This window comes from Corynebacterium sp. ACRPQ, from assembly GCF_022347225.1.
Classification (GTDB): Bacteria; Actinomycetota; Actinomycetes; order Mycobacteriales; family Mycobacteriaceae; genus Corynebacterium; species Corynebacterium tuberculostearicum_D.
On sequence record NZ_JAKRNF010000005.1, the window covers coordinates 1 to 115343 of the forward strand.

Genomic DNA, 115343 nt, shown 5'->3' on the forward strand with positions numbered 1-115343 from the left:
CGGTACATGTGAAGAACCACTTTCGTCCGCGACTCTATTTCGCCCAGAATCAACTTGGCTAGCGCTTCAGCTTTGGTGAGATTATGCTCTTCGGCAGCCTTACTGACGTGTTCATCGATAGCTATCATGGTTGCTTCATCGAATTCGACTGCTAGTCCGGCCTTTCCGCCGAAGCTGGGGTAGGTGTAATAGGAGTCGTTCCCTGTGTCAGACCCCGTATCCTCTTTGGGGTTTGGGTCCTCTACAGCGATGAGGCCATTTAGTTTTCGCCGCAAATTCGTATTCGAAGGCAGTACCTGGCCGGGCTTAGTGGGGGTCAGGTAGCTCGCGAGCTCTTGGTCTATCCGCTCGAGTATCTCGGTCGGGATGTCGCCAAGCTTGCTCAGCACGGCGTCGATAGTAATAAGACGAGAGAAATCCAGGAAGTAATAGGTTTCCTGGAGTGCTTTTGTGAGTGGCAGCTCTGCGAGTCGATATAGGGCCATTGTTATGTCTCGCGTGCGCCGCTCGCTTAAGCCCGTCCGGGTAGAAAGTGTGTGGCAGGAGATGTCGAAATCGTCCTCTAGATCTGGCTTGACCTCTCTCCAGAACAGGTAATCTTGCTTTCTGATTTCTGTGGCTTTAACTGCTATGGGATCGTTGGGGTCATTGACTATGTAGTAGGCATCCAAGATTAAATCCCCCGATTAGTAGAACTAGTGTGCGTAGTTTCATGGTGTCCATTTTAAGCCGTGTCCTGCCGCTTCGCAAGAGTTATGGGCAAATATGTGTTCTAAAAGGTTGTATTCCCAGAAGGGGGAAACGGAAGTAAAGAAAAATATCTCAAGTGGTGCGTGTTAAAGATGTGACAGGAGTGAAGGCGTTGCTAGACTCACGCGCATGACTTCAAAGAAGGCACTCCGAAAGAGCATTACTGCGGTAGTCACCGTGGCTGCACTAGCTGTAAGTGGTACCGCTGTTGCCCAGGCGGTGAACTTTGGTGCGCCAAAGGGCGTTGACGTGGCGGCGCACCAGCATCCGGGCGGTACGCCCATCGATTGGTCTAAAGTGCGGTCCGACGGACAGTCCTTTGCATTTGTGAAGGCTACCGAAGGCGGGGATTGGGTAAACCCCCACTACGTACAGGATATTCAGGCGGCTAATGCTGCTGGACTCAAGACCGGTGCATACCACTACGCACGTCCGGCGGGCGACGCCAAGACTCAGGCGGCCAACTTCGCCGCGCAGATCGCCCTTGCCCCGGATCAGACGTTGCCTCCTGCACTTGATATCGAGGTAGCGGAAGGAAAGTCTGCCGCGCAGCTGGAGCAGTGGATCGAAGAATTTACTAGCGAGCTCAAGCGTCTTACCGGCCGCACGCCCATGATTTACACCTACAAGTACTTCTGGATGGGGCAGATGAATAACTCCCAGAAGTTCTCGGATATGCCACTGTGGCTTGCAGCCTATCAGGACCAGGCGCCTGAAGCGGTGGGCGGATGGAAGGAACTTTCCTTCTGGCAGCGTTCTGGTTCTGGCAAGGTAGCAGGCATTTCTACCGACGTCGATATGAACCTGTTTAATGGTTCCAAGCAGCAGCTGCAGTCTTTCAGTGACGGCAATTACGTCGACGTCGGCGGCGCGCTAGAGCAGCTGGTTGTCAGCGATGGGCTTGACTTGAGCTCGGATAGTACGCCGCTCATCGGTGCTATTTTGGCCCTGGCGGCGGGGCTGATTGCGATTCCGCAGCTTGCCGACGCCGCCGAAAAGTCCGGCCTCGATCCCCAAGCGGCGGAGGGCCTGGCTGGCTTCGTAAAGACCCTTAAGGACAAGGATGCTCTTCCGGTGGAGGACCTAGGCGATATGGCCAAGGGCAACTTCTCCATCAGCGACCTAGCTATCCTGCTGGACAATGCTGGTCACGTAAACAACGTGAAATCTGGCAACGTCTCCGAGTCGGAGGTATCGGAAGCTAAGAATGCCGCCAAGAACGCCGGCGCTGACGTGCCTGATTTCGACGCGGCGCAGGTAGCTACGCTGCTTAATCGCGTGCTGCAGTAGCGCCGGTGAAAAACGCGCGGGTCCAGGCCTCGTCTTTGTAATGGGCGGGCACTGCCCCGCCAAGGAGTGCCTTTGCCAGCTGGGCGGCTTCGACGGAGCCCTCGGCTGGCATTTCTGTATCTGAGGCCACCAGGATGATGTTCCCGTAGCGCCGGCCTTTGAGCATCGGTGGGTCCGCGATGACGGCGAGGTGGTCAAATACCTTATCCAGGCCCGCGAGCTCGCTCTTTGCCAGCTGGAGATCGGAATGGTCTCCGCAGTTGGCTACGTAGAGGCCGCCCGCCGCCAGCGACTGCTTTGCAGCCTGAAAGAATTCCACGGTGGTGAGGTTGGCGGGTGTCTTATCGCCTGCGAAGACATCGCGGATGATGATGTCGCGGCTGGACGGAAGGAACCCCTCGGTTTCTTTGCATGCTTCGCCGGCGCGGATTTTGACGGTGGGGGAACGGGGGACGTCGAAAAGCGTACGCACCAATTCGCCCAGCTTGGCGTCCAACTCCACCACGGTGTGTCGGCTGCCCGGGAGCCTGCTAGCGAAGTAGCGCGGGAGGGAACATCCCGCGCCGCCTAGGTGGGTGACGCGGAGCTTATTTGAGGGCCGAGTATTGAGGTGCTCAACCGCCGCCGCAATCCAGCGCATGTACTCGAACTCGAGCTCCTCCGGTTCGCCGAGCACAATGTGGCTGCTTGGCACGCCATTAACGTTGAGGATATAGGCACCATCGCGGAACTCATCCGGCACCACCTCGGCCGTGCCGGTAGAAATGTCGTAGGTGCCGGTGATTCCCGGTTCGGTGGAAGCTCGCTTTCTGCCCATGTCACACAAGCTTAGGGAATGGATTCGATTTAAACCGCGTTGGGGCTAGGGAGTAGACTTTCGGGCCTGTAGTCAAGGTGAAATGGGGAGCACAATGCGAGTATTGGTTGCCATGTCCGGCGGCGTGGACTCATCGGTTGCCGCCGCCCGTGCAGTAGAAGCCGGCCACGAGGTGATTGGCGTTCACCTCGCGCTGCACAAAGACGCGCAGCAGACCAGGGAAAAGGCCCGCGGTTGCTGTTCGTTGGAGGATTCGGCCGACGCCCGTCGTATCTGCGATAAGCTGGGCATTCCCTTTTATGTGTGGGACTTTTCAGAAGAATTCAAAGAAGAGGTCATTACGGACTTCGTGGATTCCTACGCCCGCGGTGAGACGCCCAATCCCTGCTTGCGCTGTAACGAGAAGATTAAGTTCCGGGCGCTGCTGCAAAAGGGCATGGCGCTTGGCTTCGATGCGGTTGCGACGGGCCACTACGCCACGATTGACGAGGACGGCTATATGCGCCGCTCCTTGGATGAGAATAAGGATCAGTCTTATGTGCTCGGCGTGATTTCGGCAGAGGAGTTGGAGCATTGCTTTTTCCCCATCGGCGATACCCCCAAGCCGCAGATCCGTGAAGAGGCTGCGGCGCATGGCTTTTCCACCGCGAAGAAGCCGGATTCCTATGACATCTGCTTCATTCCAGACGGCAATACGCAGGCCTTTTTGGGCGCCCGCATTGGGCTGCGCCCCGGCATGATCGTGGACCAAGAGGGAACGGAGCTCAAGGAGCACGATGGCGCGTGGAACTACACCATCGGCCAGCGCAAGGGCCTAGACATCAAGGCGCCGGCTGCCGACGGCCGCCCTCGCTACGTCACCGATATTGATGCTGCTACCGGCACGGTTACCGTCGGTGCCCGCGAGGACCTGGCCGTAAACTCGATTCAGGCCGATCGCCTGAAGTACCTCCACCCAGGCATGAATGGGGATTTCGAGTGCGAGGTTCAGGTGCGCGCACACGGCTCCGTGGTGCCCTGTACCGCCCACGTTGACCGCGAGGCGGACGAAATGCGCCTCGAACTCAAGGAGCCGCTATCCGGTGTCGCCCGCGGCCAAGCGGCGGTGTTGTACTTGCCTTCGCCGGACGAGCTGGGAGACATCGTCATCGGCTCCGGCACCATCTGCGGAACTAATTAAGCACACAGTTGGCAATGAGCCGGTCTAGGGCACGGACATCGATATTGGGGCCAATGTTGATTTTGAATTCGCCGGCCCTGGTCCACAGCTGTAGCTCCGCATTGAAGTCAAGAAGCTTTCCCGCGTTTTCCGTGGACCACATGTTGATGGAGGAATAGGGCAGGGAGTACATCTCTACCTTTTTGCCTGTAAGACCTTGCGCGTCGCGGATGATGAGGCGCTTATTGGTTAATACGGCGGCATCACGGACGGTCTTGAAGGCGCAGACAGGATATTCCTGTTCAGCCAAGACGGTGGAAATGTCCTGAGGGATGTCGCACTCGTTGTAGAAGGTCCAGCCGGAGTATTTTTCCACGCCCATAGTAAGGTTCCTTTCCAAGTGATACGTCGCGTATCGAATAGAAAATTTTGAGAAATAATAGTAGCGCCGAGGTGAATATGGACGCTTTTGGCTTAGGGCCCATGCCGGGGTACTCCATGGGTGAGGCGGCAGACATCGTGATGGGCGAGACGGGTGATCTCCCGCACCTTCCGCAATTGCCGGACCGCGGGATTCACGCTGGGGCAATTGGGCGAACAGCGGGCTTGTTGGAAGCAGTCTCCATTGACCGCGGACCGCGCTCATGGGTGCTCAGCGATCGGCCGCAGCTCATCTCGCATCGGATAGGCGACCAGATGAGCCGGGATCTGGACGAGATTCAGGAGGTGTGGGGCGAGTCAGTTCCGCGCATCAAGGTCCAAGCGGTAGGCCCGTGGAGTTTGGCGGCCGCTGTGGAGCTAGGAAACGGGCACCGCGCGATTACTGATTCGGGTGCGTTCCGGGACTTGTGTGGTGCTCTATTGGCCGGAATTCAGGAACACAAGGCACAGGTAGCACAGCGCTTTGGGGCAGAAGTGCGGGTCCAGCTGGACGAGCCCCTGCTTGCCCACGTCCTGTCGGGCACCCTTCCAGGCACCACCGACTTCGATACGATTAGGGCTGTTCCCGCGGACCAAGTCAACGCGACACTGGCGGAGTTTTGCGCGGACTACCTCCGGCTTCGCGAGCCACTATGGGAAGTGGGAGCGAAGACGGTACTGCTCGATTTCGCTGGTCTAGCCTCGCCCGAGCATCTCGATGGCTTGGGGCAGTGGATTGATGGTGGCGCTCGCGTTGGTCTCGGCGTGGCAGGGCACGATGCTCGCACGGAAGCTATTTCTATTGCTCAGCACTTCGACCGCATGGGGCTATCACGGGAGCGAATTCCAGGGCAGGTTGATATCTTCCCGTGGCCGGTGGACAAGGCAGCGCACAGCTACTCTTTTGCCGCTGAGGTGGCGGGCATCCTCGTCCGCGACGCCGGCGATCTTTAATCGACGCGCCCGCGGCTATCCGTGGTGGTGAAGTATTCGCCCATATAGGGAATGACGTAGCGTAGCTTGCCATGGGCGGTGGGTTCGATGAGGTCGGCGTCGATAAGCCGCTGGCGGGTGGCCGACAAGGAGCGCACCGTGCGGTCCATGTGGCGCGCGATGTCTGCGATGGTGGCGATGCCATCGACTTCGACTGCGGCCATCGCCTCCAGGAACTCCCGCTGCGCCGGCGGCAGGGCCAGCGTCGCAGGCTGGTGCACCTGCGCGCCCATGATTGATATTGCGTCCGGGGCGATGGAGGCAATTGTCTGCTGGGAAATGCCGCTTTCTTGATTCCGGCGACTGCGCTCCCAAGCCAGCGAGCCCACCAATTGCACGAGGTAGGGGTAGCCGCGGGTGAGCGCGGCGGCGTTCGTAATCGCGTCCTGGCTAAACTCCAGTCCCGACCCCGAGGCTGTATGTTCGAGCGCCTGCTCCGCATTGGCCGGCGATAAGGGACCGAGCACGAATTTCTGGGCCCGGCGCAGGAAGGTGACCCCGGGCAGGTCCAGCAAGTGGTTGACCCCCTGCGGCAGGCCAGCGGCCACCAAGGCGATGTCGATTTCATCGCGCACCAAGTCTTGGTAGGCCACGGCGATGGTGGTGAGCTCTTCGACGTCGGCGTCTTGGACCTCATCGATGGTAAGGAGGATGCCGGTGCCGTTTAGCTCGGCGGATAGCTCGCGTAGGCGGGTATTCAACGTGGGGGTGAAGCGGTCTTCCTTCTGGTGGTCGAAGCCAATCGATCCTACGCCGCCGATGCCGATGCGGCTGACCTTCTTTTTATCGCTGGGCGAGAGCCGCTCGAGAAGCCTCGGAATCGTGGTGTTGACCAGTTCCTCCACCATGGTGGAGCGCCCGGAGGCACGCAGCGTTACCCAACCGCGCGCTTCAGCAATGTCTTCCAACTCGTTGATGAGGACCGTTTTGCCGATGCCCCTAGCGCCGCTTAGCACCATGGAACGGGAGGCATTGCCTGCCGAACCATCGAGGGCGGTGCGGAAACTATCGAGCACGACGCCGCGGCCGACCCAGAACAGGGGAGGGGCGCCGAATGTCGGGCGGAATGGGTTGTCCATGCGGCTAGTGTAACCCGTTTGCCGGAGATTTGGGAGACTTTCGGCTCAATGTGGAGATTTGGGAGACTTTGTAGATTTCTTACTGTGGTTTGTAGGTTTCTTACTGTGGAGAGAGTCTAGGCGCCAAGCGATGGCACCGATGTGCAGGGAGCCAGCGGTAACAATCGCGTACCACCATCCAAAATCTACTGCTCGGTACCACGGCATTGCGATGCCGACAAGAGCAATGATGGCGACCGTGAAGATTGCGTCTATAACCAGCATAGGGGAAGAAACTGGCTTCTTTAGGGTCTTCCATGCAGACCAGAGCTCGAACGCAGTGATAGCGGCAGGGATTAATGTGAGGAGCATTGTGGTTTCCTAAATCCTCTCGAAAAGTGCTTCTGCGAGGTCTTCAGTTCCCGCCGGCGAGTCATTATTTGCGAAGGCTGCGCGATTTTCCTTCGGATCAATGATGAGCATTGTGGAGTAGCCGTAGGTGCCGCCGTTGTGCCAAAAGCTCTTGCCGTCATCATTCTCCTGCCATCCATAGCTAGTGTCGCCATGTTCCATAAACCATGTAGCGAAAGCTGCCATGTCATGAGCGGTGGACCGAATGGCTCCAGCTGCGGCGGAACAGCCTTCCATTTCCCAAGGCTCAGCAGTTCGGCCTGCGGCTGTGAGTCCGCGAGGGGCTTCGTCGGGGACGGAACCTGGTGTCATGAGGTAGGTTTCCTTCATTCCGGCGGGCTTTAGGATTCTCTCGTGGAGTAATTGTTCGTATGGCGTATCGGCAGCCGTTTCTAAGGCGTGGCCGAGCAGCGCGTAGCCCAAGTTGGAATAGGATTCTGTGCCACGATCTGCAAGCTCCGATTCGGTTGCTGAATCGACGATATCTTGTGTGGATACACCTGCGTACGGGTTTGAACCGGTGATGCTAGAGACAGCAGATGAGAAAGTCATGGCTTTTGCCTGTCTGGGTAAGCCCGAGGTGTGATCGAGTAGCTCCCGAACTGTTACGTCGGAGACTGGTGAGTCACCAACCTCGAGGACTTCACCCATCGTGGTGTCGAGGCGAATTTTTCCCTCTTCTACCAGTTGGTGGGCAATTTCTCCGGTGAACATCTTGGTGACAGAACCGATCTCTACCTCGGTGTGTTCATTGGCGCCGAGTCCGGCGAAGGTGGCCTTTCCCTGATCAAGTGTGAAGGCGGTGAGGTTGTTGAAACCAGCTTCTGAGTGTTCCCGTAGGTGCGTGGAGAGTCCTGGATCTCCGGTTGCGGTATCGGCCATCGAGATTCGCTGGGGTCCAACAATGAGTAAGAAGGTGGCCGATACCACGGTTACGACGGCGGCGAGGGCTAATTTGCGCATTAGTGGGCCTCGCTTGCGGTAATGATGGTCAGGAGGGGCACCACTCGGGCGGGGCGAAGTGCGTATTTTCCGCCTGTTTTGGTGGTCCAGCCCGCGCTAGTGAGGGCGCTGAGGTGGTGATAGGCCGTGCCGGTAGACGTGACGATTTCTTCTTCGGCAAGTTCTGTGGCGCTGGCCGGTGCGGTAAGGAGTCGGCGCAGGATCTCGCCACGAATGGGGTGGGCCAGAGCAGCAAGGCGGTCGAGGTTTTCGGACCAGTCTCCATTGGTTACTGCCCTTGTTGGTCGCTGCCATTGGTAGGTATAAGAGCCCTCGCCGATAGTGAGGTTGCCGCCAAAGATTACGGACCCCTCGGGAAGCTCTTCAGAAGGCTCGAGGGTGTCCGCAAGCCACATGGTGGACTCGCCTGTGGGAGCTTCCGCCTGAGTTGGTGTGGGGTTTTCGAGCTTGGCGACGCGCTCCTCGAGAGCTGAAACTCGGGATTCTAAAGATTCCATAGTTCTAGAATTCCAAAACTCTAGAACTATGGCAATGGGTTTAAGAAATCAGCGGCCACGCCGTCGAGACATCCGAGGCATCGCGGCCCTTGCCTTCTAGGTACTTCTTGAAGGCGACGCGGTCCTCGTACCACTTGACGGCCTGGAACTCCATGAGTTCGTTTTCCTCCATCTGTGCCAGGTTGGGGTAGTGCTGGCGAACCTGCTTCCAGGCCACGCGGGCGGCCGCGAGGGCGTCGGCAGTAGCTTCGTGGGCATTACCCAACTCGACGCCGTAGTGCTCGCACACGGCGCCAAGGGTGCGCTTTCCCTTGCGCCACTTATCGCTGACGCGGTCAATCACGTAGGGGTCGTAGACTGGGCCGGTCACCGTAAAATCGTCGGTGAGGCTGCGCAATACGGTGAGATCAAATGCTGCGTTGTAGACGATCAGCGTCAGGCCATCCTCCCATGCGGCCTTGATGGCTTCGACCGTGTCTTTTAGCACCTCCTCGTGCGGGCGGCCCTCGGCGCGGGCCTTTTCCGTAGTAATTCCATGGACATTGGTTGCTTCCTGCGGAATTTCGATTCCGGGATCGGCTAGGTGCTCAATTTTTTGCACATCGCGGCCGTCAATGCGGACTAGGGCGGAGGTAACAATGCGGGCTTCTTTAGGGTTAGCCGAGGTGGTCTCAAGGTCGAAGGCGAGCATGCGGGAGGCGTCGAAATTCATGATCCATACCTTAGTAGCTAGCCCCGACACGAGGGATAGCTACACTTGGGCAGCGTGACTAATCCAGTTGATCTGCACCGTGAATGGAATGACCTCGCGCAGGAAGTGCGCCGCCACCGCAACCTGTACTACAACGGTGAGCCGGCTATTCCCGACGCCGACTTTGATGCACTTTTCCAGCGCCTACTTGCGCTAGAAGAAGAGCACCCAGAGCTTGCCGTGCCTGATTCGCCCACCCAGCAGGTGGGTGCTGCCCCGAGCGCCGGCGAGGATATTGAGCACCTTGAGCGCATGATGAGCTTGGACAATGTTTTTAGCGCTGGCGAGATGCAGGATTGGCTGGATAGAACACCGGCTAAGACCTATCTCACCGAGCTGAAGATTGATGGCTTGTCTATCGACTTGGTTTATCGCAATGGGCGCTTGACCACCGCTGCTACTCGTGGCGACGGCACGGTGGGCGAGGAGATCACTGCCAATGCCCGCGTAATCGAGGATATTCCGCATGGGTTGACGGGAACTGCTGAATACCCTGTCCCGGAGCTTATCGAGATCCGTGGCGAGGTATATATGCGACCCGAGGATTTCGAGGAGATCAATGAGGAACGCGCGGCTGATGGCAAGGATAAATTTGCTAATCCGCGCAATGCCGCGGCCGGTGGACTTCGCATGAAGGACCCCGCCGAGGTGAAAAAGCGCCGCCTGAAGATGGTGTGCCACGGCTTGGGTGCGCGCGAGGGATTCTCGCCCACCTCACAGCACGATGCCTATAAGGCGATTGCGGCCTGGGGGCTGCCCGTTTCCCCGTATACCAAGCAGGTGCACTCAGCCAAAGAGGTTCAGGACGAGGTGGCGCATTGGGCAGAACACCGCCACGACGCCATCTTTGAAATGGATGGTCTCGTGGTCAAGGTGGATGATTTGGCGTCGCAGCGAGCGCTGGGTGCGACTTCCCGCGCGCCGCGCTGGGCCATTGCCTACAAGTATCCGCCGGAGGAAGTGACCACGAAGCTCAAAAACATTGAGGTGGGTGTTGGTCGCACCGGGCGAGTAACCCCGTACGCAGTGATGGAGCCAGTCTTCGTTTCTGGATCTACGGTGGAGATGGCTACCCTGCACAACCAATCCGAGGTCAAGCGCAAGGGCGTGCTCATTGGGGATACCGTCATTATCCGCAAGGCGGGCGAAATTATTCCGGAGGTCCTTGGGCCGGTGCGCGAGCAGCGCGATGGTAGCGAGTACGAGTGGACCTTCCCGGAGAACTGTCCCGCATGCGGTACGAAATTGGCCCCGCAGAAGGACGGTGACGCGGATTGGCGTTGTCCCAATACGCAGTCCTGTCCGGCGCAGCTCTCGGCACGATTGGAGTATCTGGCCTCCCGCAAGGCGCTGGATATTGAGGCTTTGGGGGAGAAGGGTGCGATGGACCTGATCGACAACGGCATCCTCGTCGATGAGTCGGAGCTTTTTGAGCTCACGGCGGAAAAGCTCTTGGCCTCAGATGTCTATACCGCAAAGAAGGACACCAAAGACAAGCGCTCCAAGAAGGAGGGCAACGTCAAGGTCAATACGGCCGGCCAGAACTTGCTGAACAACCTGGAGGAGGTCAAGGGTCGCGACTTTTGGCGAGTCTTGGTCTCGCTGTCCATACGTCATGTAGGCCCGATTGCGGCTCGGGCGCTTGCCTCCCGCTATGGATCCATGGACAAGCTGCGCGCTGCGAAGACGGAGGAGCTTGCAGAGGTCGATGGCGTCGGCATGACCATCGCGCAATCCTTCCACGATTGGTTCGAGGTGGATTGGCACCGCACGATTGTGGACAAATGGGCTGCTGCGGGCGTGGCCATGGAGGTAGCGGCCGAGGACCACAAAGAGCAGACCCTCGAGGGCTTGACCATTGTGGTTACCGGCAGCTTGGAGAACTTCACTAGGGATTCCGCGAAAGAGGCTATTGTCTCTCGCGGCGGCAAGGCCACCGGTTCGGTGTCGAAGAAAACCTCGTATCTAGTAGCAGGTGCAAACGCCGGATCGAAGGAGGATAAAGCTCGCGAGCTAGACATCCCGATCCTCAACGAGGCGCAATTCCAGCAACTACTAGAGACCGGCGAAGCCTAGTTCGCAGTGGCTATTTGAGGAAGCTGCCCAAGATAGTGCCGATGTGGCCCAGGTGCTCGACCTCGGAGGCGAGGTAGTCAGGGCCGCCGGTTCGACCCATGGCGATGACTAATCCGGTATCGCCGAGTGGGGCGGCGGCGAGTGCGGAGTCAAGCAGCGACCAGCTTTCGGGCACCCACTCGTCGCGTTCGGGGCTGAGGACGCGGGCGCTTTCCACCTCAATGTCGTGGGGAACGGTGCCGTCATCTTCCGGCGCCGCATTGGAGGAGGCCAAGCGGCGGATGGGCTCGTTATTGTCAATGACGATGCACCAGGTGGATGTGAGTGCCTTCGGGATCGCCGCGACAACCTCTTCCATGGCCGCAGTGACATTGGTGGCGTTAGCTACACGCGCGAGCAGCTCGATCTGGCCGCGGCGGTCTACTCGGCCGCTAAACGGGCGGATGGAATCAATTTCCACGCCGTCCACGGAGGAGGCGGCGGTGATGAGGACATCGGCCATTGTGCCTTGGGGCAGCTCAATGACGATGTCGTCCATAACGGTGCCATCGGGGAAGTTTTCTACGATGTCGACCGATTGGATATTGCCGTCGACGAGTCCAAAGGCGTCGGCAAGCTGGCCCAGGCTGCCAGGGGCATCGGGGAGCAGTACACGGATCAAAAAGGACATGGTCTCGCACGCTTTCGGTAGTTTGTAGTCCCAAACATGATACGTGCGTCACAATGCGGGCTTCAAGCAACGCAAATTTGGGGTGACGCGGCAGCCGTCGCGGTAGGTGCAGTACCATGGGTCGTTAGCAATTCACATAGTACATGCATTGTGTGAATATTTTTCACCCGCATGTCGATTATGCAGATAAAGGATGGAGTTCGCGTGTCTGAGATTTCGCGTGATGAGGTAGCCCACCTCGCCAAGCTTTCCCGCCTGGCCCTCAGTGAGGAAGAGCTAGCCCAGTTTGCAACGCAGATTGATGAAATTGTTGATTCCGTTTCCGCGGTAGGAAACGTGGATACCGAGGGTGTGGAGCCGATGAGCCACCCGCACTCCGTGGACGCCCCGATGCGCGAGGACGTTATTGTGCGCACCCTTACTGCAGAACAGGCCTTGGACCAGGCGCCGGCCGTAGAGGATGAGCGCTTCGTCGTGCCACAGATTTTGGGAGGAGAATAAATGTCTAACCTGACCGTTCCTGCGGAGGGCTTGACCTCCCTGACTGCCGCCGAGCTGGCGGAAAAGATTCATTCCCGCGAAATTACCTCCCGCGAGGTCACCCAGGCCTTCCTGGATCGCATTGCAGAGACCAATGGGGAGCTTAATTCCTTCCTGCACGTGGGGGCGGAAGAAGCCCTCGCGGCTGCCGACGCCGTGGATAAGGCCCTCGATGCCGGCGAAGAGCCGGCTTCTGGTCTGGCAGGCGTGCCCTTGGCGCTGAAAGATTTGCTCGTTACCATCGACGCGCCGACCACCGCAGCGTCCAAGATGCTGGAGGGCTACGTTTCTCCCTACGACGCCACCGTGACCAAGCGTCTGCGCGAGGCCGGAATTCCCATCCTGGGCAAGACCAACCTGGACGAGTTTGCCATGGGTTCTTCTAATGAGAACTCTGCCTTTGGTCCGGCTCATAACCCTTATGACACCGAGCGCACCCCGGGCGGCTCGGGCGGCGGTACCGCAGCTGCACTCGCTTCCGGCCAAGCGCCACTCGGCATTGGTACCGATACCGGCGGCTCCATCCGCCAGCCAGCCGCGCTGACCAATACCGTGGGTGTTAAGCCAACCTACGGCACCGTCTCCCGCTATGGCCTTATTGCTGCCGCATCTTCCCTGGATCAGGCCGGCCCGTGTGGCCGTACCGTCCTCGACACCGCGCTCCTGCACGAGGTCATTGCTGGCCACGATGCCTTCGATGCGACCTCCGTGGATAAGCCGGTAGCACCGGTTGTCGCCGCCGCACGCGAAGGTGCCAAGGGTGACCTTTCTGGTGTCAGGGTCGGTCTTATTAAGCAGTTTGAGCGCGATGGCTGGCAGGAGGGCGTGATGGAGAATTACCACGCCGCCGTCGATCAGCTGCGCGAGCAGGGTGCCGAAATTGTTGAGGTTGATTGCCCACACTTCGACGACGCCCTGGCAGCGTACTACCTGATTATGCCGTGCGAGGTCTCGTCCAACCTGGCGCGATTCGATGGCATGCGTTACGGCCTGCGTGCCGGCGATGACGGCTCCCACTCCGCGGAGCAGGTCATGTCCCAGTCTCGTGCGGAGGGCTTTGGCCCCGAGGTAAAGCGCCGCATCATGCTGGGCACCTATGCGCTGTCCGTGGGCTACTACGACGCCTACTACCTGCAGGCGCAGCGCGTGCGTACCCTCATTGCGCAGGACTTTGCCCGTGCCTTCGAGCAGGTTGACGTACTCGTTTCCCCGACCACCCCGACTACCGCCTTCAAGCTGGGGGAGAAGGCCGAGGATCCGATGGCTATGTACAACTTTGACCTGTGCACCCTGCCGCTGAACCTGGCTGGCCTGTGCGGCATGTCCGTGCCGTCCGGTATGGCGAGCGATACTAACCTGCCGACTGGCCTGCAGATCATGGCGCCGGCTTTCGAGGATGACCGCCTCTATAAGGTGGGCGCTGCCTATGAGGCTGGCCGCGATAAGTAAATCGCCGCCTGTGGAGTCCCTGACGATTCCATAAAGGTTTCTTTACCCCCGTTGAATTTAAATTCGGCGGGGGTAAATTATTGGGTATGCATTTCAAAAAGACCGCACTATTTTCGCTGTCCGCCGCTGCGCTGATGGGCGCTGGAGTTGCTAACGCTGCGCAGGTCCCCGACATCGATCCGGGGTTTAGCATGACTGCGCCGACCCAGTCTGACCTGATTTCTCCGCTGCCGGAGGGCGCCGAGAAGCTGGAGCCTCAGATTGAAGGACAGACCATCACCGGCGAGCTCCACTCCGTTAAGGAAGACGGCAAGCTGAGCGTCACCTTTGCCAAGGACCGCACCTTGGCGGTCAATGATGGCTGCAATACCTACACCACTACCTACGAGGTGGCCAAGGATGGCACCATCAGCGTGGGCGAGTTCAATTCCACCCGCGCGGCCTGCGACGAGCATACGCAGCAGCTTTCCGACGCCCTCCGGGGCCTCCTCGAATCCAACCCCTCCTTCTATAACCTCCCCGGCGGCACCGTCGCCTTGGGTAGCGAGAATGCTGCGGTTGAGTTCATGGTGGCCAAGTAGAAGCTAGCGGCACGCAGGATAAAAGAATGCGCACCATGTCTAGGGACGTGGTGCGCATTTGTGTGGGTGGGGACTATTTGGCGTCGGAAAGCGCATATGCCGCGCCCGCCGAGGCTGCGGTGACGCTGAGTACCGCCGGCCACGCACCGATCTTCTTGGCCAGTGGGTGGGAGGCGCCGAATGCGCCCACGTAGAGTGCGCACAGGCCGGCGGTGGTAGCCGGGGTGGTTTTCTTGGCCCAAGAGCGACCCGCCCATACACCGGCAGCGGCGAGGATTACGCCGCCTAGCGGGCGAATGCCGGTCTCGCGGGCGGTGACCCAGCCACCGATGAGGCCGAGGGTGACAGTAGTCGCGGTAGAAACGTCTTGGGGCTTTTTAATATCGATCATGGACATGCAGCCAGTCTAGGTCGACATTTCTCGGACCGCTAGACTCTAAGGCCATGACTGTGGAGACGCATCTGCCGCCCGAGCGCCAAGCATGGCGCGCCATGTTTGCATTGTCCCTCGGATTCTTTGTATCCCTGCTGGACCAATCCATGGTGGCGGTGGCGCTGCCTGACCTGCAACGCGAGCTCAACGCAGGCGTAAACCACACCATGTGGGTATCCGCGGCCTATTTGTTGGCTGTGGTGGTGCCGCTGCTCTTTGCCGGCCGCTTGGGCGATGTTTTAGGCCAGCGCCGGATGTTCTGTTTGGGTGTGGGCATTTTCGGACTCGGTGCGGTGGCGTGTGCCGTGGCGCCCACAGTGGAAGTGCTCATTGCGGCGCGTGCCGTGCAAGGCGTGGGTGCGTCCCTCCAGATGCCACAGACCATGTCCGTTATCAATCGCATCTTTGCGCGCGAGCGCCGTGGGCGCGCACTGGGTGTGTGGGGCGTCATTGGCTCGGTAGCTGCACTTGCCGGTCCACTCGCCGGTGGCTTTCTGGTCGGGCACTTTGGGTGGCAGGCCGCCTTTTGGGTACACGTTCCCTTCGTGGTGCTAGCCATTGTCTTCGCGCTGCTGTGGGTGCCTGAGCTGCCCACGACCGCGCAGTCTATCGATGCGCCCTCGGCCATCGTGTCGCTCATCGCCTTGGCGGCAATCGTCTTTGGTATTCAGCAGGGCCCGGTGCTTGGCTGGGGATGGACCATTTGGCTGATCCTGCTCGCCGGAGTTGTCGCTAGCGTCTGGTTTATTCGATTGCAGGCAACTGCCCAGGCCCGCGGGTCGAGTCCGCTGGTGCCGCTGGCGCTATTTAGTGACCGCAATTACCTGGCGGGCTCGGTAGGAATCATTGCAATGGGGTTCATGGCGGCCGCAGTGATGCTGCCCATCATGTTGTGGCTGCAGACCATGCAGGGAGTGCCTGCGGGCGAAGCCGGCATCATCGTGGCTCCTATGGCGCTGGTGTCTCTCCTGATATCTCCGCTCGCTGGCATCATGGCGGATTATGTTAACCCGCGGATCCTGGGGGTGCTGGGATTTTCCATCCTGATACTTTCGCTCCTTGCGGCATGGTGGGTCATGCAGGTCGACGCCCTTCCGTGGGTCCTCGGTCTGCCCATTGCCGGGCTCGGCGTGGGACAGTCCTTCATTTGGGGTTCCAACGCAGCTACCACCTTGCGCGATATCTCGCCGGAGCTTATGGGCGCTGCCTCCGGTGTGTATAACACCTCCCGCCAGGTGGGTTCCGTGGTGGGAGTTGCCCTGGTATCCGCAGTTATGCAAACGGGTAACCCAGAGGCGGCAATTATTAATTCGCTGCTCGTCATCGTGGCTGCGCTGGTGGTGGGCCTGGTTTCTGCCCTAGGTTTTAGGGACACTCTGCAGGCCTAAAAATCGCGCGCTAGATTGGTAGATATGCGTCTAGGTGTTTTAACGTCCGGCGGCGATTGCCCCGGCCTCAATGCTGTAATCCGTGCGGTAGTGCGTACCGCGTCCAATGAATTTGGAGATACCGTTGTAGGTTATGAAGACGGCTGGGTCGGTCTGATGGAAGACCGCCGCCGCGATCTTTATGACGATGCGGAAATCGACCGTATTTTGTTGCGCGGCGGCACCATCCTGGGTACCGGCCGCCTGCATCCGGATAAGTTCAAGGCCGGCCTTGACCAGATTAAGTCCAACATGGCGGATGCCGGGGTGGATGCCCTTGTCGCCATCGGTGGTGAAGGTACCCTCAAGGGCGCAAAGTGGCTTTCTGATAACGGCGTGCCAGTAGTGGGCGTGCCGAAGACCATTGATAATGACGTTAACGCCACCGACTACACCTTTGGTTTCGATACCGCCGTTTCTGTGGCCACCGATGCTATCGACCGTCTGCACACCACCGCAGAGTCCCATAACCGCATCCTGATCGTGGAGGTTATGGGCCGCCACGTGGGATGGATTGCCCTGCACGCGGGCATGGCCGGCGGCGCGCACTACACCGTGGTACCGGAAGAGCCCTTCGATATTGCGGAGATTACGAAGGCGATGGAACGCCGCTTCCAGATGGGCGAGAAGTACGGCATTATCTGCGTGGCAGAAGGCGCCCTCCCGAAGGAGGGGACTATGGACTTCGAGGCCGGCGGCGTCGATCAGTTTGGGCACCAGACTTTCAACGGCATCGGCCAGGTAATCGGCGATGAAATCAAGGCACGCACCGGGTATGACGTGCGTACGACCGTGCTGGGGCATATCCAGCGCGGCGGCACGCCGACGGCCTATGACCGCGTGCTTGCTACTCGCTACGGCGTGCACGCAGCGCGCGCCATCCACGAAGGCAAGTCTGGCATGTGTGTTGCCCTCCATGGTGAGGATATTGACCTCGTCCCGTTGGAAGATGCCGTGGGTACGCTGAAGACGGTACCGGAATCGCGTTATCGCAACGCCCAGGCGCTCTTTGGCTAGAGGCATACTGCGTTCCGAATATTAAGATAGCGCTCCCACTGGGTGGGAGCGTATTCTTTTGCCCATGAGTATCGATAGCATGACAGATAATCGGGTGGAGGCGCCCGCTGCGCCCTCCTCAGCGCAAGACCGTCAAGCGCTCATTGCAGCGCTAGGCTTTCCCGTGCTCGTGATTATCGGTGGCGTGGTGGGATACCTCGCGCCAGAGACCGCAGCTTCCTTCGCCCCGCAAGTCACCCCACTGCTGGGTATTGTCATGTTCGGCATGGGCCTAACCCTCAAGCCGGTAGATTTTGCCTTGGTGGTTCGCCGTCCGCTGCCCGTTCTCATCGGAGTAGTAGCGCAGTTTGTCATAATGCCGCTGGTGGCGCTGTTGGTGGTCGCTGTGATGGATCTTCCTGATGCTGTAGCGGCCGGCGTTATCTTGGTGGGCTGCGCGCCCGGCGGCACGAGTTCCAACGTGGTGTCTTACCTTGCGCGCGGTGATGTGGCTTTGTCGGTGACCATGACGTCCATTTCCACCCTGTTGGCGCCGGTCCTCACGCCGTTGCTGACACTGTGGCTGGCAGGGGAGTACATGCCGGTCTCCGCCTCGGCCATGGCGTGGTCCATTGTGAAGGTCGTGCTCATTCCGGTTATCGCCGGCATTCTCATCGGCATGCTGGTTCCCCGAGTGGTGACAAAGATTAACGCGGCATTGCCGTGGATCTCGGTTGCGGCCATTTCAGCCATTGTGTGCATTGTGGTTGGCGGAGCGCACGACACCATCGCTACCGCAGGCGTACTCGTCTTTGCCGCAGTGGTAATCCATAACGCCTGCGGATACGGCTTGGGCTACCTGGCCGGAATGCTGACCAAGCAGCCGATCGCCGCCCGGCGCACCATGGCCGTCGAGGTGGGCATGCAAAACTCCGGCTTGGCCACCTCCCTGGCATCGACCTATATGAACCCATTGGCCGCCCTGCCAGGAGCCGTCTTTTCGGTGTGGCACAACCTTTCTGGTGCGGTGCTGGCAGCCATCTGCCGCTATTCGGATTCCCGAAAGTAGGGGAATTCCGCTAGAAATTAATCGTGACCGCAGGATAGGATTCGTCTACAAACCAGGGTTCTTTCTGCACGGTCAGTGGTGGCTGGCCTTGCTCGAAAGATAGGGTGTCGCCGTCTTTGACGGTGGCGCCTTGGAGCACGTGGTTTGCGATATTGGCCAGCTTGTAATAGAGATCGGTGGGATCCATGGATTCGGTGGCTGCCTGGATTTCAGGGTGTCCGGCCTGGACCAGCCCAACGGTATAGCCCAAGATTTTGTTTTCTTTTTGGGTAAGCCACACCGGAGCGATGTGCATTGGGGCAAGGTTGTCCCGAACGGCCTCGAGGAAAGTATTCGGCGCGATAGAAACGTTGCCGCGCGGGTTATGGACTATCAGGCAGTCGGGGTGCTCGGCTACTACCGCGGTGGCCTTGGAGAGCAGTTCAAGGTGATCGCGGCGGGCTTCGCGGAATTGCTTCGCGCGATCATCTTCGGTCTCGCCGGGAAGCACGGACACGAGGATTTGTGCGGTGGCGGAATCGAGGCCGCGAGCATCCGCGCTCAAAATGGGGTGGAGGCCATAGCTATCGCGGGTGGGAGGGGTATCGATGGCTTGGTAGTGCAATAGGAAGGAATCATCAAGCTCGACCATGATGCTTCCCGGATTCTTGCCCGGCATGATATCTCTCAGGCGATCGCCAAAAGTGGTGGTCAGGCGCTCGCTTACCTCCTCAGGGGTAGGGGCAGTGCGGAAGACTGCGATGTTGATCAATGGGGCATCGATAAGCGCGGCATCAACGCTATGTGGTGTAGTCATAATATTCAGCTTAGGGGCGTGAGCGCGCGGGCGCATCGACGTATTAAGATGGCACGCATGACTGCTGCGATGTATGACCTGATGGACTTCGATGAGGTCCTAGAAAAGTTCGAACCGGTAATGGGCATGGAAGTCCACGTAGAGCTGGATACGGAAACCAAGATGTTTTCTACCTCTCCTACGAACTTCAACGCAGCGCCTAATTCCAACGTTGACCCGGTCTCCCTGGGCCTGCCCGGTGCGCTGCCGGTAGTTAACTCCAAGGGCGTGGAGGGCGCCATCAAGATTGGCCTGGCGCTTAATTGCTCCATTGCGGAGTCCTCTCGCTTTGCCCGCAAGAATTACTTTTACCCGGACCAGCCGAAGAACTACCAGATTTCCCAGTACGACGAGCCGATTGCCTACGACGGCTACCTGGACGTTGTGCTGGAAGACAGCACCGAGTGGCGCGTGGAAATCGAGCGTGCCCACATGGAGGAAGACACCGGCAAGTTGACCCACCTCGGTGGTGCAGACGGCCGTATTCACGGCGCCACGGCATCCCTGGTGGATTGCAACCGTGCGGGCATTCCTCTCATTGAGATTGTGACCAAGCCGATCATTGGCGCCGGTGAGCGCGCGCCGGAGGTGGCTAAGGCCTACGTTTCCGCGCTGCGTGAGCTCGTTGCAGCCTTGGGCGTTTCCGACGCCCGCATGGATCAAGGCTCCATGCGTGTGGACTCCAACCTGTCCCTGCGCCCGGTGGGCCAGGAAGAGTTTGGTACCCGTACCGAGACCAAGAACATTAACTCCCTGCGTTCCGTGGAGCAGGCGGTTCGCTTCGAAATGCAGCGCCAGGCGCAGGTGCTCGAAGATGGCGGCACCATTGATCAGGAAACCCGTCACTATCAAGAGACCGATGGCACCACTTCGAAGGGTCGTCCGAAGGAAACCGCGGAGGATTACCGTTACTTCAATGATCCGGACCTGCCGCCGGTCATCGCCCCGCGCGAGTGGGTAGAAGAGCTGCGCCAGACCCTTCCGGAACTGCCATGGGTTCGCCGTGCGCGCATCCAGGAAGAGTGGGGCATCAAGGATGAGGAGATGCGCGACTTGGTTAATGCCGGCGCCCTCGACCTCATCGTGGATACCGTCGAGGCCGGCGCGAAGCCGGACGAGGCACGCTCCTGGTGGGTTTCCTACCTAGCCGGCAAGGCCAACGAGCAGGACACCGATCTTGCTGGTCTGGCCATCACTCCGCAGCACGTGGCGCGCGTTATCGCACTCGTCAATGAGGGCAAGTTGACCACCAAGCTCGCACGCAAGGCCGTTGATGGTGTGTTGGCGGGCGAGGGTGACGTCGACGAGGTCGTCGAAAAGCGCGGCTTGGAGGTCGTGCGCGATGATGGCGCCATCGAGAAGGCCGTGGATGACGCGTTGGCCGCCAACCCGGACATTGTGGAAAAGTACCGTGCCGGCAATAAGAAGGTCACCGGTGCCATCGTGGGTGCGGTCATGAAGGCCACCCAGGGCAAGGCCGATCCGGGCCAGGTCAATAAGCTCATCGCAGAGAAGCTGAACTAAGACCCCCACATAGCCAGCCGCGTTTTCCTCCTCAATGAGAGGGGCGTGGCTGGCTTTTTGGTTTTCCTTCCCCGTTAGAGTTGGTGATTATTTTCGTTAGGCGAGGTCAGTGGGGTTACGCGTAGGGTCGTGGGCATGACAATTAAGAGCAAAGTATTGCAAAAGGAAAGCCCTGAAGCACCATTCAAGGTCGTGGAAATTGAGCGCCGCGATCCGCGCGAAGACGACGTGGTCATTGATATCAAGGCTGCAGGCATCTGCCACTCCGATATTCACACGATCCGCAACGAATGGGGCCAGGCCCACTTCCCGCTGACGGTGGGCCACGAGATTGCCGGCGTCGTGGAAGCCGTGGGCGATAAGGTCACGAAATTTAAAGTCGGCGACCGCGTTGGCGTTGGCTGCCTGGTCAACTCCTGTGGTGAGTGCGAACAGTGTCGCAACGGCCAGGAGCAGAACTGCCTGAATGGCAATGTGGGCACCTATAACTCCGAAGATGTAGACGGCACCATTACCCAAGGCGGCTACGCCCAGAAGGTAGTCGTCAACGAAAACTTTGTGTGCACCATCCCGGAGGGCATTGACTTTGATGTCGCAGCCCCGCTGCTGTGCGCCGGAATCACTACCTATTCACCGCTGGCTCGCTGGCAGGTCAAGGAAGGCGACAAGGTTGCCGTAGTAGGCCTGGGCGGCTTGGGCCACATGGGTGTGCAGATCGCGGCGGCCAAGGGTGCGGATGTAACCGTGATTTCCCGCTCCCTGCGCAAGGAAAAGGAAGCCTACGAGCTGGGTGCTAAGCATATTCTGGCCACAGGTGAGGACGAAGACTTCTTTGATAACCACCGTGGTGAATTCGACCTCATCTTGTCCACCATTTCTGCCCAGTACTCCCTCAATGACTACCTGCAGCTGCTGAAGCCGCGCGGCATCATGTCCGTTGTCGGACTTCCACCGGAAGAGCTGGGAGTACACATGAGCAGCCTTGTCGGCGGCGGCAAGGTGCTAACCGGTAATAACATCGGCGGCATTGCAGAGACCCAGGAAATGCTGGATTTCTGCGCCGAGCACGGCATCGGCGCCGTTATTGAAAAGATCGGCGTCAACGATGTTGATGACGCCTATGAGCGCGTGGTGGAAGGCGATGTAAAGTTCCGCTTCGTGATTGATACCGCGACCTTTGACGACTAAAGCGTTAGGTTGATTTCGCGGAACGCCCGAATGTGATTTACCACAACATCGGTATGTGCCAGTAGGTGTTTAACGGGTCACTTACGTACCATTCCTTAAGGAACGCATACCGGTGTTGTGTAGCCCATGTGCTGGGGAGTGGGGGACAAGGGGCCGCGCGCACCAGTATGCGAGAGATATTCGCTACAAAAGTTAGGCAACCGTGTCTTCTAAAAACATTATCGCCATTGCCATGTCCTTCGTGGGCTTGTTGGTGGGCGCCGGCTTTGCCACGGGCCAAGAGGTGGTGCAGTACTTCACTGCCTTTGGTTCCTGGGGTATTCCCGGCATCATTATCGCCGCACTGATCATGACCCTTGCCGGTACCGTGTTCTTGCAGCTGGGCAGCTACTTCCACGCTTCTGAGCACAATACCGTTTTCCGCAATGTCACCCACCCGATCGTCTCCAAATTGCTGGACATCGCGGTCATCATCACCCTCTTTGCCATTGGCTTTGTGATGTTGGCTGGCGCGGGTTCCAATATGGAGCAGCAGTTTGGCTGGAAGACTTGGATCGGCTCCACGCTCATGTTGGTATTGGTGCTTATCGTGGGCATGCTCGACGTGGATAAGGTATCCAAGGTTATCGGTGCTGTAACACCGACCATCATCATTGCGGTCATTGGTGTTGCCATCTACACCGGCCTCAATATGCCGGATGACATCGGCGCCGCTATGGACGCCTCCAGCCAGATCGACACCCCGATTGGTAACTGGCTCATTTCCGCACTCAATTACAACGGCCTGGCGCTGATGCTCGCCGTGTCCATGTCCCTGGTTATCGGTGGCGACAATATCAGCCCACGCGAGGCCGGTTGGGGCGGCGTTGTAGGCGGCGTCATCTACTCCATCATGATGGGCCTTGCCGGATTCTCCTTGCTGATGAACTCGGACAAGGCACAAGGCTCCGATATTCCGATGCTGTCTTTGGTAGATAGCGTTAACCCGACGCTCGGCTCCATCATGGCGGTCATCATTTACTTGATGATCTTCAATACCGCTATCGGCATGTTCTACGCACTGGGCAAGCGCCTGTCTGCTGGTCATGAGAAGCGCTTCCCGGTTATCTTCGTTATTGGCTGCTTGGCTGGTTTCGCCGTGTCCTTCGCCGGCTTCAAGACCCTGATGAACTACATCTACCCCGTCATCGGCTACATGGGCATTCTGATGGTAGCCATCCTGGTCTTTGCTTGGTTCCGCAGCCAGTCTCAGATCCAGGATGAGGCCGTGCGCCGTGAGCGCGTACGCGCCCTCATGCATCTGAAGCTGCATCCGGACAAGGCATATGATGCTGAGCGCTATGACGATGAAATTGGCCAGCACATCGAGGACTCCAATATGGACAATGAGGCCCTCTACGATGAGCTGGTGGATGAGGTCACCGAAGAGCTTGACGGCGACGATGACGTGGACTTTGACAAAAAGAAGTACGCAGAAAAGCGCCACGACTACTCCTATTACACCGAACGCGACGCGGTAGAAACCGACCGCACCCCGGAAGAAATTGAAAAGTGGGTCGAAGAAACCGGCGCATCCGGCGCCCCTGAAGAAGATGAGGAGCTGCCAAAGGCTGACAATTCCAAGAATTAAGCGGACAATGGGGTGCTATGAGTATCTATGCACCCGCATCTGACCGTTATGATTCGATGGAGTACCGCCGAGTAGGCAACTCTGGGCTGAAGCTGCCGGCCATTTCCCTTGGCCTATGGCAGAACTTCGGCGACGACCGTCCCCTGGCCACGCAGCGCGAAATCCTGCGCGCGGCGTATGACCGGGGGATTACTCATTTCGATTTGGCCAATAACTATGGCCCTGAACCAGGCGCCGCGGAGGACAACTTCGGACGCATCTTCGCCCGTGATTTCCGCCCCTTCCGCGATGAAATGATCATTTCCTCCAAGGCCGGCTGGGTGATGAATGATTCGCCCTACGGTTTCGGCGGCTCCCGCAAGTACCTGGTGAGCTCCTTGGACGCTTCCCTGAAGCGTATGGGCTTGGATTATGTGGACATCTTCTACCACCACCGTCCGGACCCGGATACCCCGCTGGAGGAGACCCTGTATGCGCTGCGGGATATCGTAGCCTCCGGCAAGGCGCTGTATGTGGGCATCTCCTCTTATGGTCCGGAGCTCACCGCTGAGGCCGTGGAGTTTATGGAAGATGAGGGCTGCCCGTTGCTGATTCATCAGCCCAGCTATTCCATTTTGAACCGCTGGATTGAGCGCCCGGGCGAAGACGGCGAGTCGCTGCTTGATGTCACGGCGCGCAGCGGCCTAGGCGTCATCGGCTTCGGCCCGTTGGCGCAGGGTATGCTCACGGACCGCTATATCGACGGCATCCCCGCAGATTCGCGTGCGGCGAAGAATAAGACCTTGGAAAAGGACTGGCTCAATGAGGAGAACCTTTCCATGATCCGCTCGCTCAACGATATTGCAGGCAAGCGCGGGCAGTCGCTGGCCCAGATGGCCATTTCGTGGGTGCTGCGTGACCAGGGGGATCGCACGCTTACCTCGGCGCTGTTGGGTGCTTCTTCGGTGGAGCAGCTCGAGCACAACCTGGGCGCGCTGGATCACCTTGACTTCAGCGCGGAGGAGCTGGCTGCGATTGACGACGTCGCCCATGACGCCGGCATCAACCGCTGGGCCGGCGCCACCGCCTCCCGCGTGCGAGGAAACTAGGCGGGTTGAATCCCGGCCCTAGAGCAGGAGCAACTTGAGCGTTAGGCCAATCATGATGACGCCGATGCCGAAGTTGATCCAGCGCCACACTGTGGGCCGGGACAGCACGTGGGAAAAGCGCGCGGCGCCAAAGCCGATGAAGGGGAACCAAGTGAAGCTGGCGCAGATTGCACCCACGGCGAAAAGCCAGCGCCCCGATTCGCCATATTGATTAGCAATGCCGCCGAGCATCACCACGACGTCAACGTAGGCGCCTGGGTTAAGCCACGTTAAGGCCAGAGCGGTAAGCAGCGGCTTAACCCAGGAGGGGGAGCGCTTAATCTCGACGCGAGTTGCGGTCTTGGTCGTGTTGCGTGCCCGAGAGCCATCGAAGGAAGCGACTTCCTGCGGTACCTTCGGCTGCGTGGATTCAACCTCGATGGCCTCGCCTTTGGTCTTGAACGCATCGCGGAAGCAGGTAAAGGTGAAATACGCCAGGTAGGCGGCGCCAACATATTTCAAAACCTGCAGGGCGTTGGGGAACTTTTCTACCAAGTAGCCCACGCCGGCCGTGCCGGAGGTGATCAGGATGACGTCAGAAAGCGCGCAGACGACAATGATGAGGCCAATATGGTCGCGGCGGATGCCGTACTTGAGCAGCATGGCATTTTGCGGGCCGACGGCCACGATGAGCGATAATCCCAAGAAGAAACCAGCAAGCACGATGGACATGCCTTCTAGTGTGAATTCCCGGGCTGAATTAGTCCAGTTAATGAATCTACAGTTGGTTTAGAATAGCTTCATGAACCCGGTGCACCTAGAAACTTTGCTCGCCATCGTGGATGAAGGCAGCTTCGATGTTGCCGCAGCCGTGCTCGGCATATCGCCGTCCGCGGTAAGTCAACGAATCAAGGCCCTAGAATCGAGCACCGGTCGAGTGCTCCTTCGCCGTGCCACTCCGGTAACCGCGACAGAAGCGGGGGAGATCCTGGTGCAATCCGCACGCCGTATGGCGTTGGTGCAGGCCGAGACGGACGCGCGCCTGGGCCACCGCCTAGCCCGGGTCCCGCTCTCTGTTGCAGTGAACTCGGATTCCCTAGCGACATGGTTTCGTAGGGTCCTTAGTGATACCGCGCGGCGGGGTGATGTTGCCCTGCGCATCCGGATTGAGGATGAGGCGCGCACCTTAGCCATGCTGCGGCGGGGCGATGTGCTTGGCGCGGTGACGAGGGAGGCCACGCCGGTCTCGGGCTGTGAGTCGAGCTTTTTGGGTACGATGCGCTACTTCCCGGTGGCGGCACCACATATTGCAGAAAGCTTCCATAATGGCCACCTGACCTGGGAAACTATGCCTCTTGTAGGCTATGGTCCCAACGATCAGGTACTGGATGATGCGATGCGGGAGCGCTTCATTGATTCGGCCGTGGTCCGTGCGCGGGTGTCACAGATTCCCTCTTCCGAGGGCTACCTGGAGGCCGTACGCGTTGGCCTGGGGTGGGGGTTGCTGCCCCAAGCCCAAGCGCTGCCCCTATTGGCGGCGGAAGAGCTGGTGCTTCTCGACGACTCCCCGCTCGATATCGACCTCTACTGGCAGCGGTGGCGCTTGGAGTCAGAGGTTTTGAGCGAACTTACGCGTTCGGTCATCGAAGCTGCGAGCGACTTGGTGGCCACATAGCACGCAAGCTCGTGCGGCGCGCCGTGGTGGGTACCACAAAAGTGCAGGCACGTGCCCTAAGTTGGAGCTATGAGCGATAAGCAGCAACCGGATAAAGCCACCCCGTTTGATGAGGATATGGACGTGCCTACCTACAACGCGAAGCCGGCGGGTCAAGATTCCGCTTCCAGCCAGAAAAAGTCGAAGCCGGGCCTTTTTGAGCGCGCCGGCCGCGCTGAGCCGCAGGAAATCAAGCCTTCCCAAGCGCAGCACGACCACCCTGAAACCGAGGTATTGTCCTATTCCAGTGCTAATGAAGCCGCACGTCAGGACAGTGGCGCCGGCGAGGAGACCGTAGCCTTCGCGCAACCGGAGTCCACCACGCCGGCCAGCGTAGAGCAGGAGACGGCACTTGCTACTGCCGATACTCCCGTGGACAGCACCCTCAGCACTGAAACCGCAGAGGAGCGCGAGGCGCGCCTGCAAGCAGAGCAGGAAGAAAAGGAAGGCTACCAGCGTTATGGTCGCCGCGGCACCATCGACTTCGGCCTGCTATTCATTCGCCTGGCGCTGAGCGCTTACCTCATCGTCGCGGGAGCAAAGACCTTCTTCACGCTTGGCGATAGTGAGGGATTGTCCGGCCTTGAGAGCGATTTTGCCAACTATGCATGGGATACCGCACTGTCTATCGCGGTGCCAACCATGCAGCTTATTGCTGGTGTGTTCTTGCTGTTCGGCCTCATTACGCCGCTGGCGGCCATGATTGGCCTGGTAGTGACCGGCTTTACCGCCGTCCACGAGCTTGCCCAGACCGATGCCGGCCTGGACGTCTTTAGCTGGCCGGAATCCGTCTGGCTTTCCTTGGTCCTCTTTGTCATCGCAGTGGGCCTGCAGTTTACTGGCCCAGGCTTTATCTCCCTAGACTTCAAGCGCTCGTGGGCACGCCGCCCGCTGGGCACTTCGTGGGTCTTTGTACTTATCGGCGTAGCGATTCTCGTAGCACTCTGGTTCTTCGGCGCGGGAGTTAATCCGCTGAACTAATCGCCAATAGATGATCCGTCGCACTTGCGGCGGATTTTCTTTTACCCCTTGCTTTCCTGGGCGGAAAGTATGATACTTTCTAAAGTGGAAAACAACGAAAGGCCGAAGACGAAAGGAACGGCGATCATGGACGAAAGTGTGCACGAGGCACTGGCCTTTAATGAAGAAGTGGAGCAGGACCAGAGTGCCGGCCGGAAAACTTTGCTTAATGCTTTGTTTGCTGCGGCGCTAGCAGGACTGGGGTTTAGCCTGAGCCAATTTGGGAAAGGCATGCCGTGGTGGTTGTCCCTCGGAGTCATAATTGCCTGCGTGGGTGCAGGCCTCTGGGTAGGCGCTAAAAAGCGTGACGTACGTGCAGGCTATAGACAAAATCCTATTGACCAGCCGCAGCCGGATAAGAAATACTATTTCGGATTTTTTCTAATATTTGCCCCTATGATCTTCCAGACCTTTCTCGAAGGGCACATAGTAATTGCGGCCATCGTATTCACGCTGTGGGGCTTGGGTGTGTTTTGGGCTTTCAATTCGGGAGCAATGGATATGTCCTCGCGTGGCCATAAAGACGACAAGCGGGCAAGCGACGATGAATGAGCTTGACCCAGTAATTCACCCGCTCAACCGGTTTAAGATTTGTGCGGTACTCAATGCTGCAGGTGCCGTGGAAGGATCCATCAACAAAGAGATGCGCTTTGCAGCGATCCGGGACAAGGTGAATCAATCCGATGCCACGCTTTCTAAGCAACTAAGCGCCTTGGAAAAGGAGGGATATATCAGGCGCTTTCGCGAGTATGGATCCTCGCGTGGCAAGGACACGGTATGGGTGATGCTCACGGTCAAAGGCAAGGCTGCGTTCGACTCGCACCTTGCAGCGCTTAAGACGCTAGCGGGGCAGGAGTAGCGGTATTCGCGTTCCGGTTATTGCGCTGGGAGGCATAGAAAGCGGCTGCGAAAAGTGTGACGGTCAGTATGGTTAGCCACACGAAGTCATCCACCCAGAACTTCTGGTAGCGCTCCATGGCGTGGACATCGACTTGATCGCCCCACCACCACTTAGGTGGAACTGTCAGCAGCATGCCTGCCCAGGCTACGAGGATGGTCAGGAGGCTGCCCGCGGCCCATCCAGTAGAAAGCCAGCTCAAAGCACGGTAAAGGAAGACTGGGATGATGAGCGTGAGCCAGACCCAGTGGTGCGACCAAGAAACGGGGGAGATGAGCAGGAGGGTGAGGGCGGTGACCATTTGGGCGTCGACAAGCAAGTGCTCCTCGCACAGTCGCTTGATAAGCCACGCCGCGAATGCAATAACCACGAGGGAGGCGGCGATCCACGCGATGTTGATGGCCAGCCCATTGGCGTCCATGGCCTCGGAAGAAGAATACATGCGCTGAATGGCGCCCTTGATAGAGCTATTGGACTGGTAATCAGTGCCCACGCCGAAGTCGCCGCCAGAGCCCATATCGAGCAATTTAGAGCTGAAGAACTCTACGAATGCGTCCCAGCGGAAGGCTGCGGCGAGGAGAGTGGCCGCAACGGCGGACAAGAGCGCCGTTACAATCTGCTTCCATTCCTTGCGCACGAGGAAATAAAGCAGCATCGCTAGCGGGGTTATCTTGATGGCGGCGGCCAAGCCAATCAAGATACCTTGGGGCAAGAAGCGCTTGTGAAGCGTCCTGGGTTTAGTTCCTACCTCAAGTAAGGAAGGATGAGGCACTATGCCCAGAAAGTATTCCGTCGAGTTTAAGGAGAAGGCGGTCCATCAGATCTTCGAAATGGTCCGCTTGGAGTCCTGCTCATTGCAGCGCGCCTACGAACAGGTCGGAGAGCTCCTCGGCGTATCACGCCACACATTGCGGGCGTGGTACCGCGACAGCGCCTCCACACGAGATGGCCGCACAACGCCGGATAGCGAAACAATGGAAGAAGAACTCAAGCGTTTGCGCCGAGAGAACCGTGAACTGAAGCGAGCAAACGGGATTCTTAAGACAGCTTCGGCTTTTTTCGCAGCGGAACTCGACCGACCCACGACCAAATGATCTCCTACATCGACACGTATAAAGATCAGTTTGGGCCCGGGGCCATCTGCCGAGTCCTTAAACAAGCAGATCGTGGATTCATCACTTCACGCGGCTACCGCAAGGCGACCACTCGTGTTCCCAGTGCAAGGGCCTTAAGCGATAGCCTTCTCATCCCAGAGATTCAGCGTGTGCATGCGGAGAATTTCTCGGTCTACGGCATCCGTAAGATGTGGCACGCGATGAACTGTGAAGGCTTTCATATCGGCCGCGACAAGACTGCACGACTGATGAAGCTAGCAGGTGTTTCTGGCCGCAGACGTGGACGACATCCGGTAACAACGCTAAGCCCAGAGACACCTGATTGTCGCCCAGACCTAGTCCAGCGAATCTTCCGTGCACAAGCGCCAGGCAGGCTTTGGGTTGCCGACATTACCTACGTTCGCACCCTGTCAGGATTCGCCTATACCGCGTTTGTCGTGGATGTATTCAGCCGAAAAATTGTTGGTGTCGCTACACGCTCGACAATGCGCACCGACGCGCTGCCGATGGAGGCTTTAGAGCACGCTTTAACCACTGCAGGGCGAATCCATGGAAACCAGCTAATTCACCACAGCGATCGGGGCAGCCAGTATGTGTCACTGAAGTATTCCACTGCGCTAGCTGAGTCAGGAATCCGCCCGAGTGTGGGAACAGTCGGCGATTCTTACGACAATGCACTAGCCGAAACAGTCAACGGTCTCTACAAAGCTGAACTCATCTACCCCCAAGGCCCGTGGACGTCGGTCGGAGAAGTCGAACTGGCCACCTTGCGGTGGATGCATTGGTGGAACACCAAGCGCCTTCACGAAGCATTGGACTACGCCACCCCGCGGGAAGTAGAAATCGACTACTATCTCACGCAGCCCGTCAGTACGGGGTAGTAAAAGAAGCGGAACTAAACCCAGAACGCTTCAAATGTCCCCGGCCAGCATGGGCTCGCTATAGACGGAGCGATGCTCAAGGAAGGCCTTGACGCCCTCGCGGTAGACCACCATGTCAATGGGAAAGTCCGTGATGCGGGTGTCTTGAACAATCTTCCAGGCGCCAAAAATGAGGCCCAGCAGAGCTAAGGCATAACGAAAAAGTGGGGTGCGCGCGAGTTTCATCGCAGTACACTTTATGCGATCTGCAAGTAAACGGGCGTGCACCCCACCGAGGCTCACAGGGATTTAGCAGTTAATACTGTCTAATTCACATGGCCATCGACCACGCGCACCGCGCCGCGATCGGCGGAGGTGGCCATGGCTGCATACGCACGCAGTGCCTTGGTGATGGGGCGGTTGCGGTTCACCGGAGTCCACGGTTGCTCGCGCTGTTCCTGGGCGGCGCGGCGGCGCTCCAGCACGTCCTCGTCCACATCGAGGGTGAGTTGGCGCTCGTGGATGTTGATGGTGATGGTGTCGCCATTTTCGATGAGCCCGATAAGGCCCTGATGGGCCGCCTCGGGGGAGATGTGGCCGATGGAAAGGCCGGAGGTGCCGCCGGAAAACCGGCCGTCGGTAATCAAGGCGCATGCCTTGCCCAAACCGGCGCCCTTGAGGAAGGAGGTTGGGTGGAGCATTTCCTGCATGCCCGGGCCGCCGGATGGGCCTTCATAGCGAATGACCACCACGTCGCCCGCCTGAACTTCCTTATTTAGGATTATCGATACGGCCTCCTCTTGGGATTCCACCACCCGGGCAGGTCCGGAGAAAGTCCACAGCGCTTCTTCGACGCCCGCTGCCTTCACGATAGCTCCGTCGGGGGCCAGGTTTCCACGCAGGTCAACCAGGCCGCCGTCGGAAGAAAAGGCGTGATCGGCGTCGTGAATGCAGCCATGAGCGGCGTCGGTATCGAGCTCGTCCCAGCGGTTGGATTGGGAAAATGGTTCGGTGGTGCGCACGCCGCCCGGCGCGGCGTAGTACAGTTCGCGAGCCTCATCCGTGGCGTGCGGGTTGCGGATATCCCAGTCATCGAGCCACTGCTCGGCGTTGTCATAGAGCGCCGTATGCACCTTCAAGTTCAGGTGCCCGGCGCGGCGAAGCTCTCCCAAGATGGCGGGGATGCCACCGGCGCGGTGGACATCCTCAATGTGGTAGGTGCCATTGGGTGCGACCTTGGACAGGCAGGGCACGCGGTAGGAGATGTCATTAATATCATCGAGGGTGAAATCCACCTCGCCCTCCTGTGCGGCTGCGAGCGTGTGCAGGATGGTGTTGGTGGAGCCGCCCATGGCCATGTCTAGTGCCATGGCATTGGTGAATGCTTCCTTGGTGGCGATATTGCGGGGGAGAACGGATTCGTCCTCCTCGCTGTAATAGCGGCGGCACATATCGACGATGGTGGAGCCGGCCTTTTCAAATAGGCTGCGGCGAGCCGTGTGGGTGGCCAGGGTGGTGCCGTTGCCGGGCAGCGCCAGGCCGAGCGCCTCGGTCAGGCAGTTCATGGAATTGGCGGTAAACATGCCGGAACAGGAGCCGCAGGTGGGACAGGCGGATTCCTCTACCTGGGTCAAGCCTTCATCAGATACCGCGTCATTGGCAGAGGCAGTAATGGCGGTGATGAGGTCGGTGGGGGCGTGGGCTACGCCATCAACCACGACGGCTTTGCCGGCCTCCATCGGTCCACCCGAGACGAAAATGGTGGGAATGTTCAGGCGCAGCGCCGCATTGAGCATGCCCGGGGTGATTTTATCGCAGTTGGAGATGCACACCAGGGCGTCGGCAGTGTGGGCATTGGCCATGTACTCGATGGAATCGGAGATGATTTCGCGAGAAGGCAGCGAGTAGAGCATGCCGCTGTGTCCCATGGCGATGCCGTCATCGACGGCGATGGTATTGAATTCCTTGGGTGCGCCGCCGGCCGCTCGTACGGCGTCGGCGACGATATCGCCGACGTTTTTAAGGTGTACGTGGCCGGGGACGAATTGGGTATAGGAGTTGGCGATGGCGACAATCGGTTTGCCAAAGTCATTTTCCTTGGTGCCGGTGGCCCGCCAGAGGGCGCGGGCGCCAGAGGCTTGGCGGCCGACGGTAGTTACTTTTGAACGCAGCGGGAACATGGTTTTCAGTCACCATTCCTTCAAGGGATGTGGGGGAGAGCGTAGACGGCGTATTTAGTTTTCGGCCGAAGGCTTGAGCTCGGGGTGGCGCTCGAGGTAGTCCGCATACTCTTCTTTGCTGAGGAGGACTTGTTGGCCGTCACGGTGGACAATGACCACCTTGTCATCTGCCGCTTCACGGCCCTGGGTAAGGGCGTCGGGGATGCGGCCGCGAGAAGCCTCCGAAAGTCGCGGGAGCGAGTTAAAGGTCACGCCGGGCAGGTTGTGCTCCGCGCCGGCCTTGGTGCGGGCGAAGGCGCGGGCGCGTTGGAAGCCGATTCCGGCAAAGTCGTCCCATGCAATCTGGATATTTTTCCGGAATGCGTAAGAGATAGCGATTCCAGATTCGGAGACTCTGGTGCGGGATTTTATGACCCACCACAATCCGAGGATGGGGATAATGAACAGCCAGGCGAGGTATTTGGGGGCCCATCCGATGCTCAGCAGAGCAATGGCGGACAGGATGAGGATGCCCAAGATGTGGTCGCGGGATGGCTTGAAAACCTCTGCCTGGGTGGTGGACTGACGAGGTTTGTTGTCCTTAGGTGGTGGAGTCATAGTGTGCAAGCCTAATTCACTAAGGCCGGCAAGGGCGAACCTATTTTCAAGCGTGTCCCATCACGTGGGAATGTGATCCCAAAAGGGGGTAATCTCCACGAGGGTAATACCTATCAAGGTATAGTCATGCCCATGATCATTATTCGACTTCAGGTAGTATCAACGCGGTGGTGACCGCGGCGCCTCATGACGTCGACGCTTTTCGCCCCCGCAGACAGACAAGCCCGCGGGGGCTTTGTTCATATCTGGGGCCGGTACCGATGATGATCAGGACCTGCAATAGACCAATTCAAGGAGCACATTAACCGTGGTTACGACGACTTCGCCCACGCCCGCTTCGGTGGCTGCGGCCTCACGCGCCCACGCTCCGGAGCGGATGAGTGGTGCCCACGCCATTGTCCGCACTCTCGAAGACTTGGGAACCGATCTCGTCTTCGGCATTCCAGGCGGTGCCGTGCTTCCTCTCTACGATGCTTTGCACACCTCGACCAAGCTGCGGCACGTGCTCACCCGCCATGAACAGGGGGCCGGCCACGCCGCCGAAGGCTACGCCCAAGCTTCCGGCAAGGTGGGCGTATGCATTGCCACCTCCGGGCCGGGTGCGACCAACTTAGTGACAGCGCTTGCCGACGCCAACCTGGACTCCGTTCCCATCGTCGCCATCACCGGCCAGGTGGGCAGCAACCTCTTGGGAACCGATGCCTTCCAAGAGGCCGATATTCGCGGCGTGACGATGCCGATTACCAAGCACAACTACATCGTGACGGAACCGAGCCAGATTCCAGCTGCCATTGCAGCCGCATTCCATCTGGCTGCTACGGGCCGTCCGGGGCCGGTCTTGGTGGACATCCCAAAGGACGTGCAAAACGGTGAATTGAATTATTCCTTCCCGGCTACGTTTGATCTGCCTGGATATAAACCGACGACCAAGCCGCACCATCGCCAGATCGCGCAAGCGGTTGAGCTCATTTCGCAGGCAGAAAAGCCGGTCATTTATGCCGGTGGCGGTGTCATCAAGGCGGAGGCGGCCAAGGAGCTGCGCGAGTTTGCGGAATTTTCCGGAATTCCTGTGGTGACCACGCTCATGGCCTTGGGCGCTTTTCCAGAGTCTCATCCGCTGCACATGGGCATGCCGGGCATGCATGGCACCGTCCCTGCAGTTGCGGCCATGCAGCGAGCTGACCTGTTGATTACTATCGGTGCGCGATTCGATGATCGAGTAACCGGCGATACCTCCACCTTTGCCCCTGAGGCCCAGGTAATTCATGCTGATATTGACCCGGCTGAAATTGGGAAAATCCGCGACGTTACCGTGCCAATCGTGGGTGATGCGCGCAACGTGTTGGCAGGTCTCTTAAAGGAGTACCGCAAGAACTCCGGAGTGAATTCACCGGAAGTAGGCCCATGGCGGGACTACCTCGATGGGCTCAAGGAACGGTTCCCCCGTGGCTATGATCCCACTCCGGATGGGCAGCTCAATCCCCAATTTGTGTTGGAAAAGCTGAGTGAAACCGTAGGTCCTGAGGCTATCTACTGTGCTGGTGTGGGACAGCACCAGATGTGGTCGGCACAGTTCATTGATTTTGAGCACCCACGCTCCTGGATCAACTCCGGTGGTGCCGGAACTATGGGCTATGCCGTCCCGGCGGCCCTCGGTGCTAAGGCAGCATGCCCGGATAAGGAGGTGTGGGCGATTGACGGTGACGGTTGCTTCCAAATGACTAACCAGGAGCTCACCACCGCGGCTTTGGAGGGCTTTCCGTTTAAGGTTGCCGTCATTAATAACGGCAACCTCGGCATGGTCCGTCAGTGGCAGACACTGTTCTTTAACGAGAACTATTCCAATACCAAGCTGCGAGAACGAGATGTCTATACCCCGGACTTTGTCCGCTTGGCAGAGGCACTGGGATGCGAAGCTATACGAGTTACCTGTGAGGAAGAAGTAGTGCCGGCCATCGAACGGGCCCGCGCAATCAATGACCGCCCAGTGGTCATTGACTTCATCGTTGGTGAGGATGCCCAGGTCTGGCCAATGATTGGCGGTGGGGCTTCTAACGAAGAAATTCAATATGCCCGTGGCTTGCGCCCGCTTTTTGCTGACAATGAATCGGCAGCAGAAGCTCCTGCCGATATCGACGAGACTATCCAGGAGGTATAGGCATGGCCCCCAGTGGCGTTTCCCGGCATACCCTGTCGGTCCTGGTAGAAGACGTAGAGGGAATCCTGTCGCGCGTGACCGGCATGTTTTCCCGGCGTGGCTACAGCATCATTTCGCTGGTTTCTGCCCAGACGGAAAATCCAGGGATTAACCGGCTGACTATCGTGGTCGATGCTTCCGAAAGGATTATGGAGCAGGTAACCAAGCAGCTCAACAAGATCGTGCCGGTCATCAAGGTGGTGGAGCTCGAAGCGGACTCGACGGTGGCGCGAGCCCTGATGCTGGTCAAGGTGGCTGCGAATAATGCCAACCGGCCGCAGGTGGTCGATGCCGTTAATATCTTCCGTGCCCGCGTGGTAGACGTGGCACAAGAATCAGTGGTGGTGGAGGCTACCGGTACCCCTGGCAAGCTGGCGGCGCTTCTCGATGTCCTGGAGCCATTCGGTGTGCTCGAGCTGGTGCAGTCTGGTGACGTGGCCTTGGGGCGTGGTCCCAAGGCGATGGCACCCCCGCGAAATTAAATCCCACTATATGGGCGCTGTGTCTCGCACAATGGTATAGTGCTAGCTGGGACGTTAACTCATTGAACTTACAATCACTACAGAATTGAGGACTACGACATGGCTATTGAAACCTTCTACGACGATGATGCGGATCTGTCTATCATTCAGGGTCGCAAGGTAGCCGTTATTGGTTACGGCTCCCAGGGGCATGCACACTCGCAGAACCTGCGGGATTCCGGCGTCGAGGTTGTTATTGGGCTGCGTGAAGGCTCCAAGTCGGCCGAAAAGGCTGAGGAGGCAGGCTTTGCGGTCAAGACCGTTGCAGAGGCTGCCAAGTGGGCAGACGTAATTATGCTGTTGGCACCAGATACCTCTCAGAAGCAGATCTTTGAAGATGAAATTGCCCCCAACTTGGAAGACGGCAATGCGCTGCTGTTTGGGCACGGCTTGAATATTCACTTCAAGCTGATTGAACCGCAAGCTAATGTCACCGTTGGCATGGTTGCACCAAAGGGGCCTGGCCATCTGGTTCGCCGTCAGTTCGTTGATGGCAAGGGTGTTCCGTGCTTGATTGCTACCGAACAGGATCCTAAGGGCGAAGGCCACGATCTGACCCTGTCTTATGCAGCAGCCATCGGTGGTGCGCGCGCCGGCGTTATCCCGACGACCTTCGAAGCAGAGACGGTTACTGACCTCTTTGGCGAGCAGGCCGTCCTGTGTGGTGGCATAGAGTTCCTGATTCGCACCGGCTTCGAGGTCCTGACCGAGGCTGGATACGAACCAGAAATGGCCTACTTTGAGGTGCTGCACGAGATGAAGCTCATCGTGGACCTCATGTTTGAGGGCGGCATCGCCAACATGAACTACTCGGTATCTGATACCGCAGAGTTTGGCGGCTACATTTCTGGCCCTCGCGTTATTGATGCCGATGCGAAGCAGCGCATGAAGGATATCTTGTCCGATATCCAGGATGGCACCTTCACCAAGCACCTGCTGGCCAATATTGAGGGCGGCAACAAGGAGCTGGAGAGTCTGCGTGAGGAATTTGCGCAGCACGACATTGAAAAGACCGGCACCAAGCTGCGCGATTTGATGAGCTGGGTCAAGAACCCGCTGGATGCAACTGCCTAGGAATAAAAGGCGGCGTCTGTAGCGCACACCCACGGTAAACAACCACGTTTACCGTGGGTTTTGCTTTATTTGTGTCAGGTAAAACTCCGGTGCGGGGAGTAGGATGAGGGCCATGGGTTTTACGACGCCAAGCTACGATCTCAAAGACCTCTTTGCACGAATTGATCGCGGGGATATCCAGTTACCTGACTTCCAGCGCAGCTATGCCTGGGATGAAGATCGTATTCGATCTCTTATTGTTTCCGTGCTGCGCGGCTATCCCATCGGTGCGCTCATGGCTCTTGACACCCGAAACGAAAAGATGCGCTTTCGTCCCCGTGCCCTTGCGGGCGCACCTGACACTGGCGTCGACCCCGGCTTGCTCCTTTTAGACGGGCAGCAGCGCCTGACCACTCTGTATCACTGCTTCAACGGCGAAGGCTTTGTAGATACCACTGATTTCCGCAAGAAGAAGATTCACCGCCGGTTCTTTATCGATATTCGCGCAGCCGTACGCGGCGATCTTTTGCCGGATGATGCCATCTTCGCGGTCAATCAAGACGGTAAGATTCGCTCGCACTTCGCACCGGCAATTGAGGGCGACATCCTAACGCGCGAGGATGCGCTAGAGAATATGTGCATTCCCGTGGCTTCTCTGCTGAGCGAAGATGGCGTCGGTATGCTTTTTGAACTTGCGGCGACCAAGCAGGAATACAGCGCGGAACTGGCGGCCTTTAATAATCGCATCATTCGGCCATTGTCCGGTTATGACCTGCCAATGATTCGACTTTCCCGCGAGACGGAGCGAGCCGGCATCGGCTCGATTTTTGCCCAAGCGAACTCGGCCGGCCTGCAGATGGACGTATTCGATCTGCTCACTGCCGTCTTTGCCTCTGAGGATCCCAGCTTCCACTTGGCCGCTGATTGGCAAGAAGTGGAAAAGGATCTGCGTAAGTCCCCAGCTTTGGATGGAATTGGGCGCGCCGAGTTTCTTTCTGCAGTATCGCTTCTGGTTTCCGGTGAAAAGGGCTGTGCCGGTGGCCAGCGCGAGGATATTTTGAAATTGTCATTGGCGGAGTACAAGTCGGCAGCCAACGATCTGCGTATCACCTTCCGCGAGGTATCCGAGTTCTTGGCGCAGCGGTGCATCCTCAGCATGGATCAGGTTCCGTTTAATGAGCAGATTGTTCCCCTGGCAGTCATTATCGCCCGCTTGGCCAAGCGCGGCGGAGCGCTTTCTACCGAGCAGTCCTGGAACCGCATCAACCAATGGTTCTGGTGTGGCGTCTTTGGCGAGCTCTACGGCTCTTCTGCAGTGCAGCTGCGTGCAGCTCGCGACGTAGATGAGGTCACCGAATGGGTAGCCGGTGCAACGGATGAGACGCCGAAGACCGTCGCTGATGCCACCTTCCGTGAATCCCGGCTGCTTTCCGTAGATGACAAAGACGGCGTCTGGCACGGACTCTATGCCCTCCTCATGGCTCGCGGCGCGAAGGACTGGCGCACCGGAAAGACCTTCACCCGGCATACCTTTGAAGAGCTCAAGCCAGGCTTTTTCCCTGTATTCCCGCTAAATTGGTGCAAGCGTCACGGAGTTGATCCCGTCTTGGCTGAGTCGGTGATGAACTACACCCCGATGGGCAAACGAACCGAGGTAGTGCTCGACGGTTTCGCCCCCAACCGCTACCTACCTCGCGTTCAGTCCAAGTCCATCATGGAAGATGCGCAATTTGATGAGGTTCTAGCATCCCACGAAATGAACCTGGATTTCCTGCGCGCATCTCAGCCGCGTGAATTCCTTGCGGATCGCCGTCACCGTTTCTTGGGCATCGTGGAATATGCTTTAGGGAAACCCGTTATCCGCGATGTGGATGAAGCAAACCTTTTTGGTGGAGAGGAAGGGCCGCAAGCTTTTGATCGCTAAATCTGTGCGCTTGGCCGCTACAGTGCTGGTTGCTTCACTAGCGCTAGCAGCCTGTGGCACTCCGGTCACAGAATCCAAGCTGGTTAGGCGTGGTCTGTCCGATCTGGATGAGTCCGAAATCGATCTCAGCAAGGCCAAGGCGGAAAACCAAAACCGTCTGATTGATCCGAAATTCGATGGCAAGTTGGTCATTGTCAATGACCCCATTGGAATTGAAGCTAGCCGCCTATTTTTTGAAGATTCGGATTCGCTTGTCCTTTTTGCCCCGGATGATAAATCTATTCTTCGTGCAGCGACCTTGGCGGTAAACCAGCATTTGCCAGCAGTGCAGTATGACGATGCTAGGCGTTTGGAAATCCATAAGCTGCTCACGGACTTAGGGGTAAGCCGCCTGGTGGTAATCGGCGACGTGCCGTGGACGGAAACCTCTGGTGAATTCAGCGTGATCAAGGATCCAGGAACGCATAAGGCACTAGGGGAGTTCACGGCATTCCAGTATGGTTCCAAGGTGGTAGCCTCGCCGGAGCAGATGGTAAAAGATATTGCACGGCTGGATAAGACTCCCCAAATGGAGCTGCGTCCTGCCTGGGTGCCGTATGAAGGCGAACTTGATGCCGGAGAGGAAAAGAGCCAACCCATCCCAGCACAGTCCCGCAGGGACGGCCAGATGGCGCCAAATATCGTTGCCACTAAGGATAGCCCCATCGCGAACGTTATTACTGCGGCAGCCTACGGCGGAAGAGTTTTGGTCGTGCCGACTGCCGATCCACTAGCGGATAAGCACAGCATGGCTGCTGTAGCGGGCCTTGAGGACGGATCCTTAGTGGCTCTGGGGCCGGAATTCGGTCGAGTGAAAGAATTTAAGGCAAAAATCAAGCAGGGCACTCCTGACTGAACTACACTTCCTTGACACGCGGGCAACCCGCGTGCACCGCATTTCATTTAAGCGAAGGAAGATATGTCGAAGCCGGTAGTCCTTGTTGCCGATAAATTAGCCCAGTCCACGGTTACGGCCTTGGGGGATTCTGTTGAGGTCCGTTGGGTGGATGGGCCGAATCGTGCCGAGCTCCTCGCCGCGGTTCCGGAGGCAGAGGCTTTGCTGGTGCGCTCTGCCACAACCGTTGATGCAGAGGTATTGGAAGCGGCCACAAAGCTCAAGATTGTGGGCCGTGCCGGGGTGGGGCTGGACAATGTCGATATTCCGGCGGCCACAGACCAGGGCGTCATGGTGGTCAATGCGCCAACATCGAATATTCACTCTGCGTGTGAACAGGCGATTGCACTGCTCTTAGCGACGGCGCGCCAAGTACCAGCGGCCGACCGGTCCCTGCGCGAAGGGGAGTGGAAGCGCTCTTCTTTCAAGGGCGTAGAGGTCTACGGAAAGACCATCGGCATTGTTGGCTTTGGGCACATTGGCCAGCTCTTTGCCCAGCGTCTGAAGTCCTTTGAGACGACCATTATCGCGCACGATCCCTATGCCAACCCAGCCCGCGCGGCGGCGTTGGGCGTGGAATTAGTTGAGCTAGAAGAGCTGATGTCGCGTTCCGATTTCGTGACCATTCACCTGCCAAAGACTCCGGAGACAGCCGGAATGTTTGATAGGGAGCTTTTGGCCAAGGCGAAGCCAGGACAGATTCTCATTAACGCAGCGCGAGGCGGTTTGGTAGATGAAGCGGCTCTGGCTGAGTCTATTGAGTCGGGACATCATCGAGGTGCGGGCTTTGACGTTTATGCCACGGAACCGTGCACTGATTCTCCGCTCTTTAAGCTGCCGCAAGTTACCGTGTCCCCGCACCTAGGCGCCTCCACCGTAGAGGCCCAGGACCGTGCGGGAACCGATGTAGCGGAGTCTGTCTTGAAGGCGCTTGAAGGAGAGTTTGTACCGGATGCGGTCAACGTCTCCGGCGGGGCAGTGAGAGAAGAAGTTGCTGGTTGGTTGGACCTCGCCCGCAAGCTAGGACTTACTGCTGGCCGCCTTTTGGGGCAGGCTCCCGTTGCCGTCGAGGTGGAGGCCTGTGGCGAGTTGTCTACCGAAGACGTGGAGGTGCTAGGACTTTCTGCCGTTCGGGGTCTGTTTAGCGGCGTGACTTCGGAACCGGTGACCTTTGTCAATGCAATGCAGATCGCGAATAGTCGTGGGGTAGAGGTGGAGGTATCTACCAATGCGGGGTCCAAGGGGCACCGCTCTTCCCTGCAGGTAAAGGTTATCGGGGCCGATGGCGAGATCTCCTCGCTCACCGGCGCACTTATCGGCGTCGATGGAACCGAAAAGTTCATTCGCATCAACGGCCGCGGCGTAGATATGCGTGCTACCGGCCGCAACCTCTTCTTCCGCTACGCGGACGCCCCTGGTGCATTAGGAACGGTAGGTACCAAGTTGGGCGCTGCGGAAATCAACATCGTGGCGGCCGCTCTGACGCACGGTAAACAGGAATCTGATGCTGTGCTGATTCTGCGCGTGGAAGCCGAGGTGCCCGAGCATCTCATCGCCGAAATTAATGCGGCCTTGGGCGCTGAATGTGAACAGCTGAACATGGAGGCATAAGGCTGCGGACTGCAACAGAATCTCAACCCGCGTGGTGCTAGGTAATTTCCTGCGCTGTGCGGGTTTCTTTTGCTAAGGTAATCTCATATCCACTCTGTGAGAAAGGAATCTTATACAATGAAACTTGCGGTCATTGGCGGAGACGGAATTGGACCAGAAGTGACGGCCGAGGCACTCAAGGTGCTGCGAGCCGTTCGTTCCGATATCGAGACCACCGAGTATGACCTCGGTGCGCGGCGTTATCTTCGCAATGGGGAGCTTCTCACGGACGCTGATTTGAAGAGCCTGCGCGAACACGATGCGATCCTGCTGGGGGCGATTGGCGCCCCAGGTGAGGTGCCGCCTGGCGTGCTGGAGCGGGGGCTGTTGCTAAAGATGCGGTTTGCGCTGGATCATCACGTGAACCTGCGCCCCTCCAAGCTCTATCCCACCGCTTCCTCGCCGCTCGCTGAACCGGGCGATATCGATTTCGTTGTGGTGCGCGAAGGTACCGAGGGTCTGTACTGCGGAAACGGCGGTACCTTGCGTGAGGGTACTGAGCACGAGGTGGCCAGCGAGGTATCGCAAAATACTCGTTTTGGCGTGGAGAGGGTAGTGCGCGATGCGTTTGCGCGGGCAGCGCAGCGCCGTAAGCATCTGACCTTGGTACACAAGACAAATGTCTTGGTCAATGCTGGTGGGTTGTGGCAGCGCACCGTTAATGAAGTCGCCGCCGAGTTTCCAGAGGTTCAGGTGGATTACCAGCATATTGATGCTGCAACCATTTATATGGTGACTGATCCGGCGCGCTATGACGTCATTGTCACCGATAACCTGTTTGGAGACATTCTCACCGATTTGGCCGGTGCGGTAACTGGCGGCATTGGGCTTGCTGCCTCCGGAAACATCGATGCCTCAGGTGCGAATCCTTCCATGTTCGAGCCGGTGCATGGTTCTGCACCAGATATTTCGGGTAAGGGGATTGCGGACCCAACGGCGGCAATCTTGTCCGTCGCCATGCTGCTTCGCCACGTGGGAGATGAGTCTAATGCGCAGCGTATTGAGGATGCGGTGGCGCAGGACGTTGCGCGCCGCGGTGCCGAACCAATAGACACTGTCGAAGTCGGTGACCGAATCGCCCAGCTTCTCGTCGCATAGAGACTGGCTTCTTGTGCTGGGCGCTTGCCGACGCCCCAAGTGCCCAGCGTTTCCTGGCGTAGTCGGCACCGAGGTTAGTAACGGTGAGTAATGGGCAAAGGAAATTTACTCAAATTAACTAATTAACACCGTATCCTTTGCACACATGTGAAGGTGGCTATTGAGTAGGATTGCCGCTATGCGTTTAGGACGAATTGCACACCCAGAAGGAATCTGTTTCGCCATTATCGATGGGCCAAAAGACGCCCCAATGGAAGAGCTAGTAGCAAAGGAAATTGCCGGCACGCCCTTTACTCCTCCGGAGCCGACCGGCCGCGAGTGGAAACTTAACGAGGTTCGCCTCTTGGCGCCGACCCTTCCCACCAAGGTAGTAGCGCTTGGGCGCAACTATGCGGACCACGTTGCCGAGGTTTTCAAAAAGTCTGGCGATAGCCTTCCACCCACCATCTTCATCAAGCCATCTACCGCGGTCATTGGCCCGGATGCTGCAATCAAGATTCCGGACTACGCCACCAATGTCGAGTTTGAGGGCGAGCTTGCCGTGGTCATTTCTAAGCCGTCGAAAAACATCAAGGCCGAGAACTGGAAAGACCACGTGCTGGGATACACCATCTGCAATGACGTTTCCTCCCGCGATCTGCAGTTCAAAGATGGTCAGTGGGCTCGGGCCAAGGGTATTGACACCTTCTGCCCGCTCGGCCCGTGGATCGAAACCGATCTGGATAGCTTGAATCTGGACGATCAGAAGATTAATGCCTACCTGACGCACGAGGGTTCTCGCGAGCAAAAGCAGGATTCCAATACGGACCAGATGATTGTGAAGATGGGCGGCATTTTGGAGGAGATTTCTGCTGCCTATACCTTGCTGCCTGGCGATGTCATCACCACCGGCTCCCCGGCTGGCACCGCTCCTATGGTCCCGGGTGACACCATCGAAATCGAAATCCCCGGCCTCGGCACCCTACGCAATACCATCCACCGTGCATAACCCAAGCCACCACGAACACCGCGGCTACGTGCCCACCTCCAGGGAAATGGAGGAACGCTATCAGGGTTCTAAGCAGGTGTGGTCGGGCAATCCCAATGCGACCCTTGTCGATTACGCCGCGGGGCTTAATCCCGGAACCGCCCTCGACATTGGGTGCGGGGAAGGTGCGGATGCACTCTGGCTAAAGAACCACGGATGGGATGTGTTGGGAATTGATTTCGCCCCGACTGCCGTCGCACGCACTAAAGCCCGCGGTGTCGCGGCGCAGGTCGCCACGTTTAGTGACTTTAGCCATGAGCCCTTTGACTTGGTCAGCGTCCACTATGGCGGGGTACACGCCACGCCAGAAGAGGTGGAAAAGCTGGAGCGATTGGTGGCGCCAGGCGGAACACTGCTCTATGTCCATCACGATATGGAGTCGGCAGAAATAGCGATGCCGGAATGGCTGGCGGAAAACCTGCGCGAGCTAGAGACGGTCGAGTTAACGCGTCGTGAGCGCCACCTGAGCGAAGGCGCCGGTGCGCACCACCACAACGATGTCGTGCTCGTCGCCAAGCGTGCAGCCTAGAGGCTGAGCGCCTTCAATATGGTGCGTAGCTTGGCCGTGGTTTCTTCCAGTTCGGCCTGGGCGTCGGAATCGCCTACGATGCCGCCACCCGCCCACGCGCGCGCGGAAAGTCCATCGCCGGCCACTTCTGCGCAGCGGATAGCCACCATGTACTCGCCGTCGCCGGAGCTATCGCACCAGCCGACTGCTCCGGCATAAAATCCACGGTCCGTTTCTGCCGTCTCAATGAGGGCTTGGGCGGCCTCTGCAGGCGTGCCACAGATGGCCGGCGTGGGGTGTGCTGCCAGGGCAAGCTCTAGTGCGGTCAAGTCTTTATCCTTGAGAGTTCCGGAAATTGGCGTGCCAAGGTGCCACATCTCATTGGTGCTAATAAGTTGCGGGGTATCCGGAATGTCTAGCCTTTCGCACAGTGGGCTCAGGACATGGCGCAGGTGTTCCACTACGAAGGAATGCTCATGAAGATCCTTGGCAGAATGCAGGAGATCTTGACCTGCGATGTGGTCCTCGGCTGCTGAGGCGCGCCGCGGGGAGGAGCCTGCCAAGGGGAAAGCTGAAACAGTCGAGCCCTGACGCTTGACCAATACTTCTGGAGAAGAACCAACCAGCATCGCGCCCGGCCGCCCAGCTGGGGAGAGATCGGCAATGAAGCCGTCGCGGTTGGCGGAAAGGTCGATAAGGCGTGCCGCGACCAGGCGGGGATCAATAGCCTCAGGGAATTCGATATCTACGGCGCGGGCCAAAACCACCTTTTCCAGCTTGGAGGTCTCGATGGTACCGATGGCTGCTTCTACGCGGCGCAGGTGCTCTTCGGGTTCTGGATCGAATCCGACCACTCGCGAGTTTAGGCTCTTATTGCGGTAATAGGCGTGCGGCTCCAAAGGGCCCTCTTCGCGAATGATGGCCGCCGGCACCGTTAGCGCGGCGGGCGTGTCAGAGTCGAACGGAATCGCACCGACGACCATGTCAACATCTTTGCTGCGCAGGGCAGAAATCGCCGCGTCGGTGTCGTTAAAAGTGTGGCGCGCACCTTGGGTACGGACAGACCCCGTTGCTCGCGAAAGCAAAAAATCGGGGGCGGTGCTTGGTCTGTCTTCGTGCATGGGGATCTAGCTTAATGCCTAGGGCTTTTCTTACAGAATTGAGTGTGCACTGGGCGTGTAAACAGTGAATCAAGTGAATAATGTGGTTAATTTTAACCTTGTGGCTAATGTTACTAAGTTTCTTCATCGTTCCCTATACCTAATCCTCGCTGCTGCGCTGGCTAGCGCTGCGCTTGTGTGTGCTGCGCCTGCCCATGCACAAGAAGGGCCAGCTCCCGCACCCGCCCCTGGCCCTGAAGAAGCACCGCAGCCAGCGCCAGCTCCAGCACCTGCTCCCGAAAATGCAAAGCCGGTTACCCCGCAGCCCGATGGGTCCCACCTAGTTCCAGAAGGTGTTAAGGAATCCACCCCGGCACCAGTAGAAGGTGGCAGCAGCGATGACACTGCAGCCCCTGTTCCGGATGGATCATCTCTTCCCGAGCCAGCGCCGCAGCCGGCAATGGTAGATACCAGCATCAATCCCAACCCGCCGTTTGCGCCGGGTTCCATGCAGTCCCTAGAGATGGAGCACGAGGGTAAGACCCGCAGGTACTTGTTGCGTATTCCAAACCACTACTCGCCGGAAAAGGCGGCGCCCGTTCTCTTCGGCTTCGGTGGGTGGGGAGATTCCCCGGAGAACTACTCCAGCTACGCGCGCATGCAGACCACCGAGGCCAATAACGAGGCCATCATCGTCTATCCAGAGGGATTTGAGCGAGCTTGGGAGGCAGCGCCCTATGCCAAGACCCGCGATGGGGAGGATATCCGCTTTATCAAGCGCATTCTTGATTCGGTAGACAAGGACTACCACGTAGATCGAAACCGCGTATACGCCATGGGCATGTCCAACGGCGGCGGCTTTACCTCGGTGCTTGGCTGCCACGCACAGGACACCTTTGCTGCTGTAGCTATGGTTTCGGGCGCCTTCTACAACCCGGTTGAGGTCAACTGTGCCGATGCGCCGATGAATACCCTCATCATGCATGGTGTCAATGACAAGATGATGACCTATGAAGGCGGTGACCGGCACGAGGCTGGATATCTCCCAGTGCGTACCGTGCTCGGCGGCTACCTGAAGCGCAATCGCTGCGATATGACCTTCCAAGCTACTCCGGAAGCAGGCGGCTCGGAACGCCTGAGCTTTAACGGCTGCCAGAAGGATGTACAGCTGGTCAAGGTTCCACAGGACCACACCTGGTTCTGGCAGCCAGATACTCCACGGGTGGTCTGGGACTTCCTCTCGTCTAAGACCAGGGTATAAAACAGCGGCGCTTAGCCACGGATAAGGCCCAGAGGAGAGATCCTCTGGGCCTAGTTTTATCGTTGGCTGCTCAAGAGCACTGTGCTAGTAGACGCGCGGCAGGTGGGTCGTAGCATCATCGGCAGGCTGCTGGGTTGGGGCCTTCTTCTTGCGGAAGAACTGGACATAGACCAACAGGCCGATGCCGAGCACCAGCGCGAATGCGCCTAGTCCCGCTAGAAGGCCCGCCCAGAAGCTGCTTTTTGCCAGGGTAGCGGTATACGCGGCGGCGTTAGTCAGTACATTCTCAGAGTCGCTGCCTTCCGCAGCGCCGGCATCCGGAACCTGCTGTGCACTAGCGGAGCCCGCAGCCTTGCCCTTAGTACGCTTAGTAGACTTTGCGTCCCGGGAGCCGGTGGACTTTTTGGCTGTCGAGTGGGAAGAACCGCTGGTGGAAGCAGAACGGTGCGAGCTCGTGCCAGTGGCCGTGCTCTTTCCGGTTTTCGCAGTAGAGGCAGAATCATTCACACGGCTAGCAGAGTGGTGGGTGGTAGCCCCAGAACCAGAACCGGACTTTCGCGTAGTACCAGAGGTTTGAGCTGAGCCCGTGGAGGGCGTGCCATGTGGAGCTCCATCCTTCCCAGCGTCTTGTGCCTTGGTGCGGGTGGCCTGCTTGCGCTTGCCTGCTTTATCCTTGCCAGATTCTTTTTCGCCCTGTTGCGGATTACCGCCTTCCAGGAATTTCTGACCCTCCTGCAGGGTCTTGTCGAGCTCTTTGTCCAAGCCAGCGATGGCTTTGTCTACGTCTTTGACGTCTTTTTCCAGTTGCTTGGGGCGGCTATTTGAGTCGCCACCGTTGCCGGTAGCAGCGTCAGCATCGGTATAGTCCACGCCGCACAGGTCTGTCGCCGTGGCCTGCTCGCCGACGAGGAAACCGGCATGGAGGTGGTGTCGGGAGCCGTCGGGAAGCTCAAAGGTAAAGCTCACCGCATAGGTACCCGGCTCGGTAAAGACAAAGGCCGGGTGGGAATGGGAGTTGCCGGGGTAGTCCCAGGCGGAGCCATCGGCAGTATCCATAAGTACCTTGGGGCCACCAAGCTCCATCTGATAGGCCACGATACGGCCATCCTCGGGGCCCTGCGCGATAGCCATGCTCAAAGTAGCGGTGTCTCCGGTGGCGAGGAGATCTTGAGATAGCTCTTGGGTATTAAAACCCAGCCACGGGGCGTTGGGATCTTGCGTTTGCGGCAGTACCCAGCCTTCATCGGGCAGGGAACTATCGCTGAGCTCGGAAAGCGGCTGCTTGAGGTCATCAGATACCTCAATGGCAAAGGACTCAGAGTCATGCTCGATGTCCTTATCATCATCTTTGACCTTGAAGCTGAGATCGCCGGAATCGCCGCTGAGCGCCATATCCTGGTGGCCCTTGGTGATGAGGTCGAAGTCGCTGGCAGAGCAAGAATCGGTGGATTCTTCTGCATATGCGGTGGCGGGCGCGAAGAGTTCTACTCCCGCTCCCGGAAGGGCGCCGAGGCTTATCAGTCCCGCGGTGCCGAGGGCCACCGCAGTGCGGCAGACAGGTTTCATGAGGAGACGGATTCCTTTCGTGGGGTGGGGTGTGGGGCGTCGGAAAGCGAGGCACCTGCGTGCTTGCGGGCGCCGAGCAGTGGATGGATGGCCCATACAACCAAGAAAATGGCGGTGAGGGTGAGCACGATGGTGGCGCCGGCCGGCAGGTCAATGGCCCACGCCAGGTAGATGCCGAGGAAGCTCGACAGCGCACCGATGAGGGCAGAAAGGCACATCATGGTCTTTAGATTTGTGCTTAGCAGGCGTGCCGTTGCGGCCGGAGTGATGAGCAGCGCGAGGACCAAGATATTGCCGATGGTGCTCACGGAAATGACCACTGCGGCCGTGACGCACAGGTACAAAATGATGTCCAGCACAAAGACAGGCAAGCCCATTGCGCGGGCGGTTTCCCGGTCCAAGCACGTGGCGTTGAGCTGGGGGCCAAAGGCAATAACGATGGCGACAACTACGGCGCACACGCAGCCCGCGACGATAATATCGGTGCGGGAAACGCCGGTGAGTGAGCCGAAGAGGAAGCTTGTCAGCGAGGCACTATAACCATCGGTGCGCGAGATTATCACCATGCCCAAAGCGAAGGCCGCGGCGAAGAAGATACCGATGATGGAATCCGCGCGCACGTGGCGACGCTGCGAAAAGGCGGCGATGAGCAAGGCCACAACCGCACCGGCGACTGCGCCACCCACGAGCACCGAGGTTTGCAGGGCGAAGGCAATGGCTAGGCCCGGGAATACGGCGTGGGAGACGGCATCGCCAATAAAGGCCATGCCGCGCAGCACGACATAGCAGCCGATGACGCCGCATACGATGGCCGCAAGCAAGGAGATGCCTACCGCGCGGGCGAGAAAGTCAAGGTGGGGATTGACCAGGTCGCGCAGGAAATCGAGGAAGGAAATTTCTATCATGCGGTGACTCCAATGGCAGAAAGCAAAGGGGAACCGGCACGCACGCCAAAGGTTTTTGTCCACGGATCCGTCTGGTGAAGAAGGGTCGACGCAGAATCATCGGCTACCACGGTGCCGTTAAAGAGAATGAGGCGGTGGCAAGAATGTGCGGCTTCAGAAAGGTTATGAGTGGACATAATGATGGATGTTCCGCGGTGGGAAAGCTCTTCAAAAAGCTCGAGGAGCGATTCGGTATTGGGCGCATCTAGTCCGGTAAAGGGCTCATCGAGCAGCAGCACGTGTGGTTGTGTGGCGAGGGCCCGGGCGATGAGCACGCGCTGGCGTTGACCACCGGAGAGTTCTTCGATGGGGCGGGTGGAAAAATCCTCCATGTTTACCAGGCGAAGAGCTTCTGCCGCCGCGGCGTGGTCCGCGGCACGCGGCCGCTTGAACCAGCCGATGATGCCGGTGCGCCCGCTGAGTACGGTGCGGTAGACATTGATGGGAAAGCCCCATTCCACCTCGTGCCGCTGGGGCACGTAGCCTACGATTCCCCCGATCTCTCGGGTACCGGAGGATGGGATGAGCCCTAAAATGGCACGCATAAGCGTGGTCTTGCCCGCGCCATTGGGCCCGAGAAGCCCAATGAATTCGCCCGATCGGACCTCTAGGTTCGCACCGGTGATTACGCGCCGGTGGGATAGCGATACTTCCAGGTCGGCTACGGAAATGAGCGGTTTAGCCACGGCTATCGCCCCGCTTAGCTGAACGCAGGGCGAGCCCCAGGGCCAGCAGTAGTACTACGACGCCAACGCCGGCGAGGACAAAGACCCAGGTGGGAATAGACGAGCCCGCGGTCTGGGCATCGTCTGGATTCCAGGTAGTGTCTTGGGCCGCTTGGACGTCGGCATCATCGCCCACGGCGAAGGTGAGTACGCCATCAGTGCTGAAATCGGCGCCGTCCTTGGTCTTGCCCTTCACCCTGATCCCCACCTGGTGAGTACCTGGCTCCGTAAACGTCCAGTTGGCGTGGGTGTGGGTATTGAGGTCTACCCAGAAGTCCTCATCGCTCTTCTGCGCGGTGGACCACAAGAGCTGTGGCGCTTCAAAGCCGCCGTTTTGTAAGAAGAGGGAGAAATCGCCTGGTCCGGAATGGCCGAGGAATTCCATGGTGACGCCGCGGTCGGCGGCGTCGACAAGGGAGGGCGCCTGGGTATTCCAGCCCAGCCAGGGAACGCCGACTTGCTCGGTTTGGGGAACCACCCAGACCTTATCGCCGGACTCAGCGCCAACGAAGCCAAAGTCATCCGTATCGGGAAGGGTTTGCTGTGCCTTATCGCCCACGGAAAACACGAGGTCGTCCAAGTGACGCCAGACTGGCTTATCGCCGGCATCATCGCGGGCCATAAGCTCAGACTCCGTGCCATCAAGCAGGGCACCAACGTCTACGTGACCGGTATCGATGACCTTTTCTTCGCCCTGCGGGGCAACGTGTTCATCGGCACCGACCACCTGGGCCAGGTCGCCCGCCCAAGCAGGGCTGGTAGAAAGTGCCAGACCTGCAGTAAGGACGCAGGCGGCGGTGCGGGTGGCAGTACGAGTAGCGAAATTAAGCATTTTTATCTCCATGGGTGGGGTCGGGGTTCAGGCAACGCTGCAGGGAATCAGCGTTAAATTTCATTAGGTCGATGTAGGAGCTGACGGTGTCATCGAACGTGTCGCCGTAGATGGGGCACAGCTCCACGCCTTGCTCCGCGGCAGCCTGCTTCAGGGTCTCGGCGCTTGCCTGCTGCACGGGTTCTACAAATACGGCTGGCAGATGGAGGTTCTCCAGCGTGCGGCGCAAGGAAATGACTTCGCGTGGGGAAGGCTCGATGGCCGGATTGGGAGTGACGAAGCCGGCCACCGACATGTCATATCCTTGCTCCAGATAGGCGTAGCCGTGGTGGGTGGTCACGAGGTGCCGGTTTTCTTTAGGGATAGAAGAAATGGCGCGGTCAACATAGGTATCCGTATTTCGCAGGCGCTGGGTGTAGGCCTCCGCCCGTTGGCGGTAGGACGCCCCGTGGGAAGGATCTGCCTGCGCCATTTCCTCGGCGATGACATCGACGTAGGCGATGGCATTGTCCACGTTGTGCCACAGGTGCGGGTCCACCTCGCCGTGGATGTGTTTTCCCAGCACCGCCTGCGGCAAGAGGTAGGTATCCGACCCCGGCCTGCCCAGGAAGCGGTAGGCCGGATCCGGCGGTATGGGCTGCAGTACCGAAGAGGGGATTGACACCACGGTGGTGGCAGGGTCGAAGCGCTTGTCCTGATCGCGCAGGTCAATGCGGTGCTTGGCTAGGTCACCTGCAATATCCAGGTGCCCGGAATCTATTACTTGCATGCCTTTAGATGGGTTTACTCCCACGGCCACAGTGAGGTGTTGGACGTCGGTGCCCTCTGCTTGGAACCCGAGGTGGTAGATCCCCGGCTGGGAAAATCCCCAAGAGACGTGCGTGTGGGCGTTGGCCGGCAGGGTCACTGAGTCTTCTTTTTCATCGATGCCATCGGCCGAGTCAAAAAGGACCTCCGGGGTGCCGAAGGTAGAGACCACATAGGCCGCGACGTTACCTGGCCCATCGGCAGAGACCATGCGGAAGTCCACTCCGGAAGAACGCTGCTGTGCGCCGCTGATGCGCAGACCCAGCCAAATTGCCTCGAGCGAGACATCTTCTACCAGCGGCACGAGAGTGGCACCGCGGGTGGAGGCAGCATCGGCGACTTCCACCACAGGGGCATCGGTGGATTCGTGCAGCGTATCGATGAGAGACTGCGGCTCCAGCAAGTAGCCATTGCTCAGCGCCAAATCGGCATTGGCAACATCGCGTACCGTGCGCAGCGTTGGCTCAAAAGTATGCGGGTCTTTTCCGCTGGGGATAAGGCTTTGTACGCGGGCATCTTCTCCCGCAATGTTGCGCGTGAGATCCGCGAGGATCGGGGTGGTGGCCACCACGGTGAATTTCTCTCCGTTTCCGGCATCCAACGCGGCCGAGGGGGCACAACCTGTGGCTAGCAGGCAGGAGGCCAGCAGCGCGCCTATGGTCCGAATCCTGCGGCTATGGGAAAGCGCACGCGCCATTAGTCTGCTGCCTTAGCTACAGCTAGGCGGGCAATGCCTAGGCCGAGGAAGAGCATGCCCAAGCCCAGTGCTCCGATGCCAAAGGGAACAATAGGAGTCCCCGTATTGGCTAAAGAACCGCCCTTGCTAGGGGCCTGCGCGGCCTGGCCAGTGTTTGATCCGGTGCTTGCGGTAGAGCCACCAGCGCTTGCCGACGCCCCACCTGCCGCAGCGCCATGCCCGCAGTCGCCGCCCTCCGGATTTACCGCAGCGCCCAAGTCGAAGTGACCGTTGTCAAAGGCTTCAGCCGGCTTGTCGCCGCCGACCACGAAGTGAAGTGTCGCTTCACCGACAACTTGCTTGCCCTCACCAGTCTTGGCCACCTGGCGGATGGTGACGTCATAGGTGCCCTGCGCACCAAAGACCCAGTTGGGGTGCACGTGCGTATTGGGGGCAATCGAATAGGTGCCCTCCGCCGCATCTGCATTGCCGCGGAACCACTCATCGCCCACAATCTTTCCCAGTCCGCCCTGGGAGTAGACCATCATCGGGCCAGGGCCCTTGAAGCCTGCTAACTCCCAGGTGACATCGCCAGGGATATTCTCGCGCATGGTCGGACTTTGGGTATTAGCACCGAGCCACGGCACGCCATCGACCTGGGTAGAACCAATCATCCACGCCTGACCAGCTGGCACTGGGCCTACCTCTTGGGGCAGATCGACGCTGGATTTATCGGAGAGATAAAAGGTAGCGCCATCAGCATCGCGCCACTGGGAGGGGGAGACCGTATCGTCCTTGATCTGCGGCGTCATGCCCGGGGTGCACTCTTCGTCCCCGGAGGCGCCGGACTTATCGGCAGCTGCAGCCCCGCCCTTGTCTGCTGATCGTTGGGTGCTAGAAGCTTCTTGGTCATTGCTAACCTCGCCCGTGTCAGCCGATCGATTCGCTGTGGACGCATCGCCGCCGTCGCCCACTTCCCAGGTGTAGGTCACAGCATTGCTGGTTTCGCCGTTGGAATGGGCGCGCACCGTCATGGTGTAGGTGCCGGCTTCGCTAAAGGCCCAGTTGACGTGCCGGTGGGCTGGATTGGGTTGGTTGATGACCTCGCCGCTGGTCAGCTCCATTGAACCGGAATCAGTAACCGTCTGTATGTCACCGAAACCGCTGGTCTCAAAGACATATACCGAACCCGGGCCGGAAACTTCGGCGAATTCTAGGTCAACGTTGTCAAAGCCGCCATCGCGTGCAGGTTGGGTATCCCAGCCCGGCCAAATGATGCGCTGGTCTTGCGATTGTGGCAGGAAGTAGGTGGGCTGGCCTATCTCCGGCACGGCCTCGGTGGCATCCGACCAGGCATCCTCGACAACCTTGAGCACCACATCATCACCAGAGCGTGGAACGCCCGATCCAGTGATGTCTTCCTTCATCGACAGATGTAGCTGACCATCTGGGGCCGTGACATAGAAGGCGTCTACGTGGCCAGAGTCGAAGACCTCATCAAAGGCAAGTGCCGCGGCGGGGGAGAAGAAGGCCAGTGCTGTGGCAAAGACGGCGGCGAATACGTGAATGAATCGGCGCCGCAGCGGGACGCGCCGAGGGGCAAAGGAGGGTGAATGATGCATTGTGGTTTCCCGTCTAGTTGGTGGGGTAGAAGAGGCTTAGAAGTTGAGGCCGAAGCGTTTGCGGATGAGGTCCTCGTTATCGCGGAAGAAGTTATAAAAGGCCTTGAAAACCACCACGAGAACCGCTGGGAGGACCAGACTCCACGGGCTAAACGAGGACCCTGTGGGCTCTTCTGGCCTACCGGGGTGAGCTGGCTTGTCCGGCGTATCTGGGGCGGATGGTTGGGTGGAAGGCTCCTGGGAAGGCTTATCCGTTGGACTTTCGCTGGGCTCTCCGCTCCCGGCCGTGCCCGGCGCGCGGAAGGAACAGGAATCCAAAGTCTCATCGCCCACGGCAAAGGTGAGGGTTTGGGGCGCGGACTTTAGTTCCTTGCCGTCTGTGCCCGTGGCCGTATAGGTGGCCTCAAAGGTGTACAAGCCAGGCTTGGAAAAGGCCCAGTGCGTATGGGTATGGGCCGGAAAGTTGGTTTCAATGGTGTAGTCTTTAGCCGCCGAATTGGCGAGGACCGAAAAGCCCTTGCCATGGGTGCCATCGATGAATGCGCCCCACTCGGGACCGTCCGGCGTGGAGGTGGGCTTCAAGTTGAGGTTGACGGCATTGTCCTTGGTTAAGGAATAGTTCAGATCCTGGGTGTTATAGCCTGGCCAAATGATGTTTTGGTCCTGGGTTTGCGGCAGGTGATAGAAGCGCTCACCAGGCTTTCCTAGGAAGTCGAACTCCTTGCCCGCGAGCTTCTTATTGCGCGGGGTAAGAGCATTATCGTGTACACCGAGTACAACGTCATCGAGTTTGCGGTCAACAGATTTCTTGTCTACCTGCGCCGTGTCATCGCGCAGAACCGTTGCAAAGCCTCCCTCGACAGGCTGGGCCTTGATATCTACATGCCCACGGTCTAATAGGTACTTGTCGCTGCACTGTGCGTTGCCGGTTTGCGGTTTTTCGGGGCCTGGCTGCGGCGCTGAAGACGGAGTATCTTGCTCGCCGGGAGTAGTCTCCGGTTCGTCAGTGGAAGTAGAAAATTTCCCATTGACTTCATAATTTTCGCCGAAAGCAAAGGACTCGGTGATTACGCTGCTGGCATGTCCGGCCTTCAGAGTGGAATGGGGGAAGAGGTTAACCTTGGCAAAATAGCCCTTGAAGTACTCGCCCTCATCAAAGGAGACCTCGCCGTGGCCATTAGTAATAGGGGTTTCCAGATCCACGGTGGGGTATTTCGCCCCTTTGGTGTCATAGAGCCCGCCGGTGAGTAGGCCGTTGAAGTTTTTATCCTCAGTATCCACCACGATCTTGGTGCCACCATTGCCCTGCTTGCGCATGCGGATGGTGTAGCCGAGCTCCTTTAGCTCGGTTTCCTCGGTGGGGGCAAGCTGGCGCGGCTGGGAGGTTTCCTGCCACGTATCAGCGCCGGTAGAAGAATCGGTGTGGCTGGATTTGCCGGGTTGGAAATCAAGGGGCTTGGATATCCAGCGTGGGGCATCGCCCTCTGGGGTGAAGACGGCCTGTACCTGGGACGGGTCGGGGCCCATATATTCATCCCACTGAGCATGCCCGTCCTTAACGGGGAGGTCGGTGAGGAAGTAGCCGTCGATAAGCAGCGTGAGGGTGCCTTGTGCCTTGTTCTTGGCGTCGAAGGAAATGGTGGTGAGCTTGTCGTCACCGTCTTTTTCGGGATTGGACTTGGGGGCCATGCTCAGGCTGTAGCCTGCAGCAGCGGCGTTGCCGGCCGCAGACTGGGCGAAGCGCTCCTTGAGGCTCGGCGTTTTCTCCTCTTTGGGCTTTTGCCCACCAACTTGGATGGTGGTGGTCTGCGGTTCATTGGCGATGAGCTGGCCGTCCTTGCCGCGCGCACTGGTGCGGTAGGTCAGGCGGTAACGGCCGGGCTTGGTAAACAGCGTGGAGTTGTGAGTGTGCGTGCCGGCAACGAGATAGGCCGAATGTGGTGAATCAGGGAAGGAGCCGAGCATACGGTGCAGCTGGGTTCCGTCCTCATCATCTTTATTGGTGAAAAGCTCGACCTCGCCGGGGCCATCAACGCTTAGTAAATCTAGGAAAGTTACGCCATCCCGAAATTTGTCCGTGGGCAGGGAAGCATCTGCGCCAAAGCCCAGCCAAATGGGCGAAGTATTACCGGATACCTGGTGCGGTGCTGTGTAGTAAGTCGTGCCAGGGGCCCCAATGTAGTCTTGGGTCCCGTTTGCCGGAAGCGTATAGAGATACTGGTTGCTGTTATCCGTAGCGCTGTAGCCCTTGCCCACCCAAGCAACAGTGTCTGCGATCGGGGGCTCTTGACCGCCAAACTCGGACTTTAGGACGAAATCGTTGTTCTCCCAGAAAGACTTGGGGGAGTCAACGTGGGTATTGGTAGCGATGTGCTTGCCATCATCGGGGCCTGCGACAGCCGTGGCGGGAGTGATAAGCGCCAAAGTGCTCAGCGTGGCAAGGAAACGGGTGCGTGGGGAAGCCACAGTTGGGAAGGCCTTTCTACAGTTCTCACAAGTTCACCAGAAACTATAGAAAATGATTCCCATAACCTGTTAGACGTAATGAAAGTCAGTTTCATTGACCTGTGGTTTTGTAGTGAAACCTGTTTCCAGTTACCCCAATTTGCGTGTAGGAATAGACTGCAAATTGCTGCGCGCCGGGCAGGTTTTAGGGCCGCTTTGGGCTGGTGCGGACTGGGATTGCGACCTCCACTACGATGGTTGGCATGACTGAAGTACGCGTTAGATTCTGTCCATCCCCAACCGGCACACCGCACGTAGGCATGGTGCGCACCGCACTATTCAACTGGGCCTATGCCCGCCATACCGGTGGCAAGCTGGTATTTCGCATCGAGGACACTGATGCCGCCCGTGACTCCGAAGAGTCCTACCAAGCCATCATTGATTCCCTGACCTGGCTTGGGCTGGGCTGGGATGAAGGCATCAATGTTGGCGGCCCGCACGAGCCTTACCGTCAGTCCCAGCGCATGGACATCTACAAGGAAGTTTTGGACAAGCTCATCGAAGGTGGCTTTGTCTACCCGGCATATTCCACTGCCCAAGAGGTAGAGGAGCGCCACAAGGCGGCCGGCCGTGACCCGAAGCTGGGCTATGACAACTTTGACCGCGATCTCACCCAGGAGCAGATCGATGCTTTTGAGGCCGAAGGTCGCAAGCCTGTCTGGCGCCTGCGCATGCCGGAGCAGGATTGGACCTGGACTGACCTGGTGCGCGGGGAGATGACCTTCAAATCTGAAACCCAGCCAGATTATGTGGTTGCTCGTTCCAATGGTGCGCCCCTCTACACCCTGGTTAACCCGGTTGATGACGCCCTGATGCGTATCACCCACGTGCTGCGTGGTGAGGACCTGCTTTCTTCTACTCCGCGTCAGCTCGCGCTTTACGACGCCCTCAAGAAGATCGGCGTTGCCGAGTTCACCCCAGAGTTTGGTCACCTACCCTTCGTGATGGGCGAGGGCAATAAGAAGCTGTCTAAGCGCGACCCGCAGTCCAACCTGTTTAATCACCGCGATAACGGCATTATCCCTGAGGGCATGCTCAACTACCTGTCCCTGTTGGGCTGGTCCCTGTCTGCGGACCAGGACATCTTCAGCATGGATGACTTGGTAGAAAACTTCGACGTCCACGATGTGCTGGGTAACCCGGCCCGTTTTGACCAGAAGAAGCTCGAGGCTATCAACGCGGACCACATTCGCCAGCTGGACCCGGAAGAGTTTGCCTTCCGTCTGCGCAATTACTTGACCGAGTACACGGACTTCCCGGCCGACTATGACGGCGAGAAGTTCGCTTTCGCTGCAGATCTTGTGCAGACCCGTATCAAGACCCTGTCTGATGCCTATGGGCTCATGAGCTTCTTGGTCACCCCGGATGCCGAGCTAAAGCTCGATGAAAAGGCGGCGAAGAAGAACCTCAAGGAAGAGGCCATTCAGCCGCTCGAGGTGGGCATCGAGACTCTCGAAGGCATTGCGGAGTGGAAGACCGAGAATATCGAGGCGGCACTATCCAAAGCGCTTATTGAAGACCTTGAGCTGAAGCCCCGTAAGGCTTACGGCGCACTGCGCGTAGCTATTTCCGGCGCCCAGGTTTCCCCACCGCTCTTTGAGTCCATGGAGCTGTTGGGCAAGGAGTCCACCCTGACCCGCCTTCGTGCGGCCCGTGAAGTGACTCCTTATGTGCCGGCGGCCCAGTAGGAGGAGCGCCTCCCGTAAGGCGGCGATAGATATCTAATCCCGCCCTTCGATGCGGCGAATGACAGCTGAACTACAGCGCTGTCATTTGCCGCATATTTATTAACCATTTTACTGGCCTGAAAATGGCGTGTGCGCTGGCGATTTGGCAGTTTACGCGTTGATCATTATAGTTATTACACGTTGCAGCGAGCAAGGGAGCACAGCCGGAAGGCAGTAAGTTCCCAACGCAAGTTAGCAAATGGCCTATGGTGTAATTGGCAACACAGCGGTTTCTGGTACCGCCATTCTAGGTTCGAGTCCTGGTAGGCCAGCAGTGAAAATGCTTTAAACGGCAGGCTCACTAGTTCTATGCCCCGTTCGTCTAGCGGCCTAGGACGCCGGCCTCTCACGCCGGTAACACGGGTTCAAATCCCGTACGGGGTACAAAGACCTCCAGCCTAAAGGCTGGAGGGTTTTTCATATCGGGGGCAATGTCTTTTTTAGCGTCAGTCTGGGGTGTGACCACGACGCAAGTAAAACTGGTTATAACCTACCCCAGACCATTGGACTCGTTCGCGCAGTCAGCAGCCTGCTGCCAATGAGACCAGGGTTAAGACCGCCGCGAAGTTATGCAAAACCCTTCCTGTCCTGCACGTGCAGGCATAGACTGCAAGTACAGCAGAAAACAGACAGAAAGGAGAGCGGGTGACAGAAAGCGAAACGCACCACAGCCAAGGCGCACAGCCCGAAAGCACAGCCAGGTAGTAACGCTATAATCCACAACTTCCTTCCCACCAACGTTTGTATGAAGTATAGGAGCCTGCAGCATATGCACTTCGACGCACAGCGCCATCCCGAGTACTACTAGCACAGCGTTCTCGGCCACGGACTATCCACAGATTGCTTGCGGAATAACCACTGATTCGATCCGCACCTCGGCCACGAAGAACCCTCACTGCAGTACCGGACTCGGGAATTTTTGCGTTTTCCTTCGCCTGCCCTCAAAACCGTCCTTGACCGCGCGATTTGTGCTGAATTAACCCATCGTTTACTCTTAACAAGTCCGCAACGCACAGCGTGCGATTGCTGCGAACGCGCCCCGTTCGTCTAGCGGCCTAGGACGCCGGCCTCTCACGCCGGTAACACGGGTTCAAATCCCGTACGGGGTACCAACGGAAAGCTGCGAGCCACATGGCTCGCAGCTTTTTCTTTACCTAAGACCCGTGCGGTCTAGCGGCATGTAGGACAGGCCTCGATGTCCAAGGGCTAACCGTCCTGCTCACGGGACGGTATGGGCGCTGAGATAAAGCGGGACGTAGACTCCCGTAGCGGTCCTTTAGTAGGGACTCAGGTGGGCTGTAAGTGGGTACGTGCCCGATAGCTGCGTTCGAGGGAATCCCTTAAGAAGAAGCTAGACCTAGCGATAAAGGGTATCTGAGTCCTTCTTAGCGGATGCGTATGTGGCTTTCTCAGCCCCTTCTAGGTCTTTCGGGCACTAGCGTGGGACCCGACCATGAAAAAGCCCACCAAGCCGTGAAAAGGGCTTGGTGGGCGGTGTAGGAAGGGCGGAAAGGGAGACGTCGGCAAGCGCTGCTACGCCATTACCTTCGTCTTCTTAATCGCTTTCTGCATGCGCTTGTGATAGGCATCCATGGCGCGGCGGAGAACGAGGCCGACGATGAGTGCAGGGATGGTAAATAGCAGTAGCATGCCCAGCTCGCGCCAACTATCGCCGTGGTAGATACCAGCAATGGCGCTGCGGAAGGCATCGATGGCGTAGGTGGCTGGTAGCCAGGGGCTCACGTTCTGGAACCATTCAGGCAGCAAAGGCAGCGGGTATGCGCCGCCGGAGCCGGAGACTTGTATCACGAGCAACAACACCGCTAAGGCCTTGCCGGCACTATCGAGCGTGATGACAAGTGCATAGATGATCAACATAAACACCAGCGAGACTATCCATGCGGCAAACATGAGCATGAATGGGTGAGCAGGCTCGATCTGGACGAAGAAGATGAGGCTGAGAACCACCAAGGTGGCCTGCGCGAGGCCGACCAGGCCGAGTGTGGCAAAGCGGCCGAAGAAAGCTTGACCACGGGTGAATTCGCTCTCGTCGTACTTCCCGTTCTCGTCCTTGCGCAAGTATTTACGCTCGGCGTTGGTACGCACCAGCACGCATGCCAGAAGGGCGCCTACCCATAGCGACAAGGTGAGGTAGAACGGCGTCATACCCACGCCAAAGGCAGCGACAGGGTAGACCGGCTGGCGGTCTACAGCCACGGGAGCGGCGATGCGAGAGGCAAGCAGTTCTGGATCGTTGCCGACGATATCCGCCAGCTTGGCCAAATCGCCGCCACGGCGCACCTCGTCGATCTTGCGGCCCATGTCCGCGAAACGGCCGCTTTGCTCCCGCAGGGTGCCGGCAAGGCCGGCAGTGGTATCGCGGGCGCGCGCCAGGCTTTGCTTTGGCGACTCGTCATTCTCGGAAACCGAGGAGCGAATGCCTGCGATGTCCTGCTTGACAGCATCAATATCGTCCGCGACAACCGAGACGCTCTGGTTGAGCTGATCTAGCTGCGGTTTGAGGTTCTCGTTATAGGAATGGCGTGCCTTTTCAGCAGCCTGCTTGGCATTGGCGATGGCATCCTTGGTGCGCTGCCGGGAGTCTTGGGACGTGCCACGGCCTTGCTCAAGGTCATCGGCGGTAGATACGAGCGAGTCATGCAGAGCGTTGCTCTGGGCAATGGAGGCATCAATCTGGCCCATCATCGCCTTATATCCACCCGCGACCGCGGCAGGTAGGGCTACTTTATCGGCTTGGTCCTTGATGGAAGTGCGAACTCCCTCAAAGGCCTGAGTTTGCTCATCCACCCGTTCAGCAGCGGTGCGGTAGGTCTGCGCCGTTTGTGCGCTGGTGTTGCTTGCATTATTGAGCAACTCATCGACCTGGGCAGAGAGTGCATCGTAGCTTTGCGTTGTAGCCGCCAAGGAAGCGTCGAGCGAACCAGCCGAGTCATTGAGGGTAGAGCGCAGAACGTCGATGGGGTTTTCGCCTTGGTCATTGTTGGTCTTCGTAGCCTGGCGTCCAGCCTCGGCGAGAATATTGTCCGCAGCCTGCGTAAGAGGCAGGGTGGAGTCGACCAGATTGCTTAGCGCACCTACGGTGCCAGCCGCAGCATCAAGGCGAGTGCTGACGTTATTGACGCGATTGTGCAGGTTATTGAGTGCAGTCTGGGTATCGTCCTCATTGAGGTATTTATCAAAATTCGAGACGACGCCAAGGCCGACATTGGCTACCACACGGGTGAAGGACTCGTCGATTTTCTGGATGACGCCGTCCGCACTCTTTTGCGTGATGGTGGTAGACAGCGCATTCTTCTTCTCATTTGTATAGAGGTTGAGCTTGCTTGGTTCGGTTCCTTCTACATAGAACGTGAGAAGGTCCGTGCTGAAGTCTTTGGGAAGGACAATGCCGGCATAGTATTCGCCGGACTTTGTTCCTTCGACTGCATCGGCGCTATCAGTAATGACCCAATCGATATCGTCATTGCGGCTGAGCTGCGAGAGCACCTTATCGCCCAGATTAAGCTTCATGGAGGCTAGGTCGCTTTCGTGGCCTTCATCCTCGCTAGCCACAGCAATCTTGAGCTGGTTGGTATTAGCAAAAGGATCCCAGCTAGCCAGCACGTTGAAGGAAGTGAAAAGCAACGGGATGATGGCAAGGCCAAAAATGGTGAGCGCGGTCATTACATTGGTGCGAATGGCGTGGAGGTCATCGCGGAGGATGGTCAGAATGTTTTTCATGACTTACTCGCCTCCCTTTCCGGAGGCATCACCATCAACGGCGGGCATTTCCTTGGTCTCGCTGGTATTAGAAGGTGTGGAATCTTCGTCTAAGTCCTCTAGGAGGTAGCGGTTTGGGTGTTCCTGTCGGTGCTCGAGGTGCTCCTGGATTTCCTCATCGCTGAGATCCACCAGGCGGTTATCGTGCGCGATGCTCTGCTTGACGTACTCAAGGGAGCAGATAACCCCCACCGCAATGAGCGTGACCAGGCAGGCCAGGCCGAAGATGATGGCCTTTTCTTCAGGGTTAATGCGTGAGTAGATGCCCAAAGCTACGACTAACGCTAGGCCTACCGCGACGGTAATCTTCATCAGCTGGGAGTAATTCCTGCGCGCCATGCTCCATTTATCCTCCAAGCTTTGTTGATACGCCTCGCGGTCATTCAAGGCATGGAGGAGGTCGGTAAAGCGGTACCGGCTGCCGACCAGATGGACCTGCTCATTGATAACCAAACCGCCCTTATGCAGTTCGTCGTTGACCAGCATATTGACGTTGGACAGGCCGCGGCGCAGCACAGTACCGATGAGGTAAGCGAGCGCGGCCATGCCGATGAGCGCGGCAAGGTCGCGTGCATAGCGGTTGCCGTAGAAACCACCAACGGTCTCGCGCATGGCACCGATGCCATAGGTAAAGGGCAGGAATGGGTGTACGGCGCGGAAGAAGTCCGGCGTCATTTCAATGGGGTAGGTGCCGGATGCGCCCGGAATCTGGATGAAGGCGCAGACCACCGCGATGCCACGGCCTACGTGTCCAAACGTAGAAACCAAGCTATAGATAATGCTCAGATAGCACAGGCCTACGATGACTGCGGTAACGACGTAGGCCAATGCATTGGCATGTTCAACTCCAATGGCCAGGTTGCCGATGGACACGATGAGTGCCTGTGCGATGGCAAAGAAGGAAAGCAAAAGGAAGCGGGCAAGGTAAGCCTTGGTAATGGTGAGGTTCTTGCGGCCCTGCGGGTCTACCTCAGCGCGGAAGATGATGAGCAGCATGAACGCGCCAATCCACAGCGTGAGGTTGATAAAGAGCGAGGACATGCCGGAACCGTAGTGCTTTACAGGGAATACGGCGTGGCTTTCCATCTCTGCAGGGGAGGCAAGGAAGGAAGACACCTCATCGGTGTTCAGCCCCTTGACAGACTGCAGGATGGAATTGTTATTGGCGGTATTGCTCAGCGCAATCACATCGCTGCGGGAGGCGCGAAGCCCCTCCTCAATACCGTCGAGGTCCACAGAAAAGCGCTCAACTACTTGCTGGGCTTGGCTTAGCTGCTCGTCGACGCCGCCCAAGAGCCCATCGGTTTGCCCTACCAGTGCCTGCTGGCTTTCGAGTGAGGCGGAAAGCTTGCCGGCGGTAGCGGTGACGTCGGAAAGCGCAGCATTGAGCTTGGGTAGGCCTTCGGCCACATTATCGCGCAGCGCGTGGGAATCATCGCGCGTTTGGGCGGCCATCTTTTCCAACATGCCTGTGGTCTTATTGAGCGAATCGATGGTGTCGTTCGTATCGCCGTTGAGAGTATCTAAGTCACCGAGAACGGCCTTATTCTGGTCATTGCGTTCGCGGAGGTCTCCTACCTGATCCTTAATCTGTTGGGAAACCTGTGGGGGCAGGGCCGGTGAAGACGCAAGCTTTTCAAGCTGATCGATAGCCCGGTCAGCTTCACCGACGATTCCTGCCGCGCCCGCAGAGGCGGCACCGACGCGATTGAGTGCGCCGCGTAGTTTGCCAGAGACCGAGCCTACGGTGGCATTGGCGGAGGCGGTTCCATCTGCCATCGCGGTCGTGCCTTCTACATAGGCGGCGGTGGCATCATCGGAGAAAGAAGTAACTTCCCGCTGGACCTCCGCAGTAATGGAGTTAAGTTGATCCAGGGCGGTCTGGGCATCATCGATGGTCTTTTGCACCGTGCCCAAAGACTTACGGGCTTGCGCGATAGTTGGGCGCGCTTTCTCGATGGTGGAATGCACGTCAGCAAGCTGGCTGCGGGAGTTAGCTACCGTATCTGCAGTATCTGAAAAAGAATCCGCGGTCTTGTTTGCAGTACTGTTAATCTTCTGGCTCAAATCGCCACCGGAGTTCTTTAGCTCAGTGGCCACCGAATCCGCTACCTGCTCTTTAAAGGTAGAGCTAATGGTGGTGTCTAGGGTCGAAGCGCCAGTATCAGTAATCTTCGGTGCAATGGCGTTCAGCTTTTCATTGACGTGATATTCCAGCGTGGGCTGAGAATAGGTACCTTTAAAAAGGCTAACGAAATCGGCTGAGAAGTCCTCGGGGACGATCACCGAGGCGAAGACGTCACCCTTCTTAACGGCGTCTTCGGCTTCCTGGCGGTCCATGAACTGCCAGCCCAGCTTGTCATTGTCATGAAGCTTGTCAATCATCTGCCCGCCGACGTCTAAGTGGCCGGTCATCTCCGAGGATGCGCCTTTGTCCTCATTAACTACGGCGACTTTGAGGTGTTCTGTGTTTCCGTATGGGTCCCAGAAACCGGAGATGTTTACCCAGGAATACAGGGCTGGGGTGATCATCAAACCAATGAGGATCACCCAGACCTGCGGGGTCCGCCACAAGCGGACAAAATCTTGGAGAAAAATCTTCCAACTAGTAATCACTCGAAGAACCGTAGCACGCAACCGGAAAGAACTAATGGTCTGACTGTCAGTTTTAACAGAAATGAGAGAGCGCGTCCTGTCGAGCTTGCAGATATGTTTCTGGTGTGAATTTCAGGGCGTTCTAAAGCGAAAGAACAGACATAGAAAAGGCCGCCGTGACCCATAACGTCAGGGGCCAGGGCGGCGCGATAAGGGGCTAAGCCCCGACAGGCGATTAGTGCTCGTCGTAGTGATCGCCGTGTGCGGCGTGGCGGTGGCCATCGTGCAGATAGTCCACGTGGTCGCCGTGCGGGATCGCTACGTGGCCGCAGCCTTCACCATGGGTGTGGTCGGCGTGCGTCTCGGCTTCAACGTGCTCGGTGGTCTCGCACCCATCCCAGTGGCCATCATGCTCACGGTGAATGTGGCCCTCGTGGAGATAGTCGGTGTGGTCACCGTGCGGGAAGGAAACGTGGCCGCAATCGGCGCCATGGGTGTGGGTATGGTCTTCGTGGGTGTTGTGGGTCATGATGCCTGTTCCTCTCTTGTTGGGGACGTTCCCCGTTGTTTTCAGTGTGTTTTCATTTGAGTTTCAATAGGCGTGGGTGCGATTCTCTAATTTTCTGGTTTGGGAAATAAAAGGGCCCGCCTCCTTGGGGTTAGGTGGCGGCGGGCATCGTAAAGCTGGGGAGGGCCCTAGAGGAGATTGCTCAATTCGCGTGCGGCGGAAGTGAGAATGTCGGCATATTTCTGGGCCGGGGAAGGTCGGAAGCGCTCGGCAGATCCGGAAATCGACAACACTGCGAGGAAGGTTCCGGAACTATCGAAAACCGGCGCTGAGATGGACGCTAAGCCGGCTTCGCGTTCCTCAATAGATTCGGAATAGCCTTGGTTTCGGGCCGCCTCAATGTCTTCTTGGGTAAACGAGGCATCTTCGGTATTGATGTCTACATATGCGGCAATGATGCGTGCGGCAGAGCCGGAGCTAAGTGGCAGCTGGCGCCCGACTGGTACGACGTTGTGGAGGCCGGATTCCGGCTCCCTGGTGGCAATGCAGGTGCGGGTATTTCCGGTGACCTCATAGAGCTGGATGGATTCTCCGGTGCGTTCGCGCAGTTTCTCCATGATTGGCCCGGCTGCCTCGAGGAGGTGATCGCGGTTGCCGGGAAGGGCCGGGCCGGCCTTCCACTTTCCATCGGGGGTGCGAACGAGGATGCGGTGCGCTTCGAGTGCGGTGGCCAATCGGTGTGCTGTCGCCCGAGGTAGCCCCGTGGTTTCGCATAATTCATTGAGGGTGGAGGGGTGGTAGGCGGCGGCCATCATTATGGCCATTGCTCGATCCAACACCTTAATTCCGGAAACTGCGCTATACTCTCCCATACAATGAAATCTACGTCCCAACTTATGAGATTTCAAGTGTGGAGAGATGTTTATGAACCAGAAGCTGACATTGGCAGAAAAAGTGTGGCGCGATCACGTCGTCCAACACGGCGATGCTGGGGCACCAGACCTCATATTTATTGACTTTCAGCTACTACATGAAGTTACCAGTCCGCAGGCATTTGATGGCTTGCGGCTGGCCGGCCGCACGTTGCGTCACCCTGAGCTGCACTTGGCCACCGAGGACCATAACGTTCCCACGCAAGGCATCAAGTCCGGCAACCTCTTGGAAATCAAGGATGAGGTTTCACGCACCCAGGTATCGACCCTGCGCAAAAATTGCGAGGAATTTGGAGTGCGCTTGCACTCTATGGGTGATGCCCAGCAGGGCATTGTGCACACAGTTGGCCCGCAGCTGGGGATCACCCAGCCGGGTATGACAATCGTGTGTGGCGACTCGCATACCTCCACGCACGGCGCCTTTGGTTCTATCGCCATGGGCATTGGCACCTCTGAGGTAGAACACGTCATGGCTACGCAGACGCTTTCTTTAAAGCCATTCAAAACCATGGCTATTGAGGTGACTGGCGAGCTGCAAGAGGGGGTATCCGCCAAGGATCTCATCTTGGCCATTATCGCGAAAATCGGTACCGGTGGCGGGCAGGGCCACATCATTGAATATCGCGGTGAGGCCATCCGCAAGATGTCTATGGAAGCGCGCATGACCATCTGCAATATGTCTATTGAGGCAGGAGCCCGCGCTGGCATGGTCGCTCCCGATGAGACGACCTTCGAGTATGTCAAGGGCCGCGAGTTTGCTCCCACAGGAGCAGACTGGGATGCTGCAGTTGAGTATTGGAAGACCCTTCCCACGGACGAAGGGGCAGAATTCGATACTGTCGTGGAAATTGATGGCTCCTCGCTGACCCCATTTGTTACGTGGGGAACCAATCCTGGACAGGGCCTTCCGTTAGGGGAGATGGTCCCAGATCCGGAAGATTGTGGTGACGATAATGAAAAGGCCACTGTGGAAAAGGCTTTGCAGTATATGGACCTGCAGCCAGGTACTCCGCTGCGCGATATCAAGATCGATACCATCTTCGTCGGTTCCTGTACCAATGCCCGCATCGAAGACCTGCGTGCCGCGGCCGACGTGGTCAAGGGGCGCACCATCGCTGCCGATACGCGGATGCTGGTCGTGCCGTCCTCCGCCGTGGTCAAAGCCCAAGCGGAGGAGGAAGGCCTCGACGAAGTCTTCCGACAGTTCGGTGCGGAGTGGCGTACCGCCGGTTGCTCGATGTGCTTGGGGATGAATCCAGACCAATTGGCGCCGGGCGAGCGCTCCGCCTCCACCTCCAACCGCAATTTCGAGGGCCGTCAAGGTCCTGGTGGGCGCACACACCTAGTGTCACCCCAGGTGGCTGCCGCTACAGCCGTGACCGGATACCTGTCTAGTCCTGCTGACTTGAATTGAGCGCTAAGAAAGGCATTGACAATGGAGAAGTTTATTACCTATACGGGAACGGGCGTGCCCCTGCGCGCTTCCAATGTGGATACCGATCAAATCATCCCCGCGCGTTACTTGAAGTCGGTTAAGCGTACAGGCTTTTCTGAAGGGTTGTTTTCTAATTGGCGCTCCGATGACAGCTTCGTGCTCAACCAAGCGCAATTTAAAGATGGGTCGGTGCTTTTTGCAGGCAGTGATTTTGGCACCGGTTCCTCCCGTGAGCACGCTGTGTGGGCACTGAGTGAATACGGCTTCCGCGCGGTATTTTCTTCCCGCTTTGCAGATATTTTCCGCGGCAACGCTGGAAAGTCTGGACTGCTTACTGGATTGATGGAGCAAGAAGACATCGAGCTCATCTGGAAGCAGTTGGAAGCCGGGGAAACCCAGGTCACCGTGGACCTAGATGCTCGAACGGTCACGGTGGGAGAAAATACTTACCGCTTCGATATTGATGACTACACCCGTTGGCGGTTGATGGAGGGGTTGGATGATATCGGCATTACCCTCCGCAATGAAGATGCAATCGCTGCGTACGAATCGCGCCGCCCCAGCTTCAAGCCCGCTGTTCACGCTCAATAGCAGAAGAATCGATGGCGATCGGCGGGCCAGCAGCGTACCTACAGTCCTAAGAGGCGAAAGGTCTGTAGGGGTGCCGTGCGTTCATACGTGAACCTCAAGCTTTCGCCTTGGGGTAGAGGTGGGGGTACAACTCGGTAACGTATAGGTAACAATTGCTTGCTCCAGTTTCCCGCAACAAAGTATCCCCCTAGCTTTAGATTTATGAGCAATCCCTATTCGAATAATGATTCCTTCAATTCAGGAAACAATGGTGCCGAGCACCCTGGAGCCGGCAATGAGTCTGCATCTTATGGACACGATGCGAATGGTCAGCCTGGCTACGGCCAACAGCACTATGGCCAACAGCACTATGGCCAACAGCAGTTTGGCCAGCAACAGTATGGACAGCAGCAAAACGGCCAGCCCGGATACGCCGGAAGCCCGTATCCGGGAGACGATTCCCTGTTTGGCCAAGATGTAGATGCTATTCAGGTCATCGGCGATAGCTTCCGGTATTTTGGTCGCAATTGGGCACAATGGATTTTTGGCCCACTGATCCAGGGCGTAGTGATGTTTATCCTCTACTTGCTATTGATTGCGGTCCTAGCGGGCAGCGGATCATCCATTGATGCCCTAGCCAACAGTAGCTCGGGGTCTGATGCTGCGCTTACTGGCGGGTTGGTCGCAGTGATGGTTCTTGTCTTTATTGCGATGTTCCTCGTGATGATTTGGGCATATAGCACCTGGTACCAGGCCGCCAATAAGCAGGTGGATACCGGCACGCTGCAGATAACGGACTTCCTCAGCTTAAAGAATATCGCCGGACTCATGGCGGTCTATTTTCTGTCGTTCGTGGTTGTCATTCTGGGCTTTTTCCTCCTGATTATCCCGGGCCTCTTTGCTGCCTTCTTCTTCACGTGGATGCCGGCCGTCAAGGCTGCACGCCCTGAGCTATCCGTGGGCGAAACCTTTGGTGCATCCATCGAGGTGGCAAAGAAGAATGTTGGAGTTACCATCTTGGTGCTCGTGCTCATTGCCGTCCTGTACGCCGTGCTGAGCTTTACTATCGTCGGCATCATTTTGTTCCCGGCGCTGAATACGCTCATTACGGTCCTCTTTGTCCGCCGCACCCTTGGACTGCGCGGCTAGAAAGCTGCGTAGTCGCACAATAGGAGTGCACAGAAGGCCCTGCCGGTCCACCGAATCAGGTGGCAGACAGGGCCTTAGCCGTAAAACGGGAAAGGTGAAAAGCTAGCGCACCGGCAGTGGGCTAGCCAGGTAATCGGCACCGGTGAGCTCGCCATTGTTGAAAGACAAGACCCACACAGAAGCCTTCTTAAACTTCAGCTTGTCCACCGGCTTTTTCAGGAACTTTGGGGCGAGGTCCTCGATGATGCCAGGAATGGTGGCGCCCTGGCTTACGATGACGGGAACGCCGCCTTCGTTGACCACGCGGCGGAAAGCTTTCTTGGCTGCTTCTGGGTCGTTCTCCCAGGCCTCGTCGCCAAAGTTTTTGTTGATGGAAATGTCCTTGCCTAGTTCGTCGGCGAGCGGGGCAGCCGTCTGCTGGCAGCGCTGGGGCAAGGCTGAGTAAATCGCGGTGGGGTGGAAAGCACTCAGCATCGGCACCAGCATCTCTGCTTGGCGGCGGCCCTTCTTATCCAGTGGCCGCAGGTTGTCATCGCCTTGCCAGCTCACCCTCTCATGCGCGCGTGCGTGGCGCACATAGAGCACGCGGGTAGCGGGCGCGATGCGTAGGCGCTTAGCCGCCTTGGCCACTACCGCGGTATCAACGTCGTAGGACAGGAGGTCTTGCGCTTCATCGATGGGCAGCCACCGTAGCTCATCGGTTTCACTATTGGCGGAATAGGTTCCGCCCAGGTACTTGGCCACCCAGTAGTAGACCACCTTAGTGCGGCCTTGGACTGGGTACGTTACCTTGCCGATGAGCTTGCCTAGACGCACGCTAAAGCCGGTCTCCTCCAGGATTTCCCGGGCCGCGGTAGTGGGCAGGGATTCGCCGGGATCGACCTTGCCCTTGGGCAGGGACCAATCATCGTAATGGGGGCGGTGGATGAGCGCGATTTCTGGGTCCTGCGGGGAGCCGCGCCAGATTACGGCGCCGGCGGCAAGGGTAGTGCGGTGGAATTCCTTGGCGGGGTCCACCGGGATTTCCTGGTGGCGGCCGGAAATAAACTCCTCGTGCTGCTGATCCTTGTCGGTTTCGTGCATCTTTTTAATATTGGGCATCGTCTGCCTCCACGGGGCCTTTCCACAGTAATTGGGTTTATAAGAACAACGTCTAAGGGCCCATTGTCCCACGGGTTAGGCGCGTTGTGCATCCTTGCCCCACGGGGGACGGGCATGCTTTAAGGTTGGGGTTATAGATTTGCACGTTTGGAGGAGACACCATGGTTAATGTTGCCGTGATGGGTGCTGGTTCTTGGGGCACTACCTTGGCCAAGGTCTTTGCGGACGCCGGAAATGACGTTCGCCTGTGGGCGCGCCGCGCGGAATTGGCGCAGGCCATCAACGAGACCCACACCAATCCGGACTATTTGCCGGATACCCGCCTGCCGGCCGTGGTGCGGGCCACCCATGATGATGTCGAAGCGCTGGCGCTTGCCGACGTCGTCGTGTTCGGCGTTCCCTCCCAAACCTTGCGCGCCAACGTGGAAAAGTGGGCGCCGCACCTGCCAGAGGACGCGACCCTGGTGTCTATTTCTAAAGGCGTAGAGACTGCCACGCTCAAGCGCATGAGTGAGGTCATTATGGATGCGGCGGGCGTGCCAGCAGACCGCGTGGCGGTACTGTCTGGCCCGAACTTGGCCAAGGAGATCGCTGCCGGCCAAGTGGCCGCCACGGTGATTGCCTGCTCCGATGAAGACCGCGCTCAGCGCGTGCAGGCTGCGGTCGCCGCGCCGTACCTGCGGCCCTACACCAATACCGATGTCATCGGCGCGGAAATCGGTGGCGCCTGCAAGAATGTCATCGCCTTGGCCTGTGGTATCGCCTCCGGCAAGGGGCTGGGCAATAACACCATGGCCACCATCATCACCCGCGGTCTGGCGGAGATTACCCGCCTGGGCGTGGAGCTGGGGGCGGATCCATTTACCTTTTCCGGCCTGGCAGGCATGGGCGACTTGGTGGCAACGTGCACCTCGACATTGTCGCGCAACCGCACCTTTGGCTACCGCCTGGGCCAAGGTGGCACGATTGAAGAGGCCAAGGCAGCCACCAATGGCCAGGTCGCGGAGGGCGTCTACTCCTGTGACTCCATCTATCGCCTAGCCCAGCAGGCCGGGGTAGAGATGCCGATCACCCACGCGGTCTATGGCGTGTGCTACGAGGGCATGGCGGTGGAAGATATGATCATCGCTTTGATGGGTCGGTCCAAGAAGTCGGAGTAGGTCGAGGGTAAAATCTGCGGGCATGACTGAAAAGACCCGCGTGGCCGTTATCTATGGCGGCCGTAGCACCGAGCATTCCGTATCCTGCGTATCCGCTGGCGCGATCATGAACCACCTCGATCCAGAGAAGTTCGAGGTGGTGCCCATCGGTATCACCCGTGAGGGCGCGTGGACGCCCGGCACCACAGAGGGCTTAGAAATTGTCGATGGTGTTATGCCGGAGGTCAGCCCAGGTGCGGAACTGACCCTTTCCCTGGATCCCAATGCCAGGGGACAATTCCACAACGTCACCGACGGCACCCTCTTCGCCGAGGTCGACGTGGTATTTCCCATTCTGCACGGCCCCTTTGGTGAGGACGGTACAGTCCAAGGACTCTTTGAGCTTTCCGGCCTGCCCTATGTAGGCCCAGGGGTCTTGGCGTCCTCGGTGGGCATGGATAAGGAATTTACCAAGAAGGTGCTGGCGGCCGCAGATCTGCCAGTAGCGCCCGAGGTTATCCTCAAAGGCCGCACCGAGCTAAGCGAGGAAGAAAAGCAGCGACTAGGCCTGCCCGTCTTTGTCAAGCCTGCTCGCGGTGGATCCTCCATTGGCGTATCCAAGGTCTCTACTTGGGAGGAATTCCCCGCAGCCGTCGACCTGGCGCTAGAGGATGACGAAAAGATCCTGGTGGAGCCGGAAATCTTTGGCCAAGAGGTAGAAATCGGCGTGCTCCACTATGCCGATGGCACCTTGCTGGCCTCCGTCCCGGCACTGCTCGCCGGTATCGATGATTCCGATGAGGGCTTTTATGGCTTCGACACCAAGTACCTCGACAATGTGGTTACCGCCGAAATCCCGGCGCCGTTCGCACCTGAGCTGACCGAGAAGCTACGCGACATGGCAATCCGCGCCTTCGAGGCCCTCAACTGTGAGGGCCTGTCCCGAGTCGACTTCTTCGTCACCGAGGACTCCGTCTACATCAACGAGATCAATACCCTGCCGGGCTTTACCCCGATCTCCATGTACCCGCAGGTGCTCGCGGCTTCCGGGGTGGAATACCCGGCGCTACTTGAGGCGCTTATCGAGCAGGCCCTAGCCAAGTAGGCCCGAGCGCTGCCTACTTTTCGGTCGTGTGCTCTGCGAGCACATCGCCGATTTCCACCAGTGCCGCCTGCGCGGCATCTTGTGGGGCGTGTAGCGCAAGGTAGTCCTCGCGGCCGAGGGCAAACCACGTGCCTGCGGTCGTGCCATGGGCCAAGGTGGTGTCCTCGAACCATGGAATATCGTTAACCTGCTGGAGCTTGACTCCGGCCCGGTAGTTCTCCGGCTTGGCTACGCCGCATCGCGCAACGATGTCTTCGCGGCCATCGGCGCTCCACACATAGGTATTCTTTTCCTCAACCTCGCGGCGGCGGTAGCCCTCAGCTACTTCATCCGGAAGTGCCTTTTCTACTTCTGCGCACATCTGGTCATTGCCCGCCTTGAGAGCCTTAAGTGGCGCCTCGTGGGCGGTGGCAGGCTTTTCTTCGAGGGACGAGAGGGCGTCGTTAAGCTCGCCCGGCTCTGCATCAGTGGAGGCAGTGACCGCGACAATGGGGAAGCGCTGCGGCGCATACCAAGTGGTGAGGTTCGAGCCAGGGGTGGCATCGCGCACCTGGAACCACTGTTCGCCCTCTACGTCCTGGGTCTGGGAGTACTCGGTGTACTGGAAAGGCATATCTACGCCACAGCGCACGGTGACTTTATCGTCTGAGGTAGTGGCCCAGGCCGCGACGCCGGAAGGCACGGGCTCGGCAATATCGGCACGTGGCTTATCCATGACCTCATCTGGAAGGGCGTCGATAAAGCTGCGGCAGGCTTGCGAGTCTGCCTCCTTAGACTCCACGGGGGAGACCGCCACGGGTGCTTTGGCGACGTTATTGAATACGTATTTTGCGCCGAAGAGGACCGCCAGAACCATCACTATGGACAACCCAAGTGAAATGAAGATCGCGGTGCGGTTAAATTGGGATGTCATAAGGGCTCATAGTATCGAAAGGAAGCTGGTGAACTTAACTCAGACTCTCGCAGATGTGGGAGAACGCGCCGCTATCCGGGAAATTACCTCCGTGGCCTCCAGTGGGCTCAATGGAGACGATGCCGCGGTTCTGCCCAGTGCGCCGCCGAATTCCCGCACCGTAGCGGCCACCGATTTGATGGTGGAGGGGCGTCATTTCCTGCGGGAGTGGTCTACCCCGCGCGAGATTGGCAAGAAGGCCATCTTGCGCAATTTTGCCGATGTGGAAGCTATGGGTGCCCGACCGGTTGCCGCCCTCCTTGCAATCGCCGCGCCAGGCGATACCCCGGTGCCCTTCGTGCGCGGCATTGCCGAGGGAATCGCGGAGCATAGCTCTTTCTATAACGCCGAGTTGGTCGGCGGCGACCTTACGAAGTCCGATCTCTTGGTCATCAATATCACGGCCGTAGGCTTCCTCGGCGGCAGCCTTCCCGCCTTGACCTTGGACGGAGCGCGGGCAGGCCAGCAGGTGGTAGCGCACGGCAAGATCGGCCACTCGGCCGCCGGCTTGGCCTTGTTGGAGCGCCTTGGCCGGAACCTTCCTGCAGGGCATGAGCACCTGCAGCCGCTTATCGACGCCCACTGTGCCCCCTGGCTCAACCCCGGCCGCGGCGTCATTGCCCGTGCCGCGGGGGTCACCGCGATGACCGATAACTCAGACGGTCTGATTCAAGACTGCACGACGATGGCCGAGCACTCCTGCGTGCACATGGACTTGGATCCGCAGGCCTTGCAACCGGAAGAATTGCTGTGCCAAGCCGCGGATCTACTCGACTGCGACCCGTGGGAATGGGTACTCAGCGGCGGCGAAGACCACACCCTCATCGGCACGACGGCAAAGGAAGCCCCCTCCGGATTCCGAAAGATTGGCACCGTAACCCGCGGCTGCGGGGTTACGCTGGGAGGCACGACACCGAGCTATCAGAAAGGCTGGCTGAGCTTTTAACCATGCACCCCACCTACCACCCCTCTTGGGAGCCGGTGCTGGCACCGGTAGTTGAAAAGCAATGGCCACAGATTTCTCACGCTCTTGAGGGGCAGGACTATTTGCCCCCGGCGGAGGACGTCTGCCGTGCGTTGCAGATACCGCTGGATGATGTCCGCGTGCTCATCGTCGGCCAAGACCCTTATCCCACCCCAGGACACGCCATGGGCATGGCCTTCTCCACTCGCCCAGGTGTGAAACCGCCGCGTTCCTTGGTCAATATTTACCGCGAACTACACGATGATCTGGGTATCAACGGCCGGGAGGATGGTGACCTGAGCGCCTGGGCGGACCAGGGAGTGCTGCTGCTTAACAGAGTACTTACCGTAGCCCCAGGCCAAGCCGGTTCGCACCGCCGCATCGGCTGGGAAGAGATCACCGAGGCTGCCATTCGCGCGCTCAACCGCAGCCCCATGGTCGCGATTCTCTGGGGCCGGGATGCACAAGCGTGTGAGCGCTTTCTTCCCGACGTCCCCTGTATCAAGTCACCACACCCCTCACCGCTTTCGGCCAGCCGCGGTTTCTTTGGCTCGAAGCCCTTTTCCCGGGTAAACGCCCTTTTGCGGGACCAAGGCGCACAGGAAATAGACTGGCGCTTGTAAACTATTGCGCATGTCCTACCCCAGCACGCTGGATTCCCACGGAATGCGCAATTGGGCCACCCGCGCCGTGGGGGAATTAGCCCATCGCCGCGATGAGATCAACGCGCTCAATGTCTTTCCCGTACCAGATTCCGATACGGGCTCGAATATGGCGCACACTATGGAGGCAGCGGTTGCGGAGCTGGACAATGGCGGCGATGTCGCTGACTCCCTCGCGCTCGGGGCGGTGCGTGGTGCCCGTGGAAACTCGGGAATGGTGCTGTCGCAGGTCCTGCGCGGCGTGGCCGAGTCAACTGTGGACTCAGTTATCGACGGCGACGTCTTTGTCCGTTCCCTCAAGCAGGCCGTGGAGCTGGTGGACCGAGCTATCGCCGAGCCGGTGGAAGGCACAGTTATTACGGTTTTGAAGGCAGCATCCGAGTCCGCCGAAGACGCTGCAGCGCAATCAGGCGCAACCTTGCACAGTATTGTCAGCGCCGCAATCGCTGCCGCGGAAACGGCCCTCGAGCGCACTCCTTCGCAATTGCCAGCCCTGCGCGAGGCAGGAGTGGTGGATGCCGGCGGCGCTGGTCTCGTTATCCTCTTAGAGTCTCTCCTTGCTGAGATCGAAGGCTCGACTGGGCACACAGGCCTGCCCGAGGCGGAGCCCACCACTGAACTCGAAGTAGTCTTCTTTTTTGAGGGAGATATAGACGCGCTGCAGACAGCAATTGCCCCAATGGGTGACAGCCTTGTCATCGCTCGGGCCACCGAGGACAACGCTAATGTACATATCCACTCCCGGCAGGCCGGCAAAGTCGTTGAAACCGCCTTTGGTACAGGAAAGGTAACCAACCTGCACCTGGAGGTGTTGCCTCCTCACGCCGAAGCTGCCTCCGGAGAGCCGATTGCTCGTAGAGTGTTTGCCGCCGCACCAGCCGGGCCCATCAGCGATCTTCTGGCATCTGCGGGGGTTAGCGTTGTGTCTCCGGATGATCCCATTGCGGCGGAACACGAGGACATCGTTCTTGCTACCGGCGTGAGTTCGCAGACCGCTGCTGGGCGAGTAGTGCCCGCGGAATCGCTAGCTGCGGCTCTGGCGGCGATTTCCGTCTATGAACCGGATAACCCAGATACCGGTGCCGTCGTTGCTGCCATGCGTGATGCTGCCAAGTCCATGCGAGTGGCTTACCCGAGCCAGGAAACCCCGCAGTCAATCATTGCCACTTGCCACGATCTCTTAGCAGAAGGCGGTGAGCAGGTTACAGTCTTAAGCGCCCTTGACCTAGACCAGGAGGACCTAGCTCAACAACTTCGCGTGGACGTTATGGCACTGAAAGTACCGGATATCGCAACCGAAATCGGAGTGGAATAGCAATGCTCGGCTGGCAGGACAACCGCCCTTTGACAGAGGTGCTTGCGGCGAAGGACGCCGCGAAGATTACCAAAGCGCTGGGGTATGAGACCTGCGGTGAGCTCTTAGCTCACTATCCGCGAGACTATATCCGCCACAACAAGGACGTCGGCCTAGGAGACGCTGCGGAGGGCGATATCGTCACGGTTACCGGAACCATTACCGGATTCACCCGCCATGACTCGGGCAAGACCACCATCATCAATGTGCAGCTCGATGGCAGCATCGTTGCGACTTTCTTCAATGCCAATTACGTGATGCGGATGTTGCACCGCGGACAGCGCGTGATGATGAGCGGCAAGCTTAAGTTCTTTCGCAACCAGCCGCAGTTGCAGCAGCCGGACTTTGTAGAGATTGATGCTTTCGGCCGCCCAGATGGCGAACTGGATGATTACCGCCAGCCGGCAGCCGAATCCGGCAAGAAGCACCGCCCAAAGGCCACCGGCTCGCTGCGGAACCTGTCGCAGTTTGGCAGGCTCGACCAGCTCCTCTTGGAACGCGAATGGATACCGGTGTACCCGGCCACGTCCAAGGCGACCTCGTGGTACATCATGGGCGCCATCCACTACGTCCTATCTAAGACCCCGCCGATTGCGGAACCGCTGGATTATCAGATGATTATCAGCCTCAATAGAGCGGTGCGGGAAATCCATGAGCCGGGGGAGGCGGGCCCGTACCGTGCGATTCAGCGGCTGAAGTACAACGAGGCTTTGTCCATTGGCCTGGTGATGGCTTTGCGCCAGCGAGATGCCGAAGCCCGCACCGCTCCTACCATGCCGGCTACCTTAGGCGGCTATCGCGAAGAACTGCTTAGCCATCTGCCCTTTGATCTGACTGAAGGGCAGCGGCGCGTCATCAGCGAGATTGAAGACGATCTGGCTCGTCCGCTGCCCATGATGCGCTTGCTGCAAGGTGAGGTTGGCTCTGGCAAAACCATGGTGGCTACCTGCGGTATGCTGCAGGCTGTCGACGCAGGAACGCAGGCCGCACTGCTGGCGCCGACGGAAGTACTCGCCTCCCAACATGCTGCCTCCATCGGGACCTCGGTTCCCGAAGGGGTCAAGGTGGTACTCCTGACCGGCTCCATGCGTACGGCGGACAAGCGGCAGGCATTATTGGATATTGTCTCCGGTGACGCGGACATCGTCATTGGAACCCATGCAATTATCCAAGACACCGTGGAGTTCTTTAACCTGGGATTGGTCGTCGTAGATGAGCAACACCGGTTCGGTGTAGAGCAGCGCGATAGCCTGCGGTTAAAGGCTCGTGAAGGCCTTAGCCCCCACGTGCTGGTGATGACAGCAACACCGATTCCGCGCACCATTGCGATGACCGTCTTTGGCGACCTCGCCGTATCAACGCTGACCGAGCTGCCCGGTGGTCGCAAACCTATTCAGTCAGCGGTGGTGGCCGAGTGGCGGCCGACTTGGGTGCTGCGCGCACTCGAGCGGATACGCGAGGAGGTTGCCCACGGCCATCAGGCCTATATCGTCTGCCCGCGCATTGAAGGCAAAGGCGGAGTTCTAGAGCTTGCACAGCAGTTAGAAAACGGTCCCTTCAAGGGACTGCGGGTCGCCATCTTGCATGGGAAGATGCCCAATAAAGACGAGGTAATGACGTCATTTGCCAGGGGAGAGATCGATATCCTGGTCTCTACCACGGTCATTGAGGTGGGCGTGGATGTTCCCAATGCCACGGTGATGCTCATTCGCGAGTCCGAGCATTTCGGCGTTTCCCAGTTGCACCAGTTGCGTGGGCGTGTGGGACGAGGTGGCAATGCCTCCGTCTGCCTTTTGCACACGACGGCAGCCGATAACACTCCGTCCTTCCGTCGTATCACTCAGATCGCCCAAACGTCCTCGGGTTTTGAACTGGCCGAGCTTGATTTGCGCCAGCGGCAAGAGGGCGACATCTTGGGCACCATGCAGTCCGGAACGCACCGCACACTGCGGCTACTGAACTTGGCGGATGACCAAGACATTGTGGAGCGTACCCACACGGATGCGCGCGCCATGGTGTTGCGCAATCCCGAGTTGGCTGAGGAACTCACGCGCAATTTGAGCGAAAGCGAACAGGAATACTTGGAGAAGAACTAAGACGGGTTAACCTAGAAGCATGAAAATTTACGCCCCCTTCGCGGGCATCGTCCGCTGCCATGTGAATGTGGGAGACACTGTTGATACCGGAGTACCGCTTGCGACTGTCGAAGCCACGAAGCTTGAGGCTCCCGTAGAAAGCCCGGGACCAGGAAAGGTCCACCGTATTGTGGTCTCTGACTTTAGTGATGTGGTGGGCGGAGACCTTTTGATGGAGATTGGAGAAGCATAAATGACGCGCATTATTGCCGGCGAAGCCCGTGGTCGCACCATTAAAGTGCCTGCAGAAGGAACCCGGCCTACCGCAGACCGCGCCCGCGAAGGGCTGTTTTCGTCCCTCACTGCACGGTGGGGCTTTGCTGGATTTTCGGTGCTCGATCTTTTTGCTGGCTCTGGTGCCCTAGGCCTAGAGGCAGCGAGCCGTGGGGCAGAGGAAGCAGTACTGGTGGAATCTTCGGCCGATGCGGTCAAAGTCATTCGGCACAACATGGGCGTCGTCAAGCATCCCGGCGTGCGCGTGCAAGAGATGAAGGTAGGCACCTACCTGGCTAGTGCCCCGCGCAAGCACTTCGATCTGGTGCTGGCAGACCCGCCGTACGCATTCGACGAGGTGGATGCACTCATTGCTGCCATCGAACCGGTGCTTACCGACCGCGCGATGGTAGTAATTGAGCGCCACGTTGATTCCGCGAATACGGTGTGGCCTGCTGGTTTTGAGCCCACCGGCCAGAAGCTGAAGAAGCGCACCTTTGGCATCGCCCGCATGGATATGGCGGTCTATACCCGCCCCGGCAGCGAGGACGCCGAAGACTAATCCCCTGAAAAGAAAGCGAAAGTAGCATGACTAAGGCCGTCTGCCCTGGATCCTTCGACCCCGTAACCTTAGGTCACGTCGATATCATCAATCGCGCTAACCAGATGTTTGATGAGGTCACCGTGTTGGTAACCGGTAACCCTGACAAGCCCTCTGGGCTTTTTAGCGTGGAGGAGCGCATGGAACTTATCCGCCAGAGCGTGGATTCTTCCATCAAGGTGGATTATTGCTCCGGGCTGTTGGTGGATTACACCACGGAGCATGGGGCAGACGTCCTAGTGAAGGGGCTGCGTAGCTCTCTGGATTATGAATATGAGCTGCCCATGGCGCAGATGAACCGACGCCTTTCGGGAATCGATACTGTCTTTCTGCTCACGGACGAGAAGTACGGCTATATCAGTTCCTCGCTGTGTAAGCAGGTAGCAAAGTTTGGCGGCGACGTAACGGGTATGTTCCCCGAATCCGTAGGCCGTGCGGTAAAGGAGAAATACCGTCAGTGAGCCTCGCCCTGGTTATTTTCCTCGTCGTTGTCGTTGGTTCGACGCTGCAACGGGTCTCCGGAATGGGGCTTGGTCTCATCGGCGGACCCATCCTCATGTTGATCATGGGGCCGGTCGAAGGCATCTTGGTGATCAACGTTCTGGCCTGCATAAATGCGATTCTGACAACGTATTCTGTGCGCGAGAATGTGAGCTGGAAGAAGTTCGGTCTGATAGCACCAGTCATGGTGATTGGTTCCTTGGCCGCGGCGCTGCTCATTAGGCGCATGGACACGGCAGGGCTCATGATCGTGGTAGGCGCTGCGCTTCTGGCCGCATTGGCCGTAGTGACATTTGGAAGGAAGTTTGTCCCGCCGATGGAGGGCAAAGGCCCTGCCATCTCCGCCGGTATTCTCGGCGGCTTTACCAACACCTTGGCCGGCGTGGCCGGCCCGGTTATTACCGTCTACGCCCAAGCGGCAAAGTGGCCCCAACATGTCTACGCCGCCACGCTGCAGCCCATTTTTGTTGTAGGCGGATTCTTTTCCGTGATGACCAAGACGCTCACAGGTGCGGCCCACTTTGATGGCTTGCCTTGGGTGATGTGGCCCGCCGGAGTCTTAGGTATGTTCGTCGGCATTTGGGCCGGCACCCGGATTGCCCAGCGTGTTCCGCGAGAAAAGGCCCGCGTGCTCTCACTAAGCGTTGCCGGGTTGGGCGCGGCCAGCGCACTGATTCGGGGTATTTTGACGCTTTCGTAGACGAGTCAGCCACGGCAAAGCCCGCCGGTCCTCTTCGCGGAAGAGGGCGGCGGGCTGAAGGCACTCAGCGGAGTGCTGCGGGAATTAGAGTAGCGACGCCAAAAAGTCCTTGGTGCGTGGCTGTTGCGGGTTATCCAGCACCTCAGCTGGGCTGCCGGACTCGATAACTACGCCGCCATCCATGAAGAAGACCTTATCGGCTACCTCGCGCGCAAAACCCATCTCGTGGGTGACTACGAGCATGGTCATGCCTTCGGCTGCGAGGTCCTTCATAACGCGCAGCACTTCGCCGACGAGCTCGGGGTCGAGGGCGGACGTAGGTTCGTCGAAAAGCATGAGCTTAGGATCCATGGCCACCGCACGAGCGATGGCAACGCGCTGTTGCTGGCCGCCAGAGAGCTGTACCGGGTAGTTATTGGCCTTGGACGCCAAGCCAACGTCCTCCAACAGCTCCATAGCGCGGGCGCGGGCTGTTTCTTCCGGAATCTTTTTCACCTGCACCGGTGCCTCGATGATATTTTCAATCACCGTGCGGTGGGGGAAAAGGTTGAAAGATTGAAAGACCATGCCGATATCGGAGCGCTGCTCTGCGGCTTCCTTCTCGCTGATCTCATAAAGGGTGCCGTTCTTTTCGCGGTAGCCAATCAGCTCGCCGTCGACATAGAGTCGGCCCGCCGTCGCCTTATCAAGGTGGTTGACGCAGCGCAGGAAGGTGGACTTGCCGGAGCCCGAGGGGCCTAGTAGGCAGGCCACTTCGCCGGGCTGGACCTCAAGATCGATGCCTTTGAGGACCTCGAGCTGCCCGAAGGACTTATGGACGTTCTGGGCGGAAATCATGGGAGTAGCCATTAGTTTTTAGCCTCCGAAATCACGGATACGTTGCGGGGGATGGTTCCTTCAGCGTCTGCCAGCGCAGCAAGTTGGCGGCCGGTGAGTTCGCGGGTGGCACCGCGCTCAAAGCGGCGCTCCAGGAAGTACTGACCCACCATCAGCAGGGAAGTAACCACGAGGTACCAGGACGCTGCGACCAGTAGCAGCGGGATGGGCTGGAAGAGGGCGGCGGAAATATCCGTGGAACGGCCGAAGATTTCCTCGGTATAAGGAATGGCCACCACGAGGGAAGAGGTCTTGAGCAAGGAAATGAACTCATTGCCTGTGGGCGGAATGATAATGCGCATGGCCTGCGGAAGGACGGTGCGACGCATGGTCATCCACCAGGACATGCCGAGTGCCTTGGAAGCTTCCTTCTGCCCCTCGGGAACAGAGGTGATACCGGAGCGCACAATCTCGGCCATATAGGCGGCTTCATTGAGGCCCAGGCCCATCACCGCAAGGAAGAAGGCGTTGGTGAGGATCGTCTGCAAGGATACCTCGGTAAAGCCCAGGTTGATGGATTGGTAGATAGCGGACAGCAGGCCCCAAAACACCAGCTGCACATAGATAGGCGTGCCGCGGAAGACCCAGAGGAATACCCAGGAAACGCTGCGCAGCACTGGATTGGGGGACATGCGCATAACCGCGAGTATGGCACCACCGACAACGCCGATGATCATGGACAAAATGGTGATGGCGATGGTGTGGAGGGAGGCAAGTGCAATGCGCTTATCAAAGAGATACTGGAAGTAGGTGTCCCAGCCAAAAGCCTCGTTGCGGGCGGAGGCGATGATGAACCACACGCCGAGCACGATAAGCAGGCCGGCGAACACCCAGCGCCACGGGTGGCGTAGAGGTCGCGCCTCGATCTTGGCGGGCTTTTCCTTAGGCTCTGCCGTAGCTGGCGTCGCCGTATTTTCATTAACCATTGATCGGCCTTTCATTAATCATTGCCTGGTCTATTAAGCCATCCTCGATGCCCCAGCGGGACAAGATTTCTGCATACTCACCGGTTTCGATGAGGTGCTGCAGTGCCGCAGCCGAGGCCTTGCCCAGATCGGAATCCTTGGGAACGGCAAAACCGTAGGGCGATGCTTGGAACATATCGCCTACCTGCTGCATCTTTCCTTCGGAGCGATTGACAGCCCACGCCGTTACTGGGGAGTCTGCGGACAGGGCATCTGCGCGTCCCATGAGGACCGCCAACGCGGCGTTGTCACCGGTGTCATAAGACAAGACAGTGAGATCGCCGTTGCACGCATCCTTCTTGGGGCGCACATCGTCGGTTTCAGATACCGTGGTGCGCTGTACCGCAACCGTCAAGCCGCAAGGATTATCCGGGTCAACCTTCTTAGGTCCATCTACTCGCTCGGCCCACTGGATGCCGGCGTAGAGGTGATCTACAAAGTCGAATTCATTGCGACGCTCGGGGTTATCCGTGAAACCGGATGCACCCATATCAATCTGGCCCGATTGTACGGCGGGCAAGATCATGGAGAAGTCCTGTTCCATGGGCTGGAAGTCGAGTCCCAAGACTCCGGCAACGGCGCGAGCAAGATCGAGTTCAACGCCCTGGAGCGCCCCGTGGGAATCCTTGAGCTGAAATGGGGCATAGGGTGGGTTGGTGCCGGCGGTGAGGACGCCATCGTTGTCGTCATACATGGCGGCAATTTCCGGCACCATTGCGGAATGGGGTTCCTCCCAGCCCTCCGGAGTGGAATCTTCCTCGTTGGTGACGCAGGCACCCAGGCTCAGCGTGGGGACGAGGACCGCGGCGATAATCGCGCGGCGAGAAAACGAGCGCGGCATTACTTTTGCGCCGTCCTTTCATCTATAGCGCGGGCTTTCTTCGTATCTACGACGATGAACGCGGAGACGATGAGTGCACCGAGGATGAACATGCCGATGATGATGCCGCTAGAGGCATCTTGGTCAGCTCCCCACGGCCACAGTGCGCGCAGAGAACCGAGCATGAAACCGGCCATGGCCATCAGCGTAGCGGCGCGGTGGTGATCCAGAAGAAAGTTCAACACCTTGATAAACGCCGCAAGGCCACACAGGGCACCTAAGGCAAAGACGGCGATAGTGCCCAGGTCACGATCAGAAACGGCGCCAATGATGGGCTGGTAGAGGCCCATGGTCAGCAGGATGAGCGAGCCGGAAATGCCTGGCAGGATGAGTGCACATACCGCGATGGCGGCGGCGAAGAAGACCACAATAAGGCTGGGGTTCTCGTGCGGTTCGGAGGTGAAGCCGGTGATAAAGAAGATGGCAATCGTGGCAACGACGAACGCGATGATGGAGGAGGGGCGTAGCCGTTCCTGCTTAGAAAGCATGGATAGCGGTACAAAAATGGACACAGCAACCATGCCCAAAAAGAGCGCTCCGGAAGCCGATACGTGATTTTCCACGAAGTTAGAAAGCACGGTGGACATTCCGAAGACGGCGATAAACATGCCGATAGCTACGGAGAGAAGGAAGCTCCATTCGACCTTTTTGAAGCGGCCGGAGATGAGATCGTTAGCGTTGTGGACTGCGCGTTCATAAATGCCCACGATGAGCGCCACGGTGCCACCGGAGATACCCGGTACGAGCTCGGCCATGCCGATGAGGGCACCGCGGATTGCGTTCAAAATGTACTGCATAAAATAAAAATCTACCTGGGACGGGGCTGGTGCGGAGGGCGACTGGCCTAGTAAGGCGGCAGAAAGGTGCCGAAGTGGGAGGCTAGGCGAACCGCTGTGAAGCGTAATGCATATCTTTCATTAAAGGATGGTTAGCTACCTACCGCGGTAGGGGAGGGTCTTCTCCCTAACCGTAGAGGTAAAACCGCATTCATGAATATTCTGTCAGTTTAATGCACCCCAATGCAACTATGCAGTTTGGGGCAGGTTATACGGGATCTCACACGAGAAGATGTCTCTTCCAGAGGCAACCATAAGTTTCCCATTATTCAGTCTCCTGTTTACGCGGGCTTCAACTAGCTGAAAGCTTCACGTCCTAGAATCCCTTGCGTATTCCCGCCATCTTCCCTGAGCAAGCATTCCTTTCCAGTATTAAAGGACTCTCTATGAAAAATCGTTTCGTCCTGCCCGCGCTAACTGCAACCGCGGTGGTGGGAAACCTCGTTGTTGTACCGGCCGTAAGTGCTGCGGAGTTTGGGGCCGAGGGGGCGTCGCCAAGCGAGGGCTCTCGTTTCAGCATCGGCGTCTTACCGGATACCCAGTTCTATTCGCGCTATTCCACCCCGGAGACGGGCAACTTGGCCCAAGCTCGCTACGGAAGCGAGCCCTACTTGGCCCAAACCCAATGGTTGGTGGAGCACCAAGACGAGCTGAATATGGACTTTGTTACCCACCTGGGCGATGTCGTCGATCAGTGGAACGTGGAGGGCGAATGGCAGGTAGCCGATAAGGCCATGCAGGTCCTTGATGATTCTGACCTGAACTACTCCATCTTGCCCGGCAATCACGACATGGACGTGGAGGGGGCGTCGGCTCACCCGTATGACAAGTGGTTTAGCGCCGATCGCGCCAAGGCCGCAAACCCGGAGACCTTCCAAGAACGCTACACTGCGGTCAATAATGACTCCGAGGCTCACATCTTTGAAGCCGAAGGGCAGAAGTATCTCAACTTGGCGCTGGGCTGGCGCGCCGATGAAAAGGCCATTGAGTGGGCGCAAAGCATCATTGATCAGCACCCAGACCTTCCGGTCATTGTGACCACCCATGAGGTCCTCAATATCGATGGCGAGGGTAGCGTCTTCTACTCGGATGATTACGGCAAAGATTTGTGGGATACGTTCATCAAGCGCAACGACCAGATCTTCCTGGTGATGGGCGGCCACCACCACGGTGCGGGCTACCGCGTGGATAAGAACGATGCCGGCCACGATGTCGTTTCCATCTTGCAGGACTATCAGATGGCCTATCAGGGCGGAAATGGTCTGCTGGGCGTGCTCGAGTTCGACCTTTCCGGCAAGCAGCTGGAGATGACCGCGCTCTCGCCGTGGGTGGCGCAGAAGCCGCACGAGGAGCTGACGCAATTCGATAAGCTCACCCTGGATGATCAGGGCGATAGCTACGCCATTCCGTTCGACTTTGAGCAGCGCTTTTCCTCCTTTTCCCCGGATTTCACCGTGGGCGAGGGCCACCAGCCGGACCTAGCGCAGCGTGCGCGCGACATCGCCGCGGAAGGCTATAGGCCCTACACCATCGCGGAGGATGAGCTGCCCAAGGGCGCGGATGACTTTGCCAAGAATGATCGCACGGTATTCCACTGGCGCCCGGGCCAGGCCCAAGACAAGGACGGGCATGCGCTTGCCGACGGCGCCCCTGCCGGCCGCGGCACTACCATCCCCGACGTTTCCAGCGATTCCGGCAGCGACCTGCACCGCTCTGGCGCCATGCTAGGTGATCGGGTGACCTATAGCTCCGATCACCACCCGCTGTCTTCTGATGCCGGCTCCCTCTTCTGGTCCGACCCTGCCGGCAAGGTAGGCAACGCCGAGTTCCGCACCGACAAGGGCGCCGCGGCCAATAGCGTCGATACCACCAAGGGCTACACCTTCGAATCCTTCGTCAAGATTCCTAAAGACTTCAATGGTGCCCAGCATGGTTGGGGAAGCGCGCTCAGCCGCGACTCTGCCATCAACAAGCTGGTGGACGGCTCCGAAGACACGGACCCTACCGTCATGTTTGGTATCTCCAATCTCCGCGAGCTGCGCTGGTGGGCGGAGCCGAAGCAGGGAAGCGGTTCTACCGTATGGTCCCACGAGGTGCCTAAGGACGAGTGGATGCACATCGCCGTGGTCAATGATCCGGAGCGCGATAGCGTGGAGATGTTCATCAACGGCGCGCCTATCTTGCGCAATGCCGTAGGCGCCGAAGGCCTCCTCCCGCGGGACCTGCAGTGGGTCATGGGTGGCGGCTTTGACAACCAGCGCCCGCAGGATCCGTGGTACGGCTGGATCGGCGAGACCCGCCTGACCCAGGGTGTTCTGGGCAAGGACGAATGGCTAACCGCCCGTGCACACGATGACGGCAAACCGGTCGATACTACGCAGCCGGCCGCAGGCAGCTCCGCATCGAGCAACGGCGCGAGCTCGAAGCCCGCCATTTTGGGAGCAATCCTCGGCATCGCAAGCGTGGCAGGACTCATCGGTCTAGCGCTACCGCAGCTGAAGGCTTCCATCCCGCAGATCAACGCAGCGCTGCGCAAGTACCATCTACCTACGTTGCCTGAGCTTTACTAGGTTGTGTGAGAGGGCCAATTTTTGGCGGTGGGATTGCGCAAGCAATCGTTCCAAATGTGCTTAGGTTTCTCGCGCCATGTGGGCGAGCTTAAGCACATTTAGTTTTTATAGCTCTTCCTGCTTTGTATAGAAATGTACCTTCCACCAAAACCATGCTGCTGCTCCACCCAGCAGAATTGATATCCCAACCTGTGAAGGTTGTTGAAGAACTAATGCACCCAGAAGCGTGATGATTGCCAATGCGGTGAATACCGCCGCTTTCGTGCGTTCAATTCGTAACCTTTTCATAAAACACCTCATTGTGACAGACACATCGCATCTACAAGACCCAAGATAAAAGAATATTGTCTTGATGTCAACAATAGTTTACACTCTGTATTGGTAATGTAACTTTGTGGTAACTGTCTTAGGGGAGAAGTAAATAGCTAGGTTTGGGGTGAACCTAGAGGCACTGTCTTTTGGGAGTAGAGGCTTGAGGAATGTCTGATCAACGAAGTGATGGAAGTAGCCTGGGGGCAAATGGGCGCCGTGAAAAGGTGTTCTTAGCAACTATTGCTCTTGTTCTTGCGCTTTCTGCCCTGAATGTGGTCCTGTGTATTGTCTCGTTTGATGAATATGCCGACGCGTTTGTCTCGATTCACCGAGATTCGTTTAACGGAATTGAAGATGTACAGGTCGAGCGTTGGATACTGCGAGGGCTCCTACTGATCCGTTCAGTGGTAGCGCTGTCGTGGATAGTGTCCTTTGTATATTTGAGGAAAATGCTGAAGAAGTCAGACGGGAATAGTTCGCTGATTATGGGGGTGTACTCAGTTCTTTCAGCCATAGGATTCGGATATCTGGTCCTTAGGGCGGAATTGCCTAGCTTGGCGGTTGTGCGGTCTGTGCAAGCGGTAGCCTGCCTTGCTCTGGCGGGCTATTTGGGCATCGAAAGATTGAAAGCACCCGAGCGTTTCCAAGTATCCGATCAAACTGAAATCGAGGAGAAGGGCTGAAGCATTAAAAGGACCTCGAACCTAATCAGTAAGAAAGGTCCGAGGTTTTCTCTTTGTGCCCCTGGTGAGACTCGAACTCACACCAACTAACGTAATGTAAGGGTCTGACCAGGGAGTAATTTATGTTGCCACGTTCTGCGACAACGATTTGACAACGCCAATACCCAAAAATCTCACAAAACCAATACTGATAAAAACATCCAAGGTTAGAAAGGAACCCCATTGCGGCAAAAAGTAGCAAAGGACCTGACCCCTGTTAGATAGACACCTGATATCCAGCCCGGTTGGGTTGGGGAGAAAGGTAATCTACCACCATGCCTAGGTATTCCGAACGCGCGGAACGTATTTCCTCGCAAACGTTTCCAAACAAAGTAACGAACGATAACATTCAGGACGCTGATAGGCATTGTGTGTGGCAGGTGCTGACAACGATCCGGGCTAACGCAGATTTTGCACGAAAAATTGGCGATGCCCACAAAACAGACCATCCTGGTTCTCCTGAAGCTGGGCACATGGATCAAACAGACAATGCCATTGGTCGAGACATTGGATTGCGACACGAAGGAGATGAAGCGGGCGCCATCAATGAATGTCATGCGCAGGCTAAAAACGGTGGTCTGATCAAGATAAACTGATTGGTAAGGAATTTGTTGTGAAAGAAAGAACGATCATTCCGGGAATACTTTTTGGAATTGTCTTGGGCGTCGCAACCCTTTACGGCGGAGTGGTCCTGTCCACATGGCTTTCAATACCTTTCGTCTTCTATGGGCTACCTCTACCTTCATTGGTGGTGTTGGGAGTATTAGCCATGTCTGTCTACATGTTGAAAAAGGGTCGGCTTAGCGACCGATCATGGCGTGCTTTTGCCTTCACATTCGCTGCGGCTTTCGCCGTATCAGCGTTCTTATGGGTGAGTACTATTTCTGGCTATGGAAACTTCGCATAGCCTATAGATGCGGGTACTGGCGACCACAGGGCTGCGTTTCGGTGAGCTGGCCGGACTCACCCCCGAGGACGTCAGTTTTAATACTCGCAGGCTGGTTGTCCGGCGTTCTGCTACTACCGTGGGTGGAAAATCGTCGTGGGGCCACCAAAAACACGCAAAATCCGTACAGTCGCATTTTCTGATGTAGTGGCTGACGATCTTCGAGCACGGGCTGCGGCTGTGGGACCAGGGGAGTATCTTTTCCACAGCCCTGGAGACCCGTCTACTCCCATGCGCTTTCCGAGCTTGGGGTCTTGGTTTACGGAGGCTGTGGCACGTCTACAGGCCGAAGACCCTAGTTTTCCACACATCACCCCACATGGACTCCGGCACACCGCGGCGTCGCTGCTGATCAGTGCTGGGGCCACCGTTTTGGTGGTGAGCAGGCAGCTGGGGCACGAGGACGCCGCCATGGCACTAAACACGTATGCCGACCTTTTTGACGATGATTTAGGGTCTGTGTCTGCGAAAATGGCGGATCTATGGGCCTGATTCCGTGACAACAATTGACAACATCTAGTGATCGTAATGATCGCAATGACGGGTTAAGGGTCAAAATGTGTGTCTGGATCGGTGTGTCTCCGGGGTTAGATTTTCCAGCTTCCAGGACGGCTGACTGGGGGTAGAAGGTGTCAGCGAAGTCCTAATCGTTGGGCTAATCAGTACGGCCGACGCTGCGCTAGGAAACGCCGGCCAAGCGGCAACTACTACGACACCGTCCCAAGGTGCGCGACACTAGAGCCAATTCATTGAGCTAGTGCTGTTCAGCTTGTCAGCGCAGCGCAGCAGGCGATGAGCTGGGAAAACACTGCTGCGCTGGTGACATCGGGGGACTCTTGTTGGCGGAGAATCACCTGGTCTATAGCGCCATCGGTCGAAGCCTCAGCTGTTCGATTCGTTGCATTTGGTATCTCCACCCCAATGAGAGTGTGGTTGATTCTTTGGCATTGAACCACCACACCGCCGTCAACTACCACAGGTTGGCAACCACACCGTGGATTTGGCGTGCCAAGGCCAGATATATGCTCTCAAAGCGTATATTCTGCGAGAATATACAGGTCAGACCCTAGAAATCCCCGATCCCAGACACACTTTCTGCCCCTTAGCCCGCAATGACTGCAGTTTCGTAACACGAAAAAACAACCCTCTACCAGGAAACTCCCGGTCAGAGGGTTGTGACGAAAAGTGCCCCTGGTGAGACTCGAACTCACACTGGACGGGTTTTGAATCCGTTGCCTCTGCCAATTGGGCTACAGGGGCGCACTCTCCAAAGGCGGACTGCCTTTGACTGTGAAAATAGTAGCGCAGGCACTAGGCGAATTCCTAATTGGGTAGTGTCAGCGGGGGAATGCCCACGTCATCCACATAATCTGCACCGGGGTGTTCGGATGTCGGTGTGCTTCTCTAGGATGGGGCAGGTGACTACTAATCAGCCTCGACTTCTGCTCATTGACGGCCACTCTATGGCCTTTCGTGCCTTCTATGCCCTGCCGGTGGATAATTTCTCCACCTCGGGAGGTCAGCACACTAATGCCGTGTATGGCTTCTTATCGATGCTCTCTAATATCGTGGCGGAAGAGACCCCCGACGCCATTGCGGTGGCATTCGACGTGGGGCGCAAGACCTTCCGCACTGAGATGTTCCCGGACTATAAAGCCCAGCGCGAGGCCGCGCCGGAGGAATTCAAGGGTCAGGTAGACCTTATTCGCGAGGTGCTCGAGGTACTGGGAATTACCACCCTGTCCCGGGAGAATTTCGAGGCCGATGACATTCTGGCTACTCTCGCAACCGAGGCACAGGACTATGAGACTCTCATCGTTACCGGCGACCGTGACTACCTGCAGTTGGTTAATGAGTCCACGACGGTGCTCTATCCCATGAAGGGCGTATCCACGCTCCACCGCTTTACCCCTTCCGCGGTAGAAGAGAAGTACGGTCTCACCCCCGCGCAGTACCCAGACTTCGCCGCGTTGCGTGGCGATCCTTCCGATAATTTGCCGGGCATTCCAAAGGTAGGTGAGAAGACCGCCACCAAGTGGATAGTCAAGTATGGGGACTTGGCATCCTTGGTAGAGCACGCGGAGGAAATTAAGGGCGTGGTAGGCAATAACTTCCGCGAGCGCATTGAACAAGTGCAGATGAACCGCAAGCTCACCCAGATGATTACGGATATGGACCTAGAGGTCGGCCCCGAGGACTTGGCCTTTAAAGAAGCCAGGGTCGCCGATGTAGCCGCCAAGTTCGATGACCTCGAGTTTGGTACCAACCTGCGCGATCGCGTACTGGCTGCCATTCCCAATGATGGCGCTGAGGCAGCAGAGCAGGCAGAGCAAGTCCAAGAGCTAGAGACGGTCATCGATGACGAGCCATTGTCCCAGTGGTTGCCCGGCCGCGAGCATGTTGCGGTGTATGTCCAAGGCGAGGGAAACCCGGGACAAGGCGACGCTTCTGCGATCGCTTTCGTGGACCAGGAACGCCACGGCCTGCAAGTGGAGCTGGGCGATCTTTCTGCTGAGGACGATAAGGCCCTAGCCCAGTGGTTGGCATCTGATGCGCCGAAGTATTTCCACGAGGCAAAGGCGGCCTTTCATATGCTTGCCGGTCGTGGGATAGAGCTGGCCGGCATTGCCCATGACACGGCCCTTGCTGCCTACTTGCTTCGCCCAGGTCAGCGCACTTATGCGCTTGCCGACGTCTACCAGCGCCACCTCCAAAAGACTCTCGGCGCCGCCACGGAGCAGCTGTCTCTCCTGGATGATTCCTCCCTGGTTGACCAGGCCGCGGCAATTTTGGAGCTGGCAGAACGGCTCACCGCGGAGCTACAGGAGATTGACTCTTTCGAGCTCTATACCGACCTCGAGTTGCCGCTGGTAACCATCCTGGCGCGCATGGAGGCTACCGGTATTGCCGTTGACGTTGACATTCTCGAAACACAAAAGGATGCCTTTGTAGAGCAGGTTGCCGAACAAGAGCGCGCCGCCCGCGAGCTTGCCGGCGATGACAAACTCAACCTCAACTCGCCGAAGCAGCTGCAAACCGTGCTCTTTGAGACCTTCGAGCTGCCCAAGACTAAGAAGACGAAGACGGGCTATTCCACCGCGGCCAAGGAGATTGAACAGCTCGCGGCTAAGAACCCTCACCCTTTCCTCGATCACCTCTTGGCACACCGCGAGTACCAGAAGATGAAGACCACCTTGGAAGGTCTCATCAAAACCGTGCAGCCTGACGGCCGCATTCACACCACGTTTAACCAAACCGTGGCCTCTACCGGCCGCTTGTCGTCCACCGAACCCAACCTGCAAAACATCCCCGTGCGCACCGAAGCAGGCCGCCAGATCCGTTCTGCCTTCATCGTGGGCGATGGCTTCGATGAACTCATGACTGCGGACTACTCGCAGATTGAGATGCGTGTCATGGCGCACCTCTCCGCCGATCCAGGCCTCATCGAGGCCTACAAGGAAGGCGAAGACCTGCACAACTATGTTGGCTCTCGAGTCTTTGACGTTCCCGTTGACCAGGTGACACCCGAGCTGCGCCGCCGAGTCAAGGCCATGTCTTATGGGTTGGTCTACGGGCTGTCTGCCTTTGGTCTATCCCAGCAATTGGGCATTCCGGCAGGGGAAGCAAAGTCCATTATGGAAAGCTACTTCGAGCGCTTTGGCGGCGTGAAGAAGTACCTCGATGAAGTCGTGGTCCAAGCCCGCAAGGATGGTTACACGGCAACGCTCTTCGGCCGTCGCCGCTACTTGCCAGAGCTAAACTCCGATAACCGCCTAGCACGCGAGAACGCGGAGCGCGCTGCGCTTAATGCACCGATTCAGGGCACTGCCGCTGACATTATTAAGGTGGCGATGATTCGCGTAGACCGCGCACTGCAAGGGATGAAGTCTCGCGTGCTGCTTCAGGTACACGATGAATTGGTGGTCGAAGTCGCCCCCGGTGAGGCGGACGAAGTTCGAGAGATTCTCGAGCGCGAGATGGACTCAGCGATCGAGCTGAACGTGCCGCTAGAGGTCTCCGCCGGAGCCGGCAAGGATTGGGATGCCGCAGCCCACTAGCTCGGTTACATTCTCCCGCCGGGAAAAGGCACGCTTGAGGCTCGCCTCGCAAGGCCTAACCATGAGGCGGTGGGAGAGTGCTGAGGAGACAGCCCGCGCCTTCGGCGTCATGCAAGGCCAAGACTTGCATTCGGTGCGCCGGTCACTGGCCTTGCGGGCGAAAGACCATTCAGATGCTGGAAACATTGTGCGTGGGTATCCCATGCGCAATACGCTTTTCGCGGCTTCTATCAAGGACATAGGCTGGATAACCGAACTCTGCGCGAAGGGGCGCAAGGGTGATACCGAGCTGCGAGCAGGGGTAACCAAGCTCATTGAGAATCCGCTTTCGCGCGCCGAGCTCAAGGAGCGGGCTGCAACAGCGTTGCCCGACGTACCCTTTTGGCATGTTGTGCGTGTAGCAATGGAAAGCGGTCACGCCGTCTATTCAGGAGCCGATCAGCTCATCACACCGGTGGATCTGCCGGGGCTAGAGGAGACCTTCAACGGCGATAAAGTCGCGGCGACCGCGGAGCTGATGACTCGGTACTTCCGAACGCACGGTCCCGCAACATTGCACGACTTTGCCTGGTGGGCAAAGCTCCCACAAAGACTGATACGGCCCGCAGCCGAAAACCTCGCGCCGGACATCATGCGCTGCGGCGAAGTTTCCCAGGACCTTGTGTCGGCTGAGATAGTGGAAATGGCCGAAGCGCGAAAGAAGCAATCGGTATTGCTGCTGGGAGCATTTGACGAGTACATCTTGGGTTATCAAGACCGTCTTTTTGCGATGACGAAGGAAGTCCACGAGGTACTTGTTCCTGGAAACCGCGGGGTATTTCGCCGCGCCATCGTGGTGGAAGGACAGGTCCGTGGAACGTGGAATAAGCAAACCATCGAGGACTTGGGCATGCCCGGCTATGCAATGCGGAAAGTTCAAAAGTTGTGGCGGGATGCGCACTAAGTTTTTTTAGGTAGCCTTTTCTGTGCGGAAAAAGTTATGAGTGTAAGTCGAAAAGCTAAGAAGGGAATTGCCGAGCCGTGGCGTTAGAAGAGAAGACGAATAGGTGGACCCTCCGCGTCTTTGAAAGCCTTTGGGCCATTCAAGTAACCTTTCCTGCCACCGATATTGCTGACTTCGGGCTCGAACGGTATCTTGCAGAATATAGGGTGAGTGTAATCGGGTACGGAATTTTGGCGGTGTCGTATGTTGTGGCCGCCATGACCATCGCCCGCGTCGCACCCAACCCGAAGGTCAGGAGGCTAACGGCCGCCGCGGTGATGGTGGTAGCTACGGCACTAGCATTCCTCTTCCCATCTTCCTGGATGTTCGCTGTCCTGGTAGTCCTTGCGCTCCTGTATTACTTGGTGCCGCGAAAAGAAGGCGTGTCCGTCTGAGATCGGCGCTCGACTAGGCAATTGGCCAGCATGTCAAACGGTGTTTGACCGAAGGCGAGGACACTCACGCTTAGGACGCCGAGTAACAACGGCACAATAAACGGCACTCCCGTCAGTGTGAGCATAGAAAGTAACAGCCAGGAATTGCGCAAGCAGGCCGCGCGCACACCGGGGTGGGGAGCGATGATCTCCAGCTTGAGCGACCATTTTCCTAGCGAAGTGGCCTTAGTGGCCTCGGCCCATACGCGGTAGGCATAAAAAACTAGGGCGAGGGCCACAGCGTTGTAAATCTCGAGGGCTTGGCCGGTTAAGGGGGCGTCGGCAAGTGCATTGATTGCCCATCGCGCCACAACGATCACGGCTGCTGCCAGGAAGGCGTCGATCCACCATGCGAGGCCGCGACGCAAGAGAAGGCCAATTCGATCCAGAATCATGCCCATAGGTTAGCGGCAATTCCGGCAGACGAAAATAATCGTGCCGGGGAAGATTTCGCCGCGCTCCGGCGACCATTGGCCCCACGTAGTGGTGAGATCCCTAGGCCATTCGGGCTCGATGATGTCCTCGATTAGGAACGGGCCTTCGCCCTGTAAAGCCTGAAACCAATCCGCGATAGTGCGATGAAATTCCGCATAGGTCAGGTTGCCATCGCGGTCTTGCTCCAGATAAGCGCGATCGAAATAGCTGATATCGGCCGTCAGATCGGTGGGATCATCAGGGAATATCCAGCGCATGGGGTGGTTGGCCGAGAGGACGAACCTACCGCCAGGTTTGAGGACACGGGAGACTTCACTTAGGGCTAAATCAAGGTTGGCAAGAAAAGGGAAGGCGCCGAACGCCGAGAAGGCTGCGTCGAAAGAGCCCGTCGCGTAGGGCAGTGAGAGTGCATCGGCCTGGGTTAAGGGGAGCCCGGGTCCAGCGTGGTTGAGCATGCCGCGGGAGATATCGAAGCCGGTGGCGAAGTGCGCGCGTGTCTGGAGCCATTCGGTACACGGGGCGGAGCCGCAGCCAATTTCGAGTACGGAGGAAGCCGAGACGTCGCCTAGCAAGTGTGCTTGGTCTTCGTGGAGCATTTCTGGGCACCAGTAAAAGGAAGAAAGGTAGTCGGGGTGCTCGGCGTGGTAATTGGCGGCGTCGCTATCCCAGTAGGCCTGGTTTGCGTGCGAGGGGGAAGTCACGGTGGGAGAAATTCCTTTGCGAAATAGTTGGTCCGTGTATTTGCCCTTTTAGCTGGACAGATGTAGTGTTGGACGGGCGTGTCTATGCCACGGGTTGTTCTAAGTCCCTGTAGGAAGGCTTTAAGCAATCACGAGGCGGGATCGAATATTCCTCTTTTTAGCTGCATTTGCGCAGCTTAGCAAGCTTTTTTCGAGAGACGCGCAGTTGTCCAATTTCGATTTCCTACATTTATTCGGAGCATTTTTTCAATATGCCATCTTCTAACACCCCGCAGGTTGCGATTAACGATATCGGAACCGCAGAGGACTTCCTCGCAGCTGTAGACGCCACCATCAAGTACTTCAACGATGGTGACATTGTCGAGGGTACCGTCGTCAAGGTTGACCACGACGAGGTACTGCTGGACATCGGATACAAGACCGAAGGCGTTATCCCTTCCCGCGAGCTGTCCATCAAGCACGACGTCAACCCGGACGAGGTTGTTGAGGTCGGCGATGAGGTTGACGCACTTGTTCTCACCAAGGAGGACAAGGAAGGTCGCCTGATCCTGTCCAAGAAGCGTGCACAGTACGAGCGCGCATGGGGCGCCATCGAGGAGCTGCAGGCCAAGGAAGAGCCTGTTACCGGTACCGTTATCGAGGTTGTCAAGGGCGGCCTCATCCTGGATATCGGCCTGCGTGGCTTCCTGCCTGCATCCCTCGTTGAGATGCGTCGCGTCCGTGACTTGGAGCCGTACATCGGCCAGGAGCTGGAAGCAAAGATCATCGAGCTGGACAAGCAGCGCAACAACGTTGTTCTGTCCCGCCGTGCGTACCTGGAGCAGACCCAGTCCGAGGTTCGCTCCGAGTTCCTGCACCAGCTGCAGAAGGGCCAGGTCCGCAAGGGCGTTGTTTCCTCCATCGTCAACTTCGGCGCCTTCGTCGATCTCGGCGGTGTCGACGGCCTGGTTCACGTTTCCGAGCTGTCCTGGAAGCACATCGACCACCCATCTGAGGTTGTCACCGTTGGCGACGAGGTAACCGTTGAGGTTCTGGACGTTGATCTGGACCGCGAGCGCGTTTCCCTGTCCCTGAAGGCTACCCAGGAAGATCCGTGGCGCGTATTCGCCCGCACCCACGCTGTGGGCCAGATCGTTCCGGGCAAGGTCACCAAGCTCGTTCCGTTCGGCGCCTTCGTCCGCGTCGAGGAGGGCATCGAGGGCCTGGTTCACATCTCCGAGCTGGCTCAGCGCCACGTCGAGGTTCCGGACCAGGTTGTCACCGTTGGCCAGGAAGTTATGGTCAAGGTCATCGACATCGATCTCGAGCGTCGTCGTATCTCCCTGTCCGTTAAGCAGGCAGACGAGGACTACACCGAAGAGTTCGATCCGTCCAAGTACGGCATGGCTGACTCCTACGACGAGCAGGGCAACTACGTCTTCCCTGAGGGCTTCGACCCTGAGACCAACGAGTGGAAGGAAGGCTTCGACGAGCAGCGTCAGGCTTGGGAGGCACGCTACGCAGAGTCCGAGCGTCGCTTCAACCTGCACACCGCTCAGATCGAGCGCAACCGCGCCGCAGCCGCTGAGGCTGCTGAGTCTGCAGAGTCCTCCAACTACTCCTCTGATTCCTCCGATGCAGCTCCGGCATCCGAGACTCAGGCAGAGGTTGGCGGCTCCCTGGCTTCCGACGAGCAGCTCGCTGCACTGCGCGACAAGCTCGCTGGCAACTAAAGCTTCCGCTTAGTTTCCGCTAAGCCTTAGGGCTTGGCTCACGGCCGCGCCCACTTCATCACCTAGATGGGGTGGGCGCGGCTTTTGTGATCTTTTAGACAGTTTGTGCAATCGTTTGCCCGGATGATCGTTGCCTCTAGGTGGTTGACCAGCGGTGAAGCACTCCCAGGTAGAAAAAGTCCCTGGAAGGCCAACAAAACGGGCTTTTGTTCATGTGGGAATCCTCTTATACTCAAACCTGACGTTATAGCCAGTGCAGTACTGGTTATAAGTGGTATTTGAACTGAGGAGTAAGAAGTGGCATCTATTAAGGACACTTCCACCCACATCGTTGAAAGTATCGGCGGTGCCGACAACATCACGTCGCTGACGCACTGCGCGACGCGCCTGCGCTTCCAACTTGCCGATGCGGGGAAAGTTGACCAAGAAAAGCTCGATAGCGACCCAGCGGTGCTTGGTACCGTGCCCCAGGGTGCTCACGGCTACCAGGTAGTCATGGGCGGCGGCGTTGCTGACTACTACAACGAGATCATCAAGCAACCCGGTGTGCATGCTTCTGGTGACAAGGAGGCGTCCTCCAAGAAGGAGTATGACGGTGTTCGCGGTAAGTATGACTGGGTAGATTACTGCTTCGAGTTCCTTTCCGATACCTTCCGCCCCGTCCTATGGGCTTTGCTGGGCGCCTCGCTCATCATCATGCTTCTCATTCTGGCGGACACGGCACACATCCAGGATTTCCGCGCACCGCTGGAGGAGCAACCAGAAGGCTTCCGCCTGGCTCATGCCATGTTCCAGTCGGTCTTCTATTTCTTGCCCGTAATGGTCGGTGCGACCGCGGCCCAAAAGCTGGGCGCGAATATGTGGGTCTCCGCAGCTATTCCCGCGGCACTTTTGACCCCCGAATTTATGTCGCTGGGTGAGCAAGGCGATACCGTCAACGTATTTGGCCTGCCGCTGGTCATCAATTCCTACGGCTCCCAGGTATTTCCGCCCATTTTGGCCGCAATCGGCCTGTACTGGGTGGAAAAGGGACTAAAGAAGATCATCCCGAGTGCAGTTCATATGGTCTTCGTGCCGTTCTTCTCCTTGCTCATTATGATTCCGGCAACGGCCTTCCTGCTCGGCCCGTTCGGCATTGGTGTAGGCAATGGCATTTCCTGGGTCCTGTACCAAATCAATGATTTCTCGCCTTTCATCCTGGCTATTGTCATTCCGCTGCTGTACCCATTCCTCGTTCCGATGGGCCTGCACTGGCCGCTGAATGTCATCATGATTCAGAACATCGCAACTTACGGCTACGACTTCATCCAAGGCCCGATGGGCGCATGGAACTTCGCCTGCTTCGGCGTTGTTGGCGCAGTCATGGTTATCTCCTTTAGGGAAAAGAACAATGCCATGCGCCAGGTTTCTATCGGTGCCTTCGCAGCGGGCATCCTCGGTGGCGTGTCTGAGCCTTCCCTCTATGGCATCTTGTTGCGCTTCCGCCGCAGCTACTACCGGTTGCTGCCAGGTTGTGCGGTAGGCGGCGCAATCATCGGTATCTTCGATGTCCGCGCTGAGGCCTTCGTCTTTACTTCTGCGTTGACCACTGGCGCTATGACGCCGCAGCTGGGCTACGTACTTGGTATCACGGCTGCATTCCTTACCTCTTTCTTCCTGACCCTGTTCTTCGGCTACCGCACAGCAGAAGAAAAGCAGGCAGACTTGGAGCGCATCGCCCGCGAACAGGGCGAATCTGTGGATGACGTAGCTGCTCGTTCGGAGTTTAAGTCCACCAAGGCCGACAAGGGAGAGTCCTCGAATGCGGGTGGCGCCGTTGCTGCCAGCGCTGCGGGCACTGCTGCTACTGGTGTTGCCGCCAAGCAGGCTGGCAAGGAGGACATCGTGTTGGATTCCCCTCTGGAGGGCGAGGCAGTTGACCTTTCGGAAGTCCCAGATCCTATCTTTGCTGGGGCAAAGCTAGGGCCTGGCATGGCAGTCCAGCCAACTGGCACTACCGTCTATGCGCCTGCCGACGGCAAGGTGCTCACCGTTCAAAAGTCCGGCCATGCGGTAGGCCTAAGCCTCGACAACGGCGTGCAACTGCTCATCCACGTAGGCCTCGATACCGTGGAACTGGGCGGCGAAGGCTTCGACGTGCACGTGGAAAAGAAGCAACGCATTTCCGCGGGCGATAAGTTGATTAGCTTTGACCCGGAATTCATCCGTTCCAAGGGCTATAACTTGATTACTCCGGTCGTAGTTACCAACGCCACCAAGTTTGGCGCGGTCTCCGGCGAAGCCGGCCAGGTCACTCCGAATGATGAGTTGCTCCGCATTCCTCCGAAGCCGGAGGAAGCAGCGGAATAAAGAAACGCTGACACCTATAGCGACAGAGGAACCCCGCACCAACGCGTATGGCGGGGTTCCTTTTCGCGTAGGGTGGCTGCCATGAAACTCATTGGCCTTACAGGCGGAATTGGCAGTGGCAAGTCAACAGTTGCAACGCTCTGCCGTGAACGAGGGTGGCGCGTGGTAGACGCCGATGGCATTGCGCGCGACGTCGTCACGCCCGGGCGGCCTGCGTTAGCGGAGCTGGCGGCAGCATTCGGAGAAGATATCCTCTTGGCGGACGGCAGCCTCAACCGCAAAGAATTAGCTCGGCGAGCCTTTGTGGATAAGGAACATACCGAGTTGTTGAACTCCATTACCCATCCACGCATCCAAGCGGAAACGCAGCGCCAATTCGAGGAGGCACGTGAAGAAGGCTATGACTTTGCCGTTTACGATATGCCGCTATTGGTGGATAACGGTTTAGACAAAGACATGGACTACGTCATCGTGGTCGACGTGGCCGTCGAAGAGCGCGTCCGTCGCCTCGTAACTTCACGCGGGCTGGAAGAGGACGATGCGCGACGTCGCATAGCAGCGCAGGTAACGGATGAGGTAAGACTAGCCGCGGCCACGCACGTCATTGACAACAACGGCACGCTGGAGCAGCTGCGTGCGCGAGCGGCCGAGGTCATGAACCGTATAGAAGCGGAGTCATAGACGCGGGGTCACCCAAACTTTAACCGTTGGGTGGTTAGAGTTTACGCAGTTTCGAAGTTGCGTTAACTTTCGCGTCTTAAGCTACTCGCCGTGGGAACGTGGGATACTGGGCCTTTTGATAATCACGCAGCGCGAGAACTGCTCGCTAGCTTGCGTGATGGCTCTTTCGATCTCAAAGCCTTTCAGAAGTCATGTGCCGAAGAGCCCATGGACTCCGATGACGCAGAAACCATGATCGCACTGGGCGCCTTGTTGAAGCTGAAAGCTGATGCGCTGCCGGAAGGAATCCACCGCGAGGCTCTTGCGCCCCTGTATACGCCGCAGTCTAAAGCGTGGCTGCGCCGCCGCATTAATAGTGCGATGCGACCAGAGACGTCTTCTGTTTATGCGCTGTGGGAGACCACCGGCGAGCTGGAAGAGTGGCTGCGCACCGCGCAGGACTCCTTGCCGTGAACATAGCTAGCCGCGCCATATAAGCAGTAGAGTAGTGGGCATGGCTTTTGCTGCTGAACATCCTCTTATTCCAAATTCCGAGCACCGCGTCGTCAGCGAGGTCGAGCGCACCCCAGGTGAGTTTCAGGTTGTCTCTGAATACGAGCCGGCCGGCGACCAGCCCGCTGCTATTGCAGAGCTCAATGAACGCCTCAACCGCGACGAGCGCGATGTCGTACTCATGGGTGCTACCGGTACAGGTAAGTCCGCCACCGCTGCGTGGTTGATCGAAAAACAGCAACGGCCCACGCTGGTAATGGCACCAAATAAGACTCTGGCAGCGCAGCTAGCGAACGAGCTACGTCAACTCTTGCCGCATAACGCGGTGGAGTACTTCGTTTCTTATTATGACTACTACCAGCCAGAGGCTTATATTGCGCAGACGGATACCTATATTGAAAAGGACTCGTCCATCAACGAGGACGTAGAGCGCCTGCGCCACTCGGCTACTTCGGCCCTGCTGTCCCGCCGAGACGTGGTGGTTGTGTCCTCCGTGTCGTGCATTTATGGCTTGGGTACCCCGCAGTCCTATTTGGATCGCTCAGTCATTATTTCCGTGGACGAGGAGTTGGACCGAGACCGATTCCTGCGTTTGTTGGTGGATATCCAATACGAACGCAACGACGTGGGATTTACCCGCGGTACATTCCGTGCCAAGGGCGACACGGTCGATATCATTCCGGCTTATGAGGAACGCGCAGTGCGCATTGAATTCTTCGGTGATGATATTGATTCTCTCTACTACATTCACCCCGTCACTGGCGATGTCATCGAGGAAGTAGACGAGGTGCGTATCTTCCCCGCGACCCACTACGTGGCAGGACCCGAACGCATGGAAAAGGCCGTAGCCGCCATCAAAGAGGAATTGGCCGAGCGCCTCGAAGACCTAGAAAACCGCGGCAAACTGCTTGAGGCACAACGACTTCGCATGCGCACCGAATACGATCTAGAAATGATCGAGCAGGTAGGTTTTTGCTCCGGCATCGAGAACTACTCCCGCCACGTCGATGGCCGTCCGGCCGGCTCCGCACCGGCAACGCTGCTGGATTACTTCCCCGAGGATTTTCTCACCATCATTGACGAGTCCCACGTCACGGTCCCACAGATCGGCGGCATGTTCGAGGGAGATATGTCCCGCAAGCGCAACCTGGTGGAGTTCGGTTTCCGGCTGCCCTCCGCAGTGGATAACCGCCCGCTGACCTTTGATGAGTTTGAACAGCGTGTGGGACAAACCGTCTATATGTCTGCCACCCCAGGTGACTTTGAACTTACGTCCTCGGACGGTGAGTACGTGGAGCAGGTGATTCGCCCGACTGGTCTGGTGGATCCGAAGGTTAACGTCAAACCCACTAAGGGCCAGATTGATGACCTTATTGATGAGGTACGCACCCGCATTTCGCAGCAAGAGCGTGTACTGGTGACTACGCTGACTAAGCGCATGGCAGAAGACCTCACCGATTACCTGCTGGAGCAGGGGATTAAGGTGCGCTACTTGCACTCGGATATCGATACCTTGCAGCGCGTCGAGCTCTTGCGGCAATTGCGCCTAGGCGAGTTTGATGTGCTGGTGGGCATTAACCTTCTGCGTGAGGGCCTTGACCTCCCCGAGGTATCGCTCGTTGCCATCTTGGATGCGGACAAGGAAGGTTTCTTGCGCTCTACCACCTCGCTCATCCAGACCATTGGCCGTGCTGCCCGTAACGTCTCTGGCGAGGTGATTATGTATGCCGATAAAATCACCGATTCCATGCAAGAGGCAATCGAGGAGACGGAGCGACGCCGCGAAAAGCAGATAGCCTATAACAAGGAACATGGCATTGACCCGCAGCCTTTGCGGAAGAAGATTGCCGATATCCTTGACCAGGTCTATGAAGACGGCGGGGAAGAGGAGACCAACTCCGACCCCTCTGCAGTGGTGGAGAAGCGAGACATTTCCAGCATGGCTACCGATGAGGTGCAGGCGCTTATCGACGACCTCTCGGCCCAAATGGGGGCCGCCGCGCGCGAGCTCAAATTCGAATTGGCTGGACGCCTGCGCGATGAGATTGCTGATCTAAAGAAGGAATTGCGTGGATTGAAGGAAGCGGGAATTTAGTTTTCTCCCCCTGAAAGTGATGATTGGCTCCGCGGGTACTTTTCTAAAGGGCTGCGCTAGTTATACTGGATAAGTGCCAGAAGCGCCGTTTAGTTGTCACTGTGAAGTAGTTCAACTGCAAGGAGAATAATGCTTACCTATAAAAACATTGCCGTCGGCACCGATGGCTCTGAAACCTCCCTGCGCGCGGTCCGCGCTGCGGCGTCCATGGCACGGGCGTACGACGCCAAGCTGATTATTATCTCAGCTTTTTATAACCACGCTGGATCCATGCTTGGTGCTCCGAGGGGCGACGAAGCCGGTCTGCCCGTTGTAAGTGAGGACATGGCCGGTACCTACCTGACCAATGCCACCCGTATCGCCGAGTCGGAGGGTGCGGAACACATTGAAATCGTAGGGAAATCTGGAGACCCAGTAAAAGCCTTGTTGGAAGTAGGCCAGGACTATGACGTGGACCTGTTCGTGGTGGGAAACCGCGGCGTGAATTCCGTTCGTGGTCGAGTCTTCGGTTCTGTCCCAACGGAACTGACCCACAAGTCAAAGGTAGACGTCGTCGTAGTTAATACCAGCGAGAAACGTTAATCATTTTTCGTTGTTACACTGGCAGTAATGCCTCTGTAGGCTAAATAAACACTCCGGGTACACACCCACAAAGAAAGGTCATCATGAGCGACTACAACACGATCGTTGTCGGTACTGACGGTTCTAAGTCTTCTCTCCTCGCTGTAGAGCGAGCTGCTAAGATTGCTGCCGCATTCGATTCCAATCTGATTATCGGTTGTGCTTACTACGAAAACCAGGAGCAGGCTTCCAAGACCCTGCGCCAGGATTCCGTAACCATTTTGGGCGATGAGAAGGCGGAGGCAAACCTCAAGGATGCTAAGGCACACGCTGAGAAGTTCGGCGCTTCCAAGGTAGAAACCGCTGTTCGCCCGGGCACCCCAGTGCAGGCCCTGATGTCCATCGTCAACGATAACGATGCTGACCTGCTTATCGTGGGCAACCGCGGCATCAACTCCCTGACCGGTCGCCTGCTGGGCTCCGTGCCGGCAGACGTTGCTCGCCAGTCTGACTGCGATGTAATGATCGTTCACACCGTCAGCTAACTGCGGTGATTAAAACCCGCCTTGGTCTTATTGGAAGGCCAAGGCGGGTTTCGTCGTTAAGCGCAGCTTACTCCGCAGGGTGTGCAGCGTCGAATGCGGCGGCAATGGCGTCGCCGTTCGCGCCCTGAATCAAAGGGATAGAGAAGTGGCCCTCCTCATTGGCATCAGCCAAAGGGCTCAGGGAGCCGTGGGAGAGCAACTGCTCTTGCGGGCTCAGATTGCGGATGAGCACAGAGTGGATCCGGTCCGGATGCTCATTGGCCACATCGCCGTAGGTGAGCGGATCATGCTGTCCGTCATCGCCAATGAGAATCCATTGCATATCCGGGTAAGCAATGAGCAGATTGCGCAGCTGAACACGCTTGTGCTCCTGACCGCTGCGGAAAAGTCCCGTTTCCGTTGGGCCCCAGTCCGTCAGCAGCATGGGACCCGTGGGGAAACCATGGTGAGACAGGAATTTTTTGAGCGAGCCAAAGGTATTCCAAGCGCCCGTAGAAAGATAAAACACTGGGGCTTGGGGGAAGCGCTGCTGTAGCTGAGCATAGAATTCGGCCATTCCGGGAACCGGCTGTCGCTTGCTAGGGCGCTTAGCCCAGGAATTCCACGCCGCGGTGAGTGCGCGCGGCAGCCACGTGACAAGCACCGTGTCATCGATATCGCTAACGATGCCGATCTTGGCCGCCGGATCAACGATAAGTAGTTGGACCTCCACGGCATTCGCGTTTGCGGCCTCGATTGTTGCCGTATGCCATCCGGGCTCTAATCCGTGGTCATGGATTAGTAAGTCAATGTATCCGTTGCGGTCAGTGGTGCCGGTGACAGTCTTTTCCCCAATAGTCACCGAAACGTCATGGTGTCCTACTTGAATGGTAAGAAACTGCTGGTAGCCGCGCTCACCCCACGTATCCCTCTTGCCTTCATCAGGATCATGCATCAGTACGCGGCCGAAGATTCTCACCTGATCGGTGGTGCCATAACCTGTATATCCCACAATCAGGGGCTGCCATCCACGCCGTTTGGAGCGCTTCAAAGTAATGGAGTTAAGTGAGCTTTCAGCTTTGCGCATGATGTCAGATAAGGCCATGGCATAAAGCTTACGGGAGCCTAAAGAACTTCGCCGCAGTCACCAACGAGCGTGAGGGATTGAGTAGCACGAGTGATGCAGACATAGAGGTTTTGCAATCCCTGTGGGGAGGCATCCACGATGCGCTGCGGATCGAGCACGACCACGTGGTCAAACTCGAGGCCCTTGTAGCGCTCCGCCGTGGCGGCGTCAATAACCGCTGTGAGCCTGCCGTCCTCTTCGCTGTGTACTCCAGGGGTGTAGGTGCCCTGCTCAAGCCGGCGCACCTGTACCCCATCACGGATGGCTGTCGCCGGAATGGCGTCAGGGTTAATCATTTCCAAAAGTCCATTGGCCAATTCCGTAATGGGCTGCGGGGTGCGATAGTTGACGGTTAAGAAGTGGTGACGGAAGCGTTGAGCCACGAAGGGCTCGAGGGCCTCGCCCCAGTCATCAACACCTGCCGGGGAACCAGTCTGGGAGGTATCACCCACCAAAGTCATCCACCGCGAAGGGCAGCGGCGGAAGAGCATTCGCCACTCCATAGGTGTTAATTCCTGGGCTTCGTCCACGATGATGTGACCATAAGCCCACGTATGATCTTCGCGGGCGCGTTGGGCAGTGGTGCGCTTATCGCGTACCTCCTGGCGGTGCGCCAAGGTTTCGGCGTCGATGACATCGTGGGCAGAGAGGATTTCTGCTTCAAACATGTCATCGTCGTTATCTGTGGACTCGGAGGAAGACAAGATATCCAATGCGTCTTCCGCATCCGCCACTTGCTCGCGCCACGCGGCGTCATCGGCTGCCTTCTTTTCTTCAGGGTTGGGTAGGCCGATGAGGACGGCAAGCTCGTCTAGCAAGGCCGCATCCGAATCCGTCCATGCTCGCCCCTCTGCACGGTAGAGCGCTTCTTGGGTTTCCTCGTCATATCCGTGCGCGGCAGAAGCGATGCGCTCGCGCGAGGAGACTAGAGCAGCAAGTACATCGGTGGGGTGTAGTTCGGGCCAAAACTCATCGATCAAGGCAGTAACGGCCGCGTCCTCAGCAAGGTCATCGTGGAATTGATCGATATCGGCGCGCGACAGGAGATTCTTTCCGCCAAGCGGATCGGCACCGACCTTTTCTGCCATTTGCTGGGCAAGGTCCTCTACGAGGTGCTCGATGAAGGCACCACGCGCCTCATTGTGCGGCTTGCGCGAGCGCCGTGCACGTGTGCGGGCGCTTTTCACCATGTGTGGTGTGACGCTTAAGGTAAGGCCGTCGACGGTCAGCTCGCGAGGGGCGTCGGGAAGCAACTGGTAGTCCTTGACCGCAGTGGAGAGGATTTCCACCATGGCGTCGCTGCCCTTGATTTCCCGAGCCACGAGGTCTTCTTCGTGGTCCGGCTCAATTCCAGGAAAGAGCCCGCCGATGGTGGAGAGCACCACGCCGGTCTCGCCCAGTTCTGGGAGCACGCGCGAAATATAGTCCAAGAAGCTGCTATTGGGGCCGACGATAAGTACGCCGGTGGCAGAAAGTAGCTCGCGGTGGGTATAGAGCAGATAGGCAACGCGGTGCAGCGCAACTGCGGTCTTACCGGTGCCGGGGCCGCCTTCTACTACCATCACCCCGCGGGTGTTATCGCGGATAATCTCGTCCTGCTCCCGCTGAATGGTCTCCACAATGGAAGCCATGTGGCCCGTGCGGGCTCGCTGCATGGCGTGATAGAGAGCGGATTCGCTCGCTACGCCGGCCTCTTCTTCACGCACGCCGGGGCCAGCAAGGACTTCATCATGAATGCCAGTGACGGTGCGCCCCTTGGTGCGGATTTGGCGGCGGGTGTGCACGCCTTCTGGCTGGGCGGTAGTAGCGAGATAGAAGGGCCGTGCCATGGGGGCACGCCAGTCAAGCAGTAGCGTGCGATAGTCCTCTTCACGCGCATCGAGCCCCATGCGGCCGATGTAGCGGCGGTCTAGGCCTTCCGGGGTGGGATTGTCACCTGGGGCATCGATGTCGATGCGGCCAAAGACCAAACCCATCTGTGCCACATTGAGACGATCCAGCTTGGCTTGGAGCCCGTGGTATTCCGTTTCGCGGCGTACCAAGGCATCCGCGTCCGGGGTGGAGGGATCTACGTCCGCCTGCACCTCATTGAGCCGTTCATTTGCAGCAGCCACCTCATCGTCGAGGCGGGAGAAAAGGCCGTCCACATAATCTTGCTCCGTAGCGATGGCTTCGCGCTCCGAGGAACCTGCGGCCGCCGCGTGCTTTTGGGATGCTGAGTTCACGTGACTCCTTGGTGATTGGACGTTGATGGGGTGGAAGGTGCCGGGCACGCTGTCCGGCGAGGGGGAGAGATGAGTTTAGACCCTGCTGTGACAAAGAACAACGGCCCAGCATAAGGCTGGGCCGTTGAGTCATCGCCGAGATACTCGGCCGAGGAAGATGTGGCTACTTAGAGCGCTTTTCCAGCTTCTTGATAGCTGCCTCAATCTTCTTATTTGCCTCCTGCTGTAGCTTGTCAGCGTGCTTGGAGGCCTTCTTGTTTGCGCGCTTGGACTTGGCGCCATCCAGCTTGGCGACGGCCTTGTCGGCGCGTGCCTGAGCCTTGGTAGCTGCCTTCACAGCACGGGTACGGGCGATGTCGCGATTAGCCTGTGCGGTCTCGAGCCAGTCACCCTTATTGTCTTCAACGTACGTCTTGGCGTTGTCGACCGAGTCCTCGATGAAGGACTTGGCGTTGCCCAGCAAGCCGCGGCCAGACTCCTGCCAATCGTCCTTGTTGTCCTCTACGTAGGTCTTGGCATCGTCAACATAGGACTTTGCAGTATCCAGCAGACCGCGGCCGGTGGACTGCCAGTCATCCTTGTTGTCGTCTACATAAGCCTGTGCCTTGGCAGAGGTCTCATTGATCCAGTCGCCGGCCTTGGAAGACAGCTCGTTAGCACGGGCAGAGAGCTCTTCGCGCTTCTGCTCGGATTCAGACTTGGTAGGCAGTGCCTGCTGAATCTTCTCATTCGTGCGCTTGCCGGCCTTCTGTGCGCGCCAACGCAGGGAAGGCTTGCCCTCGGTGTCCTGGGTAGCGATAAACAGGGCGCCGAGCAAAGCGGTGTTGGTAACGAAACCGTTGCGGCGGGATTCCTTGTCTTCCTTGTTGTCTGCTGCCCAGAAGTTGTTCTTGCCAATCAGGTTAGGCAGGGTAGCGGCGGCCAGAACCGCAGCGGAAGTGCGCGGTGCCTTGCCCAGAGCCAAGGTGGAGCTGGCGCCTACCTTCGCGCCGCCAATGGCGCGGGTAACTAGTTCTGGGTCATTGGGGATGTAGCCCTGGTACTCAGAAGGAACGGCCTTGCGCACGGTCTTGAGGAAACCCTCGGTTTCCTTCACGTGCTCGGACGCGTTGCGCAGGTTGTCTACGCCTTCCCATACAAATACGGATGCCAGCATGGGGCGGGCAAGCTTGCGAATCATAGTCCTTAAAGCTCCTTAGCTCGTTGTTCTAGACCTATCGTGTGCTAGACCATTGTACGCGGAAATTCGCCGTTGGATCACCAGCGGCGTTCCCACCAGTCACCAAGCTTGGGGCGCTCCTCGCCCAAGGTCGTGGACTTGCCGTGTCCCGGGCGCACGATCGTATTGTCGGGGAACTCATCAAAGATGCGCGCGGTGACGTCCTTATATAGGCGTACGAAGTCGCCCTCAGAGGTGGTCTTGCCCAAGCCGCCGGGGAAGAGGGAATCGCCTACGAAGAGGTTGGTGACGCCATCGATGCTTGCAACAAGTGCCGCCCCGCCTGGGGTGTGGCCGCGCAAGATAATGATGGGGAGCTGAAGGCCCGCGAACTCGATGGAATCGCCCTCGCGCAGCTCTACGTCTACCTCAGCTGGGATGGCGGGGGAATCGAGGAAAGAGGCGTAGTGAGTAGCGCCAGTTTCGGACAAAATCTCCTCGAGTGCGCGCACGTGGTCCCAGTGGCGGTGGGTAGTAAGCACCGCGGTGATTTTCACTCCGGCCTTGCGGGCCATGTCGAGGATTGCGGGGGCGTCATCGGCGGCGTCGACAAGCAAGCCCTCTTCGCCCGCCTGTAGGAGGTAGCAGTTATTGTCCATCTCGGAGACGGAGATTTGATGTAGCTGAAGCTCGTTAGTCATGTGTCCTAGCCTACGGGTACATTCGAGGGAAGATTGCAATCCCTAGTACTGGAGGTCTGAGCACAGTGGCTGATCGTTTGGTGGTGCGCGGTGCCCGCGAGCACAACCTCAAGGGCGTGGATATCGATATCCCCCGCGATAAAATGGTTGTTTTTACCGGCCTATCCGGCTCCGGTAAATCTTCGCTGGCCTTTGACACCATCTTCGCTGAAGGCCAGCGCCGCTACGTGGAATCCTTGAGTTCTTATGCCCGCATGTTCTTAGGGCAGATGGACAAGCCCAACGTGGAATTTATTGATGGCCTGTCACCCGCAGTGTCCATTGATCAAAAATCCACCAACCATAATCCACGCTCTACGGTGGGCACGATTACGGAGATCTACGACTACCTGCGCTTGCTATTTTCCCGTGCTGGTACGCCGCACTGCCCAAAGTGTGATGCGGTGATTGAGCGCCAAACGCCGCAGCAGATTGTGGATGCGGTGCTGGATCTGGAAGAAAAGCTGAAGTTCCAGGTGCTTGCACCGGTAGTTCGTAAGCGCAAGGGCGAGTTTGTGGATCTTTTTCAGGATCTTTCGGCGCAGGGTTACTCCCGCGTGCGAGTGGATGGAGAGACCCATCAGCTCAGCGATCCTCCCAAGCTCAAGAAGCAGATCAAGCACAATATTGAGGTAGTGGTTGACCGCCTGCAGGTAAAGGCCTCGCAGAAACAACGCTTAACGGATTCGGTGGAAACGGCCCTGCGCTTGGCGGATGGACTGGTCACCATAGAGTTCGTGGATAAGGAAGAGCTCACCCACACGTACTCGGAGAAGGCCGCCTGTCCTAATGGTCACACGCTGACCATTGAAGAGTATGAGCCCCGGGCCTTTTCCTTCAATGCTCCGTTTGGTTCTTGCCCGGTGTGTGATGGTTTGGGTACGAAGCTGGAAGTCGATGTTGACTTGCTTATTCCGGACCCAGATGCCCCGGCGGTTGACGCGATCCAGCCGTGGCACTCTTCTCCCAACTCCCGTTACTTTGTCAAGCTAGTGGAGGGTCTGGGTAAGGCAATGGGCTTTGACCCTAAGACGCCAGTGAGCGAATTGACTAAGGAGCAGCGCCACGCGCTCATCTATGGTACGGACGAGGAGGTGCAGGTTCGCTACAAGAACCGCTATGGGCGCCAACGCAATTGGACCGCGCCGTTTGAGGGTGCCACCGGTTTCATTCACCGCAAGCTGGAAACGACCGATTCTCAGTCCCAAAAGGACCGCCTGCTGCAGTACACCCGCCGCGTGCCGTGCAGCACCTGTAAAGGCACGCGCTTGAAGCCGGAGATCTTGGCTGTCCGCTTGGCTTCTACTACTCACGGTGAGCAGTCCATTGCGGGGCTGTGTGCGCTTTCGATTGAAGATGCCTCTGAATTCCTGGACTCTTTGGTTCTGGGCCACCGCGAGGAAATCATTGCCGGTGCGGTACTCAAGGAAACCCAGGCTCGGTTGCGCTTCCTTCTGGACGTCGGTCTGAATTACCTGACCTTGGACCGCGGTGCGTCCACGCTTTCGGGCGGCGAGGCGCAGCGCATTCGCCTAGCCACGCAGATTGGTTCTGGTTTGGCCGGCGTACTTTATGTGCTCGATGAGCCTTCCATTGGTTTGCACCAACGCGATAACCAGCGCCTTATTAAGACCCTGCAGCGTTTGCGCGATATTGGCAATACCCTCATTGTGGTCGAGCATGATGAAGACACCATTCGGGAGTCCGATTGGCTTGTCGACGTGGGCCCGCGCGCCGGTGAGTACGGTGGAGAGGTGGTCTACCAAGGCGAACCGGCGGGAATTGAAAAGGTAGAGGAGTCCCTGACTGGCCAGTATCTATCTGGCAAAAAGGTGCTCGCCGTCCCGGATCACCGCCGCGAGATCGACAAGGACCGCACCCTGAAAGTCGTGGGGGCACGCGAGAATAACCTCAAGGGCATAAACGTCGAAATCCCGCTGGGAGTGCTGGCGTGCATTACCGGCGTTTCCGGCTCGGGTAAATCCACCGTGGTCAATGAGATTTTGGCCAAGACTTTGGCCAATAAGCTCAATCGTGCCCGGCAGGTCCCCGGCCGGGCCAAGCGCGTCGAGGGCGTGGAGCACCTGGATAAGCTAGTCCAGGTAGACCAGAGCCCGATTGGCCGTACCCCGCGCTCCAACCCGGCTACCTATACGGGCGTCTTTGACAAGATCCGTAACCTTTTTGCCGAAACCCAGGAGGCCAAGGTTCGCGGCTACAAGGCCGGCCGCTTCTCCTTCAACGTCAAGGGTGGGCGCTGCGAGGCATGCCAAGGCGATGGCACCATCAAGATCGAGATGAACTTCCTGCCGGACGTGTATGTTCCGTGTGAGGTGTGTGAGGGCGCTCGCTATAACCGCGAGACCCTGGAGGTGCACTACAAGGGAAAGAACATCGCTGAGGTTCTCGACATGCCGATTTCTGAGGCAGCGGACTTCTTCGAACCCATCAACTCGATTCACCGCTACCTTGCCACGCTTGTCGACGTCGGCTTGGGCTACGTTCGCCTCGGCCAAGCCGCAACCACGCTGTCGGGCGGTGAGGCGCAACGCGTTAAGCTCGCTTCGGAACTGCAAAAGCGCACCAACGGTAGGACCATCTACATCTTGGACGAGCCGACCACTGGTCTGCACTTTGAGGACATCCGCAAGCTGATGTTGGTTATCCAAGGCCTCGTTGACAAGGGTAATTCGGTGCTCATCATTGAGCACAACCTCGATGTCATCAAGGCTGCGGACTGGATAGTGGATATGGGGCCGGAAGGCGGCGCCGGCGGCGGCACCGTAGTCGCGCAGGGCACCCCGGAAGATGTTGCGCAGGTGGAAGGCTCCTATACCGGAAGGTACCTAAAGGACATGTTGAAGTAGGGACACTGTGAATAGTTACCGCCTCGGCGTTAGCCTGCTGGCAGCGCTCACTCTGCTTACTGTGAGCGCCTGCTCCGGCGATCCTGAAACTGAAAACGTCCCAGCGCCGTCAACTAGCTCTCCGGCACCTGACCCGGACTCAGTGCGCACTCAGCTTGACCGTGCAGTAGACAAGACCGCAAGGAAGTACCACGCCAAGGTTGGGGTCGCTATTTCGGCCGGCGATGACACCATTGCTGTGGGCGATAAGGGCAAGGGTCCCGTCTGGTCCACGGTAAAGGTCCCTATCGCCATCGCGGCGCTGAAAGACGGCGCGGATAAGAGTTTGGTCGACCTGGCAATCAAGGAATCCGATAACGATGCCGCCTACTCCTTGTGGTCCCAGGTGCAATGGCGCGAAGGCTCCGCCGATAAGGCAGTCGAGGAATTGCTCGAAGACTATGGATCGCACGCGGATATCCATGACACCGCCTTCGGCTACTCCACGTGGTCATTGAAAGACCAAGCAGTCTTCGGTGCTGAATTGCCCTGCATTGAGGAGGCGGACTACGTCCACAAGGTGCTCAAAGACATTGTGGCTTGGCAGAAGATTGGTCTGTCGAAAGAGAAGCGAACCCGCGCCAAGAGCGGCTGGGGCTTGGACGAGGACGACAATGAGTACACCTACCGCCAATTTGGCGTTCATGAGGTTGCTGGCAAGCGCGTCGGCGTCGCGTTATCTGTGGTTACCGATGGCGAGGACTATGCCAAAGCCGAGCCAGCGGTAAAGTATCTCGCCCATGAGTTAGTGGACATCGTTGATAAAGGGGTAGAGAAGGGAAACATTGAACCAGCTGCTCAATGCAAGGACAGCTAAGCGAGTTGCGATTTGGTGGAAAGGGTAGAAGCTGCTATCCTCAAAGCCACTACCGCCCATGACGCCTTGTCGAGGTTCGTGGGTCACAAGCGGAGTCTCTCCCACCCGATGCCGCGAACACCGTTCGTAGGATAAAGGTAAAGGTAACCAAGCACTCGTGCTTGGCACTGTGAGAACTCCCGGCTGTCTTTGGCAGACCGGGTTTGATTCGTTTGTGGTCCCGGTAGGTGAACTACTTACTCATACACCCCCTAATCGAGGAGAACCACAATCAGCGCTGAAGCTCGCATCAATGAGCGTATCCGAGTACCCGAGGTCCGTTTGGTAGGCCCCGGTGGTGAACAGGTGGGCATCGTCCGTACCGATGATGCTCGCAAGCTTGCATACGAGGCTGACCTTGACTTGGTTGAGGTAGCCCCGAAGGCAAAGCCCCCAGTGGCCAAGATCATGGACTACGGCAAGTTCAAGTACGAGCAGGCTCAGAAGGCTCGCGAAGCCCGTAAGAACCAGCAGCAGACCGTGGTTAAGGAACAGAAGTTCCGCCCGAAGATCGATGATCACGATTATGAGACCAAGAAGGGTAACGTAGTTCGCTTCCTCGAGAAGGGATCCAAGGTCAAGGTGACCATCATGTTCCGTGGTCGTGAGCAATCGCGTCCGGAGCTGGGTTTCCGCCTCTTGGAGCGTTTGGCCGATGACGTCGCTGAAGTTGGCGTTGTTGAGTCCCGCCCCAAGCAGGATGGTCGCAATATGACCATGGTCTTGGGTCCGGTTCGCAAGGGCAAGAAGTAGACCAGATTCCACGTAGGATTTAAGGACTTAATACTCATGAAGCAGAAGACCCACAAGGGCACCGCAAAGCGTATCAAGGTGACCGGTTCCGGCAAGCTGCGCCGTGAGCAGGCTGGCCGCCGCCACCTGCTGGAGGGCAAGCCGTCCAAGCGTACCCGTCGCCTGAAGGGCACCGAGGCAGTCGCACAGCCTGACACCAAGCGCGTCAAGCGCCTGCTCGGCCGCGCATAATAGCGCCGAATCAACCCACATCCGCCATCACAATTCGAATTAAGGAAGTATCACTGTGGCACGAGTAAAGCGCTCAGTTAACGCAAAGAAGAAGCGTCGCGCGATTTTGAAGTCCGCTAAGGGCTACCGCGGCCAGCGTTCCCGCCTGTACCGTAAGGCGAAGGAGCAGTGGCTGCACTCCATGACTTATGCTTACCGCGATCGTCGCGCCCGTAAGTCTGAGTTCCGTAAGCTGTGGATCCAGCGCATCAACGCTGCTGCCCGCATGAACGACATCACCTACAACCGCCTCATCCACGGCCTGCGCCTGGCTGAGATCGAGGTTGACCGCAAGATCCTGGCTGAGCTTGCTGTCAATGACTTCGAGGCATTCTCCGCACTGTGCGAGGCTGCTAAGGCCGCTCTGCCTGAGGACGTCAACGCTCCTAAGGCTGCCTAGTCACTAGGAATATAACGCCCGTTTCTCCGGCTTATGTGCCGGGCGAAGCGGGCTTTGTTCGTTTTACACTCTATCTGTCTAGTGAGCTCGGTCTCGCATGCTACATTGAGTCCAGACCACGAGTGACCCCGAGACCAAGGAGCAGATTCCCTGTGACAAACCCAAATGGTAGCTACCAACCAGAAAATGGCGAGTATTCTGGCCAGTCCTATGACAACAACCAGGGGCAGCAGTACAACCCCTATAACCAGCAGGCCGGTTACCAGCCGCAGTACAACCAGGGCTATGCACCACAACCGAATATGGGTTCCTATCCGGTGCAGCAGCAGTATGTGGCGCAGGGACAGCAAAAGTCTTGGATTGCGACTTTGCTTCTGTGCTTCTGTGCTTCTTCTTGGGCTCCTTCGGCGCGCATAACTTCTATACCGGCCGCACGACCTTCGGCGTAGCGCAGCTGGTGCTTAATATCCTGGGCTGGGCTACTTTCTGGTTCTTGCTCGGATTCGCGTTTTGGGCCATCCTCGGAATCTGGGTCTTCATTGAGTTCATCATGATCATTGCCGGCGCCGGAGATTACGATAAGGACGCCCGCGGCGTGCCACTAGCTAAGTAGCACTCAACATTGTGATCCTGTTGCCACACGGGCAACAGGATTTTTTGTTTTGCATACGCAGCTGGGTCTGAGTCTGGGGCTAGGCAACTAGTAGGTAGGGTAGGAGCCATGAATTTGGATTTTGACTCTGCCTTTACTGAACGCACCCCGCGCATTGTTAACGCAGCCAAGCTGCACCGTGCGGCTAACCGGAAAAAGGCGAAGCAATTCCTGATTGAGGGAGAAAACGCCGTAGATGCCGCGGTGTCTACTGGCGCTGCTGTCGATGTTTTCGTCACTGAAAAGGCCGCAGAACGCTTCGGTGACATTATTACCGCCTGTGGATACATGGGAGTGTACGTACATCCCATCACCGATAAAGCGGCTAAGCATCTTTCCGATACCGCAACCACCACCGGCCTTTTCGCGCTGTGCAAGCCGGTGCTGTGGTCCGCGGGCAAAATCCTTAACGGCAAGCCAAGTTTGGTCTCCGTTCCCGTGCTTACTTCGGAGCCGGGAAATGCAGGTACATTGATTAGAACTTCCGACGCCATGGGCGCAGACGGAGTAATTTTTGCGGGCGAGACTGTCGACCCGCTCAGCTGCAAGGTTGCGCGCGCTTCGGCTGGCTCGCTGTTTCATGTCCCGGTAGCGCGAGACCCCAATATTAAGGATGTCTTGGGGCAGCTGCGTAAGTCGGGAATGCAGATCGTGGCGACGGCTGCCGATGGCGAGGTAGACCTAGCCGAGGCAGATTTGTCTCAGCCAACGGCGTGGCTCTTTGGCAACGAGGCGCATGGGCTCGGCGAATTGCTGGAAGAGGCTGACATGCGGGTGCGTATTCCGCTGCGCGGCCGCGCGGAGTCACTCAACCTGGCAACAGCCGCCAGCATTTGTCTTTATGAGTCCGCAAAGGCCCAAGAGCGAAGCTAAGTAGAACCCCGAATGAAAAGGGGGTCCCTGGGGCGGTCGGGCTAGCCGGGACAGAGTAAGATTGCACGCGTTAGTTTTCGCGCGAGAAGAAGGTACGAAGTACGTGTCGGATACACCGCAGATCGAATTGACCGAAGAGGCTCTTGGGGCCGCGGCCGATAAGGCTATCGCAGCCTTCGACGCAGCCGAAACGCTCGATGA

The 115343-nt window shown here is 57.9% G+C and carries 104 protein-coding genes, 4 tRNA genes and 2 pseudogenes (1 of these 110 running past the window's edge); 69 read left to right on the top strand and 41 right to left on the bottom strand.

The features are described 5' to 3' along the window. A pseudogene (locus tag MHY24_RS04280) lies at window positions 1-671 on the bottom strand (HNH endonuclease); the annotation flags it as partial. A gap of 208 nt (window positions 672-879) precedes the next feature. On the opposite strand from MHY24_RS04280, the gene MHY24_RS04285 reads away from it, so the two are divergent. After that, window positions 880-2040, top strand: a complete 1161-nt coding sequence (locus MHY24_RS04285) for a glycoside hydrolase family 25 protein (protein ID WP_239228470.1) — start codon at window positions 880-882, stop codon at window positions 2038-2040. Here MHY24_RS04285 and MHY24_RS04290 read toward each other — a convergent pair. Next, entirely contained in the window at window positions 2021-2857 is an 837-nt protein-coding gene (locus MHY24_RS04290) for a spermidine synthase (protein WP_239228471.1), read from the bottom strand. The two genes, MHY24_RS04285 and MHY24_RS04290, sit on opposite strands and share 20 nt — an antisense overlap. Window positions 2858-2951: 94 nt before the next feature. On the opposite strand from MHY24_RS04290, the gene mnmA reads away from it, so the two are divergent. Further along, the gene (gene mnmA / locus MHY24_RS04295; RefSeq protein WP_239228472.1) at window positions 2952-4037 is read left to right on the top strand and encodes a tRNA 2-thiouridine(34) synthase MnmA; all 1086 of its coding nucleotides are present in this window, start codon (window positions 2952-2954) and stop codon (window positions 4035-4037) included. Here the strand turns inward: mnmA and MHY24_RS04300 are convergent. Continuing rightward, window positions 4030-4398 carry a PH domain-containing protein gene (locus MHY24_RS04300; protein ID WP_239228473.1) on the bottom strand — a complete coding sequence of 123 codons (369 nt, stop codon included), beginning with the start codon at window positions 4396-4398 and terminating at the stop codon, window positions 4030-4032. The genes mnmA and MHY24_RS04300 overlap by 8 nt on opposite strands. A 77-nt stretch (window positions 4399-4475) precedes the next feature. On the opposite strand from MHY24_RS04300, the gene MHY24_RS04305 reads away from it, so the two are divergent. Continuing rightward, a complete protein-coding gene (locus MHY24_RS04305) occupies window positions 4476-5390 on the top strand; it encodes a methionine synthase (RefSeq protein WP_239228563.1) in 915 nt (304 codons plus the stop codon). Here MHY24_RS04305 and MHY24_RS04310 read toward each other — a convergent pair. The 4 genes from MHY24_RS04310 to MHY24_RS04325 form a co-directional block, all read right to left on the bottom strand. Next, complete coding sequence (locus tag MHY24_RS04310; protein ID WP_239191457.1) at window positions 5387-6508, bottom strand: ATP-binding protein; 1122 nt, start codon at window positions 6506-6508, stop codon at window positions 5387-5389. The two genes, MHY24_RS04305 and MHY24_RS04310, sit on opposite strands and share 4 nt — an antisense overlap. 360 nt (window positions 6509-6868) lie before the next feature. After that, window positions 6869-7861 carry a serine hydrolase gene (locus tag MHY24_RS04315; protein ID WP_239228474.1) on the bottom strand — a complete coding sequence of 331 codons (993 nt, stop codon included), beginning with the start codon at window positions 7859-7861 and terminating at the stop codon, window positions 6869-6871. After that, window positions 7861-8358, bottom strand: a complete 498-nt coding sequence (locus tag MHY24_RS04320) for a helix-turn-helix transcriptional regulator (RefSeq protein ID WP_204609364.1) — start codon at window positions 8356-8358, stop codon at window positions 7861-7863. Before MHY24_RS04320 ends, MHY24_RS04315 begins: the two co-directional genes overlap by 1 nt. Before the next feature lie 40 nt (window positions 8359-8398). Then, window positions 8399-9070: a 3'-5' exonuclease gene (locus MHY24_RS04325; protein WP_239228475.1), complete on the bottom strand. Its 672-nt coding sequence runs from the start codon at window positions 9068-9070 to the stop codon at window positions 8399-8401. 54 nt (window positions 9071-9124) lie between these two features. Between MHY24_RS04325 and ligA the strand changes: the two genes are divergently transcribed. Continuing rightward, on the top strand, window positions 9125-11185 hold the full coding sequence (gene ligA / locus MHY24_RS04330; protein ID WP_239228476.1) for an NAD-dependent DNA ligase LigA: 2061 nt from the start codon (window positions 9125-9127) through the stop codon (window positions 11183-11185). Window positions 11186-11195: 10 nt separating this feature from the next. Here the strand turns inward: ligA and MHY24_RS04335 are convergent, their stop codons facing one another. After that, window positions 11196-11855 carry an amino acid-binding ACT domain protein gene (locus MHY24_RS04335; protein WP_204609358.1) on the bottom strand — a complete coding sequence of 220 codons (660 nt, stop codon included), beginning with the start codon at window positions 11853-11855 and terminating at the stop codon, window positions 11196-11198. 204 nt (window positions 11856-12059) lie between these two features. On the opposite strand from MHY24_RS04335, the gene gatC reads away from it, so the two are divergent. The 3 genes from gatC (at window position 12060) to MHY24_RS04350 (ending at window position 14425) form a co-directional block, all read left to right on the top strand. Then, on the top strand, window positions 12060-12356 hold the full coding sequence (gatC, locus tag MHY24_RS04340; RefSeq protein WP_005327681.1) for an Asp-tRNA(Asn)/Glu-tRNA(Gln) amidotransferase subunit GatC: 297 nt from the start codon (window positions 12060-12062) through the stop codon (window positions 12354-12356). Continuing rightward, window positions 12357-13844 carry an Asp-tRNA(Asn)/Glu-tRNA(Gln) amidotransferase subunit GatA gene (gene gatA, locus MHY24_RS04345; protein WP_204609355.1) on the top strand — a complete coding sequence of 496 codons (1488 nt, stop codon included), beginning with the start codon at window positions 12357-12359 and terminating at the stop codon, window positions 13842-13844. Between the two features lie 86 nt (window positions 13845-13930). Continuing rightward, the gene (locus MHY24_RS04350; RefSeq protein WP_204609352.1) at window positions 13931-14425 is read left to right on the top strand and encodes an META domain-containing protein; all 495 of its coding nucleotides are present in this window, start codon (window positions 13931-13933) and stop codon (window positions 14423-14425) included. A 73-nt stretch (window positions 14426-14498) separates the two neighbouring features. Here the strand turns inward: MHY24_RS04350 and MHY24_RS04355 are convergent, their stop codons facing one another. Beyond that, entirely contained in the window at window positions 14499-14822 is a 324-nt protein-coding gene (locus MHY24_RS04355) for a hypothetical protein (protein ID WP_005323344.1), read from the bottom strand. A gap of 47 nt (window positions 14823-14869) precedes the next feature. Here MHY24_RS04355 and MHY24_RS04360 point away from each other — a divergent pair, with 47 nt between their 5' ends. The 3 genes from MHY24_RS04360 (at window position 14870) to MHY24_RS04370 (ending at window position 18350) form a co-directional block, all read left to right on the top strand. After that, window positions 14870-16246: an MFS transporter gene (locus MHY24_RS04360; RefSeq protein WP_204609350.1), complete on the top strand. Its 1377-nt coding sequence runs from the start codon at window positions 14870-14872 to the stop codon at window positions 16244-16246. Between the two features lie 24 nt (window positions 16247-16270). Beyond that, on the top strand, window positions 16271-17302 hold the full coding sequence (locus tag MHY24_RS04365; protein WP_005327686.1) for an ATP-dependent 6-phosphofructokinase: 1032 nt from the start codon (window positions 16271-16273) through the stop codon (window positions 17300-17302). A 64-nt stretch (window positions 17303-17366) separates the two neighbouring features. Next, window positions 17367-18350, top strand: a complete 984-nt coding sequence (locus MHY24_RS04370) for a bile acid:sodium symporter family protein (RefSeq protein ID WP_239228478.1) — start codon at window positions 17367-17369, stop codon at window positions 18348-18350. 10 nt (window positions 18351-18360) lie between these two features. On the opposite strand, the gene MHY24_RS04375 is transcribed toward MHY24_RS04370, so the two are convergent. Continuing rightward, window positions 18361-19146: a DUF4261 domain-containing protein gene (locus tag MHY24_RS04375; RefSeq protein ID WP_239228479.1), complete on the bottom strand. Its 786-nt coding sequence runs from the start codon at window positions 19144-19146 to the stop codon at window positions 18361-18363. A 57-nt stretch (window positions 19147-19203) separates the two neighbouring features. Here MHY24_RS04375 and gatB point away from each other — a divergent pair, with 57 nt between their 5' ends. The 4 genes from gatB (at window position 19204) to MHY24_RS04395 (ending at window position 24615) form a co-directional block, all read left to right on the top strand. Further along, window positions 19204-20709: an Asp-tRNA(Asn)/Glu-tRNA(Gln) amidotransferase subunit GatB gene (gene gatB / locus MHY24_RS04380; RefSeq protein WP_239228480.1), complete on the top strand. Its 1506-nt coding sequence runs from the start codon at window positions 19204-19206 to the stop codon at window positions 20707-20709. A gap of 135 nt (window positions 20710-20844) precedes the next feature. Then, entirely contained in the window at window positions 20845-21897 is a 1053-nt protein-coding gene (locus MHY24_RS04385; protein WP_204609344.1) for an NAD(P)-dependent alcohol dehydrogenase, read from the top strand. A gap of 202 nt (window positions 21898-22099) precedes the next feature. Then, on the top strand, window positions 22100-23527 hold the full coding sequence (locus tag MHY24_RS04390; protein WP_239191443.1) for a hypothetical protein: 1428 nt from the start codon (window positions 22100-22102) through the stop codon (window positions 23525-23527). A gap of 17 nt (window positions 23528-23544) precedes the next feature. After that, entirely contained in the window at window positions 23545-24615 is a 1071-nt protein-coding gene (locus MHY24_RS04395; protein WP_239191441.1) for an aldo/keto reductase, read from the top strand. 18 nt (window positions 24616-24633) lie between these two features. On the opposite strand, the gene MHY24_RS04400 is transcribed toward MHY24_RS04395, so the two are convergent. Next, on the bottom strand, window positions 24634-25326 hold the full coding sequence (locus tag MHY24_RS04400) for a LysE/ArgO family amino acid transporter (RefSeq protein ID WP_239228481.1): 693 nt from the start codon (window positions 25324-25326) through the stop codon (window positions 24634-24636). 70 nt (window positions 25327-25396) lie between these two features. Here MHY24_RS04400 and MHY24_RS04405 point away from each other — a divergent pair, with 70 nt between their 5' ends. The 4 genes from MHY24_RS04405 (at window position 25397) to MHY24_RS04420 (ending at window position 28187) form a co-directional block, all read left to right on the top strand. Beyond that, a complete protein-coding gene (locus tag MHY24_RS04405) occupies window positions 25397-26269 on the top strand; it encodes an ArgP/LysG family DNA-binding transcriptional regulator (RefSeq protein ID WP_239228482.1) in 873 nt (290 codons plus the stop codon). Window positions 26270-26338: 69 nt separating this feature from the next. Further along, on the top strand, window positions 26339-27289 hold the full coding sequence (locus tag MHY24_RS04410) for a DoxX family protein (protein WP_239228483.1): 951 nt from the start codon (window positions 26339-26341) through the stop codon (window positions 27287-27289). Between the two features lie 84 nt (window positions 27290-27373). Continuing rightward, a complete protein-coding gene (locus MHY24_RS04415; RefSeq protein ID WP_239228484.1) occupies window positions 27374-27880 on the top strand; it encodes a hypothetical protein in 507 nt (168 codons plus the stop codon). After that, complete coding sequence (locus MHY24_RS04420; protein ID WP_239228485.1) at window positions 27873-28187, top strand: transcriptional regulator; 315 nt, start codon at window positions 27873-27875, stop codon at window positions 28185-28187. Before MHY24_RS04415 ends, MHY24_RS04420 begins: the two co-directional genes overlap by 8 nt. Here the strand turns inward: MHY24_RS04420 and MHY24_RS04425 are convergent. Continuing rightward, window positions 28162-28998: a glycosyltransferase 87 family protein gene (locus MHY24_RS04425; protein WP_367398051.1), complete on the bottom strand. Its 837-nt coding sequence runs from the start codon at window positions 28996-28998 to the stop codon at window positions 28162-28164. The two genes, MHY24_RS04420 and MHY24_RS04425, sit on opposite strands and share 26 nt — an antisense overlap. A 1-nt stretch (window position 28999) precedes the next feature. Here MHY24_RS04425 and MHY24_RS04430 point away from each other — a divergent pair. Then, window positions 29000-30222, top strand: a protein-coding gene (locus tag MHY24_RS04430; protein WP_239228488.1) for an IS3 family transposase whose coding sequence is annotated in 2 segments (ribosomal slippage) — window positions 29000-29279 and window positions 29279-30222 — 1224 coding nt in all. Because the reading frame shifts where the segments join, the coding sequence is not laid out codon by codon here. A gap of 33 nt (window positions 30223-30255) precedes the next feature. Here MHY24_RS04430 and MHY24_RS04435 read toward each other — a convergent pair. The 3 genes and pseudogenes from MHY24_RS04435 to MHY24_RS04445 form a co-directional block, all read right to left on the bottom strand. Then, window positions 30256-30447: pseudogene (locus MHY24_RS04435) on the bottom strand (hypothetical protein); the annotation flags it as partial. Window positions 30448-30527: 80 nt separating this feature from the next. Beyond that, on the bottom strand, window positions 30528-32381 hold the full coding sequence (gene ilvD / locus MHY24_RS04440) for a dihydroxy-acid dehydratase (protein ID WP_239228489.1): 1854 nt from the start codon (window positions 32379-32381) through the stop codon (window positions 30528-30530). Window positions 32382-32435: 54 nt separating this feature from the next. Continuing rightward, complete coding sequence (locus tag MHY24_RS04445; RefSeq protein WP_239228490.1) at window positions 32436-32978, bottom strand: PH domain-containing protein; 543 nt, start codon at window positions 32976-32978, stop codon at window positions 32436-32438. Window positions 32979-33285: 307 nt separating this feature from the next. Here MHY24_RS04445 and MHY24_RS04450 point away from each other — a divergent pair, with 307 nt between their 5' ends. From MHY24_RS04450 to MHY24_RS04490, 9 genes are all read left to right on the top strand, one after another. Continuing rightward, window positions 33286-35136, top strand: coding sequence for an acetolactate synthase large subunit (locus MHY24_RS04450; RefSeq protein ID WP_239228491.1), 1851 nt, complete (start codon window positions 33286-33288; stop codon window positions 35134-35136). A 2-nt stretch (window positions 35137-35138) separates the two neighbouring features. Further along, a complete protein-coding gene (gene ilvN, locus MHY24_RS04455) occupies window positions 35139-35657 on the top strand; it encodes an acetolactate synthase small subunit (RefSeq protein WP_239228492.1) in 519 nt (172 codons plus the stop codon). A 99-nt stretch (window positions 35658-35756) separates the two neighbouring features. Continuing rightward, window positions 35757-36770, top strand: a complete 1014-nt coding sequence (gene ilvC, locus MHY24_RS04460) for a ketol-acid reductoisomerase (protein WP_239228493.1) — start codon at window positions 35757-35759, stop codon at window positions 36768-36770. A 112-nt stretch (window positions 36771-36882) separates the two neighbouring features. Then, window positions 36883-38673, top strand: a complete 1791-nt coding sequence (locus MHY24_RS04465) for a DUF262 domain-containing protein (RefSeq protein WP_239228494.1) — start codon at window positions 36883-36885, stop codon at window positions 38671-38673. Continuing rightward, a complete protein-coding gene (locus tag MHY24_RS04470; RefSeq protein ID WP_239228495.1) occupies window positions 38621-39568 on the top strand; it encodes a hypothetical protein in 948 nt (315 codons plus the stop codon). The genes MHY24_RS04465 and MHY24_RS04470 overlap by 53 nt, the downstream gene beginning before the upstream one ends. Window positions 39569-39631: 63 nt before the next feature. Then, a complete protein-coding gene (serA, locus tag MHY24_RS04475; RefSeq protein ID WP_239228497.1) occupies window positions 39632-41218 on the top strand; it encodes a phosphoglycerate dehydrogenase in 1587 nt (528 codons plus the stop codon). Between the two features lie 117 nt (window positions 41219-41335). After that, window positions 41336-42355 carry a 3-isopropylmalate dehydrogenase gene (locus tag MHY24_RS04480; RefSeq protein ID WP_239228498.1) on the top strand — a complete coding sequence of 340 codons (1020 nt, stop codon included), beginning with the start codon at window positions 41336-41338 and terminating at the stop codon, window positions 42353-42355. Between the two features lie 178 nt (window positions 42356-42533). Continuing rightward, window positions 42534-43343 (top strand): fumarylacetoacetate hydrolase family protein, encoded by an 810-nt coding sequence (locus tag MHY24_RS04485; RefSeq protein WP_239228499.1) that lies wholly within the window; start codon window positions 42534-42536, stop codon window positions 43341-43343. Further along, window positions 43336-43911 (top strand): class I SAM-dependent methyltransferase, encoded by a 576-nt coding sequence (locus MHY24_RS04490; protein WP_239228500.1) that lies wholly within the window; start codon window positions 43336-43338, stop codon window positions 43909-43911. Before MHY24_RS04485 ends, MHY24_RS04490 begins: the two co-directional genes overlap by 8 nt. On the opposite strand, the gene MHY24_RS04495 is transcribed toward MHY24_RS04490, so the two are convergent. Further along, on the bottom strand, window positions 43908-45011 hold the full coding sequence (locus tag MHY24_RS04495) for an isochorismate synthase MenF (RefSeq protein WP_239228501.1): 1104 nt from the start codon (window positions 45009-45011) through the stop codon (window positions 43908-43910). The genes MHY24_RS04490 and MHY24_RS04495 overlap by 4 nt on opposite strands. A gap of 100 nt (window positions 45012-45111) precedes the next feature. Between MHY24_RS04495 and MHY24_RS04500 the strand changes: the two genes are divergently transcribed. Further along, entirely contained in the window at window positions 45112-46251 is a 1140-nt protein-coding gene (locus MHY24_RS04500) for a PHB depolymerase family esterase (RefSeq protein ID WP_239191417.1), read from the top strand. A gap of 84 nt (window positions 46252-46335) precedes the next feature. Here MHY24_RS04500 and MHY24_RS04505 read toward each other — a convergent pair whose 3' ends face one another. Genes MHY24_RS04505 through MHY24_RS04535 form a run of 7 tightly spaced genes read right to left on the bottom strand, consistent with a single transcriptional unit; the run spans window position 46336 to window position 55889 of the window. Then, window positions 46336-47817, bottom strand: coding sequence for a choice-of-anchor M domain-containing protein (locus tag MHY24_RS04505; protein WP_239228502.1), 1482 nt, complete (start codon window positions 47815-47817; stop codon window positions 46336-46338). Further along, a complete protein-coding gene (locus tag MHY24_RS04510; RefSeq protein ID WP_005323315.1) occupies window positions 47814-48722 on the bottom strand; it encodes an anchored repeat-type ABC transporter permease subunit in 909 nt (302 codons plus the stop codon). The genes MHY24_RS04505 and MHY24_RS04510 overlap by 4 nt, the downstream gene beginning before the upstream one ends. Further along, the gene (locus MHY24_RS04515; protein ID WP_239228503.1) at window positions 48719-49447 is read right to left on the bottom strand and encodes an anchored repeat-type ABC transporter ATP-binding subunit; all 729 of its coding nucleotides are present in this window, start codon (window positions 49445-49447) and stop codon (window positions 48719-48721) included. The genes MHY24_RS04510 and MHY24_RS04515 overlap by 4 nt, the downstream gene beginning before the upstream one ends. After that, complete coding sequence (locus tag MHY24_RS04520; RefSeq protein ID WP_239228504.1) at window positions 49440-50318, bottom strand: choice-of-anchor M domain-containing protein; 879 nt, start codon at window positions 50316-50318, stop codon at window positions 49440-49442. Before MHY24_RS04520 ends, MHY24_RS04515 begins: the two co-directional genes overlap by 8 nt. Next, a complete protein-coding gene (locus MHY24_RS04525; RefSeq protein ID WP_239228505.1) occupies window positions 50311-51822 on the bottom strand; it encodes an anchored repeat ABC transporter, substrate-binding protein in 1512 nt (503 codons plus the stop codon). The genes MHY24_RS04520 and MHY24_RS04525 overlap by 8 nt, the downstream gene beginning before the upstream one ends. Further along, complete coding sequence (locus tag MHY24_RS04530; protein ID WP_239228507.1) at window positions 51822-53423, bottom strand: choice-of-anchor M domain-containing protein; 1602 nt, start codon at window positions 53421-53423, stop codon at window positions 51822-51824. Before MHY24_RS04530 ends, MHY24_RS04525 begins: the two co-directional genes overlap by 1 nt. 36 nt (window positions 53424-53459) lie before the next feature. Further along, the gene (locus tag MHY24_RS04535) at window positions 53460-55889 is read right to left on the bottom strand and encodes a choice-of-anchor M domain-containing protein (protein WP_239228508.1); all 2430 of its coding nucleotides are present in this window, start codon (window positions 55887-55889) and stop codon (window positions 53460-53462) included. A gap of 233 nt (window positions 55890-56122) precedes the next feature. Here MHY24_RS04535 and gltX point away from each other — a divergent pair, with 233 nt between their 5' ends. The 4 genes from gltX (at window position 56123) to MHY24_RS04555 (ending at window position 58767) form a co-directional block, all read left to right on the top strand. Further along, window positions 56123-57616, top strand: a complete 1494-nt coding sequence (gene gltX / locus MHY24_RS04540) for a glutamate--tRNA ligase (RefSeq protein WP_239228509.1) — start codon at window positions 56123-56125, stop codon at window positions 57614-57616. A 239-nt stretch (window positions 57617-57855) separates the two neighbouring features. After that, a tRNA-Gln gene (locus MHY24_RS04545) sits at window positions 57856-57927 on the top strand. Window positions 57928-57966: 39 nt separating this feature from the next. Continuing rightward, window positions 57967-58039, top strand: a tRNA-Glu gene (locus MHY24_RS04550). A 652-nt stretch (window positions 58040-58691) separates the two neighbouring features. Continuing rightward, a tRNA-Glu gene (locus tag MHY24_RS04555) sits at window positions 58692-58767 on the top strand. A gap of 421 nt (window positions 58768-59188) precedes the next feature. On the opposite strand, the gene MHY24_RS04560 is transcribed toward MHY24_RS04555, so the two are convergent. From MHY24_RS04560 to MHY24_RS04575, 4 genes are all read right to left on the bottom strand, one after another. Further along, window positions 59189-61396, bottom strand: coding sequence for a YhgE/Pip domain-containing protein (locus MHY24_RS04560; RefSeq protein WP_239228510.1), 2208 nt, complete (start codon window positions 61394-61396; stop codon window positions 59189-59191). A gap of 3 nt (window positions 61397-61399) precedes the next feature. Further along, window positions 61400-64051, bottom strand: a complete 2652-nt coding sequence (locus MHY24_RS04565; RefSeq protein WP_239228511.1) for a YhgE/Pip domain-containing protein — start codon at window positions 64049-64051, stop codon at window positions 61400-61402. Window positions 64052-64265: 214 nt separating this feature from the next. After that, window positions 64266-64559, bottom strand: a complete 294-nt coding sequence (locus MHY24_RS04570) for a hypothetical protein (protein ID WP_239228512.1) — start codon at window positions 64557-64559, stop codon at window positions 64266-64268. A 167-nt stretch (window positions 64560-64726) separates the two neighbouring features. Then, on the bottom strand, window positions 64727-65410 hold the full coding sequence (locus MHY24_RS04575; RefSeq protein WP_239228513.1) for an IclR family transcriptional regulator: 684 nt from the start codon (window positions 65408-65410) through the stop codon (window positions 64727-64729). Window positions 65411-65462: 52 nt separating this feature from the next. On the opposite strand from MHY24_RS04575, the gene leuC reads away from it, so the two are divergent. The 3 genes from leuC to MHY24_RS04590 all read left to right on the top strand — a co-directional run bounded on the left by leuC (window position 65463) and on the right by MHY24_RS04590 (window position 68624). Continuing rightward, a complete protein-coding gene (gene leuC, locus MHY24_RS04580; protein ID WP_239228514.1) occupies window positions 65463-66884 on the top strand; it encodes a 3-isopropylmalate dehydratase large subunit in 1422 nt (473 codons plus the stop codon). Window positions 66885-66905: 21 nt separating this feature from the next. Continuing rightward, window positions 66906-67496 (top strand): 3-isopropylmalate dehydratase small subunit, encoded by a 591-nt coding sequence (gene leuD / locus MHY24_RS04585; RefSeq protein ID WP_239228516.1) that lies wholly within the window; start codon window positions 66906-66908, stop codon window positions 67494-67496. 201 nt (window positions 67497-67697) lie between these two features. Further along, the gene (locus tag MHY24_RS04590) at window positions 67698-68624 is read left to right on the top strand and encodes a hypothetical protein (protein ID WP_239228518.1); all 927 of its coding nucleotides are present in this window, start codon (window positions 67698-67700) and stop codon (window positions 68622-68624) included. A 102-nt stretch (window positions 68625-68726) separates the two neighbouring features. Here the strand turns inward: MHY24_RS04590 and MHY24_RS04595 are convergent, their stop codons facing one another. Then, window positions 68727-69725: a bifunctional NUDIX hydrolase/histidine phosphatase family protein gene (locus MHY24_RS04595; RefSeq protein ID WP_200435224.1), complete on the bottom strand. Its 999-nt coding sequence runs from the start codon at window positions 69723-69725 to the stop codon at window positions 68727-68729. Between the two features lie 161 nt (window positions 69726-69886). Between MHY24_RS04595 and MHY24_RS04600 the strand changes: the two genes are divergently transcribed. Beyond that, entirely contained in the window at window positions 69887-70885 is a 999-nt protein-coding gene (locus MHY24_RS04600) for an NAD(P)H-dependent glycerol-3-phosphate dehydrogenase (RefSeq protein ID WP_239228519.1), read from the top strand. A gap of 22 nt (window positions 70886-70907) precedes the next feature. Continuing rightward, window positions 70908-71969, top strand: coding sequence for a D-alanine--D-alanine ligase family protein (locus tag MHY24_RS04605; RefSeq protein ID WP_239228520.1), 1062 nt, complete (start codon window positions 70908-70910; stop codon window positions 71967-71969). A gap of 13 nt (window positions 71970-71982) precedes the next feature. Here MHY24_RS04605 and MHY24_RS04610 read toward each other — a convergent pair whose 3' ends face one another. Further along, window positions 71983-72882: a DUF3515 domain-containing protein gene (locus MHY24_RS04610; protein WP_239191388.1), complete on the bottom strand. Its 900-nt coding sequence runs from the start codon at window positions 72880-72882 to the stop codon at window positions 71983-71985. Between MHY24_RS04610 and MHY24_RS04615 the strand changes: the two genes are divergently transcribed. The 8 genes from MHY24_RS04615 to MHY24_RS04650 are packed head-to-tail and all read left to right on the top strand — an operon-like array spanning window position 72830 to window position 80051. Then, window positions 72830-73867, top strand: coding sequence for a thiamine-phosphate kinase (locus MHY24_RS04615; protein ID WP_239228522.1), 1038 nt, complete (start codon window positions 72830-72832; stop codon window positions 73865-73867). The two genes, MHY24_RS04610 and MHY24_RS04615, sit on opposite strands and share 53 nt — an antisense overlap. A gap of 2 nt (window positions 73868-73869) precedes the next feature. Further along, window positions 73870-74508, top strand: a complete 639-nt coding sequence (locus MHY24_RS04620; protein WP_239228523.1) for a uracil-DNA glycosylase — start codon at window positions 73870-73872, stop codon at window positions 74506-74508. 10 nt (window positions 74509-74518) lie between these two features. Continuing rightward, the gene (locus tag MHY24_RS04625) at window positions 74519-75862 is read left to right on the top strand and encodes a DAK2 domain-containing protein (RefSeq protein WP_239228524.1); all 1344 of its coding nucleotides are present in this window, start codon (window positions 74519-74521) and stop codon (window positions 75860-75862) included. 2 nt (window positions 75863-75864) lie between these two features. Further along, window positions 75865-77997: an ATP-dependent DNA helicase RecG gene (locus MHY24_RS04630; protein ID WP_239228525.1), complete on the top strand. Its 2133-nt coding sequence runs from the start codon at window positions 75865-75867 to the stop codon at window positions 77995-77997. Window positions 77998-78016: 19 nt separating this feature from the next. Continuing rightward, a complete protein-coding gene (locus MHY24_RS04635) occupies window positions 78017-78229 on the top strand; it encodes a biotin/lipoyl-containing protein (protein WP_005327804.1) in 213 nt (70 codons plus the stop codon). Next, entirely contained in the window at window positions 78230-78811 is a 582-nt protein-coding gene (gene rsmD / locus MHY24_RS04640) for a 16S rRNA (guanine(966)-N(2))-methyltransferase RsmD (protein ID WP_239228526.1), read from the top strand. It abuts the gene before it with no gap. Window positions 78812-78837: 26 nt separating this feature from the next. Continuing rightward, window positions 78838-79311: a pantetheine-phosphate adenylyltransferase gene (gene coaD, locus MHY24_RS04645; RefSeq protein WP_005323291.1), complete on the top strand. Its 474-nt coding sequence runs from the start codon at window positions 78838-78840 to the stop codon at window positions 79309-79311. Continuing rightward, window positions 79308-80051: a sulfite exporter TauE/SafE family protein gene (locus MHY24_RS04650; protein WP_005323290.1), complete on the top strand. Its 744-nt coding sequence runs from the start codon at window positions 79308-79310 to the stop codon at window positions 80049-80051. The genes coaD and MHY24_RS04650 overlap by 4 nt, the downstream gene beginning before the upstream one ends. Window positions 80052-80135: 84 nt before the next feature. On the opposite strand, the gene MHY24_RS04655 is transcribed toward MHY24_RS04650, so the two are convergent. The 4 genes from MHY24_RS04655 to MHY24_RS04670 are packed head-to-tail and all read right to left on the bottom strand — an operon-like array spanning window position 80136 to window position 83569. Beyond that, window positions 80136-80900: an amino acid ABC transporter ATP-binding protein gene (locus MHY24_RS04655; RefSeq protein ID WP_005323289.1), complete on the bottom strand. Its 765-nt coding sequence runs from the start codon at window positions 80898-80900 to the stop codon at window positions 80136-80138. Further along, complete coding sequence (locus MHY24_RS04660) at window positions 80900-81853, bottom strand: amino acid ABC transporter permease (protein ID WP_225747022.1); 954 nt, start codon at window positions 81851-81853, stop codon at window positions 80900-80902. Before MHY24_RS04660 ends, MHY24_RS04655 begins: the two co-directional genes overlap by 1 nt. Continuing rightward, the gene (locus MHY24_RS04665; protein ID WP_239228527.1) at window positions 81846-82733 is read right to left on the bottom strand and encodes an ABC transporter substrate-binding protein; all 888 of its coding nucleotides are present in this window, start codon (window positions 82731-82733) and stop codon (window positions 81846-81848) included. Before MHY24_RS04665 ends, MHY24_RS04660 begins: the two co-directional genes overlap by 8 nt. Next, window positions 82733-83569 carry a DUF368 domain-containing protein gene (locus MHY24_RS04670; RefSeq protein WP_239228529.1) on the bottom strand — a complete coding sequence of 279 codons (837 nt, stop codon included), beginning with the start codon at window positions 83567-83569 and terminating at the stop codon, window positions 82733-82735. Before MHY24_RS04670 ends, MHY24_RS04665 begins: the two co-directional genes overlap by 1 nt. Before the next feature lie 425 nt (window positions 83570-83994). Here MHY24_RS04670 and MHY24_RS04675 point away from each other — a divergent pair, with 425 nt between their 5' ends. Then, a complete protein-coding gene (locus tag MHY24_RS04675; RefSeq protein WP_239228530.1) occupies window positions 83995-86178 on the top strand; it encodes a LamG-like jellyroll fold domain-containing protein in 2184 nt (727 codons plus the stop codon). A 105-nt stretch (window positions 86179-86283) separates the two neighbouring features. Here the strand turns inward: MHY24_RS04675 and MHY24_RS04680 are convergent, their stop codons facing one another. Continuing rightward, complete coding sequence (locus tag MHY24_RS04680) at window positions 86284-86466, bottom strand: hypothetical protein (protein ID WP_239228532.1); 183 nt, start codon at window positions 86464-86466, stop codon at window positions 86284-86286. A 191-nt stretch (window positions 86467-86657) separates the two neighbouring features. On the opposite strand from MHY24_RS04680, the gene MHY24_RS04685 reads away from it, so the two are divergent. From MHY24_RS04685 to MHY24_RS04700, 4 genes are all read left to right on the top strand, one after another. Then, complete coding sequence (locus MHY24_RS04685) at window positions 86658-87173, top strand: hypothetical protein (RefSeq protein ID WP_239228533.1); 516 nt, start codon at window positions 86658-86660, stop codon at window positions 87171-87173. A gap of 314 nt (window positions 87174-87487) precedes the next feature. After that, complete coding sequence (locus tag MHY24_RS04690) at window positions 87488-87808, top strand: hypothetical protein (protein WP_239228534.1); 321 nt, start codon at window positions 87488-87490, stop codon at window positions 87806-87808. A 17-nt stretch (window positions 87809-87825) separates the two neighbouring features. Continuing rightward, window positions 87826-88119, top strand: coding sequence for a hypothetical protein (locus MHY24_RS04695; protein WP_239228536.1), 294 nt, complete (start codon window positions 87826-87828; stop codon window positions 88117-88119). Window positions 88120-88254: 135 nt separating this feature from the next. Continuing rightward, the gene (locus tag MHY24_RS04700; RefSeq protein ID WP_367398052.1) at window positions 88255-88650 is read left to right on the top strand and encodes a tyrosine-type recombinase/integrase; all 396 of its coding nucleotides are present in this window, start codon (window positions 88255-88257) and stop codon (window positions 88648-88650) included. 694 nt (window positions 88651-89344) lie between these two features. On the opposite strand, the gene MHY24_RS04705 is transcribed toward MHY24_RS04700, so the two are convergent. Continuing rightward, window positions 89345-89418 (bottom strand) — tRNA-Leu (locus MHY24_RS04705). A 149-nt stretch (window positions 89419-89567) separates the two neighbouring features. Between MHY24_RS04705 and polA the strand changes: the two genes are divergently transcribed. The 3 genes from polA (at window position 89568) to MHY24_RS04720 (ending at window position 93593) form a co-directional block, all read left to right on the top strand. Next, a complete protein-coding gene (gene polA, locus MHY24_RS04710) occupies window positions 89568-92216 on the top strand; it encodes a DNA polymerase I (RefSeq protein ID WP_239228538.1) in 2649 nt (882 codons plus the stop codon). Between the two features lie 61 nt (window positions 92217-92277). Further along, complete coding sequence (locus tag MHY24_RS04715) at window positions 92278-93159, top strand: crosslink repair DNA glycosylase YcaQ family protein (protein WP_239228539.1); 882 nt, start codon at window positions 92278-92280, stop codon at window positions 93157-93159. A 236-nt stretch (window positions 93160-93395) separates the two neighbouring features. Beyond that, window positions 93396-93593, top strand: coding sequence for a hypothetical protein (locus MHY24_RS04720; protein ID WP_239228540.1), 198 nt, complete (start codon window positions 93396-93398; stop codon window positions 93591-93593). Here MHY24_RS04720 and MHY24_RS04725 read toward each other — a convergent pair. Then, window positions 93557-94033 carry an RDD family protein gene (locus tag MHY24_RS04725; RefSeq protein WP_239191368.1) on the bottom strand — a complete coding sequence of 159 codons (477 nt, stop codon included), beginning with the start codon at window positions 94031-94033 and terminating at the stop codon, window positions 93557-93559. The genes MHY24_RS04720 and MHY24_RS04725 overlap by 37 nt on opposite strands. Window positions 94034-94036: 3 nt before the next feature. After that, complete coding sequence (locus tag MHY24_RS04730) at window positions 94037-94768, bottom strand: class I SAM-dependent methyltransferase (RefSeq protein WP_239191366.1); 732 nt, start codon at window positions 94766-94768, stop codon at window positions 94037-94039. Window positions 94769-95019: 251 nt separating this feature from the next. On the opposite strand from MHY24_RS04730, the gene rpsA reads away from it, so the two are divergent. The 7 genes from rpsA (at window position 95020) to MHY24_RS04765 (ending at window position 103203) form a co-directional block, all read left to right on the top strand. After that, the gene (gene rpsA / locus MHY24_RS04735; protein WP_023021654.1) at window positions 95020-96480 is read left to right on the top strand and encodes a 30S ribosomal protein S1; all 1461 of its coding nucleotides are present in this window, start codon (window positions 95020-95022) and stop codon (window positions 96478-96480) included. Window positions 96481-96777: 297 nt separating this feature from the next. Further along, window positions 96778-98829 (top strand): glucose PTS transporter subunit IIA, encoded by a 2052-nt coding sequence (locus MHY24_RS04740; RefSeq protein WP_239228541.1) that lies wholly within the window; start codon window positions 96778-96780, stop codon window positions 98827-98829. Window positions 98830-98910: 81 nt separating this feature from the next. After that, entirely contained in the window at window positions 98911-99510 is a 600-nt protein-coding gene (gene coaE / locus MHY24_RS04745) for a dephospho-CoA kinase (protein ID WP_239228543.1), read from the top strand. Between the two features lie 90 nt (window positions 99511-99600). Beyond that, complete coding sequence (locus tag MHY24_RS04750; RefSeq protein ID WP_204609227.1) at window positions 99601-99963, top strand: DUF4259 domain-containing protein; 363 nt, start codon at window positions 99601-99603, stop codon at window positions 99961-99963. Window positions 99964-100003: 40 nt separating this feature from the next. Continuing rightward, a complete protein-coding gene (gene uvrB, locus MHY24_RS04755) occupies window positions 100004-102097 on the top strand; it encodes an excinuclease ABC subunit UvrB (protein ID WP_239228544.1) in 2094 nt (697 codons plus the stop codon). A gap of 129 nt (window positions 102098-102226) precedes the next feature. Next, window positions 102227-102679 carry a universal stress protein gene (locus MHY24_RS04760; RefSeq protein ID WP_005323274.1) on the top strand — a complete coding sequence of 151 codons (453 nt, stop codon included), beginning with the start codon at window positions 102227-102229 and terminating at the stop codon, window positions 102677-102679. A gap of 83 nt (window positions 102680-102762) precedes the next feature. Further along, a complete protein-coding gene (locus MHY24_RS04765) occupies window positions 102763-103203 on the top strand; it encodes a universal stress protein (protein WP_204609222.1) in 441 nt (146 codons plus the stop codon). Between the two features lie 67 nt (window positions 103204-103270). Here MHY24_RS04765 and MHY24_RS04770 read toward each other — a convergent pair whose 3' ends face one another. The 4 genes from MHY24_RS04770 to MHY24_RS04785 form a co-directional block, all read right to left on the bottom strand. Then, window positions 103271-104287: an App1 family protein gene (locus MHY24_RS04770; protein WP_204609220.1), complete on the bottom strand. Its 1017-nt coding sequence runs from the start codon at window positions 104285-104287 to the stop codon at window positions 103271-103273. Window positions 104288-104307: 20 nt separating this feature from the next. Next, window positions 104308-106533, bottom strand: coding sequence for a UvrD-helicase domain-containing protein (locus MHY24_RS04775; RefSeq protein WP_204609218.1), 2226 nt, complete (start codon window positions 106531-106533; stop codon window positions 104308-104310). 163 nt (window positions 106534-106696) lie between these two features. Next, on the bottom strand, window positions 106697-107713 hold the full coding sequence (locus MHY24_RS04780) for a DoxX family protein (protein WP_239228545.1): 1017 nt from the start codon (window positions 107711-107713) through the stop codon (window positions 106697-106699). Between the two features lie 77 nt (window positions 107714-107790). Next, the gene (locus MHY24_RS04785) at window positions 107791-108393 is read right to left on the bottom strand and encodes an MBL fold metallo-hydrolase (RefSeq protein WP_204609214.1); all 603 of its coding nucleotides are present in this window, start codon (window positions 108391-108393) and stop codon (window positions 107791-107793) included. Between the two features lie 65 nt (window positions 108394-108458). Between MHY24_RS04785 and uvrA the strand changes: the two genes are divergently transcribed. The 8 genes from uvrA to pheS all read left to right on the top strand — a co-directional run. Further along, window positions 108459-111299 (top strand): excinuclease ABC subunit UvrA, encoded by a 2841-nt coding sequence (uvrA, locus tag MHY24_RS04790; protein ID WP_239228547.1) that lies wholly within the window; start codon window positions 108459-108461, stop codon window positions 111297-111299. 7 nt (window positions 111300-111306) lie between these two features. After that, window positions 111307-112155 carry a hypothetical protein gene (locus tag MHY24_RS04795; RefSeq protein ID WP_239228549.1) on the top strand — a complete coding sequence of 283 codons (849 nt, stop codon included), beginning with the start codon at window positions 111307-111309 and terminating at the stop codon, window positions 112153-112155. A 270-nt stretch (window positions 112156-112425) separates the two neighbouring features. Then, the gene (gene infC / locus MHY24_RS04800; RefSeq protein ID WP_080970442.1) at window positions 112426-112947 is read left to right on the top strand and encodes a translation initiation factor IF-3; all 522 of its coding nucleotides are present in this window, start codon (window positions 112426-112428) and stop codon (window positions 112945-112947) included. A 36-nt stretch (window positions 112948-112983) separates the two neighbouring features. After that, complete coding sequence (rpmI, locus tag MHY24_RS04805; protein ID WP_005323265.1) at window positions 112984-113178, top strand: 50S ribosomal protein L35; 195 nt, start codon at window positions 112984-112986, stop codon at window positions 113176-113178. Window positions 113179-113233: 55 nt separating this feature from the next. Continuing rightward, window positions 113234-113617, top strand: a complete 384-nt coding sequence (gene rplT / locus MHY24_RS04810) for a 50S ribosomal protein L20 (RefSeq protein ID WP_005323264.1) — start codon at window positions 113234-113236, stop codon at window positions 113615-113617. A 355-nt stretch (window positions 113618-113972) separates the two neighbouring features. Beyond that, a complete protein-coding gene (locus tag MHY24_RS04815; RefSeq protein WP_239228551.1) occupies window positions 113973-114230 on the top strand; it encodes an NINE protein in 258 nt (85 codons plus the stop codon). 108 nt (window positions 114231-114338) lie between these two features. After that, window positions 114339-115142 carry an RNA methyltransferase gene (locus tag MHY24_RS04820; protein ID WP_204609205.1) on the top strand — a complete coding sequence of 268 codons (804 nt, stop codon included), beginning with the start codon at window positions 114339-114341 and terminating at the stop codon, window positions 115140-115142. Between the two features lie 103 nt (window positions 115143-115245). Then, a protein-coding gene (pheS, locus tag MHY24_RS04825; RefSeq protein ID WP_239191338.1) for a phenylalanine--tRNA ligase subunit alpha crosses the window boundary here: on the top strand, window positions 115246-115343 show its 5' end (the start). Its footprint extends 949 nt past the window's final position; 98 of the gene's 1047 nt are visible here — the first part of the coding sequence; it begins with the start codon at window positions 115246-115248; its stop codon lies off the right edge, out of view.

Coding starts and splice junctions, on each gene's coding strand:
- MHY24_RS04575 (WP_239228513.1), bottom strand. CDS start 65,410: ATGGGAGAGTATAGCGCAGTTTCCGGAATTAAGGTGTTGGATCGAGCA.
- MHY24_RS04595 (WP_200435224.1), bottom strand. CDS start 69,725: ATGCCCAATATTAAAAAGATGCACGAAACCGACAAGGATCAGCAGCAC.
- rpsA (WP_023021654.1), top strand. CDS start 95,020: ATGCCATCTTCTAACACCCCGCAGGTTGCGATTAACGATATCGGAACC.
- MHY24_RS04360 (WP_204609350.1), top strand. CDS start 14,870: ATGACTGTGGAGACGCATCTGCCGCCCGAGCGCCAAGCATGGCGCGCC.
- MHY24_RS04320 (WP_204609364.1), bottom strand. CDS start 8,358: ATGGAATCTTTAGAATCCCGAGTTTCAGCTCTCGAGGAGCGCGTCGCC.
- MHY24_RS04385 (WP_204609344.1), top strand. CDS start 20,845: ATGACAATTAAGAGCAAAGTATTGCAAAAGGAAAGCCCTGAAGCACCA.
- MHY24_RS04525 (WP_239228505.1), bottom strand. CDS start 51,822: ATGGCGCGTGCGCTTTCCCATAGCCGCAGGATTCGGACCATAGGCGCG.
- MHY24_RS04770 (WP_204609220.1), bottom strand. CDS start 104,287: ATGGCCTTATCTGACATCATGCGCAAAGCTGAAAGCTCACTTAACTCC.
- MHY24_RS04725 (WP_239191368.1), bottom strand. CDS start 94,033: ATGGGCATGATTCTGGATCGAATTGGCCTTCTCTTGCGTCGCGGCCTC.
- MHY24_RS04315 (WP_239228474.1), bottom strand. CDS start 7,861: ATGCGCAAATTAGCCCTCGCCGCCGTCGTAACCGTGGTATCGGCCACC.
- MHY24_RS04675 (WP_239228530.1), top strand. CDS start 83,995: ATGAAAAATCGTTTCGTCCTGCCCGCGCTAACTGCAACCGCGGTGGTG.
- coaE (WP_239228543.1), top strand. CDS start 98,911: ATGAAACTCATTGGCCTTACAGGCGGAATTGGCAGTGGCAAGTCAACA.
- MHY24_RS04665 (WP_239228527.1), bottom strand. CDS start 82,733: ATGCCGCGCTCGTTTTCTCGCCGCGCGATTATCGCCGCGGTCCTCGTC.
- MHY24_RS04680 (WP_239228532.1), bottom strand. CDS start 86,466: ATGAAAAGGTTACGAATTGAACGCACGAAAGCGGCGGTATTCACCGCA.
- MHY24_RS04510 (WP_005323315.1), bottom strand. CDS start 48,722: ATGATAGAAATTTCCTTCCTCGATTTCCTGCGCGACCTGGTCAATCCC.
- MHY24_RS04630 (WP_239228525.1), top strand. CDS start 75,865: ATGCTCGGCTGGCAGGACAACCGCCCTTTGACAGAGGTGCTTGCGGCG.
- MHY24_RS04285 (WP_239228470.1), top strand. CDS start 880: ATGACTTCAAAGAAGGCACTCCGAAAGAGCATTACTGCGGTAGTCACC.
- MHY24_RS04335 (WP_204609358.1), bottom strand. CDS start 11,855: ATGTCCTTTTTGATCCGTGTACTGCTCCCCGATGCCCCTGGCAGCCTG.
- MHY24_RS04400 (WP_239228481.1), bottom strand. CDS start 25,326: ATGTCCATCGTGCTTGCTGGTTTCTTCTTGGGATTATCGCTCATCGTG.
- mnmA (WP_239228472.1), top strand. CDS start 2,952: ATGCGAGTATTGGTTGCCATGTCCGGCGGCGTGGACTCATCGGTTGCC.
- rsmD (WP_239228526.1), top strand. CDS start 78,230: ATGACGCGCATTATTGCCGGCGAAGCCCGTGGTCGCACCATTAAAGTG.
- ilvN (WP_239228492.1), top strand. CDS start 35,139: ATGGCCCCCAGTGGCGTTTCCCGGCATACCCTGTCGGTCCTGGTAGAA.
- MHY24_RS04365 (WP_005327686.1), top strand. CDS start 16,271: ATGCGTCTAGGTGTTTTAACGTCCGGCGGCGATTGCCCCGGCCTCAAT.
- polA (WP_239228538.1), top strand. CDS start 89,568: ATGGGGCAGGTGACTACTAATCAGCCTCGACTTCTGCTCATTGACGGC.
- leuC (WP_239228514.1), top strand. CDS start 65,463: ATGAACCAGAAGCTGACATTGGCAGAAAAAGTGTGGCGCGATCACGTC.
- MHY24_RS04325 (WP_239228475.1), bottom strand. CDS start 9,070: ATGAATTTCGACGCCTCCCGCATGCTCGCCTTCGACCTTGAGACCACC.
- ilvC (WP_239228493.1), top strand. CDS start 35,757: ATGGCTATTGAAACCTTCTACGACGATGATGCGGATCTGTCTATCATT.
- MHY24_RS04480 (WP_239228498.1), top strand. CDS start 41,336: ATGAAACTTGCGGTCATTGGCGGAGACGGAATTGGACCAGAAGTGACG.
- MHY24_RS04350 (WP_204609352.1), top strand. CDS start 13,931: ATGCATTTCAAAAAGACCGCACTATTTTCGCTGTCCGCCGCTGCGCTG.
- uvrB (WP_239228544.1), top strand. CDS start 100,004: ATGGCTTTTGCTGCTGAACATCCTCTTATTCCAAATTCCGAGCACCGC.
- MHY24_RS04300 (WP_239228473.1), bottom strand. CDS start 4,398: ATGGGCGTGGAAAAATACTCCGGCTGGACCTTCTACAACGAGTGCGAC.
- leuD (WP_239228516.1), top strand. CDS start 66,906: ATGGAGAAGTTTATTACCTATACGGGAACGGGCGTGCCCCTGCGCGCT.
- MHY24_RS04410 (WP_239228483.1), top strand. CDS start 26,339: ATGAGCGATAAGCAGCAACCGGATAAAGCCACCCCGTTTGATGAGGAT.
- serA (WP_239228497.1), top strand. CDS start 39,632: ATGTCGAAGCCGGTAGTCCTTGTTGCCGATAAATTAGCCCAGTCCACG.
- MHY24_RS04690 (WP_239228534.1), top strand. CDS start 87,488: ATGCCTAGGTATTCCGAACGCGCGGAACGTATTTCCTCGCAAACGTTT.
- MHY24_RS04570 (WP_239228512.1), bottom strand. CDS start 64,559: ATGACCCACAACACCCACGAAGACCATACCCACACCCATGGCGCCGAT.
- MHY24_RS04715 (WP_239228539.1), top strand. CDS start 92,278: ATGAGGCGGTGGGAGAGTGCTGAGGAGACAGCCCGCGCCTTCGGCGTC.
- MHY24_RS04445 (WP_239228490.1), bottom strand. CDS start 32,978: ATGACTCCACCACCTAAGGACAACAAACCTCGTCAGTCCACCACCCAG.
- MHY24_RS04420 (WP_239228485.1), top strand. CDS start 27,873: ATGAATGAGCTTGACCCAGTAATTCACCCGCTCAACCGGTTTAAGATT.
- MHY24_RS04635 (WP_005327804.1), top strand. CDS start 78,017: ATGAAAATTTACGCCCCCTTCGCGGGCATCGTCCGCTGCCATGTGAAT.
- MHY24_RS04355 (WP_005323344.1), bottom strand. CDS start 14,822: ATGTCCATGATCGATATTAAAAAGCCCCAAGACGTTTCTACCGCGACT.
- MHY24_RS04765 (WP_204609222.1), top strand. CDS start 102,763: ATGAGCGACTACAACACGATCGTTGTCGGTACTGACGGTTCTAAGTCT.
- MHY24_RS04370 (WP_239228478.1), top strand. CDS start 17,367: ATGAGTATCGATAGCATGACAGATAATCGGGTGGAGGCGCCCGCTGCG.
- MHY24_RS04470 (WP_239228495.1), top strand. CDS start 38,621: ATGAAGCAAACCTTTTTGGTGGAGAGGAAGGGCCGCAAGCTTTTGATC.
- gatA (WP_204609355.1), top strand. CDS start 12,357: ATGTCTAACCTGACCGTTCCTGCGGAGGGCTTGACCTCCCTGACTGCC.
- MHY24_RS04395 (WP_239191441.1), top strand. CDS start 23,545: ATGAGTATCTATGCACCCGCATCTGACCGTTATGATTCGATGGAGTAC.
- coaD (WP_005323291.1), top strand. CDS start 78,838: ATGACTAAGGCCGTCTGCCCTGGATCCTTCGACCCCGTAACCTTAGGT.
- MHY24_RS04305 (WP_239228563.1), top strand. CDS start 4,476: ATGGACGCTTTTGGCTTAGGGCCCATGCCGGGGTACTCCATGGGTGAG.
- MHY24_RS04495 (WP_239228501.1), bottom strand. CDS start 45,011: ATGCACGAAGACAGACCAAGCACCGCCCCCGATTTTTTGCTTTCGCGA.
- MHY24_RS04590 (WP_239228518.1), top strand. CDS start 67,698: ATGAGCAATCCCTATTCGAATAATGATTCCTTCAATTCAGGAAACAAT.
- MHY24_RS04625 (WP_239228524.1), top strand. CDS start 74,519: ATGTCCTACCCCAGCACGCTGGATTCCCACGGAATGCGCAATTGGGCC.
- gatB (WP_239228480.1), top strand. CDS start 19,204: ATGACTGCTGCGATGTATGACCTGATGGACTTCGATGAGGTCCTAGAA.
- ilvD (WP_239228489.1), bottom strand. CDS start 32,381: ATGTTCCCGCTGCGTTCAAAAGTAACTACCGTCGGCCGCCAAGCCTCT.
- MHY24_RS04620 (WP_239228523.1), top strand. CDS start 73,870: ATGCACCCCACCTACCACCCCTCTTGGGAGCCGGTGCTGGCACCGGTA.
- MHY24_RS04605 (WP_239228520.1), top strand. CDS start 70,908: ATGACTGAAAAGACCCGCGTGGCCGTTATCTATGGCGGCCGTAGCACC.
- MHY24_RS04405 (WP_239228482.1), top strand. CDS start 25,397: ATGAACCCGGTGCACCTAGAAACTTTGCTCGCCATCGTGGATGAAGGC.
- MHY24_RS04600 (WP_239228519.1), top strand. CDS start 69,887: ATGGTTAATGTTGCCGTGATGGGTGCTGGTTCTTGGGGCACTACCTTG.
- MHY24_RS04485 (WP_239228499.1), top strand. CDS start 42,534: ATGCGTTTAGGACGAATTGCACACCCAGAAGGAATCTGTTTCGCCATT.
- MHY24_RS04655 (WP_005323289.1), bottom strand. CDS start 80,900: ATGGCTACTCCCATGATTTCCGCCCAGAACGTCCATAAGTCCTTCGGG.
- MHY24_RS04530 (WP_239228507.1), bottom strand. CDS start 53,423: ATGCATCATTCACCCTCCTTTGCCCCTCGGCGCGTCCCGCTGCGGCGC.
- MHY24_RS04610 (WP_239191388.1), bottom strand. CDS start 72,882: ATGACATCCCAATTTAACCGCACCGCGATCTTCATTTCACTTGGGTTG.
- MHY24_RS04505 (WP_239228502.1), bottom strand. CDS start 47,817: ATGAAACCTGTCTGCCGCACTGCGGTGGCCCTCGGCACCGCGGGACTG.
- rpmI (WP_005323265.1), top strand. CDS start 112,984: ATGAAGCAGAAGACCCACAAGGGCACCGCAAAGCGTATCAAGGTGACC.
- MHY24_RS04660 (WP_225747022.1), bottom strand. CDS start 81,853: ATGGTTAATGAAAATACGGCGACGCCAGCTACGGCAGAGCCTAAGGAA.
- MHY24_RS04375 (WP_239228479.1), bottom strand. CDS start 19,146: ATGACTACACCACATAGCGTTGATGCCGCGCTTATCGATGCCCCATTG.
- MHY24_RS04785 (WP_204609214.1), bottom strand. CDS start 108,393: ATGACTAACGAGCTTCAGCTACATCAAATCTCCGTCTCCGAGATGGAC.
- MHY24_RS04560 (WP_239228510.1), bottom strand. CDS start 61,396: ATGAAAAACATTCTGACCATCCTCCGCGATGACCTCCACGCCATTCGC.
- MHY24_RS04685 (WP_239228533.1), top strand. CDS start 86,658: ATGTCTGATCAACGAAGTGATGGAAGTAGCCTGGGGGCAAATGGGCGC.
- MHY24_RS04310 (WP_239191457.1), bottom strand. CDS start 6,508: ATGGACAACCCATTCCGCCCGACATTCGGCGCCCCTCCCCTGTTCTGG.
- MHY24_RS04290 (WP_239228471.1), bottom strand. CDS start 2,857: ATGGGCAGAAAGCGAGCTTCCACCGAACCGGGAATCACCGGCACCTAC.
- MHY24_RS04820 (WP_204609205.1), top strand. CDS start 114,339: ATGAATTTGGATTTTGACTCTGCCTTTACTGAACGCACCCCGCGCATT.
- MHY24_RS04670 (WP_239228529.1), bottom strand. CDS start 83,569: ATGCAGTACATTTTGAACGCAATCCGCGGTGCCCTCATCGGCATGGCC.
- MHY24_RS04465 (WP_239228494.1), top strand. CDS start 36,883: ATGGGTTTTACGACGCCAAGCTACGATCTCAAAGACCTCTTTGCACGA.
- MHY24_RS04615 (WP_239228522.1), top strand. CDS start 72,830: ATGGACAACCCAAGTGAAATGAAGATCGCGGTGCGGTTAAATTGGGAT.
- MHY24_RS04760 (WP_005323274.1), top strand. CDS start 102,227: ATGCTTACCTATAAAAACATTGCCGTCGGCACCGATGGCTCTGAAACC.
- MHY24_RS04520 (WP_239228504.1), bottom strand. CDS start 50,318: ATGCTTAATTTCGCTACTCGTACTGCCACCCGCACCGCCGCCTGCGTC.
- gltX (WP_239228509.1), top strand. CDS start 56,123: ATGGTTGGCATGACTGAAGTACGCGTTAGATTCTGTCCATCCCCAACC.
- MHY24_RS04780 (WP_239228545.1), bottom strand. CDS start 107,713: ATGATTCGCAAGCTTGCCCGCCCCATGCTGGCATCCGTATTTGTATGG.